106 protein-coding genes and 3 tRNA genes (2 of these 109 cut by a window edge) are annotated in these 114320 nt (G+C 65.2%); 42 read left to right on the top strand and 67 right to left on the bottom strand.

Annotation, left to right across the window (positions count from 1 at the left end):
- Together AC1DQR_RS14960 and phaC are read right to left on the bottom strand one after the other, a co-directional pair.
- Positions 1-37, bottom strand: the beginning of a protein-coding gene (locus tag AC1DQR_RS14960) for an acetyl-CoA C-acetyltransferase (protein ID WP_043345333.1). It extends 1145 nt beyond the left edge of the window; 37 of the gene's 1182 nt are visible here — the first part of the coding sequence; it begins with the start codon at positions 35-37; the stop codon falls past the left edge of the window.
- Between the two features lie 76 nt (positions 38-113).
- Positions 114-1907 carry a class I poly(R)-hydroxyalkanoic acid synthase gene (gene phaC, locus AC1DQR_RS14955; protein WP_416048207.1) on the bottom strand — a complete coding sequence of 598 codons (1794 nt, stop codon included), beginning with the start codon at positions 1905-1907 and terminating at the stop codon, positions 114-116.
- A gap of 372 nt (positions 1908-2279) precedes the next feature.
- Between phaC and AC1DQR_RS14950 the strand changes: the two genes are divergently transcribed.
- Positions 2280-2540 (top strand): hypothetical protein, encoded by a 261-nt coding sequence (locus AC1DQR_RS14950; RefSeq protein WP_174424451.1) that lies wholly within the window; start codon positions 2280-2282, stop codon positions 2538-2540.
- A 13-nt stretch (positions 2541-2553) separates the two neighbouring features.
- Here AC1DQR_RS14950 and pgeF read toward each other — a convergent pair whose 3' ends face one another.
- A complete protein-coding gene (gene pgeF / locus AC1DQR_RS14945) occupies positions 2554-3345 on the bottom strand; it encodes a peptidoglycan editing factor PgeF (RefSeq protein WP_477133245.1) in 792 nt (263 codons plus the stop codon).
- A complete protein-coding gene (locus AC1DQR_RS14940; protein WP_416048205.1) occupies positions 3335-4552 on the bottom strand; it encodes an RluA family pseudouridine synthase in 1218 nt (405 codons plus the stop codon). Before AC1DQR_RS14940 ends, pgeF begins: the two co-directional genes overlap by 11 nt.
- Before the next feature lie 16 nt (positions 4553-4568).
- On the opposite strand from AC1DQR_RS14940, the gene AC1DQR_RS14935 reads away from it, so the two are divergent.
- Positions 4569-5402, top strand: coding sequence for an outer membrane protein assembly factor BamD (locus tag AC1DQR_RS14935; protein WP_150987724.1), 834 nt, complete (start codon positions 4569-4571; stop codon positions 5400-5402).
- A gap of 92 nt (positions 5403-5494) precedes the next feature.
- Here the strand turns inward: AC1DQR_RS14935 and AC1DQR_RS14930 are convergent, their stop codons facing one another.
- From AC1DQR_RS14930 to AC1DQR_RS14920, 3 genes are all read right to left on the bottom strand, one after another.
- Positions 5495-7672 (bottom strand): ATP-dependent DNA helicase, encoded by a 2178-nt coding sequence (locus AC1DQR_RS14930; protein ID WP_477133265.1) that lies wholly within the window; start codon positions 7670-7672, stop codon positions 5495-5497.
- A gap of 76 nt (positions 7673-7748) precedes the next feature.
- Positions 7749-7952 carry a DUF465 domain-containing protein gene (locus AC1DQR_RS14925; protein WP_043345316.1) on the bottom strand — a complete coding sequence of 68 codons (204 nt, stop codon included), beginning with the start codon at positions 7950-7952 and terminating at the stop codon, positions 7749-7751.
- A 145-nt stretch (positions 7953-8097) separates the two neighbouring features.
- The gene (locus AC1DQR_RS14920) at positions 8098-8910 is read right to left on the bottom strand and encodes a hypothetical protein (RefSeq protein WP_416048204.1); all 813 of its coding nucleotides are present in this window, start codon (positions 8908-8910) and stop codon (positions 8098-8100) included.
- A 201-nt stretch (positions 8911-9111) separates the two neighbouring features.
- Between AC1DQR_RS14920 and AC1DQR_RS14915 the strand changes: the two genes are divergently transcribed.
- On the top strand, positions 9112-11481 hold the full coding sequence (locus tag AC1DQR_RS14915; RefSeq protein ID WP_477133244.1) for a Tex family protein: 2370 nt from the start codon (positions 9112-9114) through the stop codon (positions 11479-11481).
- 121 nt (positions 11482-11602) lie between these two features.
- On the opposite strand, the gene AC1DQR_RS14910 is transcribed toward AC1DQR_RS14915, so the two are convergent.
- The 8 genes from AC1DQR_RS14910 to AC1DQR_RS14875 all read right to left on the bottom strand — a co-directional run bounded on the left by AC1DQR_RS14910 (position 11603) and on the right by AC1DQR_RS14875 (position 21234).
- A complete protein-coding gene (locus AC1DQR_RS14910) occupies positions 11603-13501 on the bottom strand; it encodes a potassium transporter Kup (RefSeq protein WP_416048202.1) in 1899 nt (632 codons plus the stop codon).
- 329 nt (positions 13502-13830) lie between these two features.
- Positions 13831-14550 (bottom strand): ABC transporter ATP-binding protein, encoded by a 720-nt coding sequence (locus AC1DQR_RS14905; RefSeq protein ID WP_309407948.1) that lies wholly within the window; start codon positions 14548-14550, stop codon positions 13831-13833.
- Positions 14547-15386 (bottom strand): ABC transporter ATP-binding protein, encoded by an 840-nt coding sequence (locus tag AC1DQR_RS14900; RefSeq protein WP_477133243.1) that lies wholly within the window; start codon positions 15384-15386, stop codon positions 14547-14549. Before AC1DQR_RS14900 ends, AC1DQR_RS14905 begins: the two co-directional genes overlap by 4 nt.
- A complete protein-coding gene (locus AC1DQR_RS14895; RefSeq protein ID WP_416050461.1) occupies positions 15383-16354 on the bottom strand; it encodes a branched-chain amino acid ABC transporter permease in 972 nt (323 codons plus the stop codon). Before AC1DQR_RS14895 ends, AC1DQR_RS14900 begins: the two co-directional genes overlap by 4 nt.
- Positions 16355-16412: 58 nt before the next feature.
- Positions 16413-17279: a branched-chain amino acid ABC transporter permease gene (locus AC1DQR_RS14890; RefSeq protein WP_150987739.1), complete on the bottom strand. Its 867-nt coding sequence runs from the start codon at positions 17277-17279 to the stop codon at positions 16413-16415.
- A 110-nt stretch (positions 17280-17389) separates the two neighbouring features.
- Positions 17390-18571 (bottom strand): ABC transporter substrate-binding protein, encoded by a 1182-nt coding sequence (locus AC1DQR_RS14885; RefSeq protein ID WP_477133242.1) that lies wholly within the window; start codon positions 18569-18571, stop codon positions 17390-17392.
- A gap of 144 nt (positions 18572-18715) precedes the next feature.
- Positions 18716-19531: an alpha/beta fold hydrolase gene (locus AC1DQR_RS14880; RefSeq protein WP_416050460.1), complete on the bottom strand. Its 816-nt coding sequence runs from the start codon at positions 19529-19531 to the stop codon at positions 18716-18718.
- Between the two features lie 14 nt (positions 19532-19545).
- Positions 19546-21234 (bottom strand): benzoate-CoA ligase family protein, encoded by a 1689-nt coding sequence (locus AC1DQR_RS14875; RefSeq protein WP_416048199.1) that lies wholly within the window; start codon positions 21232-21234, stop codon positions 19546-19548.
- Positions 21235-21466: 232 nt separating this feature from the next.
- Here AC1DQR_RS14875 and AC1DQR_RS14870 point away from each other — a divergent pair, with 232 nt between their 5' ends.
- The 15 genes from AC1DQR_RS14870 to AC1DQR_RS14800 all read left to right on the top strand — a co-directional run bounded on the left by AC1DQR_RS14870 (position 21467) and on the right by AC1DQR_RS14800 (position 36400).
- The gene (locus AC1DQR_RS14870) at positions 21467-22405 is read left to right on the top strand and encodes a helix-turn-helix transcriptional regulator (protein WP_416048198.1); all 939 of its coding nucleotides are present in this window, start codon (positions 21467-21469) and stop codon (positions 22403-22405) included.
- Between the two features lie 100 nt (positions 22406-22505).
- The gene (gene boxC, locus AC1DQR_RS14865; RefSeq protein WP_416048197.1) at positions 22506-24191 is read left to right on the top strand and encodes a 2,3-epoxybenzoyl-CoA dihydrolase; all 1686 of its coding nucleotides are present in this window, start codon (positions 22506-22508) and stop codon (positions 24189-24191) included.
- A gap of 62 nt (positions 24192-24253) precedes the next feature.
- On the top strand, positions 24254-25678 hold the full coding sequence (gene boxB, locus AC1DQR_RS14860) for a benzoyl-CoA 2,3-epoxidase subunit BoxB (RefSeq protein ID WP_416048196.1): 1425 nt from the start codon (positions 24254-24256) through the stop codon (positions 25676-25678).
- Between the two features lie 84 nt (positions 25679-25762).
- Complete coding sequence (gene boxA, locus AC1DQR_RS14855) at positions 25763-26998, top strand: benzoyl-CoA 2,3-epoxidase subunit BoxA (RefSeq protein WP_477133241.1); 1236 nt, start codon at positions 25763-25765, stop codon at positions 26996-26998.
- 212 nt (positions 26999-27210) lie between these two features.
- On the top strand, positions 27211-27600 hold the full coding sequence (locus AC1DQR_RS14850) for an MbcA/ParS/Xre antitoxin family protein (RefSeq protein ID WP_043345277.1): 390 nt from the start codon (positions 27211-27213) through the stop codon (positions 27598-27600).
- The gene (locus tag AC1DQR_RS14845) at positions 27560-28312 is read left to right on the top strand and encodes an RES family NAD+ phosphorylase (RefSeq protein ID WP_416048194.1); all 753 of its coding nucleotides are present in this window, start codon (positions 27560-27562) and stop codon (positions 28310-28312) included. The genes AC1DQR_RS14850 and AC1DQR_RS14845 overlap by 41 nt, the downstream gene beginning before the upstream one ends.
- A 123-nt stretch (positions 28313-28435) precedes the next feature.
- A tRNA-Met gene (locus tag AC1DQR_RS14840) sits at positions 28436-28511 on the top strand.
- A gap of 193 nt (positions 28512-28704) precedes the next feature.
- On the top strand, positions 28705-29289 hold the full coding sequence (locus tag AC1DQR_RS14835) for an NUDIX hydrolase (RefSeq protein WP_174422706.1): 585 nt from the start codon (positions 28705-28707) through the stop codon (positions 29287-29289).
- Between the two features lie 28 nt (positions 29290-29317).
- Positions 29318-30058: a leucyl/phenylalanyl-tRNA--protein transferase gene (gene aat, locus AC1DQR_RS14830; RefSeq protein ID WP_416048193.1), complete on the top strand. Its 741-nt coding sequence runs from the start codon at positions 29318-29320 to the stop codon at positions 30056-30058.
- A gap of 91 nt (positions 30059-30149) precedes the next feature.
- Positions 30150-30995 carry an arginyltransferase gene (locus tag AC1DQR_RS14825; protein ID WP_477133240.1) on the top strand — a complete coding sequence of 282 codons (846 nt, stop codon included), beginning with the start codon at positions 30150-30152 and terminating at the stop codon, positions 30993-30995.
- A 101-nt stretch (positions 30996-31096) separates the two neighbouring features.
- On the top strand, positions 31097-32131 hold the full coding sequence (locus tag AC1DQR_RS14820) for a quinone-dependent dihydroorotate dehydrogenase (RefSeq protein ID WP_416048191.1): 1035 nt from the start codon (positions 31097-31099) through the stop codon (positions 32129-32131).
- Between the two features lie 59 nt (positions 32132-32190).
- Entirely contained in the window at positions 32191-33249 is a 1059-nt protein-coding gene (locus tag AC1DQR_RS14815; RefSeq protein ID WP_416048190.1) for an aldo/keto reductase, read from the top strand.
- A 333-nt stretch (positions 33250-33582) separates the two neighbouring features.
- On the top strand, positions 33583-34554 hold the full coding sequence (locus tag AC1DQR_RS14810; protein ID WP_416048189.1) for an ABC transporter substrate-binding protein: 972 nt from the start codon (positions 33583-33585) through the stop codon (positions 34552-34554).
- A gap of 153 nt (positions 34555-34707) precedes the next feature.
- Entirely contained in the window at positions 34708-35604 is an 897-nt protein-coding gene (locus AC1DQR_RS14805) for an ABC transporter permease (RefSeq protein ID WP_150987764.1), read from the top strand.
- Position 35605: 1 nt separating this feature from the next.
- Entirely contained in the window at positions 35606-36400 is a 795-nt protein-coding gene (locus tag AC1DQR_RS14800; protein ID WP_150987767.1) for an ABC transporter ATP-binding protein, read from the top strand.
- A 91-nt stretch (positions 36401-36491) separates the two neighbouring features.
- Here the strand turns inward: AC1DQR_RS14800 and AC1DQR_RS14795 are convergent, their stop codons facing one another.
- From AC1DQR_RS14795 to AC1DQR_RS14780, 4 genes are read right to left on the bottom strand one after another with little or no spacing between them, the layout of a single operon-like run.
- A complete protein-coding gene (locus AC1DQR_RS14795; protein ID WP_043345256.1) occupies positions 36492-36767 on the bottom strand; it encodes a hypothetical protein in 276 nt (91 codons plus the stop codon).
- On the bottom strand, positions 36767-38176 hold the full coding sequence (locus AC1DQR_RS14790) for a LutB/LldF family L-lactate oxidation iron-sulfur protein (protein WP_416048188.1): 1410 nt from the start codon (positions 38174-38176) through the stop codon (positions 36767-36769). Before AC1DQR_RS14790 ends, AC1DQR_RS14795 begins: the two co-directional genes overlap by 1 nt.
- Before the next feature lie 41 nt (positions 38177-38217).
- Entirely contained in the window at positions 38218-38943 is a 726-nt protein-coding gene (locus AC1DQR_RS14785; protein ID WP_150987773.1) for a (Fe-S)-binding protein, read from the bottom strand.
- Between the two features lie 33 nt (positions 38944-38976).
- Positions 38977-39105, bottom strand: coding sequence for a hypothetical protein (locus tag AC1DQR_RS14780; RefSeq protein WP_302564777.1), 129 nt, complete (start codon positions 39103-39105; stop codon positions 38977-38979).
- A 75-nt stretch (positions 39106-39180) separates the two neighbouring features.
- Between AC1DQR_RS14780 and AC1DQR_RS14775 the strand changes: the two genes are divergently transcribed.
- From AC1DQR_RS14775 to AC1DQR_RS14765, 3 genes are all read left to right on the top strand, one after another.
- Positions 39181-39966 (top strand): IclR family transcriptional regulator, encoded by a 786-nt coding sequence (locus AC1DQR_RS14775; RefSeq protein ID WP_150987776.1) that lies wholly within the window; start codon positions 39181-39183, stop codon positions 39964-39966.
- Between the two features lie 167 nt (positions 39967-40133).
- A complete protein-coding gene (locus AC1DQR_RS14770) occupies positions 40134-40880 on the top strand; it encodes a FadR/GntR family transcriptional regulator (RefSeq protein ID WP_416048187.1) in 747 nt (248 codons plus the stop codon).
- Between the two features lie 30 nt (positions 40881-40910).
- Positions 40911-42323, top strand: a complete 1413-nt coding sequence (locus AC1DQR_RS14765) for an FAD-binding oxidoreductase (RefSeq protein ID WP_416048186.1) — start codon at positions 40911-40913, stop codon at positions 42321-42323.
- A 93-nt stretch (positions 42324-42416) separates the two neighbouring features.
- Here AC1DQR_RS14765 and pbpG read toward each other — a convergent pair whose 3' ends face one another.
- The 5 genes from pbpG to AC1DQR_RS14740 all read right to left on the bottom strand — a co-directional run bounded on the left by pbpG (position 42417) and on the right by AC1DQR_RS14740 (position 47006).
- Positions 42417-43652, bottom strand: coding sequence for a D-alanyl-D-alanine endopeptidase (gene pbpG, locus AC1DQR_RS14760; RefSeq protein WP_477133239.1), 1236 nt, complete (start codon positions 43650-43652; stop codon positions 42417-42419).
- 278 nt (positions 43653-43930) lie between these two features.
- On the bottom strand, positions 43931-44632 hold the full coding sequence (locus AC1DQR_RS14755) for a nitroreductase (protein WP_416048184.1): 702 nt from the start codon (positions 44630-44632) through the stop codon (positions 43931-43933).
- Between the two features lie 28 nt (positions 44633-44660).
- Positions 44661-45113 carry an acyl-CoA thioesterase gene (locus AC1DQR_RS14750; RefSeq protein WP_477133238.1) on the bottom strand — a complete coding sequence of 151 codons (453 nt, stop codon included), beginning with the start codon at positions 45111-45113 and terminating at the stop codon, positions 44661-44663.
- A gap of 22 nt (positions 45114-45135) precedes the next feature.
- Positions 45136-46041: a DMT family transporter gene (locus tag AC1DQR_RS14745; protein ID WP_416048182.1), complete on the bottom strand. Its 906-nt coding sequence runs from the start codon at positions 46039-46041 to the stop codon at positions 45136-45138.
- Positions 46038-47006, bottom strand: a complete 969-nt coding sequence (locus AC1DQR_RS14740; protein WP_416048181.1) for a histone deacetylase family protein — start codon at positions 47004-47006, stop codon at positions 46038-46040. The genes AC1DQR_RS14745 and AC1DQR_RS14740 overlap by 4 nt, the downstream gene beginning before the upstream one ends.
- A gap of 454 nt (positions 47007-47460) precedes the next feature.
- Between AC1DQR_RS14740 and phaP1 the strand changes: the two genes are divergently transcribed.
- Complete coding sequence (phaP1, locus tag AC1DQR_RS14735) at positions 47461-48039, top strand: TIGR01841 family phasin PhaP1 (protein WP_150987801.1); 579 nt, start codon at positions 47461-47463, stop codon at positions 48037-48039.
- A 379-nt stretch (positions 48040-48418) separates the two neighbouring features.
- Here phaP1 and lpdA read toward each other — a convergent pair whose 3' ends face one another.
- From lpdA to aceE, 4 genes are all read right to left on the bottom strand, one after another.
- The gene (gene lpdA, locus AC1DQR_RS14730; RefSeq protein ID WP_477133237.1) at positions 48419-50197 is read right to left on the bottom strand and encodes a dihydrolipoyl dehydrogenase; all 1779 of its coding nucleotides are present in this window, start codon (positions 50195-50197) and stop codon (positions 48419-48421) included.
- A gap of 28 nt (positions 50198-50225) precedes the next feature.
- A complete protein-coding gene (locus tag AC1DQR_RS14725) occupies positions 50226-50843 on the bottom strand; it encodes an MFS transporter (RefSeq protein ID WP_477133236.1) in 618 nt (205 codons plus the stop codon).
- A gap of 81 nt (positions 50844-50924) precedes the next feature.
- The gene (gene aceF, locus AC1DQR_RS14720) at positions 50925-52592 is read right to left on the bottom strand and encodes a dihydrolipoyllysine-residue acetyltransferase (RefSeq protein ID WP_416048179.1); all 1668 of its coding nucleotides are present in this window, start codon (positions 52590-52592) and stop codon (positions 50925-50927) included.
- A gap of 165 nt (positions 52593-52757) precedes the next feature.
- A complete protein-coding gene (gene aceE / locus AC1DQR_RS14715; protein ID WP_416048178.1) occupies positions 52758-55445 on the bottom strand; it encodes a pyruvate dehydrogenase (acetyl-transferring), homodimeric type in 2688 nt (895 codons plus the stop codon).
- A 430-nt stretch (positions 55446-55875) separates the two neighbouring features.
- Between aceE and AC1DQR_RS14710 the strand changes: the two genes are divergently transcribed.
- The gene (locus AC1DQR_RS14710; RefSeq protein WP_183031541.1) at positions 55876-58464 is read left to right on the top strand and encodes a PAS domain S-box protein; all 2589 of its coding nucleotides are present in this window, start codon (positions 55876-55878) and stop codon (positions 58462-58464) included.
- 134 nt (positions 58465-58598) lie between these two features.
- The gene (locus AC1DQR_RS14705; RefSeq protein ID WP_150993058.1) at positions 58599-59231 is read left to right on the top strand and encodes a response regulator transcription factor; all 633 of its coding nucleotides are present in this window, start codon (positions 58599-58601) and stop codon (positions 59229-59231) included.
- A gap of 61 nt (positions 59232-59292) precedes the next feature.
- On the opposite strand, the gene AC1DQR_RS14700 is transcribed toward AC1DQR_RS14705, so the two are convergent.
- Positions 59293-59985, bottom strand: coding sequence for a hypothetical protein (locus tag AC1DQR_RS14700; RefSeq protein ID WP_416048177.1), 693 nt, complete (start codon positions 59983-59985; stop codon positions 59293-59295).
- A 98-nt stretch (positions 59986-60083) separates the two neighbouring features.
- Between AC1DQR_RS14700 and folD the strand changes: the two genes are divergently transcribed.
- Both folD and AC1DQR_RS14690 read left to right on the top strand, forming a co-directional pair.
- On the top strand, positions 60084-60935 hold the full coding sequence (folD, locus tag AC1DQR_RS14695; protein ID WP_043345220.1) for a bifunctional methylenetetrahydrofolate dehydrogenase/methenyltetrahydrofolate cyclohydrolase FolD: 852 nt from the start codon (positions 60084-60086) through the stop codon (positions 60933-60935).
- Positions 60936-61063: 128 nt separating this feature from the next.
- On the top strand, positions 61064-63178 hold the full coding sequence (locus tag AC1DQR_RS14690; protein ID WP_477133235.1) for a M3 family metallopeptidase: 2115 nt from the start codon (positions 61064-61066) through the stop codon (positions 63176-63178).
- Between the two features lie 33 nt (positions 63179-63211).
- Here the strand turns inward: AC1DQR_RS14690 and AC1DQR_RS14685 are convergent, their stop codons facing one another.
- On the bottom strand, positions 63212-64441 hold the full coding sequence (locus tag AC1DQR_RS14685) for an MFS transporter (protein WP_416048175.1): 1230 nt from the start codon (positions 64439-64441) through the stop codon (positions 63212-63214).
- A 278-nt stretch (positions 64442-64719) separates the two neighbouring features.
- Between AC1DQR_RS14685 and hutC the strand changes: the two genes are divergently transcribed.
- The gene (gene hutC, locus AC1DQR_RS14680) at positions 64720-65433 is read left to right on the top strand and encodes a histidine utilization repressor (protein ID WP_174422728.1); all 714 of its coding nucleotides are present in this window, start codon (positions 64720-64722) and stop codon (positions 65431-65433) included.
- Here hutC and AC1DQR_RS14675 read toward each other — a convergent pair.
- The gene (locus AC1DQR_RS14675) at positions 65430-66320 is read right to left on the bottom strand and encodes a LysR family transcriptional regulator (RefSeq protein WP_416048174.1); all 891 of its coding nucleotides are present in this window, start codon (positions 66318-66320) and stop codon (positions 65430-65432) included. The genes hutC and AC1DQR_RS14675 overlap by 4 nt on opposite strands.
- Positions 66321-66457: 137 nt before the next feature.
- Between AC1DQR_RS14675 and AC1DQR_RS14670 the strand changes: the two genes are divergently transcribed.
- The 5 genes from AC1DQR_RS14670 (at position 66458) to AC1DQR_RS14650 (ending at position 71592) form a co-directional block, all read left to right on the top strand.
- Positions 66458-67870 carry an MFS transporter gene (locus tag AC1DQR_RS14670; protein WP_416048173.1) on the top strand — a complete coding sequence of 471 codons (1413 nt, stop codon included), beginning with the start codon at positions 66458-66460 and terminating at the stop codon, positions 67868-67870.
- A 45-nt stretch (positions 67871-67915) separates the two neighbouring features.
- Positions 67916-68311, top strand: a complete 396-nt coding sequence (locus AC1DQR_RS14665; protein ID WP_477133234.1) for a hypothetical protein — start codon at positions 67916-67918, stop codon at positions 68309-68311.
- Positions 68312-68436: 125 nt separating this feature from the next.
- Positions 68437-69234 (top strand): exodeoxyribonuclease III, encoded by a 798-nt coding sequence (gene xth / locus AC1DQR_RS14660; RefSeq protein ID WP_416048171.1) that lies wholly within the window; start codon positions 68437-68439, stop codon positions 69232-69234.
- A gap of 97 nt (positions 69235-69331) precedes the next feature.
- Positions 69332-69781 carry a homoprotocatechuate degradation operon regulator HpaR gene (gene hpaR / locus AC1DQR_RS14655; RefSeq protein WP_150993045.1) on the top strand — a complete coding sequence of 150 codons (450 nt, stop codon included), beginning with the start codon at positions 69332-69334 and terminating at the stop codon, positions 69779-69781.
- Positions 69778-71592 carry a SulP family inorganic anion transporter gene (locus AC1DQR_RS14650; RefSeq protein ID WP_477133233.1) on the top strand — a complete coding sequence of 605 codons (1815 nt, stop codon included), beginning with the start codon at positions 69778-69780 and terminating at the stop codon, positions 71590-71592. The genes hpaR and AC1DQR_RS14650 overlap by 4 nt, the downstream gene beginning before the upstream one ends.
- A 172-nt stretch (positions 71593-71764) precedes the next feature.
- On the opposite strand, the gene AC1DQR_RS14645 is transcribed toward AC1DQR_RS14650, so the two are convergent.
- Complete coding sequence (locus tag AC1DQR_RS14645) at positions 71765-72028, bottom strand: DUF1488 family protein (protein ID WP_006159541.1); 264 nt, start codon at positions 72026-72028, stop codon at positions 71765-71767.
- Positions 72029-72315: 287 nt separating this feature from the next.
- On the opposite strand from AC1DQR_RS14645, the gene AC1DQR_RS14640 reads away from it, so the two are divergent.
- A tRNA-Lys gene (locus tag AC1DQR_RS14640) sits at positions 72316-72391 on the top strand.
- A 269-nt stretch (positions 72392-72660) separates the two neighbouring features.
- Here AC1DQR_RS14640 and AC1DQR_RS14635 read toward each other — a convergent pair.
- Together AC1DQR_RS14635 and AC1DQR_RS14630 are read right to left on the bottom strand one after the other, a co-directional pair.
- The gene (locus tag AC1DQR_RS14635; RefSeq protein WP_416048169.1) at positions 72661-74046 is read right to left on the bottom strand and encodes an 8-oxoguanine deaminase; all 1386 of its coding nucleotides are present in this window, start codon (positions 74044-74046) and stop codon (positions 72661-72663) included.
- A gap of 145 nt (positions 74047-74191) precedes the next feature.
- A complete protein-coding gene (locus tag AC1DQR_RS14630) occupies positions 74192-75100 on the bottom strand; it encodes a LysR substrate-binding domain-containing protein (protein WP_416048168.1) in 909 nt (302 codons plus the stop codon).
- Positions 75101-75310: 210 nt separating this feature from the next.
- On the opposite strand from AC1DQR_RS14630, the gene AC1DQR_RS14625 reads away from it, so the two are divergent.
- The 4 genes from AC1DQR_RS14625 (at position 75311) to AC1DQR_RS14610 (ending at position 78735) form a co-directional block, all read left to right on the top strand.
- Positions 75311-76585: a DUF2252 family protein gene (locus AC1DQR_RS14625; RefSeq protein ID WP_477133232.1), complete on the top strand. Its 1275-nt coding sequence runs from the start codon at positions 75311-75313 to the stop codon at positions 76583-76585.
- A 63-nt stretch (positions 76586-76648) separates the two neighbouring features.
- Positions 76649-76724: transfer RNA gene (locus tag AC1DQR_RS14620), tRNA-Lys, on the top strand.
- 337 nt (positions 76725-77061) lie between these two features.
- On the top strand, positions 77062-78036 hold the full coding sequence (locus AC1DQR_RS14615) for a tripartite tricarboxylate transporter substrate binding protein BugE (RefSeq protein WP_416048166.1): 975 nt from the start codon (positions 77062-77064) through the stop codon (positions 78034-78036).
- 315 nt (positions 78037-78351) lie between these two features.
- Positions 78352-78735 carry a hypothetical protein gene (locus AC1DQR_RS14610; RefSeq protein ID WP_416048165.1) on the top strand — a complete coding sequence of 128 codons (384 nt, stop codon included), beginning with the start codon at positions 78352-78354 and terminating at the stop codon, positions 78733-78735.
- 397 nt (positions 78736-79132) lie between these two features.
- Here AC1DQR_RS14610 and AC1DQR_RS14605 read toward each other — a convergent pair whose 3' ends face one another.
- The gene (locus AC1DQR_RS14605) at positions 79133-80647 is read right to left on the bottom strand and encodes an acetyl-CoA hydrolase/transferase family protein (RefSeq protein ID WP_416048164.1); all 1515 of its coding nucleotides are present in this window, start codon (positions 80645-80647) and stop codon (positions 79133-79135) included.
- A 367-nt stretch (positions 80648-81014) separates the two neighbouring features.
- Between AC1DQR_RS14605 and AC1DQR_RS14600 the strand changes: the two genes are divergently transcribed.
- Together AC1DQR_RS14600 and AC1DQR_RS14595 are read left to right on the top strand one after the other, a co-directional pair.
- Complete coding sequence (locus tag AC1DQR_RS14600; RefSeq protein ID WP_477133231.1) at positions 81015-85895, top strand: NAD-glutamate dehydrogenase; 4881 nt, start codon at positions 81015-81017, stop codon at positions 85893-85895.
- A gap of 63 nt (positions 85896-85958) precedes the next feature.
- Complete coding sequence (locus AC1DQR_RS14595) at positions 85959-86549, top strand: DUF2939 domain-containing protein (RefSeq protein WP_477133230.1); 591 nt, start codon at positions 85959-85961, stop codon at positions 86547-86549.
- Between the two features lie 69 nt (positions 86550-86618).
- Here AC1DQR_RS14595 and AC1DQR_RS14590 read toward each other — a convergent pair whose 3' ends face one another.
- From AC1DQR_RS14590 to AC1DQR_RS14560, 7 genes are all read right to left on the bottom strand, one after another.
- Entirely contained in the window at positions 86619-86873 is a 255-nt protein-coding gene (locus AC1DQR_RS14590) for a hypothetical protein (protein ID WP_416048161.1), read from the bottom strand.
- Positions 86874-87081: 208 nt separating this feature from the next.
- On the bottom strand, positions 87082-87450 hold the full coding sequence (locus tag AC1DQR_RS14585; RefSeq protein WP_416048160.1) for a hypothetical protein: 369 nt from the start codon (positions 87448-87450) through the stop codon (positions 87082-87084).
- A gap of 107 nt (positions 87451-87557) precedes the next feature.
- Complete coding sequence (locus AC1DQR_RS14580) at positions 87558-87809, bottom strand: hypothetical protein (RefSeq protein ID WP_150983934.1); 252 nt, start codon at positions 87807-87809, stop codon at positions 87558-87560.
- Between the two features lie 75 nt (positions 87810-87884).
- On the bottom strand, positions 87885-88127 hold the full coding sequence (locus tag AC1DQR_RS14575; protein WP_150983933.1) for a hypothetical protein: 243 nt from the start codon (positions 88125-88127) through the stop codon (positions 87885-87887).
- A gap of 20 nt (positions 88128-88147) precedes the next feature.
- The gene (locus tag AC1DQR_RS14570) at positions 88148-88438 is read right to left on the bottom strand and encodes a hypothetical protein (RefSeq protein ID WP_477133229.1); all 291 of its coding nucleotides are present in this window, start codon (positions 88436-88438) and stop codon (positions 88148-88150) included.
- Positions 88439-88626: 188 nt separating this feature from the next.
- Positions 88627-88881, bottom strand: a complete 255-nt coding sequence (locus AC1DQR_RS14565) for a hypothetical protein (RefSeq protein WP_416048158.1) — start codon at positions 88879-88881, stop codon at positions 88627-88629.
- Between the two features lie 139 nt (positions 88882-89020).
- Positions 89021-89176: a hypothetical protein gene (locus tag AC1DQR_RS14560; RefSeq protein ID WP_416048157.1), complete on the bottom strand. Its 156-nt coding sequence runs from the start codon at positions 89174-89176 to the stop codon at positions 89021-89023.
- 909 nt (positions 89177-90085) lie between these two features.
- On the opposite strand from AC1DQR_RS14560, the gene AC1DQR_RS14555 reads away from it, so the two are divergent.
- Genes AC1DQR_RS14555 through AC1DQR_RS14545 form a run of 3 tightly spaced genes read left to right on the top strand, consistent with a single transcriptional unit; the run spans position 90086 to position 93410 of the window.
- Positions 90086-90361 (top strand): hypothetical protein, encoded by a 276-nt coding sequence (locus AC1DQR_RS14555; RefSeq protein WP_477133228.1) that lies wholly within the window; start codon positions 90086-90088, stop codon positions 90359-90361.
- A gap of 8 nt (positions 90362-90369) precedes the next feature.
- On the top strand, positions 90370-91050 hold the full coding sequence (locus AC1DQR_RS14550) for an SOS response-associated peptidase (RefSeq protein ID WP_477133227.1): 681 nt from the start codon (positions 90370-90372) through the stop codon (positions 91048-91050).
- A gap of 29 nt (positions 91051-91079) precedes the next feature.
- Positions 91080-93410, top strand: coding sequence for a hypothetical protein (locus AC1DQR_RS14545; RefSeq protein WP_477133226.1), 2331 nt, complete (start codon positions 91080-91082; stop codon positions 93408-93410).
- On the opposite strand, the gene AC1DQR_RS14540 is transcribed toward AC1DQR_RS14545, so the two are convergent.
- The 25 genes from AC1DQR_RS14540 to AC1DQR_RS14420 form a co-directional block, all read right to left on the bottom strand.
- Positions 93407-94198 (bottom strand): DNA adenine methylase, encoded by a 792-nt coding sequence (locus AC1DQR_RS14540; protein ID WP_477133225.1) that lies wholly within the window; start codon positions 94196-94198, stop codon positions 93407-93409. The genes AC1DQR_RS14545 and AC1DQR_RS14540 overlap by 4 nt on opposite strands.
- A gap of 139 nt (positions 94199-94337) precedes the next feature.
- Positions 94338-94892, bottom strand: a complete 555-nt coding sequence (locus AC1DQR_RS14535) for a lysis system i-spanin subunit Rz (protein WP_477133224.1) — start codon at positions 94890-94892, stop codon at positions 94338-94340.
- On the bottom strand, positions 94876-95172 hold the full coding sequence (locus AC1DQR_RS14530) for a phage holin family protein (RefSeq protein WP_477133223.1): 297 nt from the start codon (positions 95170-95172) through the stop codon (positions 94876-94878). Before AC1DQR_RS14530 ends, AC1DQR_RS14535 begins: the two co-directional genes overlap by 17 nt.
- A gap of 8 nt (positions 95173-95180) precedes the next feature.
- A complete protein-coding gene (locus AC1DQR_RS14525) occupies positions 95181-95822 on the bottom strand; it encodes a glycoside hydrolase family 19 protein (RefSeq protein WP_477133222.1) in 642 nt (213 codons plus the stop codon).
- 82 nt (positions 95823-95904) lie between these two features.
- Positions 95905-96255: a hypothetical protein gene (locus AC1DQR_RS14520; protein WP_477133221.1), complete on the bottom strand. Its 351-nt coding sequence runs from the start codon at positions 96253-96255 to the stop codon at positions 95905-95907.
- A complete protein-coding gene (locus tag AC1DQR_RS14515; RefSeq protein WP_477133220.1) occupies positions 96252-96587 on the bottom strand; it encodes a hypothetical protein in 336 nt (111 codons plus the stop codon). The genes AC1DQR_RS14520 and AC1DQR_RS14515 overlap by 4 nt, the downstream gene beginning before the upstream one ends.
- Position 96588: 1 nt before the next feature.
- Positions 96589-97794 (bottom strand): phage head spike fiber domain-containing protein, encoded by a 1206-nt coding sequence (locus AC1DQR_RS14510; protein ID WP_477133219.1) that lies wholly within the window; start codon positions 97792-97794, stop codon positions 96589-96591.
- A 2-nt stretch (positions 97795-97796) separates the two neighbouring features.
- Positions 97797-98003, bottom strand: coding sequence for a hypothetical protein (locus AC1DQR_RS14505; protein WP_477133218.1), 207 nt, complete (start codon positions 98001-98003; stop codon positions 97797-97799).
- Positions 98003-98269: a spike base protein, RCAP_Rcc01079 family gene (locus AC1DQR_RS14500; protein WP_477133217.1), complete on the bottom strand. Its 267-nt coding sequence runs from the start codon at positions 98267-98269 to the stop codon at positions 98003-98005. Before AC1DQR_RS14500 ends, AC1DQR_RS14505 begins: the two co-directional genes overlap by 1 nt.
- A 60-nt stretch (positions 98270-98329) precedes the next feature.
- Positions 98330-98863, bottom strand: coding sequence for a hypothetical protein (locus AC1DQR_RS14495; protein WP_477133216.1), 534 nt, complete (start codon positions 98861-98863; stop codon positions 98330-98332).
- The gene (locus AC1DQR_RS14490; protein ID WP_477133215.1) at positions 98860-99792 is read right to left on the bottom strand and encodes a tail fiber domain-containing protein; all 933 of its coding nucleotides are present in this window, start codon (positions 99790-99792) and stop codon (positions 98860-98862) included. The genes AC1DQR_RS14495 and AC1DQR_RS14490 overlap by 4 nt, the downstream gene beginning before the upstream one ends.
- Complete coding sequence (locus AC1DQR_RS14485; protein WP_477133214.1) at positions 99792-100718, bottom strand: hypothetical protein; 927 nt, start codon at positions 100716-100718, stop codon at positions 99792-99794. Before AC1DQR_RS14485 ends, AC1DQR_RS14490 begins: the two co-directional genes overlap by 1 nt.
- Position 100719: 1 nt before the next feature.
- The gene (locus AC1DQR_RS14480) at positions 100720-102207 is read right to left on the bottom strand and encodes a hypothetical protein (protein WP_477133213.1); all 1488 of its coding nucleotides are present in this window, start codon (positions 102205-102207) and stop codon (positions 100720-100722) included.
- A complete protein-coding gene (locus AC1DQR_RS14475; protein WP_477133212.1) occupies positions 102204-107039 on the bottom strand; it encodes a tape measure protein in 4836 nt (1611 codons plus the stop codon). The genes AC1DQR_RS14480 and AC1DQR_RS14475 overlap by 4 nt, the downstream gene beginning before the upstream one ends.
- Positions 107040-107081: 42 nt before the next feature.
- The gene (locus tag AC1DQR_RS14470) at positions 107082-107372 is read right to left on the bottom strand and encodes a DUF1799 domain-containing protein (RefSeq protein ID WP_477133211.1); all 291 of its coding nucleotides are present in this window, start codon (positions 107370-107372) and stop codon (positions 107082-107084) included.
- Positions 107373-107470: 98 nt separating this feature from the next.
- Complete coding sequence (locus AC1DQR_RS14465; RefSeq protein ID WP_477133210.1) at positions 107471-107818, bottom strand: hypothetical protein; 348 nt, start codon at positions 107816-107818, stop codon at positions 107471-107473.
- A gap of 77 nt (positions 107819-107895) precedes the next feature.
- Complete coding sequence (locus AC1DQR_RS14460) at positions 107896-108828, bottom strand: phage tail tube protein (RefSeq protein WP_477133209.1); 933 nt, start codon at positions 108826-108828, stop codon at positions 107896-107898.
- The gene (locus tag AC1DQR_RS14455; RefSeq protein ID WP_477133208.1) at positions 108828-109046 is read right to left on the bottom strand and encodes a hypothetical protein; all 219 of its coding nucleotides are present in this window, start codon (positions 109044-109046) and stop codon (positions 108828-108830) included. Before AC1DQR_RS14455 ends, AC1DQR_RS14460 begins: the two co-directional genes overlap by 1 nt.
- Positions 109047-109055: 9 nt before the next feature.
- Entirely contained in the window at positions 109056-109487 is a 432-nt protein-coding gene (locus AC1DQR_RS14450; RefSeq protein WP_477133207.1) for a hypothetical protein, read from the bottom strand.
- Positions 109484-109789: a hypothetical protein gene (locus AC1DQR_RS14445; protein ID WP_477133206.1), complete on the bottom strand. Its 306-nt coding sequence runs from the start codon at positions 109787-109789 to the stop codon at positions 109484-109486. Before AC1DQR_RS14445 ends, AC1DQR_RS14450 begins: the two co-directional genes overlap by 4 nt.
- Entirely contained in the window at positions 109789-110004 is a 216-nt protein-coding gene (locus AC1DQR_RS14440) for a hypothetical protein (RefSeq protein ID WP_477133205.1), read from the bottom strand. The genes AC1DQR_RS14445 and AC1DQR_RS14440 overlap by 1 nt, the downstream gene beginning before the upstream one ends.
- Positions 110005-110077: 73 nt before the next feature.
- The gene (locus AC1DQR_RS14435; protein ID WP_477133204.1) at positions 110078-111013 is read right to left on the bottom strand and encodes a hypothetical protein; all 936 of its coding nucleotides are present in this window, start codon (positions 111011-111013) and stop codon (positions 110078-110080) included.
- 53 nt (positions 111014-111066) lie between these two features.
- Positions 111067-111441: a DUF2190 domain-containing protein gene (locus tag AC1DQR_RS14430; RefSeq protein WP_477133203.1), complete on the bottom strand. Its 375-nt coding sequence runs from the start codon at positions 111439-111441 to the stop codon at positions 111067-111069.
- Between the two features lie 40 nt (positions 111442-111481).
- A complete protein-coding gene (locus AC1DQR_RS14425) occupies positions 111482-112843 on the bottom strand; it encodes a S49 family peptidase (protein WP_477133202.1) in 1362 nt (453 codons plus the stop codon).
- A gap of 38 nt (positions 112844-112881) precedes the next feature.
- Positions 112882-114320, bottom strand: partial view of a phage portal protein gene (locus tag AC1DQR_RS14420; RefSeq protein WP_477133201.1) — the 3' portion only. 148 nt of this gene lie beyond the right edge of the window; the window shows 1439 of its 1587 coding nt (coding positions 149-1587); the start codon falls outside the window, past its right edge — the gene reads right to left on this strand; its stop codon occupies positions 112882-112884.

Here is a 114320-nt window from a genome sequence, read left to right as displayed (position 1 = left end):
CGGTACGGGCAGCGGATACGATGACAATGTCAGTCATTGGGAGGTCCTCTCGAGTTGGATGCAAATAAGGGGGGAAAGAGGCCGGCCCCGCAGGGCGCCGGCCCGGACAAATCCTATGCCTTCGCCTTGACGTAGCGGCCCGGTGCCGGCTCGATCGCGCGGTAGTCCTTGTTGCCGTAGTCGGTGGGGGCCGCCTTGCGCGCGCCGGCGTGCTTGGCCAGCCAGGCCGCCCAGTCCGGCCACCAGCTGCCGGCATGCTCGGCGGCGCCGTCGAACCACTCCTGCGCCGAAGCCGGGAGCTTGTCGTTGGTCCAGTGGCTGCGCTTCTTCTTGGCCGGCGGGTTGATCACGCCGGCGATATGGCCCGACGCGCCCAGCACGAAACGCAGCTTGTTCTTGAGCAACGCGGTAGAAGCATAGGCCGACATCCAGGGCACGATGTGGTCTTCACGCGAGCCATAGATGTAAGTTGGCACGTCGATGCTGCCCAGGTCCACCGGCGCGTTGCACACGGTCAGCTTGCCCGGCACCTTGAGCTCGTTCTGCAGGTAGGTATGGCGCAGGTACCAGCAATACCAGGGGCCCGGCAGGTTGGTGGCGTCGCCGTTCCAGAACAGCAGGTCGAATGGGACCGGCGTATTGCCCTTCAGGTAGTTGTCGACGACATAGTTCCAGACCAGGTCGTTGGGACGCAGGAACGAGAACGTGTTGGCCAGTTCCACGCCACGCAGCAGCGCGCAGGGCGTACCCGCCGCACCACCCAGGGTGTTTTCACGCAGCTTGACGTGGGCTTCGTCGACGAACACATCGAGCACGCCGGTATCGGCAAAATCAAGCAGCGTGGTCAGCAGCGTCAGGCTGGCGGCGGGATGCTCGCCGCGCTTGGCCAGCACCGCCAGCGCAGTGGAGACGATGGTGCCGCCCACGCAGAAGCCCAGCACGTTGATCTGGTCCTGGCCGCTGATCTCGCGCGTGACTTCGATGGCACGGATGGCGGCATGTTCGATGTAGTCATCCCAGCTGAGCTCGGCCATCGAGGCATCCGGATTGCGCCAGGAAACCATGTAGACGGTATGGCCCTGCTCCACCATGTAGTTCACCAGCGAGGTCTGCGGCTGCAGGTCGAGGATGTAGTACTTGTTGATGCAAGGCGGCACCAGCAACAGCGGGCGCGCAAACACCTTGTCGGTGACGGGCTTGTACTGCAGCAACTGGAAGTAGGCGTTCTCGTAGACCACCGCGCCTTCGGTCACGGCCACGTTGCGGCCCACTTCGAAGGCGGATTCGTCGGTCTGCGAGATCTTGCCGCGGCCAAGGTCGTCGAGCATGTTGCGCACACCGGCCCGCAGCGATTCGCCGCCGGAGTCGATCAGCTTTTTCTGCGCTTCCGGATTGGTGGCGAGGAAATTGGCCGGCGACATGGCGTCGACCCATTGCGAGATCGCAAAACGGATGCGCTGGCGGGTCTTGGCATCGGCTTCGACCGCGCCCGCCAGCTCATTCATGGCGCGCGCATTGATCAGGTAGAAAGCGGCGGCGTAGTGAAATGCCGCGCTGCTGCGCCAGGCATCGCCGGAAAAGCGGCGATCGGCCAGGGCCGTGGCGGGATTGGCGCCGCCCTCGGCCATGCTTCGCCAGAGCGCGGTGAAGTCCTTCATGTAGCGTTGCTGGATGTCGGCCAGTTGATCGGGCGCGATTTTCACGCCCGCCATGGCGGAACCCTTCAATGCCTCGAAACCGGGGATAGAAGGCATGCCAGGCATGCCCTGCTGGGTCGTCGCACCGTTAGCCTGTGCCTGACGGGACCATTCCAGCCATGTCGCTGGATCAAATGGCCCCGAAGCAAATGAAAACGGTTGGGACTTGTCTTCCTTGGTGGAAGCTGCCGCACCTTTGCCGGTTGCCATGATGTTTCGTCTCTCTGCCGTCACTTATTTGAAAGCTGGCTGGGCGGCGTACCACCACCGCGGGGCTCTCCCCCGCCGCCAGCCTCGGAACCGGCCCGCGCTGACGCCCTCGGCTGGTGACGTCATGCGGTATGCTTGCCGGACACGCCGCGCCGCGGACCTGAACGTCCCGGCGGAGCCTGCGAATGCCTGCCAGCACACAGCCTTGCAGTGCATTCGAGGTCATTGTTGCCTTGCAATGTTATGCCTGTCAATGCGGAAAAATGCGCGGACCGGCGCTAACGGCAAAATGCGCTCAGCGCGAACCTGCGAGCCTCCCTTTGGCACCACTCCGGCCACGGGGATAGCTTGCCCGAGAAGGATGACTTTCTGATGTACATCGTTGCAATCGGTTGGCTGTATGTGGTCCTGATGATGGCCATTACCGAGCATACCGTGGTCGCGGGACTGGCCACGTTCGTCTTTTACGGCCTGTTCCCGGTGGCGATCCTGGTGTACATCATGGGCACCCCGGGGCGCCTGCGCCGGCGAAAGGCAGAGGAAGCCAGGCAGGCGAAGAGCGCGCAAGCGCCCTCCGGCTCCGTGGCACCTGCAGAATCCGCGGGGCCAGAACAGCCGCCTGCCCGGGATTGACGCTGGGAAAGTTTCAGGCGGCCAGCCAGACCAGGCTGGCCATGCGCCCCGTGACGCCGTCGCGCCGGTAGGAGTAGAAGCGCTGCGCATCGCCAACGGTGCAGGCGTCGCCGCCATACACCGCGGTGCAGCCGGCGCGGGCCAGGCGGATGCGGGCCAGCGCGTAGATATCGGCGAAGTACTTGCCGCCTGCGCCGGCGCGGAAGGCGAGATCCACCTGCGCCGTCTCGTCAGGCCGCGCCTGGGCCAGGAACGCCTGCCGGACTTCGGCGCCAACCTCGAAGGCATCCGGGCCGATGGCCGGCCCGAGCCAGGCCAGCCACTGCGCCTGCGCGCCAACCTGCTTGCCCATACGCGCCAGGGCTGCCTCGATCACGCCGCCACACAGCCCGCGCCAGCCGGCGTGCGCGGCGCCAACCACCGTGCCTGCACGGTCGCACAGCAGCACGGGCAGGCAATCGGCGGTCATCACGGCGCAGACCCGGCCAGCGGTCGTGGCAATGCTGGCGTCCGCCTGCGGAACCGCGCCATCGGCGGCAAACTGGTCCTCGGTGGCAATCGCGCAGCCATGCACCTGCTCCAGCCAGCCCGGTGCGGCCGGCAGCCGCGCCGCCAGCCGTGCGCGGTTGGCCGCGACCGCGGCGGCATCGTCGCCCACATGGGTGCCAAGGTTCAGCCCGCCCGGGCTGCCGTCAGCCAGGCCATAGGGGGCCTCGCTGACGCCACCCTGGCGAGTGGTGAACAACGCGCGCACCCGCGCCGGCGCCGGCCAGTCGGGGACCAGCCAAGGCGCCTCAGTCGTCATCGCCGTATTCCCATGCGCCGTCCTCACCTTCCGTCCAGCCGTCGTCCTCGTCATCGTCGCCGGCACGGTCAAAGTCGAGCGCTTCGATCAGCGCCTGCAAGTCATCGGGCGGCTGCGCTTCCCAAGATACGAGCTTGCCGGTGGCCGGGTGCACCAGCCCAAGCCGGAAGGCGTGGAGCGCCTGGCGCGCCAGCGGCACCGGCAGCGGTGCCTTGATGGCCGGACGCTGGCCACGCTGGGTGGCGGCGCGGTGATAGACCGGGTCGCCCACCATCGGGTGGCCGATCGACTCGAAGTGGACGCGAATCTGGTGGGTGCGGCCGGTTTCGAGCTGGCACATCACCATGGAGACATGGCCGCGCCCGAGCGGCACCGTGCCAAGGGTACGGAAATGGGTGCGCGAGGGCTTGCCGCTGTTGGTGAGCACGATCGCCATGCGGATCCGCTCGCGCGGATCACGGCCGATCGGCGCATCGATGGTGCCGGACTCGGGCGTCACGCCCCACACCAGCGCCAGGTAGCTGCGCTTGACGGTACGCGCCTGCAGCTGGCGCACCAGGTCGGTCTGGGCGGTCAGCGTGCGGGCCACCACCATCAGCCCCGATGTTTCCTTGTCGAGCCGGTGGACGATGCCCGCGCGCGGCAGGCTTGCAGCCTCCGGGTAGCGGTGCAGCAGGCCGTTTAGCACCGTGCCGCCCCAGTTGCCGGCGGCAGGATGCACCACCAGGCCGGCGGGCTTGTCGATGACCAGTAGCGTGGCGTCCTCGTACACCACGTTGAGCGGCACGTCTTCGGCCACGAAGGCGCGCGATTCTGCCGCCGCCTGCGGACGGACCACGACGCGTTCGCCCATCTGCACGGAAGACTTGGAGCGGCGCACCTCGCCGTCGACCAGCACCGCCCCGTTCTCGATCCATTGCTGCAGGCGGCTGCGCGAGAAGCCGCTGAGGTGGCGTGCCAACAACTTGTCGAGGCGCTCGCCGTGTGACGCACCATCGACTTCGATCTCTACCGGCTGCATTTCCAATTCGATTGGAGATGCCTCCGCTCCTGCCTCCAGGCCGCCTAGCGCGGCCACATCGGTCAGGTCTTCCAGGTCCTCCACCTCGTTCAAGATGTCGGTTGAATCGGCAGCTTGCTGCTCGATGCCCTTGGCGGCGGTTTCCGACAAGGGGCTTGGGCTATAATGCTTGACGCTATTTTTCATCCGGGATACGTTGCCCATGCAATTGATGAGCATGAAGCGCGCCAGCTGGCGCGCAAGAATTGGAGCGATTCTGCTCGCAGGCGGCTGCGTCATGCTATCGGCGTGCGGCCTGCTGTCGGATCAACCAGACGAAACTGCCGGCTGGTCGGCTAACAAATTATATTCGGAAGCCAAGGACGCACTAGATTCCGGCGACTTTACCCGAGCTGTGAAGCTGTACGAGAAGCTTGAGGGACGTTATCCCTTCGGCCGTTTCGCCCAGCAGGCACAGATCGATACCGCCTACGCCAACTACAAGGACGGCGAAACCGCCGCCGCGCTTGCCTCGGTCGACCGCTTCATCCAGTTGCATCCGAATCACCCGAACGTGGATTATGCCTATTACCTGAAGGGCCTGATCAACTTCAATGACAATTTGGGCTGGCTTGGCCGTTTTTCCGGCCAGGACCTGAGCGAGCGTGACCCCAAGGCCGCGCGCGCTGCTTATGACGCCTTCAACACGCTGGTCACGCGCTTCCCGGACAGCAAGTACACGACGGATGCTGCCGCGCGCATGCAATACATCGTGAACTCGCTGGCCCAGCACGAGGTCCATGCGGCACGTTACTACTACCGCCGTGGCGCCTACCTGGCCGCCGCAAACCGGGCCCAGCAAGCGCTCAAGGACTATGACGGCGCGCCGGCCAACGAGGAAGCGCTGTACATCATGATCCGCTCGTACGATTCGCTGGGCATGAAGGACTTGCGCGACGACACCGCCCGCGTGATGGAAAAGAACTTCCCCAACAGCGATTACATCAAGTACGGGGAACGCCGCAAGGACAAGAAGTCCTGGTGGGAAGTGTTCTGAACGTCAGGCACGGCGCTTGCGGGCGCTGGCAACAAAAAACCCGATCGGAAGATCGGGTTTTTTGTTTGTTGGCCGCCGCCCGCGCTAGGCGGTCAATCGGGCGCGGCTTCCCCTGCGGCGTCGTCAGCCGCCGGCGCGCTTTCGCCATTGCGCAGCGACTCCAGGAAGTGGACCACCGTCTCGGCCTCGCGCGTGCGCTTGAAGGGCGGCAGGCTCTGCCAGATCTGGCGGCCGTAGGGTTTCTCTACCAGCCTGGTATCGCAGATCACCAGCACGCCACGGTCCGATTCCGAGCGGATCAGCCGCCCCGCGCCCTGCTTGAGCGTGATCACGGCATGCGGCAGCTGATGCACGGCGAACGGGCTCAGGCCCTTCTTTTGCAGCACTTCCATGCGCGCCGCCAGCACCGGGTCGTCGGGCGGGGCAAACGGCAGCTTGTCGATGATGACCAGCGAGAGCGCCTCGCCGCGCACGTCGACGCCTTCCCAGAAGCTCTGGCTGCCCACCAGCACCGCATTGCCAAGCTCGCGGAAGCGATCCAGCAATTCGGTACGGCTGGCCTGGCCCTGCACCAGCAAGGGCAGCTCCAGGCCGCGTTCGGCAAAGGCCTCGTAAAGCAGGTCGGAGGCCCGCTGCACTGCCCGCAGCGTGGTGCACAGCAGGAAAGCGCGGCCGCCGGCGGCCTCGATCAGCGGCAGCGCGGTCTGCACCACGGCGTCGGTGAACTGCGGCGACTGCGGCGCCGGCAGGTCGCGCGGCACGTAGAGCAGGCCCTGGGTGGCGTAGTCGAACGGGCTGGGCAACGTCAGCGACTTGTCCTTGTCCAGGCCAAGCTGGGCCGCATAGTGCGTGAAATTGCCCTTCACGGATAGCGTAGCCGAGGTGAAGATCCAGGCACGCGGGTGCCCTTCGCGCTGTCGGGTGAAGATCGGCGCGATCGACAGGGGCGTGCGGTGCAACTGCACGGTCTGGGAGAACACCTCGACCCAGCGCACGGTTTCCGGCCCGAAGGCTGCGCTGGCCAGGGCTTTTTCATCGCCCTCCACGGCGGCGGGCGGTGGCACCGCCTTGGCATCGTTGCGCCAGGCGGCCAGGCGTTGGTCGAGCTCCACCGCGCGGCGATGGCACTGCTCCAATGACTCGGCTCGTTCGGCCTGGCTTTCCAGCAGGGTCACAAACTCCGCCAGCGCGGTTTCGAGCGCGTCCAGCGTCTCGAAGAATGGCTTGCCGATGCGGGGATCCGCCTCGATCTGGCTCACCGCCAGGCGGGAATTGTCCCGGGTGAAGGCCAGGCGCAGGTCCCGCGCGGCGCGCTCCAGGGGGGCCGCGATCCGCACCCAGTCGGCGGCGTCCCGCGCGTGCGAGAGACCCTCGGCCACGGTGTCCCGTGCCAGCTCCAGCAGCTGGCTGGTAGACAGGCTCTCGCCGAAGAACAGCGTCGCCGTATCGGGCAACTGGTGCGCTTCGTCGAAGATCACCGTATTGGCAGCTGGCAGCAGCTCGGCCATGCCCGTGTCACGCAGCACCACGTCGGCAAAAAACAGGTGGTGGTTGACCACCACGATGTCCGCCTGCTGTGCTTCCTTGCGAGCGCGCATCACAAAGCACTCTTTGTAGCTTGGACACTCCGTGCCCATGCAGTTGTCACGGGTCGAGGTGACCAGCTGCCAGACCGGCGCGTTTTCCGGCACCGAGGCCAGCTCGCCCTTGTCGCCCGACGACGTGACTTTGGCAAAGCGGGCGATCTCGCGCAGCCAGGCGGCATCCTGGCGCGAAGCCAGGCGGCCCTGGATCTCGGCCCGCTCCAGGTGGTAATGGCAGAGGTAGTTGGCCCGCCCCTTTAGCAGCGCCACCGACACCGGCACATTGAGCRCTTTGCGCACCGTGGGGATATCGCGAAGGAAAAGCTGGTCCTGCAGGTTCTTGGTGCCGGTGGAGAGGATCACCTTGCCGCCCCACAGCATGGCCGGAACCAGGTAGGCAAAGGTCTTGCCCGTGCCCGTACCGGCCTCGACGATGACCGTGTCTGCGCGCTCGATCGCCCCGGCCACGGCGGCGGCCATCTGCTCTTGCGCCGCGCGCGGGCGATAGCCTTCGATGCCGGTGGCCAGGGTCCCGGTCTCGGCAAAGATGGTGGCCAGTTGGGCGGCGTGCGAAGCCGCCATACCGGCCGGCCCGGCAGCGCTGGCCACCGGTGCTTCGGGCGAGTCAGGCGTGTCGGGCGTAGCGGCGTGATCAGACGGATCTGACGTTACGGTGGCGGCGGGCAGGTCTTCGGAGTCGGGCAAGGCGAGGCTTTTTGGCGAGCCGCTTCAAGAGCGGCCCGGGGCAAGGGGAATCGGGGAATCAGGCGGGCACGTCCGGCTCGAGCTGAAGCTGTAGCAAGGTAATCGCGTCCTTGAGCTTGAGACGGCGCTTTTTCAGTCGGCGCAGTTGCAGCTCATCGTGCGTGGCATCAGCCACCATGCGGTCGATCAGGTAATCGAGATCGCGATGCTCGATCTGCAATTCCATGATCTGTCGCGATAAGGTATTCAGGTTGCGGTCCATGGGCTCCCCCGCTCAAAGCCGGCGCTGGGCGCCGGCGGGCCGGTACGGCAAATGACGTGGGCGCGGCCAGATGCATCGCGCCGACGTCTGGCACCGGCTATTGTCGCCGGTATTGCCCCCGGCTGTGGGCGCGGCGCTTAGCCGCTCAGAAACCGAAGGGGCGTGGCGCGGACGCCTGACCCTGCTGCTCCTTGGCCTTGGCACGACGCTCGTCGACGTCCTTCTGCCGTTGCTCGGCGTCGCGCTGCTTTTGGTCGTAGGCCTTTACATTTTCCTGCCGCTGCTTGGCTTGCTGCGCGCCCTGCTCCTGAGCGGCCTTGACGCGGGCATCGAAGTCGGCCTGCTTCTTGTCGTAGGCCTGGGCATTGGCCGCGCGCTGCGGCGCATCGGCCTCGTGCTGCGCATCGCGCAGTTTCTGCTCCTGCTGCTTGCGCTCGTAGCTTTCGCGGCTGGCGCGCTCGTTGGCGTCGCGGCTGGGCTGCTCCGCTTCGTACTGGGCGCGCTGGATCGCCTGTTGCCGGTCACGCTCGGCCGCCTTGAATGCGCGCTCAGCGTCACCGACCTCAAGCTCCCGCTTGCGCAATACCTGCAACTCGGCACGCTGTGCGTCCTTGGCCTTGTCGATGCAATGCGTGACAAAGAACTTGTTGTAGCAATCGTGCTCGGCCGTGCCATAGCGATAGGTGGTCCAGGCACGCGAGTCGCTGATGGCCTTGCGCTCCGCGGCGAAATCCCGGGGCGGCGTTTGCGCCGCGCCAGCAGCGGCAGGAGGCTGCGTGGCACCAGGTGCCGCCTGCGCCTGGCCGAGCGTTGGCAGGAACAACGCCGCCAGGCCAGTGGCAAGCACGGCGAGCCGCAGCTGCGCGGGCAGCAAGCGGGCCGCGCGGAGCACAGCCGGCGTGGCGAGGCGGTCGGGGAACGCGGCCGCAAGGGCGGTCGGATGTGGCTTGACGATCATGCTCGGATTCTAACATCCGCCCTGCAGGTTGCCGTGCTTGTTGCCACGCTTGTTGACATACGGGCAGGCCGGCATCCCGGCGCGGCGCCACCGCCCCGCGGGCACCCCGGGCCACGCAGGCAGCGCCCACTCCCCAAGCGCCTCGCCGCGTGGCGGCAAGCTTGTGGCAAAATGCCCCGCTTTCGACCGACTGTTTTCCTGATGTCCACTCTGCCAGCTTCCGTCATGCAAAAGATCGTGTCGCTCATCGCGGCCGAACTGTCCGTCCAACCCCGCCAGGTGGCGGCGGCCGTAGAACTGCTCGACGAAGGCGCGACCGTGCCGTTCATTGCGCGCTACCGTAAGGAAGTGACCGGCAACCTGGACGACACGCATCTGCGTAATCTGGAAGAACGCCTGCTCTATCTGCGCGAGATGGAAGAGCGCCGCGCCACCATCCTCGTCTCGATCGAGGAACAGGGCAAGCTGACGCCCGAGCTGCGCGCAGCCGTCGAAGGCGCCGAAACCAAGCAGGTCCTGGAAGACCTTTACCTGCCCTACAAACCCAAACGCCGCACCCGCGCCCAGATCGCGCGCGAATGCGGGCTGGAACCGCTGGCGCTGGCGCTGTTGGCCGACCCCACGCTGGACCCGCAGGCGGAGGCCACCAAGTACGTCAACGGCAACCCCACCGCCGACGGCGGCGTGCCGGACGTCAAGGCCGCGCTGGATGGCGCGCGCGACATCCTGTCGGAACAGTTTGGCGAAACCGCCGAGCTGCTTGGCAAAGTGCGCCAACACCTGTGGAGCCATGGCCTGGTCACCTCCTCCGTGATGGAAGGCAAGGAAGGCGCGGAAGAAGAGAAATTCCGCGATTACTACGAATACAGCGAAACCATCCGCACCATTCCGTCGCACCGCGCGCTGGCGCTGTTCCGCGGCCGCAATGCCGGCGTGCTGATGGTCAAGCTCGGCCTGGGCGAGGAACAGGACGCGATGGTGCCGCACCCGTGCGAAGGCATGATCGCGCGCCATGTCGGCATCCAGAACCAGAACCGCCCGGCCGACAAGTGGCTGGCCGATGTCTGCCGCTGGTGCTGGCGCGTCAAGGTGCAGCCGCACCTGGAAACCGAGCTGCTGACCCAGCTGCGTGAAACCGCGGAAAGTGAAGCCATCAAGGTGTTCGGCCGCAACCTGCACGAACTGCTGTTGGCCGCGCCGGCGGGTCCGAAGTCCGTGATGGGCATCGACCCGGGCATCCGCACCGGCTGCAAGGTGGCCGTGGTCGACGCCACCGGCAAGCTGATCGACACCGCCACCATCTACCCGCACGAGCCGCGCCGCGACTGGAACGGCTCGCTCGCCACGCTGGCGCGCATGGCCAAGCAGCACAATGTCATGCTGGTTTCGATCGGCAACGGCACCGCCAGCCGCGAAACCGACAAGCTGGTGCTGGACCTGATGAAGGCTTTGCCCGAAGCCAAGCTGACCAAGATCGTGGTCAGCGAAGCCGGCGCATCGGTGTACTCGGCATCGGAGCTGGCCGCCAAGGAATTCCCGGACCTCGACGTGTCGATTCGCGGCGCGGTCTCGATCGCGCGGCGCCTGCAGGATCCGCTGGCGGAACTCGTCAAGATCGATCCCAAGTCGATCGGCGTGGGCCAGTACCAGCATGACGTGAACCAGCGCGAGCTGGCCCGCGCGCTGGACGCCGTGGTAGAGGATTGCGTGAACGCCGTGGGCGTGGACGTGAATACCGCCTCGGCCCCGCTGCTGGCCCGCGTGTCCGGCCTGAACACGGTGCTGGCGCGCAATATCGTCGAGTACCGCGATGCCAATGGGGCCTTCCCCAATCGCGCCGCGCTGAAAAAGGTGCCACGACTGGGTGACAAGACGTTCGAGCAGGCCGCTGGCTTCCTGCGCGTCAACGATGGCGACAATCCGCTGGACCGCTCCTCGGTCCACCCGGAAGCCTACCCGGTGGTCAAGCGGATCCTCGACCAGATCAAGAAGGGCTTGCCTGAAGTGATGGGCAATCGCGAAGCGCTGCGCGGCCTGTCGCCGACATCCTTCACGGATGAGACCTTCGGCCTGCCGACCGTGCGCGACATCCTGTCCGAACTGGAAAAGCCCGGCCGCGACCCGCGCCCCGAGTTCAAGACCGCCACCTTCCAGGACGGCGTGGAAGACATCAAGCACCTGCAGCCGGGCATGGTGCTCGAAGGCGTGGTCACCAACGTTGCCGCCTTTGGCGCGTTCGTCGATATCGGCGTGCATCAGGACGGACTGGTCCACATCTCCGCCCTGTCCACCAAGTTCATCAAGGATGCGCACGAGGCGGTCAAGGCTGGCCAGATCGTCAAGGTCAAGGTGATGGAGGTGGACGTCAAGCGCAACCGCATTGGCCTGACCATGCGCCTGGACGACGAGCCCGGCCAGGGCCCGGTCCGCGCGGGCCAGACCGACCGCGGCAACGCGCCGCGCCAGGGGCAGGGCCAGCGGCCCGGCCAGGGCAAGGGGTTCGGCGGCAATCAGCGCCGCGATGAACCATCAGGCGCCATGGCGGCAGCCTTCGCCAAGCTCAAGCGCTGAGCCTCGCGGGACTGACGTAAAAAAGCCCCTGTGCCATGTGCACAGGGGCTTTTTTTACTTTCTGCGGGCCGGTGAGGCTATCCCGGCCACTACTGCGGCATGCGAGCCGGGGGGGCTGCCGTCAGATCTCCACCTTGGTTCCAAGCTCAACCACACGGTTGGCCGGAATCTGGAAGAAGTCCGAGGGCTTGGCACCGTTCTGATGCATCCACGCGAAAAGGCTTTCGCGCCACATCGACATGCCCGGCAGCTTCGACGGAATCACCGATTCGCGGGCGATGAAGAACGAGGTCTCCATCAGCTCGAAGTGCATGTTGAGCTTGCGCTGGGCCAGATCCAGCACCCGCTGCACATCCGGCGTTTCCTTGAAGCCGTACTCGGACTTGAGGATGAACACGCCGCCGCCCAGATCCTTGCAGGTCAGGCGATGGTCATCGTCCACATAGGGCACGTCGCGCGTGACAAAGCTCAGGAACACCACGCGCTCATGCAGCACGCGATTGTGCTTGAGGTTGTGAAGCAGCGAAACCGGTACCGACTCGGTGTTACCGGTCAGGAACACGGCCGTGCCTTCGACCCGATGCGGCGGGTGCGCCAGCAGCCCACCGATAAACGGCTCGAGCGGAATGCCATCTTCCAGGCTGCGTGCGCGCAGCAGCTTGCGCCCGCTGTGCCAGGTCATCAGCAAGAAGAAGGCGGTGCCGCCCATCAGCAGCGGGAACCAGCCGCCCTCGGCGATCTTGAGCAGGTTGGCCGAGAAAAACGCCAGGTCGACCAGCAGGAAGGTCAGGCCGATCAGGGTCACCAGGATCGGGTTCCACTTCCACACGTTGCGCATGACCACGGCGGCCAGGAACGTGGTGATCACCATGGTGGTCGTCACCGCGATACCGTAGGCGGCCGCCAGGTTGTCGGACTTCTTGAAGGCCACCACCACGATCACCACCAGCACCAGCAGGAGCCAGTTGATGACCGGCAGGTAGATCTGGCCGATTTCAGCGTCCGAGGTGTAGCGGATGCGCATGCGAGGCACAAAGCCCAGCTGGATAGCCTGGCTGGTCAGCGAGAAAGCACCGGAGATGACGGCCTGCGAGGCGATCACCGTGGCGCACGTGGCCAGCAGCACCATGGGGATCAGCAGGGGCTGCGGCACCATCAGGTAGAACGGGTTACTGACGGCTTCGGGGTTCTGCAGCAGCATCGCGCCCTGGCCAAAGTAGTTGAGCATCAGGCAAGGCATCACCACCGCGAACCAGCCCGTACGGATCGGCCGGATGCCAAAGTGGCCCATATCGGCGTACAGCGCTTCCGCGCCGGTCAGCACCAGGAACACTGAGCCAAGCACCACGAAGGCCTGCAGCGAATGCTCCATCAGGAAGGTAACCGCGTAGTACGGGTTGACCGCCATCAGGATCGAGGGCACGTGCATCATGTGATACACGCCCAGGGCGCCTAGCGCGGCGAACCACACCATCATGATGGGCCCGAACAGCTTGCCCACCGCGGCGGTGCCGCTGCGCTGGATCATGAACAAGGCCACCAGGATCACCAGCGTGATCGGTATGACGAAGTGCGACAGCCCGGGCGCGGCGATCTCCAGGCCCTCCACCGCGGACAGGACCGAGATCGCCGGGGTGATCACCGCGTCGCCATAGAACATGCAGGCACCGAAGATGCCGAACATCATCAGCAGCTTTGCCATGCGCGAGCGCGGTGCCGCTGTACGCAGCGCCAGCGCCATCAGGGCCAGGATGCCGCCCTCGCCGTCGTTGTCGGCGCGCATGACGAACATCACGTACTTGAGCGAAACCACGATGATCATCGCCCAGAACAACATGGAGATGATCCCCATGACGGCGGCGTCGCTAAAGGGAATGCCGTGCTCGGTGCTGAAGCACTCCTTCAGGGCGTACAACGGGCTGGTACCGATATCGCCGAAGACGACGCCGATCGCCCCGATCACCAGCGCACGCTTGCTGGGACTTTCGACGAAATAATGACTGGATGCGGGCTGGGTCATGGATAAGGGTAAGGTTGAAAGGCTCRCGCAACGGCATTGACGCACGGATATGTGCGCCTGAGATGGCGCAACGGCACCGTGCCGCTTTTGCATTGCACAAACGCGCGCCATTCTAGATGAAGTGCCGGGTGACGACCACTAGGGAGCATCCGCCTTGAGGAACCTGCCTCGTGCTGGTGACGTGGCAAGCATGCGAGGGAAGTCCCGCCCGGTCAAGCGCTTGCGCGGGGTGGACCACCAAATCGCCCACAAATAGGGGGATACGCACGTTGCTGCACCGCCACAAATTGCGCACGATCAGTCACAATTGAATATGGATCGCGTGCGGATCAAACGCCAAGATAGCGATCCAGCAAGCCAGGTTCCACCGCCAGTTCGGCCGCAGGCCCGTTCATGACGACCATGCCCTTCTCCAGCACCACCACGCGATCGGCATTGGCCAGCACCGTGCGGTAGTTGCGATCCACCACCACGGATGCAATGCCGGTGGCGCGCACGGTGGCAATGACCTGCCAGATCTCGGCGACAATGCGTGGCGCCAGGCCTTCGGTCGCCTCATCGAGGATCAGGCAGTCCGGGTTGGTCATCAGGGCCCTGCCGATCGACAGCATCTGCTGCTCGCCGCCGGACAGTTGCTGCCCACCGTGGCCAAGGCGCTCCTTGAGGCGCGGGAACAGGTCCAGCACCCTTGCCTCGTCCCAGTCCATCCGGCCAGACGGCCCTTTGCGCGCCGCCATCAAGAGGTTCTCGCGCACTGAGAGATTGGGGAAGATGCCCCGGCCTTCGGGCACATAGGCCACGCCCAGGCGTGCCACTTCATACGGCTGCGCACGGGAGACGTCGCGCCCGCCGGCGAGGATGGTGCCCTCGCGCTGCCGCACATGGCCCAGGAGAGTACGCAGCAGCGTGCTCTTGCCCATGCCGTTGCGCCCCAGCAAGCCCACGGTCTCGCCCGTGCCGACGCTGAAATCGATCCCGCGCAGGACGTGGCTGCTGCCATACCAGGCATGCACGCCGCGTGCGGCAATCATCTCGCTTGGCGCGCTCATGCTGCCTGCTCCCTATGCGGGGCCGCCTGGCGGGAGGCTGCCCCCTGCTCGCCCCCCTCGCCCCCCTTAGCCTCCTCGCCCAGGTAAGCCTGCTGGACTTCGCGATTGACGCGGATCGCTTCGGGATCGCCAGAGGCGATCACGGYGCCGTTGACCATCACCGTGATSCGGTCSGCCACGSRGAAYACCGCMTCCATGTCGTGCTCGACCAGCAGCACCGCATGGCCATCGCGCAGCGAACGCAGCAGCGCAAGCATGCGTGCCGACTCCTCCGCGCCCATGCCGGCCAAAGGCTCATCCAGCAGCAGCACGGTGGGCTGGGTGGCCAGGCACATCGCCACCTCGAGCTGGCGCTTCTGGCCATGCGACAGCGCCGTGGCAACGGTATCCGCGCAGCCGGCCAGGCCGGCGCACTCCAAGGCTTCGTCGCCCAGCGCGCGGCTGGTGCGGCATCGCTGCGCGCCCTCCCACAGCCGCCAGGCCCGCTGCGCGCGCGACTGTGCCGCCAGGCGGCAGTTCTCGCGCACCGTCAGCGGCAGGAAGATATTGTTGCGCTGGTAGCTGCGGCCCACGCCTTCGCGCGCCAGGCGCGGCTGCGACCAGCCGGTCACGTCGCGCCCCTGCAATTGCAACGCGCCAGCCGATGGCGGCAGCTCGCCCGACAACATATTGATCAGCGTGGACTTGCCCGCGCCATTGGTGCCGATCACCGCGTGGATCTCATGCAAGGCCAGGTCCAGGTCCACGTCGCCCACCGCGGTGAGGCCGCCAAAGCGGCGAGTCAGCTTGCGGGCCGACAAGACCGGCGCAGGTACGACAGGTGCAGGTGCGTTCATCGTGATCCTCCTTGGCGCCGGCGCGCGGCACCACGGGCCAGGCTGATCAGCCCATGCGGCAGCAAGGCCACCGCCAGGATGACAAAGCCGCCCATCAGCAACTGCCAGTGCTTGGTCAGCGTGCTGAACCACTCCGCGAGCAAGACGAAGGAGAASGCCCCCAGCACCGCGCCCGCCAGACTGCCGGCCCCGCCCAGGATCACCATCAGCATGGCGTTGCCGGACTGGTGCCAGGATGCGATCTCCGGATTGACGAAGCCGTACTGGATGGCATACAGGTAGCCGGCCAGGCCGGCAAAGGTACCGGCCACCACGAAGGCGCCAAGCTGGTAGCGATAGGTGGCATAACCGGCAGCACGCATGCGCTGCTCGTTATGCTTGATGCCCACCAGCGCGTGGCCGAAGCGCGAGCGCAGCACCACCGCCAGCCCGGCCACCGTGAGCACCAGCGCGCCAAGCACCAGCCAGTAGAAATGCGTGACGTCGTTGACGTCGAACGGGTGCGCCCCCAACATGCCGAATTCCGGCCGGAAATAGATATAGGTACCGTCGCTGCCGCCCGCGATCTTGGTGTCGTGAAAAACGAAATACACCATCTGCGCGAAGGCCAGCGTGACCATGATGAAATAGATGCCGCGCGTGCGCAGCACCAGCGCGCCCACCACCAGCGCCAGCAGCGCGGCCGCGCCAAGCGCGCCAAGCAGCAAAAGCCAGCCGTTGCCCGGACCGGCCTGCGGCGCCATCATCGCGGTGGCGTAGGCGGCCATGGCAAAGTAAGCCGCATGGCCCAGGCTGACCAGCCCGGTGTAGCCGATCAGCAACTGCAGCGACAGCGCGAAGATGGCCATGATCATGACCTTGCTGACCAGCTCGATGTAAAAACGCTGCCCATCCGCATTCAGCAGTAGCGGCAGCACCGCCAGCACCGCAAACGCGGCCAGCCAGCCCAGGCCGCCCAGCCAGGGCATGGGCTGGCTGCGCGCGCGCACCGGCCCCTCCAATGCATTGGTATCGCTCGGCATATCCCTACCCCGCCTTGAACAAGCCCTGGGGTTTCCAGAGCAGGATGAGTGCCATCAGCAGGTAGACCAGCACGCCGGAGGCCTCCTGCCAGAACACCTTGCCGAACGTATCGACGAAACCCAGCAGCAGCGAGGCCACCATGGCTCCCTTGACCGAGCCGATGCCGCCGATCACCACCACCACGAAGCACACGATCAGCACCTGGCTGCCCATGCCCGGATAGACCGAGGACACCGGCGCGGCGATCATGCCGGCCAGCACCGCCAGGGCCACGCCCAGCGCAAACACGAAGCGGTACAGCACCGTGACGTTGATGCCCAGCGACTGCACCATCTCGCGATTGGTGGCGCCGGCGCGAATCATCATGCCAAGGCGCGTGCGGCGGATGACCAGGTACATGGCCGCGGCCACCAGCAGGCAGATCGCGGAGATGAACAGGCGATAGACCGGATAGGTCATGTCATTGCCGATCGGCAGGGCCCAGTCGAGCATGGCCGGCACGGTCACGCCATGTACGTCGTCGTCCACCAGGATGCTGCGCAGTTCCTCGAACACAAGGATGAGCCCGTAGGTCATCAGCACCTGCTGCAGATGCTCGCGCTCGTAGAGATAGCTGAAGAACACCCACTCCAGCACGTAGCCGAACGCCACCGCCAGCACGATGCCCAGCGGAATGGCGATCAGCAGGCTGCCGGTCAGCCCGGCCAGCGTGAAAGCCAGGTAGGCGCCCAGCATGTAGAAGCTGCCGTGGGCGAGGTTGATCACGCCCATGATGCCGAAGATCAACGTCAGGCCGCTCGCGACAAGAAAGAGCAACAGGCCGTACTGGATGCTATTGAGGCACTGAATGAAGAAGGAAACGATATCCATGGATATCCATGCGGCAAAGCGGCAACTCGGTTGCGGTATGCGGCCCGGCTGGCGCCGGGCCGGACTTCGGCACGACGCCTTGGCGGCGGCGGGCCACGGCGTTTACCCGCTCAGAGCCGGCAGCCACGCGCCGGATCGGCCAACGCCTTCACCGCGACGGCGCCCAGCTTGTTCTCCCGGCCATCGACTTTGCGCAGATAGAAATCCTGCACCGGATTGTGGGCCTTCGACAGCGTGAACGTCCCGCGCGGGCTATCGACCTTGGTCTGCTCCATCGCCTTGATGACCTCGGCCTTCTTGCTCATGTCGCCCTTGACCGCACCGGCGCCGGCGGCCAGTAACTGCGCGGCATCGTAGCCCTGCACGGCATACACGTCGGGCTGCAGCTTGTAGGCCTTGGCGTATTCCAGGCGGAAGCTCTTGTCGCGCGGGTTGGACAGGCCATCGGCATAGTGCAGCGTGGTTTCGATGCCTTGCGCCGCGGCGCCCTGTGCTTCCAGCGTGCCGTCGGTGAGGAAGCCCGACGCGTAGAGCGGAATCTTGTCCTTGAGSCCCGCCGCSKSCCAGTCCTTGACGAACTTSACSGCGCCGCCGCCGGCGAAGAACACGAAGACCGCATCGGGCTTGATCGATGCGACCTCGGTGATCAACGCCTGGAATTCCACGTTGGGAAACGGCAGGCTCAACTCCTTCACCACCTTGCCGCCCTTGGCCTCGAAGGCTTCCTTGAAGCCCTTGACCGACTGCTCGCCGGCTGCGTATTTCCACGTCAGCGTGACCACCTTCTTCATGCCGCGCTCGGCCAGCACATGGCCCATGGCGTAGCCCGGCTGCCAGTTCGAAAACGAGGATCGGAAGATATTGGGGCCGCACAGCGGGCCGGTGGCTTCATCCACGCCCGCATTGGGAATGATCAGCAGCGTGTTGTTTTCCTTGGCCACCTTGACGATGCCCATCTGCACGCCCGAGTGCACCGTGCCCACCACCACGTCGACCTGGTCGCGCTTGATCAGCTTGGTGGCGTTCTCCGGCGACTTGGCCGGATCGGACTCGTCGTCCACCTTGAAGTACTCGATCTCCCGCCCGCCCAGCTTGCCGCCCTGCTCCTGCACGTACATCTTGAAGCCATTCTCGATGGCGTTGCCCAGCGACGCATAGGTGCCCGTGTAAGGCAGCATGAAGCCAACCTTGATCTTGCCGGTGCCCTGGGCATTGGCGCCCGCGGCGAAGGCAAGGGATGCGGCGATGGCTAGGCATGCGGGGGCCAGCCCGCGCGATGTGAAGCGATGCATGGATGTCTCCTGGTGGTCAAGCCGACTTCCGTCGCCTGGGCCGGCATCGCCAGCCTGCGGGACTCCCATCCGTGCACGGCATTCGCAGACCTCGCGAGCTGCCGGACGTGGGGAACTGCAGGCCAACGCGCAGGGGGCGCGGAATTATTTTAGGTATGAAGTATGTGCCGTTATAAACCTGACTGCCGCGTCCGTCAACGGCCCGGGCTGGTCGCGGTGAGGCGAGTGGCCGCATCGCGGGAGTTTAAGCAGGACGGTTTGTGGCGCATATCGATGGATACCCTCAATCTGCGCCATGGTGCCGTATTCATCGTCCTCGCCTTGCACCGCAAGCACGGGACATTGGATCTGCGACAGCAGCGGATGCAGGTCGAAGGCGCGGAACGCGGGATCGAGCCAGATATCGTTCCAACCCCAGAAGGCGGAATCCACATCGTCGTGATGGCGCGCCAGCTTGCTGCGCAGGTCTGTCTGCAGATAGGCCTCGCGGGTGGCCTGGATGCTGCTCACCGAGAGATCCTCCACCAGGATGTGCGGCGCCAGCACGGTGATGCCATCGACCGCCTGAGGGAAACTCGCGGCATGTATCAGCGCGATCGAGCCGCCGTCGCTGTGGCCGAACAGCCAGGGCTTGCCACGTTTGCGCCCCGGCCCGATCTCGAGTGTGTCGAACAGCGCCGGCAGTGCCTCGCGCGCCTGGCGATGCATGAAGTCGACGCCCCACTTTTCCGGGGCGGGACGCGGGGTGGAGCGCCCATAGCCATAACGCGACAGCACCAGCCCGCGAAAGTCTCCAGCCTCGCACAGCGCGGCGGGATAGTCGCGCCACATGCTGATCGAACCCAGCCCCTCGTGCAGGAAGACCACCAGCGGGCGCTCCTGCCGCTGCGGCCGCAGCCACTGGATCTCCATCTGGATACGGCGGCCGTCAAACGGAATTTCCACCAATTCGCTTTGCATGCCCTTGCCCTTCATCATCGGTCTGTCGTCGCTGGCACGATTGCCGGCTGCGGAGCCGCGCCATTGGCAGCCGCGTGCGCAGCCTCCTCACGCTGGCGCAGCCGGAAGCGCTGGATCTTGCCGGTGGCCGTCTTCGGCAGTTCAGCCACGCACTCGATCTGGCGCGGATACTTATACGGGGCCAGCCGCGACTTGACGAACGCCTGCAGCTCGGCAGCCATGCCCTCATGCCAGGACTGCCCGGGGCGCAGCACCACGAAGGCTTTCGGCTTGACCAGTTCGTCGGCATCGGCCACGCCGATCACCGCTGCCTCCAGCACGGCCGGATGCAAGGCCAGCACGGCCTCGACCTCGAATGGCGATACATAGATGCCGCCCACCTTGAGCATATCGTCGCTGCGCCCGGCGTAGATGAAATAGCCATCCGCATCCTGCTGGTACTTGTCGCCGCTGCGGGTCCATTCGCCCACGAAGGTGTCGCGGGTCTTGTCACGGTTGCCCCAGTACATCAGCGCGGCGCTCGGGCCCTTGATAAAGAGGTCGCCAATCTCGCCCGGCGCGCAGGGCTGGCCCGCTTCATCCAACAGCCTCAGCGCGTAGCCGGGCACCGGCTTGCCGGTGGTGCCGTAGCGCACGTCGCCGGGACGGTTCGACAGGAAGATGTGCAACATCTCGGTGGAGCCAATGCCGTCGAGGATGTCGCAGCCAAAATGCGCGCGGAAACGGTCGCCGATATCCTTGGGCAGCGCCTCGCCCGCCGAGGTGCAAACGCGCAGCGCAACGTCCGGCCGACCCGGCAGGTCGCTCGCGGCCAGCATGCCGGCATATAACGTGGGCACGCCGCAGAAAACCGTCGGGCGCTGTTCGCGCAGCCGGCGGAACACCGCTTGCGGCGTGGGACGTTCGGCCATCAACACAGTGGTGGCGCCAACGGCAAGCGGAAACGTCAGCGCATTGCCCAGGCCGTAGGCGAAGAACAGCTTCGCCGCGGAAAAAACCACGTCGTCTTCACGCAGGCCAAGCACCTGGCGCGCATAGAGATCGGCGGTATGGAACAGGTTGCCATGCGTGTGCACGGTGCCCTTTGGGCGCCCCGTGGAGCCGGACGAATACAGCCAGAAGGCGATGTCGTCCGGCCGCGTGGCGGCAGCGCCTTCCAGCGGCATGCCCTGCCCGGCCATCTCGGCCACGCTCGGCCCCGGGCCGGCACTGCCGGCATCCGGTGCGGCAAGGATCAGCGCGGGCGCGGTGCCGGCTTTGCCGATGGCATCGCGCATGACGCTGGCCAGCGGTGCCGAGACCACGGCCGCGCGCGCGCCGCTGTGGTCCAGCATGTAGGCGTAGTCGTCGACGGTCAGCAGCGTGTTGACGGCCACGGGCACCACGCCGGCCAGCAGGCAGCCGAGGAACACCGTGGGGAAATCGATGGTGTCCAGCGCGCACAGCAGCAGGCGCTCCTCGGGGCGGATCCCGGCATGCAGCAGGGCGGCGGCAAAGCGCCGGCAGCGCTGATCCAGTGCAGCGAAGCTGAGCAGGCCGGCGTCGTCCACATAGGCGACTTTGTCGGCGCGGCCTGCCGCCAGGTTGCGCGATAGCAAGTCGGCGGCGGCGTTGTAGCGGGCCGGCAGTACGGAAATGGCCGCCGCAGTAGCAGCATGAGTCGCATCGGCCGCCGGGGACGGGAATGCAATGGGGGGCGTCATGTCTCCACTCCTCGATGCCGTCCCCGGGTCGCACTACGCCACGGGAACGGATTCAGGTTTGTCGTGATTTTTTGTTTTTCTTCTTGACCTGCATTTGTCGATGCATTTTATTGCATATCACCTATTATGCAAGCAGAGAAATGCACTATATGACACGAGGGCCGCGTCCCTTATAATCGCAACCCCGATCCTGGCCCCAACCGCTCCCATTCCTTATCCAAACCCGCCCGCCATGCGCCGCGACCCAGACCCACTGCTGGCCCCCGACTCCTCCGACGCCCGCCCTGCCGGCGAGCGCGATCCCTACCTGACGCAACTCGGCGAGCGCATCCGCTCGCTGCGCGCGGCGCGGGGCATGTCGCGCAAGGACCTCGCACGCGGCGCGGAGGTGTCCGAGCGCTACCTCGCCAACCTGGAGACCGGCACCGGCAATGCGTCCGTGCTGCTGCTGCGCCAGGTGGCGCGCGCGCTGGATGTGCCGCTGCCGGTGGTGCTGGCGGAGATGGAGACCCAGCATGCTGCTGGTGGCCAGCCTGCCTCGGAGTTCTCGCAACTGGTGCAGTGGCTGGCGCAACTGCCCGCGGCCGACCTGTCACGCGTGCGCGAGGCTTGCCACCATGCCCTGGCGCCCTCCGCCTCCCATGACGCGCGCCATCGCCGCATTACGCTGATCGGGCTGCGCGGCGCCGGCAAATCCACACTCGGGCGGGCGCTGGCCGCGGCCATGGAAGTGCCCTTCGTCGAGCTAAACGGCGTCATCGAGCAGGAGGCCGGCGCCAGCCTGGCCGAGATCCACTCGCTCTATGGGCAGGCCGCCTACCGCCGCTACGAGATGCGCGCGCTTGAACGCGTGCTGCGCGAGAACGACCGCATGGTGCTGGCCACGCCCGGGAGCCTGGTCTCGGAGCCCTCCACCTTCAACCTGCTGCTGGCACGCTGCTACACGGTCTGGGTAAAGACCTCGCCTGAGGAACACATGGCGCGGGTGGTGGCGCAGGGCGACATGCGCCCGATGGAAGGCAACCGTGAAGCCATGGACGATTTGCGCCGGATCCTGCTGGCGCGCACCCCGCTGTACTCCCGCGCGGACGTGACGATCGACACCAGCGGCCAGGATCCCACCACCTCCCTGCAGGCCTTGCGCGCCCATCTTCGTGTCATTGGCGCGTGATTAGCGCGTGAACATCGCGCAAGGATTGCGTCGGCCAGATTTGTGCACTATATTTCATCGCAAGGGATGATCGACAATATAATGCATAAAGGAGACCACGATGTCCGCCCCGGCCACTCCCACCGCCACCACCGAGCAAGACCCCGTCACCTTTGAGCGCGACCCCGCGCAATACCGCCACTGGAAGCTGACATTCGCCGGCCCGGTGGCCACGCTGTCCATGGATGTCGACGAAGACGGCGGCCTGCGCCCCGGCTATGCCCTCAAGCTGAACTCCTACGACCTCGGCGTGGACATCGAACTGCACGACGCCGTGCAGCGCATCCGCTTCGAGCACCCGGAAGTGCGCACCGTGGTCCTCACCAGCGCCAAGGACCGCATTTTCTGCTCAGGCGCCAACATCTTCATGCTCGGCAAGTCATCGCACGCCTGGAAGGTGAACTTCTGCAAGTTCACCAACGAAACCCGCAATGGCATCGAGGACGCCAGCCGCCACTCTGGCTTGAAGTTCATCGCGGCCTGCAACGGCACCACCGCCGGCGGTGGCTATGAGCTGGCCCTGGCCTGTGACGAGATCGTGCTGGTCGACGACCGCTCCTCCGCCGTCAGCCTGCCCGAAGTACCGCTGCTGGGCGTGCTGCCTGGCACCGGCGGGCTCACGCGCATCACCGACAAGCGCCGGGTGCGGCGCGACCACGCCGACATCTTCTGCACCACCACCGAGGGCGTGCGCGGGCAGCGGGCGCACGACTGGAAGCTGGTCGATGCCGTGGTCAAGCCGGCGCGCTTCGCAGAGCATGTGCAACAGCGCGCGCTCGCGCTGGCCGCGCAGAGCGACCGCCCCGCCGGCCACGATGGCGTGAAGCTCACACCACTGTCGCGCCGCCAGGAGGCGCACGGCTACCGCTATGACACGGTCCAGGTCCATATCGACCCGCATGCCCGCAAGGCCACGCTAACGGTCTTCGGTCCGGCCAAGCACCAGCCGCAGGCGCTGGCCGCGATCCTTGCCGCCGGCGCCGACTGGTGGCCGCTGAAGATGGCGCGCGAACTCGACGACGCCATCCTCACGCTGCGCGCCAACCATCTCGACATCGGCATGTGGATCCTCAAGACCGAGGGCGATCCCCATCAGGTGCTGGCCACCGATGCGCTGCTGGATGCGCATGCCGGGCACTGGTTCGTGCGCGAAACCATCGGCATGCTACGCCGCACGTTGGCGCGCCTGGAGGTGTCGTCGCGCACGCTGTTTGCGCTGATCGAGCCGGACTCCTGCTTTGCCGGCACGTTGCTGGAACTGGCCCTGGCCGCCGACCGCAGCTACATGCTGCACCTGCCCGACGCGCCGGACGATGCGCCGCGCGTGTTCGCCAGCGCCGCCAACTTCGGCCGCTATCCGGCCGTCAACGGGCTGACCCGGCTGGCCGCGCGTTTCTACCAGGACGAGGTGGCGGTCCAGGCCGTGCAGGACCATATCGGCGCGCCGCTCGACGCCATCAATGCCGCCTCGCTCGGCCTCGTCACCGCCACGCCCGACGACATCGACTGGGAAGACGAGATCCGCATTGCCATCGAGGAGCGCGCCAGCCTGTCGCCGGACGCCTTGACGGGACTCGAAGCCAACCTGCGCTTCGGGCCGGTGGAGACCATGGAGACCCGCATCTTCGGCCGCCTCACCGCCTGGCAGAACTGGATCTTCAACCGGCCCAACGCGGTGGGCGAGCAAGGCGCGCTCAAGGTGTTCGGCTCGGGCAACAAGGCCCGCTTCGACTGGGACCGCGTCTGAGCCCGTTTGCCCAATTGGGCCAGCCGCCCACGCAACAAAAAACAAGACAAGGAGACAACCCCGTGAGCATCGACTACAGCCAGAAGATCCCGAACAACGTCAACCTGTCCGACGACCGTGCGCTGCAGCGCGCGCTCGAGCACTGGCAGCCCGCCTTTCTCGACTGGTGGCGCGACATGGGACCCGAAGGCTCGCACCAGCACGATGTCTACCTGCGCACGGCGGTCTCGGTCGATCCTTCCGGCTGGGCGCACTTCGACCACGTCAAGATGCCCGACTATCGCTGGGGCATCTTCCTCCAGCCCGCCGACCCGGCACGCCGCATCCATTTCGGCGAGCACAAAGGCGAAGCGGCCTGGCAGGAAGTGCCGGGCGAGCATCGCGCCAACCTGCGGCGCATCATCGTCACCCAGGGCGACACCGAGCCGGCCTCGGTGGAGCAGCAACGCCACCTGGGCATGACCTGCCCCTCGCTCTACGACCTGCGCAACCTGTTCCAGGTCAATGTGGAAGAAGGCCGCCACTTGTGGGCCATGGTGTACCTGCTGCATCGCCATTTTGGGCGCGACGGGCGGGAAGAGGCCGAGGCGCTGCTGGGGCGGCGCTCCGGCGACGAGGACAACCCGCGCATCCTGGGCGCCTTCAACGAGCGCACGCCCGACTGGCTGGCCTTCTTCATGTTCACCCACTTCACCGACCGCGACGGCAAGTTCCAGCTCTGCGCGTTGGCCGAATCCAGCTTCGACCCGCTGGCGCGCACCACGCGCTTCATGCTGACCGAAGAAGCCCACCACATGTTCGTCGGCGAGTCCGGCATCTCGCGCGTGATCCAGCGCACCTGCGAAGTCATGCGCGAGCGCGACATCCAGGATCCCGCGGACGTGCGTGCCGCTGGCGTGATCGATCTCGATACCATCCAGCGCTACCTCAACTTCCACTACAGCGTGACCATCGACCTGTTCGGCGCCGACCAGTCGTCCAACGCCGCCACTTTCTACAGCGCCGGGCTCAAGGGCCGCTTCGAGGAAGGCAAGCGCGGCGACGACCATGTGCTCAAGAGCGACGTGTACCGCATCCTCGACGTCACCGACGGCCGCCTGGGCGAGCGTGAGGTGCCCATGCTCAACGCGCTCAACGAGGTGCTGCGCGACGACTACGTCAAGGACACGCTCGGCGGCGTGGCGCGCTGGAACAAGGTGATCGAAAAGCACGGCATCGCGTTCCGCATGACGGTGCCGCACAAGGCGTTCAACCGCAAGATCGGCAGCCTGGCCAACGTCCATGTCTCGCCGGCCGGCGAGCTGCTCACCGAAACGCAATGGCAGGCCGGCGAGCGCGAGTGGCTGGCAACCGACGAGGACCGCGCCTTCGTGGCCTCGCTGATGGGCCGGATCACCGAACCCGGCAAGTACGCCAACTGGATCGCTCCGCCGGTGGTGGGCGTCAACCGCCAGCCGATGGATTTCGAGTACGTGCGCTTCAACTGACCCTGACCAGCCCGGACTGACCCACGGGCAACATGCGGCGCAGCGCCGGCGACAGACCGGCCGCGCGCCAAGGAGACCAAAGAGATGGGCGCCCCCGACATCATCAAGCAGCACCTGATCGACCCCGAGATCTGCATCCGCTGCAACACCTGCGAAGACACCTGCCCGATCGACGCGATCACCCATGACGACCGCAACTACGTGGTCAGGGCCGACGTGTGCAACGGCTGCGGCGCCTGCCTGGGGCCGTGCCCCACCGGCGCGATCGACAACTGGCGCACGATGCTCAAAAGCGCGGCCTATCCGATCGAGGCGCAGTTGCTATGGGACGAGCTCCCCGCCAGCCTGCCCTTGCCCGCGGACGCGGGGATCGATAGCGCGCCGGATCCGGCTTCGCCGCAGACCGGGCAGGAGCCGCAAACCCAGCAGGTGGAAACCAGCCGGCATACCTCGCCCAAGGCGCCGTGGTCGGCGGCGCATCCGTATGTCAACCTGCACGGCGTGCGCGCCCCCGTCACCGCCACCGTGGCCGGCAACTACCGCCTGACCGCCGACGACGCATCGAGCGACGTGCATCACATCGTGCTGGATTTCGGGCAGCACTATTTCCCGGTGCTGGAAGGCCAGGCCATCGGCATCGTGCCGCCCGGCACCGACGCCAACGGCAAGCCGCACTACATCCGCATGTACTCGATCGCCAGCCCGCGCGACGGCGAGCGGCCGGGCTACAACAACCTGGCGCTCACCGTGAAGCGCGTCGAGCAGGATCATGACGGGCAGCCGGTGCGCGGCGTGGCATCCAACTTCCTGTGCGATCTCGCGCGCGGCGACGAAGTGCGCGTGGTCGGCCCGTTCGGCACCACCTTCCTGATGCCCAACCACCGTGAAGCCAGCGTGATGATGATCTGCACCGGCACCGGCTCGGCCCCGATGCGCGCCATGACGGAACACATGCGGCGCAACGTCGAGCAATTCGACGGACAGCGCCTGTTGTTCTTCGGCGCCCGCAACGCGCGGGAACTGCCGTACTTCGGCCCGTTGATGAAACTGCTGCCGAGCTTCCTCGATATCCATCTCGCCTTCTCGCGCGATCCCGGCCAGCCCCGGCGCTATGTGCAGGACGCCATCCGCGAAGCCGGCGCCCGCGTGGCGGCGCTGCTCAACGATCCGCACGGCCATGTCTACATCTGTGGCCTCAAGGGAATGGAAGACGGGGTGCTGGCTGCGTTCGCAGAGGTTTGCGCAGGTGCCGGGCTGGCCTGGGGTGAACTGGAAGCTGCCATGAAGACAGAGGGACGGCTGCATATCGAGACGTACTGAGACGTACTGAGACATACCGATCCTGCGGAAGGCCTCGCTCCGTTGCGCCCCACACCCTCGCAACGCAGAGCGCCGCAGAAGGTCATATACAGGACAAGTGCGCATTCGGCAGTGGGCGAGGCCACCAAGCCATGCGGATAAAGATGGTGTTTTCCCGCTTCCCTTACGAAACGAACCGCCTATAATGTTTCTGAAGAAACAGGAGCGAGGCGATGCAACCCAAGCAAGTCCCGGAGCATCTTCCTGCCGGCAGTCCGGACCCCGGCACCACCCTCACCAAGGCGGTCATGCGTGCAGCCGGCTTCCTTGGCATCAGCCAGGCAGGCGTGGCCAACGTGCTGGGCATCAGTACCGCCTCGGTGTCCCGAATGGCTTCCGGGGGCTATGTGCTCGATGCGCATCGCAAGGAATGGGAGTTCGGCGTGCTGTTCGTGCGCCTGTTCCGCTCGCTCGACGCCATCCTCGGCCACAGCGACCAGGCCCGCCTCTGGCTGGCCAATGAAAACCTGGCGTTGGGTGGCAAGCCGCTCGACCTGATCCGCACAACTGAGGGCCTGGTACGTGTCGTTCACTATCTGGATGCCACCCGCGGTCGCGTCTGAGCGCAAGCTGTTTGCGCTCACGCTCTGGCGCGCGGTTGAGGCCCAGCATGTGGTATCGACCATGCCGCTGGTCGACAGCCTGGAGGAGCAGGCCGTGCTGGAAGCCGTGCTGGACGCCGGCAAGCCCGCGGTGCCCGCCGACGCACGCCACCTGCACTATCTTCTGTTCACGCCCTTTCGCTACCCGCCCTCGCCCTGGGGCTCGCGCTTTCGCGCCGAGCAGGATCCTGGCGTGTTCTACGGCGCGGACGATATTCGCACCGCCTGCGCGGAACTGGGCTACTGGCGCTGGCGCTTCCTGCTCGACAGCCCGGCGCTGCCCCGCATCGACGCCCGGCCCCACACCTTGTTCCAGGTCAGCGTGCGCACCGACGGCATCGCGCTCGACGCCCCGCCCTTTGCCGAAGACGCAGCGAAGTGGACCGATCCCGACCACTATGATGCCTGCCAGGCCTTGGCCCGCACGGCCCGGGAAGCAGGCCTCGGCATGATCCGCTACACCTCGGTGCGCGACCCGGAGCACGGCGCCTGCGCCGCACTGCTGACCCCGCGCGCCTTCGCCGAACCGCAGCCACGCGTCACCACCACCTGGATGCTGACCGTGCGGCCTGACCGCGTCATCTGGCAACGCGACGACCTGCTGCAGCGGGACAGCTTCCAGTTTGCCGCCAGCGTCTGGCAGCGCAGCAAGGCCAGTCCCGACCCGGCCTGAACCCCGGCGCGCCATTGCGGCCGCGATCCTTATCAGGGTGAGTTCTTGCGCCCTTCGCCATTCCGGCGCAATTGGCTGTTGCACTACGCCAGGATTTGCCTTATAATCTTTTTCTTCGACGGACGCGGGGTGGAGCAGTTGGCAGCTCGTCGGGCTCATAACCCGAAGGTCGCAGGTTCAAGTCCTGCCCCCGCAACCAAACGCCTGCATGCCAATGCAGTCACGGTCGAAGCAAAGCAAACCAACGCCCTATATGGGCGTTTTTTGTTTTGCGCGCCGAGCGCTCGACTTCGGTGCGGTCCCGCGCGCTAGCCCACCCCAAACTCGCATCCCACCCCCGGCAGCCCCCATCGGCGGTGATACACTTTCGCCATTCCTCCCGGACGCCCCTCATGAAATTCTGCTCGAACTGCGGCCATGCGGTCGTGCTGCGCATCCCTGAAGGCGACTCGCGCCTGCGTTCAGTGTGCGACAACTGCAGCACCATCCACTACGTCAACCCGCGCAATGTGGTCGGCACCATTCCCGTGTGGGAGGACAAGGTCCTGCTGTGCAAGCGCGCCATCGAGCCGCGCTATGGCTTCTGGACGCTGCCGGCCGGCTTCATGGAGATCGGCGAGACCACCGCGCAGGGCGCCGCGCGCGAGACGCTGGAGGAAGCCGGGGCACGGGTGCAGGTCGGCGAACTGTTCTCGATCCTGAATGTGCCGCATGTGCATCAGGTGCACATGTTCTACCTGGCAACACTGGAAGACCTGGACATCTCCGCGGGCGAGGAAAGCCTGGAGGTAAAGCTGGTCGAGGAAGCCGACGTACCCTGGGACGAACTGGCCTTCCCCACCGTGATCCATTCGTTGCGCTGCTTCTTCGCGGATCGCGCGGCGGGACGGCTAGCCGACGGCACCTTCCGCCTGCACAGCCTGGATATCGACAAGCCGATGCGCCCGCTGACCACCCGGGCCACGGTCGAACCCTGAACCCGGGTACGTTGCCCGCAATGCCCGCATGATCACCTGGCTGGATCCGCATGATCCGTTCCCGCCGGTCGAGCGTGCGCTCGGCCCGGGCTCCGACGCACCCGGCCTGCTTGCGGCCAGCCGCGAGTTGTCGGCCCAGCGCCTGCTGCTGGCTTACCGGCAAGGCATCTTTCCCTGGTATGCCGAAGGCCAGCCGGTGCTGTGGTGGAGCACCGATCCCCGCATGGTGCTGCCGCCGCAGGCACTGCGCGTTTCCAGCACTTTCCGCAAGACCCTCAAGCGCGTGCTGCGCGACCCCGACTGGGAAGTCCGCGTCGACGATGACTTTATCGCCGTGATGCAGGCCTGCGCCGAAACCCCGCGCGATGGCCAGCATGGCACCTGGATCACCGAGGACATCATCGCCGCCTATGGTGCACTCCACCACAATGGCCTGGCTCATTGCGTGGAGACCTGGTACCAGGGCGAGCGCGCGGGCGGCCTGTACGGCGTGGCGCTCGGGCGGATGTTCTATGGCGAATCGATGTTCGCGCGGCGCACCGATGCCTCCAAGATCGCCCTGGCCGCGCTGTGCGCGTTCCTCGGCAACCACGGCGTGGCGATGATAGACTGCCAGCAGGAAACCGATCACTTGGCTTCGCTAGGGGCGAGTCCCATCCCGCGTGCGGAGTTTGCGGCCCATATCCGCATTGCCACCCGCCAGCCGGATATCGTGCCGTGGGGTTTTGACAAGACGGTGCTGCAGAGATGGACTCAGGTGCAGCCCTAGGGCTCACCGCATAGGCCACTCGCCGCAAGGCCTGGTCGCCGCGCCATCGGCTTTCCCGCGTTGCTGTTTCATCCCTGGCCGTTGCAGACACATGAGCAAGCTAAAGGAACTCCCCCTTTCCGCGTTGCAGTTCTACGCTACGGCACCCTACGCTTGCAGCTACCTCGATGGCCGCATGGCGCGCTCTCAAGTGGCCACGCCCGCCCACCTGATCAATGCGGATGTCTATTCGCGGCTGGTGCGCGCCGGCTTCCGGCGCAGCGGCATCTTTACCTACCGCCCCTATTGCGATGAATGCCACGCCTGCACGCCATGCCGCGTGGTGGTCGACCAGTTCCTCCCTGACCGCAGCCAGCGCCGGGCCTGGCGCCAGCACGGCGGCCTGCAGGCGCTGGTAGCGCCGCTCACCTATGTGGAAGAGCATTATTCGCTCTACCTGCTGTACCAGTCGATGCGCCACGCCGGCGGCGGCATGGACCAGGACAGCCGCGACCAGTACGAGCAGTTCCTGCTGCAAAGCCGGGTCAACTCGCGGCTGGTTGAATTCCGCGAGCCGCCGGGCTCGCCCGAGGCCGGGCGGCTGCGCATGGTCAGCATGATCGATGTGCTCGACGATGGCCTGTCCTCGGTCTACACCTTCTACGACCCGCTGGAGGTGCACGCCAGCTACGGCACCTACAACATCCTGTGGCAAATCCAACAGGCCCGCGAACTCGCCCTGCCACACCTGTACCTGGGCTACTGGATCGCCGAYAGCCGMAARATGGCCTAYAAGGCGCGCTACCAGCCGCTSCAGGTGCTGACCGSMAACCAGTGGCGCKCGTTCGATGCGGCGCCAGCGTCGCTGCGGGATGCGGCACCCGCCGTGGCATCGCCCACCGCTGTGCCCGTCGTGCCGCCGCAGCCCGGCGACGAAGCCCCGGAAAACAGCCTGTAGCGGACAGCCTGCGCAAGTCATGCCCGCGTCTGCGGCGCAGTACCCAATCCGGCCCAACCGTTACAATGCCGCCTTGGTCCCGACTTCCAAGCTGATTCCCTGTGCTGAACGCGCTCTACCCCCTGTTTCGCCCCGCCCTGTTCTCGATGGATGCGGAGGACGCTCACCATTTCACCCTCAACAACCTGCTCCGCGCCAAGCGCATGGGGCTGGCGGGCTGCATCGGCAATACCATCGCCGATGACCCGCGCACGGTGATGGGCGTGCGCTTCCCCAACCCGGTTGGCCTGGCCGCCGGACTCGACAAGGATGGCGCCTACATCGACGGGCTGGCCGCCTTCGGCTTCGGCTTTATCGAGGTAGGCACCGTAACGCCGCGCCCGCAGGCGGGCAACCCGCGGCCGCGCATGTTCCGCCTGCCGCAGGCGGATGCGCTGATCAACCGCATGGGTTTCAACAACGGCGGCGTGGATGCCTTTATCGCCAATGTGAACGCGTCGCGCTGGAAAGCCGACGGCGGCGTGCTGGGCCTGAACATCGGGAAGAACGCCGATACGCCGATCGAGCGCGCGGTGGACGATTACCTGCACTGCCTGGAACGGGTCTACCCGCACGCCAGCTACGTCACCGTCAATATCTCCTCGCCGAACACCAAGAACCTGCGCCAGCTGCAGGGCGCCAGCGAGCTCGACCACCTGCTGTCCACGCTCAAGGACGCGCAGCAGCGCCTGGCCGACAAGTACAAGCGCTACGTGCCGCTCGCGCTCAAGATCGCGCCGGACCTCGATGCCGACCAGATCGGCAATATCGGCGATGCGCTGGTCCGTCACCGGATCGACGGCGTGATCGCCACCAACACCACGATCGCCCGCGACGCCGTCAAGGGCCTGCCGCACGGCGAGGAAGCCGGCGGCCTGTCGGGCCGGCCGGTGTTCGAATCCTCCACGCACGTGGTCAAGAGCCTGCGCGCGGTGGTTGGGGACGCGGTGCCCATCGTTGGCGTGGGCGGCATCTTCAGCGGTGCAGATGCGCAAGCCAAGATCGCGGCCGGCGCGCAACTGGTGCAGGTGTACAGCGGGCTGATCTACCGCGGCCCGGTGCTGGTCAAGGAATGCGCCGCCGCGCTGCGCGCCTGACGGCCCCGGCCCAAACCCGCTTTTTTGCGCCTTATCACCCCAGCCTCACAAGGATAGCCATGGAAACCACCCGTCTTGGCCGCAGCGAACTGCAGGTTTCGCGTATCTGCCTGGGCACCATGACCTTCGGCGAGCAGAACACCGAAGCCGAAGGCCACAGCCAGCTCGACTACGCGGTGTCGCGCGGCATCAACTTCATCGACACCGCAGAGATGTACCCGGTCAAGCCGCGTGCCGAGACCTATGGCAGCACCGAGCGCATCGTCGGCACCTGGCTCAAGCGCCAGCAGCGTGAGCGCATCGTGCTGGCCACCAAGGTGGCGGGCCCGGCGCGCATGCCGTGGATCCGCAATGGCGGCGACCTGACCCCGGACAGCATCCGCGCGGCGGTGGACGCCTCGCTGGCGCGCCTGCAGACCGATTACATCGACCTGTACCAGATCCACTGGCCCGCTCGCAACGCGCCCATCTTCGGGCAAAAGCAGTTCGATCCGGCCAATGAACGCGAGTGCGCCTCGATCCAGGCGCAGCTCGAAGCCATGGGCGAGCTGGTGCGTGCGGGCAAGATCCGCTATGTCGGCGTGTCCAACGAAACGCCGTGGGGCGTGGCCGAGTTCGTCAAGCAGGCGGAGCTGCACGGCCTGCCGCGCATCGCCACCATCCAGAACCCGTACAACCTGCTCAACCGCAGCTTCGAACAGGGCCTGGACGAGGCGTGCTTTCGCACCGACGTGAGCCTGCTGGTATACAGCCCGCTGGCCTTTGGCCAGCTCACCGGCAAGTACCTCGGCGGCGACCTCGCCCACCCCGTGTTTGACGCGCAGGCCAAGGGGCGCCTGACCCGCTTCCCGCCCGACTGGAGCCCGCGCTACCTGCGCCCGGAAAGCCTGGCCGCGGCCGCCCGCTATGTGACGCTGGCACGCGAGCACGGCCTCTCGCCGGCAACGCTGGCGCTGGCCTGGAGCTACTCGCGCTGGTTCGCGGCGAGCACCATCGTCGGCGCCACCTCGCTGGAACAACTGCGCGAGAACATCGATGCCTGGCAAACGCCGCTGCCCGAGGCGGTAACCACGGCCATTGCCCGCATCCACGCCGAAATCCACAATCCGGCGCAGTAACGCTTGCGCGTTCCAGGCACCAGCGACGGTGCGCCGCCCGGCGCCGCCCATGGCGTGCTCCGGGCCTGCCGTTTTCCCCTACTGACGCGCTGGAACAGGGCAAAACAGGGCAAAACAGGGCAAATTCCGCCTCGAAAATGGTATCCTCGCAGGCTTATCGCCGTCGTATCCGCTGTACAAGAGCGTCCTCCAGCCTGCCGCCTGGTGTATCGCCCACACAACGGACCGGCCGGTTGGCGCAGCGCGCCGCCGGGCAAGACGGCGGACCAGTTCTTATCGAGAACGAAACGCGGCTCATCACCCAGAACCCATATCCGGGGGAGATTAAAAATTATGAAGTGTCTCAAGACATCGACCAAGACCATCCTGGGCAGCGCCGTCGCCCTCGCGCTGCTGTACGGTGGTGCCGTGCAGGCCCAGACCGTCAAGGTGCTCTCGATCGTCGACCATCCCGCGCTGGACGCCATCCGCGATGGCGTGCGCGACGAGCTGAAGACCGCCGGCTTTGACGCCGACAAGAACCTGAAGTGGGAATACCAGAGCGCCCAGGGCAATACCGGCACGGCCGCGCAGATCGCCCGCAAGTTCGTTGGCGACCAGCCCAATGTGATCGTGGCCATCGCCACGCCGTCGGCCCAGGCCGTGGTGGCCGCCACCAAGTCGGTGCCGGTGGTGTACTCCGGCGTGACTGATCCGGTCGCCGCCCAGCTGGTCAAGAGCTGGAGCGCATCGGGCACCAATGTGACCGGCGTGTCGGACAAGCTGCCGCTGGAGCGCCAGGTTGCCCTGATCAAGCGCGTGGTGCCCAAGGCCAAGACGGTCGGCATGGTCTACAACCCCGGTGAAGCCAACTCGGTGGTGGTGGTCAAGGAGCTGAAGGCGATGCTGGCCAAGGAAGGCATGACGCTGAAGGAAGCCGCCGCACCGCGCACGGTCGACATCGGCGCCGCCGCCAAGAGCCTGATCGGCAAGGTCGATGTGATCTACACCAACACCGACAACAACGTGGTGTCGGCGTACGAGGCCCTGGTCAAGGTCGCCAACGAGTCGAAGATCCCGCTGGTGGCTGCCGATACCGACAGCGTCAAGCGTGGCGCCATTGCCGCGCTGGGCATCAACTACGGCGACCTCGGCCATCAGACCGGCAAGGTGGTGGTGCGTATCCTGAAGGGCGAGAAGCCCGGCGCGATCGCTTCGGAAACCAGCGACAAGCTGGAGCTGTTCGTGAACACCGGCGCGGCCGAGAAGCAAGGCGTGACGCTGTCGCCCGAGCTGATCAAGGAAGCGAAGACCGTCATCAAGTAATCACGGCACGCTGACCCTGCGCGTTCGCGCGCAGGTGGCTCTATCCGGGCCCGCCCCCGGAAACGCCTGCGCCGCGCCGCCTGACCCGGGCAGCGCGCCAGGCGTTTTCAGATTCGGCCTCCCGTGCCGGACACAAGCAACTGGATTTCCCCCATGTCCCTCTTTTCCCTGCTGGGCGCCCTGGAGATCGGCCTGATCTTCAGCCTCGTCGCCCTGGGGGTGCTGATCTCCTTCCGCATCCTCAATTTTCCCGATCTGACCGTCGATGGCAGCTTCCCGCTGGGTGGCGCCGTGGCGGCCACGCTGATCGCCTCGGGCCAGGATCCGTTCATCGCCACCGCGCTGGCGATTGTTGCGGGCGCCTTTGCCGGCTTCGTCACCGGCTGGCTCAACGTGCGCCTCAAGATCATGGACCTGCTGGCCAGTATCCTGATGATGATCGCGCTGTACTCGATCAACCTGCGCATCATGGGCAAGCCCAATGTGCCGCTGATCACCGAGTCGACCATCTTCACCATCCTGCAGCCGGACTGGCTGCCCGACTACATGCTGCGCCCCGCGCTGCTGCTGATCGTGGTGGTCGTGGCCAAGCTTGGCCTGGACTGGTTCTTCTCCTCGCAGCTCGGCCTGGCCATGCGAGCCACCGGCGCCAATCCGCGCATGGCGCGCTCCCAGGGCATCGCCACCGGTCGCGCCACGCTGGCGGGCATGGCGCTGTCCAACGGCCTGGTGGCCCTCGCGGGCGCGCTGTTCGCGCAGACCCAGGGCGGCTCCGATATCTCCATGGGCATCGGCACCATCGTGATCGGCCTGGCCGCGGTGATCATCGGCGAGAGCATCCTGCCAGCGCGCCGGCTGGTGTACACCACGCTGGCCGTGGTGCTGGGCGCCATCCTCTACCGCTTCTTCATTGCGCTGGCCCTGAACAGCGAGTTCATCGGCCTCAAGGCACAGGACCTGAACCTGGTCACTGCCGTACTGGTGACCGGTGCCCTGGTGTTGCCCGGGACCCGCAAGAAGCTGTTCGGCCGCAAGAACGGAGGTGCCTGAGATGCTGCGCGCACAAGACCTGAAACTCACCTTCAATCCCGGCACCCCGATCGAGACGCGCGCGCTGCGCGGCCTCAGCCTGGATATCCCGACGGGCCAGTTCGTTGCCGTGATCGGCTCCAACGGCGCCGGTAAATCCACCTTCCTCAATGCCATCAGCGGCGATCAGATGGTGGACACCGGCCGCATCACGATCGACGACGTCGACGTCACGCGCAAGCCGGCCTGGGACCGTGCCCCGTTGGTGGCGCGCGTCTTCCAGGACCCGATGGCGGGCACCTGCGAGGCACTGACGATCGAAGAAAACATGGCGCTGGCCATGGCGCGCGGCAGCCGCCGGGGCTTTCGCGCAGCGCTGAACAAGCCCTCGCGCGAGCTATTCCGCGACAAGCTGCGCCTGCTCAACCTCGGCCTGGAAAACCGCCTGACCGACCGCATCGGCCTGTTGTCGGGCGGCCAGCGCCAGGCCGTGAGCTTGCTAATGGCCTCGCTGCAGCCCTCGCGCATCCTGCTGCTGGACGAGCACACCGCCGCGCTGGACCCGAAGACCGCCGCCTTCGTGCTGGAGCTGACCGCCAAGATCGTGGAGGAAGCCAAGCTCACCACGATGATGGTCACGCACAGCATGCGCCAGGCGCTGGACTACGGACAACGCACCGTGATGCTGCACCAGGGCCAGGTGGTGCTGGACGTGTCGGGCGACCAGCGCGCCGGACTGGACGTGCCGGACCTGCTGCGCATGTTCGAGCAGACGCGGCATGAGCAGCTGGATGATGATGCCCTGCTGCTGGGCTGAGCCTCGCGCTTCGTTCGCTTAGCCACGCACCCATGCAAAAGGCCCCCGCTTGAGCGGGGGCCTTTTGCATTCGGGCACGGCATGTGGCTGCTCAGGCTGTGGCCGCCTTGTCCAGCCAGCGCTTGAGCTGGTCGGTGACGGCGGTGCTCGAGAACGAGCAGCTATCCTGCGCAAATACCGCCGCCATCTCCAGCCGGCGCAGCAGCTCTTCCATCGCCTGCCCGAACATCGGCGGCAGCACCAGGCCGGGAGCTGCCTCGCGCCAGCTGCGCACCAGGCCATCGGCCGCGAGCTGGCCGCCGATGTGTTGTTCAAGTGCGGCGCGCATGGTTGCCAGCGCCGGTGCATTGTTCGTAGTCGTGGCCATCAACGCGCCCTCCTTTCTTTGTAAAGTTCGCGGAACGTGCGTCCGCTCGGTGCCGGCAGGTCGCGGGTCTCGGTCCACCCACGGCCCGCCATCGGCAAGCTGGCAATCAGCTTGCTGCTGCCGCCCATGCGCGAGAGCAAGCGCGCGCCGACGCGGGTGGCGAAGGCATATAGCCCCGGGCGGCGCGCCACGTAGCCCCACACTTGCAGCCCGAGCCGCTCCTGCCAGGGACGCAGGCCACGCTCCATCTGCTTCTCGCGCAGCTTGCGCAGCAGGTCCGACAGCGGGATCGAAGCCGGGCACACGCGGTTGCATTCTCCGCACAGCGTGGCAGCCTGCGGCAGGTCCAGCGCGTTGGCGATGCCGACATAGCTCGGCGTCAGCACGCTGCCCATCGGGCCCGGGTAGACCCAGCCATAGGCATGGCCGCCGATCTTCTGGTACACCGGGCAATGGTTCATGCAAGCGCCGCAGCGGATGCAGCGCAGCATGTCCTGGAAGTCGCCGCCGATCAGGCCGCTGCGCCCGCCGTCGACCAGCACGAAATACATATGCTCCGGGCCGTCGCGCTCGCCCTCGGCGCGCGGGCCGGTCAGCAGCGAAAAGTAGTTCGAGATGGCCTGGCCGGTGGCCGAGCGCGGCAGCAGCCGCATCACGGTAGCCAGGTCTTCCAGCGTCGGCAGCACCTTCTCGATGCCGGTCACGGCCACGTGCACGCGCGGCATCACCGTGCACATGCCTTCGTTGCCTTCATTGGTCACCACCGCCACCGAGCCTGTTTCGGCAATGATGAAATTGCCGCCGGTCACGCCCATGTCGGCCGACAGAAATTCCGGCCGCAGCACTTCACGCGCCTCGCGCGTCATCTCCGAGATATCGGTCAGGCGCGGTTTGTGGTGGACCTTGGCGAAGAGATCGGCGATCTCTTCCTTGTCCTTGTGCACTACCGGAGCGATGATGTGCGACGGCGGTTCGGCATCGTTGATCTGCAGGATGTATTCGCCCAGATCCGTCTCGATGCTCTGCACGCCCATCTCGCCCAGCACCTGGTTCAGGCGCATTTCCTCGGTCACCATCGATTTGCTCTTGATGACCTTCTTCACCCCGTGCTTGTGCGCAATCTCGGCTACCAGCCGCGCGGCGTCGGCCGTGGTCTCGGCAAACAGCACGGTGGCGCCGCGGCGCGTGGCGTTTTCCTCGAAGGTGGCGAGCCAGACGTCGAGGTTCTGCAGCGCGCGGTCGCGGCGCTCCTTGAGTGCCTCGCGGGTGGCATCGAAGTCGATGTCGCGGATGGCGTCGGCGCGCGCCGTGACGAATTTGGTGGAGAGCTTCTTGAGGTTCTGCTGCAGGCGCTGGTCGGCCAGCTTCTGGCCCGCGCGCGCTTTGAATTCCATGCTGCGAACTTGCATAGCGGAGATCTCGCTAAGGTTTGTTTTTCAGCTGGCCGGGATCAGGCATCACCGGCGAGCACTTGCGCGATATGCAGTACCTGGGTGCGCGTGTCGCCGGTCCTGCGCAGGCGCCCCTCGATATTGAGCATGCAGCCGAGGTCGCCCAGCACCACGGCATCGGCGCCGCTGGCCTTGATGTTGGCGCACTTCTCATCGACGATGGCCGTGGAGATATTGCCGTACTTGACCGAGAAGGTGCCGCCGAATCCGCAGCAAGCCTCGCAGTCCTTCATCTCGCTCAGCTGCACACCGGGCAATTGCGCCAGGAGAGCGCGGGGCTGGCTCTTGACGCCCAGTTCGCGCAAGCCGGAGCAAGAGTCATGGTAGGTAATGCGGCCCGTGAACTTTGAATCGAACTCGCCCAGCTTGGCCACGTTGACCAGGAAATCGGTCAGCTCGAACACGCGGGAGCGCAGGCCTTCGTAGCGGCCATTCAACTCGGGATCGTCGCCGAGCAGGTCCGCATAGTGGTGCAGCACCATGCCGCCGCAGGATCCGGACGGAATCACCACGTAGTCGAACATTTCGAACTCGCGCAGGAATTTTTCCGCCAGATCGCGCGATGCCGTGCGCTCGCCCGAATTGTAGGCAGGTTGCCCGCAACAGGTCTGGGCTTCGGGCACCATCACCTCGAAGCCAGCCTTCTCCAGCAACTTGAGCACCGAGAAGCCGATTTCCGGACGCATGAGGTCCACCAGGCAGGTGGCGAACAGACCAACTCGCATTGTTTCCCTTTTCCAGACCCCGAAACCCCGCAATTATGCGCCCTTGCGCACCGGCCAGCATACAAAAGCGTGCACGGCAGGGGTGAATTCGCCGCATTTTTGCATGCCTTTTTCGACACATTCGCCATCGGCAAAATCAGAAGATTCTTTCGGCAATGCCATTTCACCTATTGAAATTTTCACAATGCGAGATAGAATCAGGCAACCGCTTAATTTGCCGCACGGCAACATTTCCCCATGGCAGAAGCAGACAAAGCCCCCGGCAAGACGTCCATCCAGGTCATCGAACGCATGATGACCCTGCTGGATGCGCTCGCCCAGCACGCTGATCCGGTCAGCCTCAAGGAGCTGTCGCTGACCACCGGGCTGCACCCTTCCACCGCGCACCGCATCCTCAATGACATGGTGGCCTGCCGCTTTGTGGACCGCTCCGATCCGGGCAGCTACCGGCTTGGCATGCGGCTGCTGGAGCTCGGCAACCTGGTCAAGGCCCGGCTGTCGGTACGCGACGCCGCGCTGGCACCGATGCGGGCCCTGCACCGCGTGACGGGCCAGACGGTGAACCTGTCGGTGCGGCAAGGCGACGAGATCGTCTACATCGAGCGTGCCTATAGCGAGCGCTCCGGCATGCAGGTGGTGCGCGCCATTGGCGGCCGCGCCCCGCTGCACCTGACTTCGGTCGGCAAGCTGTTTCTGGCCGCCGATGAAGTGGCGCGCGTTCGCAACTACGCCACCCGCACCGGGCTAGCCGGCCACACCCGCACCTCAATCACCGACCTGATCAAGCTCGAGCGCGAACTCAACTGGGTGCGCACCAACGGCTATGCGCGCGACAACGAAGAGCTGGAACTCGGCGTGCGTTGCATCGCCGCCGGCATCTACGACGACTCGCGCCGTCTGGTGGCCGGATTGTCGCTTTCGGCCCCGGCCGACCGCCTGCAGGACAGCTGGCTGCAAAACCTGAAGGACACCGCGTTGCAGATCTCGCGCGGCATGGGCTACGCGACTGACGTCGCAGCCTGAACACGGCGGGGTGGACGGCGCGGGGAGCCACGCGCCCTTCGCGCCGAACCCTTACCTCGCCCGCCTCCCCTTCTCCTTCCCCTCTTTCCCTCTCGCATAGCCACAATCGAAAATTAGGTATATACCCTTAGTTTTCAGATAACCTGAATAGCTATATCCTGCTGGGCATGCGGACCAAAGCCATTACCCTCACCGAACAGGTAACCCAGCAGTTGCGCGCCGAGATCGCCGGCGGTACCTACCCCGTTGGCGCCCGGCTGCCGACCGGCAAGCAGCTTGCCGAGCAATACGGTGTGAGCCCCGCCGTCATCCGCGAGGTGACCGAGCACCTGCGCTCCCAAGGCCTGGTCGAAAGCCGCCAGGGCGTGGGCAGCACGGTGCGCTCGCGCGTGGGCAATGCCGGCTTCCAGCTGCCGCAGGAGATCGGCATCGATCGCGACGAACTGGCCAGCATCTACGAGCTGCGGCTCGACCTGGAGAGCGCCGCCGCCGCGCTGGCGGCGCTGCGGCGCACCGCGCAGGATGTCGCCGGCATGCAGGCGCTGCTGGACCGGCTCGCGGCGCAATTGCACGACCCGCACCACAGCGCTGAGGCAGACACCGCATTCCATGTGGCGATCGCCACCGCCACCCACAACAAGTACTACCTGCAGCTTCTGCAGTACCTGAACCTGCAGTTGCACCAGGCCGTGCATGTGGCGCGGCTCAATACCCGCCAGCAGGAAGGCCTGTCCGAACGGGTCCACCAGGAACACCTGGCCATCTTTCACGCGATCCGCGCCGGCGACCCTGAACAAGCACGCGCCGCGGCGGTAGCCCACCTGCGCGGCGCGGCGGCACGCCTGGGCCTCCAACTGGCAGCGCGCGGCGAGCCCCTCACCAGCGGCCAAGAGCCCTCTCATTCCGCGGCCTGAAGCCGCATTGCCACTCCGGATAGACCCATCATGCAAAACTCAGCTTTCCTGCCCCGCCTGATCGAAGCGCTAGGCGCCGACGTGGTCGCCACCGAGCCAGACCAGGTTGCGCCGTGGCTCGCCGACTGGCGCGGCCTTTACCGTGGCAATGCGCAAGCCGTGGTGCGCCCGCGCTCGGTGGATGAAGTGGCACGTTGCCTGGCCTTGTGCCAGCAGGCCGCGGTCCCGGTGGTGCCGCGTGGTGGCAACACCGGCCTGTGCGGCGGTGCCGCGCCGGACAGCAGCCCCGCCAACGTGGTGCTGAGCATGGACCGCATGAACGCGATCCGCTCGATCGATACCATCGCCAACACGCTCGTCGCCGAGGCGGGCTGCATCCTGGGCAACCTGCGGCGCGCCGCGCAGGAGGCGCATCGCCTGCTGCCGCTCAGCCTGGCGGCCGAGGACTCCTGCCAGATCGGCGGCAATCTCGCGACCAACGCGGGCGGGGTCAATGTGGTGCGCTACGGCATGACCCGCGAGCTGGTGCTGGGCGTGGAAGCCGTGCTGCCCAACGGCGAGATCTTTCACGGCCTGCGCGCCTTGCGCAAGGACAACACCGGCTACGACCTCAAGCAATTGCTGATCGGCTCCGAAGGCACGCTGGGCGTCATTACCGCGGCAGCGCTGCGCCTGTTTCCGCGCACCGACGCACGCTCGGTGGTGCTTGCGGCAGTAGCCTCCCCGCAGCAGGCGCTGGAGCTCTTCGAGCTGCTCTTCGCGCAGTGCGGCGCTCGCCTGCAAGCCTTCGAATTCTTCACCGGCGATTGCGTCGACCTCGTGCTCAAGCACGCGGAAGGCGTGCAGGAGCCCTTCAGCCAACGCTATCCCGCCTATGTGCTGGTGGAACTGGCCGACACCACCGACGAAGCCGCCCTCAACGTGCTGCTGGAGCGCGTGATTGGCGAGGCGCTGGAGCGCGAGCTGTGCCTGGACGCCGCCGTCTCTGCGTCGCTGTCGCAACTGCAAAGCCTGTGGAAGCTGCGCGAGGAAATCTCCGAGGCCCAGCGCGCCGACGGGCCGCACCTGAAGCACGATGTGTCGCTGCCGATCGAGCAGATCCCGGCCTTCATGGTGTCGATGGAGGCGCGCCTCAAGGCCATCAGCCCCAGCATCCGCCCGTTTATCTTCGGGCATTTCGGCGACGGCAACCTGCACTACAACCTGTCGCGCCCCGCGGGCGCGGAGCGCGACTGGACCGCGCAGCATGGCAAGGCGCTGACCGCCGAAGTGCTGGATGAAGTGGCGCGCTACGGCGGCAGCATCAGCGCCGAGCATGGCATCGGCCAGCTCAAGCGCGATGATTTCCTGCGCCTCAAGGACCCACTCGAGCTGCGCATGATGCAGGGCATCAAGCAGCTGCTGGATCCGGCCGGCATCATGAATCCGGGCAAGCTGCTCTAAGCGCGCCGCCCAGGCTCCAAGGAAAAACGCGCCGGTGACGGCGCGTTTTTTTGACTTCAAGCAGCAGGCGGCCAGATCACTCCGGCGCCGCCATCAGATGCCGCGAGGCTGCTGGGCGGTCAGGATTGCCTGAGGGCTAGTGGGGCTGCCAGGCCCCTGCGTCAGGTTTGGGGACGTCGGAAAAGGGCGGCCAGGCCCGGTCTGCACGTGTTCCAGCCAGTCCTTGACGCGATTGGCATCGGCAAAGCGGGACAGCTTGCCAACGGAATCCAGGAACACCATCACCACATTGCGGCCATTTACACGTGCCTGCATCACCAGGCACTGGCCAGCCTCGGAGATAAAGCCTGTTTTCTGCAGGCCGATCTCCCAGTTGCCGCCGCGAACCAAACGGTTGGTGCTGACGTAGTGCTGGGTGCGGCCCAGTACATTGACCTCATGCTCGGTCTGCGTCGAAAACTCGCGGATGGTGGGGTTGCGGTACGCCGCGTTGACCATGCGCACGAGGTCCATCGCGCTCGATACATTGCTGCTCGACAAGCCGTTCGAATCGACAAAGTGGCTGTCGTTCATACCGAGCTCGCGTGCCTTGCGGTTCATGGCTTGCACAAAGGCCGGCAGGCCGCCCGGGTAGCTGCGGCCCAACACCGATGCCGCACGATTCTCCGAGGACATCAGCGCCAGCAGGAGCGCCTCCTGACGGGAGAGCTGCGCGCCAAAGCGCAGGCGCGAACTGCTGTGCTTTTCGTTGTCGCGGTCTTCCTCGGTGATGGTGAGCACCTCGTCCATCGGCTGGCGCGCGTCCATCACAACCAGGGCGGTCATCAGCTTGGTGATCGAGGCGATCGGCAGGACCGCGGCGGCGTTCTTCTGGAACAGCACTTCGTTGGAGTTCTGATCCATCACCAGCGCCACGCTGGAGCGCAGTGCGAGCGCGTCTTCGGTGTCACGCAGGCCGAGCGCCTCGCCCAGCGAGGGTTTCGCGGGGATGAATGCCGCACGAACCGGTACCGCCTGGCGCTGCGCCACCACGGTGCGCTTACCGTTTTTCAGTACCACGACCTTGCGCGTAGTGGCGCGCTCGGCCTTGCCGCTGGTCGCGACCTGCTTGGATTTCGCGGATTTAGAGGGGGAATTTGCCGATTTTTTTTCGGACTTGGCGACTTTTGCCGACTTTTTGCTGGTTTTAGCGGTGTCCGACGTTTTCGTCGCGGCATCGGCCACAGGGGCGGCCAGCATGGAAACGGTCAACAGCACAGAGGCCGCAACCGAAGTAAGAGGGGTAGAGCCGAAGAATCGCAAAAATAGGGGGGAATCAGACCGGAACATGATTCATTCAGCGCGCARCTAGGATKGCGCCAGTTTAGGAAAAAAAGAAATTGTTAGCAAGATTAAAGACTTACGAAGGCTCTTTAAAGTTCGATTTGCAAACAATTCCACATTACGGCAAATGCGGGGCACACATCACATGACACGTGCATTAAGACCGACGTCGACTGTGGTAATTCCACACTGTTTCATCTTTCTCACCCGCCCATCGGGTTGCCCCGAGCCAACATGCAGCGAGCGGCGACGGCACAAAGCGGGCCTTCGCCGCCGACAACTTCTTAAGATAAGAAACGCGCGAACCCGCTTACCGGTTCACGCTCAGTACTAAGGGTATTCTCTATGGCGGCGGGGTCAGCATGGCCCAGGGCCATGCCGCACACCACCATTTCATCCGCCGGCAAGCGCAAGTGATTGCCGATGACCGCGTGGAACTGAGTGAACGCCGCCTGCGGACAGGTATCCAGCCCGCGCGCCCGCGCCGCCACCATGATGCTTTGCAGGAACATGCCGTAGTCCAGCCAGCTGCCCAGCTCCAGGATGCGGTCGATCGTGAAGATCATGCCCACCGGGGCACCGAAGAACGTGAAGTTGCGCGAGTGCTGCGCATGCATGCGCGCCTTGTCCTCGCGGCTGATCTGCAGCAGGCTGTACAGGTCCCAACCTACCTTGCGGCGGCGGTCAATGTACGGCGCCACCCACTCGCGTGGATAGTAGGGATACTCCTCGCGATACTTGCTGTCGCGCTGCGGATCGTCGTAAGCGGCCAGCACGTCCGCCGACAGCTTCACCTTGGCATCGCCAGTCAGCACATAGACCCGCCATGGCTGGGCGTTGGTGCCCGACGGCGCCCGGCTGGCCACGGCCAGGATCTCGTTGACCACGTCGCGCGGCACCGGCGTATCGAGAAACGCGCGCACCGAGCGGCGCGTGATGATGGCCTGATCGATCAGGGCGGCGCCCCGTTTCTGCAGCGAATCCATGGTTTTTAACTCCTCTGCGCGGGCCTGATCATGCACCGGCATCCGCGGGTTCGCACACCAGGGCCTGCAGCGCATCGCGCAGCGCGGGCGGTAGCGGCACCGGGCGGCGCGTGGCGCGATTCACATAGACATGAACGAAATGGCCCTGCGCCGCAGCTACGTCTTCGTCGTTACGGAACAGGCCCACTTCGTAGCGCACGCTCGAATTGCCCAGCCGCGCCACGCGCAGCCCCGCCACCACCGTGTCGGGAAAACACAGCGCGGCAAAATAATTGCATTGCGTCTCGATCACCAGCCCGATGGTGTCGCCGGACTCGATGTCCAGCACGCCCCCCCGGATCAGGTAGGTGTTCACCACGGTATCGAAATAACTGTAGTAGATGACGTTGTTGACGTGGCCATAGACGTCGTTATCCATCCAGCGCGTGGTGATGGGCTGGAAATGGCGATAGGCGCTGCGGGTGTCTGCGGTCGGGTTCATCGAAAAGCGCGAAAAGGGAAAATTAGCGGCGGATCACCAGCGCAACGCCACCGGCGGCCAGGGCCATGCCAAGCGCGGCCAGCGGCGGGAAGCTCTCGCCGAACAGCAGCCACGCCATGGCGGCGGTGGTCGGCGGGGTGAGATACATGAGGCTGGATACCTTGGTGGCCGCGCCTTGGCGGATCAATAGGAACAACAGCGAGATGGCCCCGATGGACAACGCGACAACCGACCAGGCGAGCGCGCCAACCATCTCGGCATTCCACTCAACGTGACGGGTTTCGGTGAGGAACATGAACGGCAGGCAGGCCAGCGCCGCCGCCGCGAACTGGATCACCGAGCCCATGCGCAGGTCGAACATCGGGCAATGGCGTTTCTGGTACAGCGTGCCGAAGGTGATCGAGAACAAGGCGCCCACCGCCAGCAGCAGGCTTGGCGCGGACAGCCCGCTGGCCGACAGTTTGTTTGCCACCACCAGGCCCACGCCAAGGATGCCGAGCAGCAACCCCAGCCACTGGCGCCGCCCGATGGTCTCACCCATGCGCGAGGCCGCCAGCGCGGTCAGGATCGGCTGCATGCCGACGATCAGCGCGGAGACGCCCGCCGGCATGCCGAGCTTGACCGCTGCCCACACGCCACCCAGGTAGCCCGCCTGCAGGAACAGCCCAGCCAGCGCGATGTGCCCGACCATGCGCCAGTCGGTCGCCCCGGCGCGCTGCGGCAGCGGGACGCGCGCCATCAACACGAAGGGCACCATCAGCACCAGCACACCGACAAAGCGCAGAAACAGGAAGGTCATCGGCTCCGCGTGCGGCATGCCGTACTTGGCTACGATGAATCCCGTGCTCCAGATCACGACGAACAGCCACGGCATGGCGGCCATCCACAAGGTGCCGCGTGCCGCGTGGGCCTGGCTGGTTGCACTCATCCTTGTGCCTTCTCCGTATCGCCGGTGGGCAGGATCGCACCGGCGGCGTCCGGCTTGTCGCGCCGGGCATAGCGTTCGTGATATTGCGCGGCGAGCGCGATGGTCTGCGCATGCACCGCGACGGTATTCTCGATCTGGTTGCCGTAGCCGCCGGCCATGGCCACGGCAATGGGCAGACCGCGCTCCAGGGCCGCGTCAAACACCAGGCAGTCGCGCCGGGCCAGCCCGGCCAGCGTCAGTTTCAGGCGTCCAAGCCGGTCGCCCTCATGCGGATCGGCGCCGGCTAGATAAATGATCAGGTCGGGAGCGAAACGCGCGAACAGCGTATCGAGTGCGCCCTGCAGCGCTTGGGCGTAAGCCTCATCGTCGCAGCCATCGGGCAGGCCTACGTCGAGATCGCTGGCCTCCTTGCGGAAGGGATAGTTTTTCTCGCCATGCAAGGACAGCGTGAAGACGAAGGGATCGTCACGCAGGATGGAGGCGGTGCCGTTGCCCTGGTGCACGTCGAGGTCGACCACGGCCACGCGCGCCACCCGGCCGTCGCCACGCAATTGGCGCGCGGCGATGGCCGCGTCGTTGAAAACGCAGAAGCCACCGCCCTTATCGGCATAGGCGTGGTGCGTGCCGCCAGCCAGGTTGACCGAGATGCCCTCACGCAGCGCTACGCGGCAGGCCTCGATGGTGGCACCAGCGGAGCGCCGCGAGCGCTCGACCATGGCGTCGGACCACGGAAAGCCGATCTCGCGCTGGCGCGCCGGGTCCAGTTCGCCCCGGGAGACGCTCGCGACATATTCAGGGGTGTGCGCCAACAGCAAGGCATCGTCCCCGGCCCGCGGCGCCTCGACCAGCACCAGCCCCGGCACGCCGCGCTCGACCGTCTCCCGCAACATGCTGTATTTGCGCATCGGGAAGCGGTGGCCCTCAGGTAGGGGCAGGACAAAATGATCGGCGTAAAAAGCGAGCATGAGGGCAAACATAGGCGGGCGGCCGGTCGCGGCAACTTGGCCGTGGTGCATCGGCCGGCGGGTTGCGCCCTTGGGAGACAGCGATTCCGGCAGACCGCGATGGTAGCACTGTGCTGGCTCCAGGGTGCGCGGCCCCTCCCGCCCCTCCTCCTCGCAAGGTGCCGGGCGTGGCAAGCCTGCCGATGCTACGCAGCCAAAATGTGGCAGTGCACCGACTTCAACAACACTTATTTGTGCATTGCACAAGAAGCCCTTGACACCGTTTTTCTTTTCCCTACAATTGGAATTGTTGCGGCGCACCATCGATTTTGCAGAGCAAGCGGAGCGCGCCGATAACCCCCTTACGCCTGGGGCTGGCTGACGAGAAAACAGGTTTTACCTTGATTTCGTCATGGCTTTGACATCTGGGCGGCCTAATTTTGCATGACCTTGAACTTCATTATTGGAGACCAGCATGAGCTTCACCCCGGAACAAGTCGCCGCAGCGCAAAAAGCCAACCTCGAAACCCTGTTTGGCCTGACCACCAAAGCTTTTGAAGGCATCGAAAAGCTGGTCGAGCTGAACCTGCAAGTCGTCAAGGCCACGTTCGCTGAAAACGTGGACAACGCCAAGAAGGCCCTCTCGGCCAAGGACGCCCAGGAATTCCTGGCCCTCCAGACCTCGCTGGTCCAGCCGGTTGCCGAAAAGGCCCTGGCCTACAGCCGCCACGTGTACGAAATCGCCTCGGAAACCCAGGCTGAATTCACCAAGGTCGCCGAAGCCCAACTGGCCGAGAACTCGAAGAAGGTGCAAACCCTGGTCGAGAACCTCGCCAAGAACGCCCCGGCCGGCTCCGAGTCGACCGTTGCCATCGTGAAGTCCGCGATCAGCGCCGCCAACAACGCTTACGAGTCGGTCCAGAAGGCCACCAAGCAAGCTGTTGAAATCGCTGAGACCAACTTCCAGGCAGCCGCCAGCGCCGCCACCAAGGCCGCACAGCAAGCCAGCGCCACGGCTCGCACCGCGACCAAGAAGGCCACCACCGCCGCCTAATCCGCGACGGCAGGAAACGGACCGGCTTCGGCCGGTTCGTTGGCAAAGCGCGCCTGGCATGGCCAGCGCATTTTGCCAACGAAGGCAGCACGGAAGGCTACGCAAGCCGCCCTGCCCTCCTACGGAGTCTCCTCGGTATCTGGTTTCCATGTATTCCAATATCGATTCATTCCCGGCCATGCGCCGGGATTTTTTTGCCCGCGACACATTGGCAAGCAGGCACTCGGACACACGGATACACGCCCTCCCCGCTGCAGGCAAGCCTTGGCCGGCGTAGCCGCAAGCGTATGCGGCAAAAAATCTGGCGGTTAATTGCGAATCAAGACGTAAAAAGGCCCGCCATACGGCGGGCCTCACTCGAGTCGCTAACGTCCGGTGCTTAGCGCTTGCGCGGCGGCGGGACGTCGGTGCAGACACCTTCGTAGATCTCGGCTGCCATGCCGATGGATTCGCCCAGCGTCGGGTGCGGGTGGATGGTCTTGCCGATATCCACTGCATCGGCACCCATCTCGACTGCCAGGCAGACTTCACTGATCAGGTCGCCGGCATGCATGCCAACGATGCCCCCGCCGATGATCCGGTGGGTTTCCTCGTCGAAGATCAGCTTGGTAAAGCCTTCGTCGCGGCCGTTGGCAATGGCACGGCCGGAAGCTGCCCACGGGAACACGCTTTTGCTGTACTTGATCCCCTGCGCCTTGCACTGGTCTTCGGTCACGCCGGCCCAGGCCACTTCCGGATCGGTGTAGGCCACCGACGGAATCTGCTTGACGTCAAAGTAGGCCTTCTCGCCGTGCGCGGCTTCCGCTGCCACGTGCGCTTCGTGCACCGCCTTGTGGGCCAGCATGGGCTGGCCGACGATGTCGCCGATAGCGAAGATGTGCGGCACATTGGTGCGCATCTGCTTGTCGACGTCGATAAAGCCGCGATCCGTGACCGCCACGCCCGCCTTCTCCGCGCCGATGCGCTTGCCGTTGGGCACGCGGCCCACCGACACCAGCACCAGGTCGTAGCGTTGCGGCTCGGCCGGCGCCTGCTCGCCTTCGAACTTGACGTAGATGCCGTCCGGCTTCGCTTCCACGCCGACCGTCTTGGTCTTGAGCATGACCTTGTCGAAGCGCTTCTTGTTCATCTTGTCCCAGACCTTGACCAGGTCGCGGTCGGCGCCCTGCATCAGGCCATCGAGCATTTCCACCACGTCGATGCTGGCGCCCAGCGTGCTGTACACCGTGGCCATTTCTAGCCCGATGATGCCGCCGCCGATGACCAGCATCTTGTTGGGCACTTCCGGCAGTTCCAGCGCGCCGGTGGAGTCCACGATGCGCGGGTCCTCGGGGATGAACGGCAACTTGACCGCCTGGCTGCCGGCGGCGATGACGGCTTTTTCGAAGCGGATCACAGTCTTCTTGCCCGTCGTCGCCTTGGCGTCACCTTCGGTTTCCTGCACCTCGAGGTGATGCGGGTCGAGGAAGGTGCCGATGCCGCGCACGACCTGTACCTTGCGGGCCTTGGCCATGCCGGCCAAGCCGCCGGTCAGCTTGCCGACCACGGTTTCCTTGTAGTGGCGCAGCCCGTCGAGGTCGATCTTGGCCTCGCCGAACAGGATGCCGTGGGCCGCCAGGGCCTTGGCTTCGTCGATCACGGCGGCGTTGTGCAGCAGCGCCTTGGAGGGGATGCAGCCCACGTTCAGGCAGACGCCGCCAAGCGTGCTGTAGCGTTCGACCAGCACGGTGTTCATGCCAAGATCGGCGCTGCGGAAGGCAGCCGAGTAGCCACCAGGGCCGGCGCCGAGCACCAGCATGTCGCAGGTAATATCCGCGCTGCCCGCATGCGCGGCGGCCACGGGAGCCGGAGCCGCGGCAGGCGCGGATACCTGCGCAGGCGCGGGTGCAGGGACCGGCGCGGCCGCCGGCTTGGCCGCGGCTTCGCTCTCCAGCGTGCAGATGACGGCGCCCTTGGCGACCTTGTCGCCCACCTTGATACGCACCTCCACCACCTTGCCGGCCGCGGACGACGGCACATCCATGCTGGCCTTGTCGGACTCGAGCACGATCAGCGATTGCTCCTGCTCGACCGTATCGCCAGCCTTGACCAGCACCTCGATGACTTCCACCGCGTCGAAATCGCCGATATCCGGCACCTGGACTTCGATCACACTCATGTTTTGCTCCTCAAGAACGCACTCCGCTTCAGATGCGGGGCGCGCCATCGTTATTGGTTGCTCCGTCGCCAGCCATGTCAGCCAGTTGCACCACCTGCACCTCGACCGGGCCTGCCGAACTCTTGTCGAACTCCACCCCTGCGTCCACCCCGATGCGCGCAATCTCGCGGGCGGCGAGGCCCGGCTGGTCGTAGACCGCGTGCATGGCGCCCAACGCGTAGTTGCGCCCCGAGCCAATGCCCCAGAAGCGATCGAACGAGAAGACTTCGCGGTACGAATACACGCCGAAAATGCCGGCCGGATTGGCAATCAGGCAGACGATCTGCGAGGACTCGTAAGGATCGTCCTCGTCCTCCTTGGTGTTGATGAAATACTCGKTCTTGAGTTTTTCATGCACCTTGAGGAAGGTCCGGAAGACGTCATCGCGCGAACCCAGCCGGCAATCCTCGCCCAGCCCGGCCAACAGGCTGCGCATGACCGGGAAGTGCGCGGTGGTGCCGGCAAGCGCCACGAAGCTGTCACCCACCGGGAACACCTTCTGGTTGCGCTCGTAGGCGCGCGTGAGCCGGGTGTCGCCAAACGTCACCAGCGCGTCGGCGGCAATCGCCACTTCGCCGGCCTTCTTGACGACAACGCAGGTAGTCATGGGCTCGCTTCCTGTTTGCAGGTTGCAGACGTTGCAGGTAAGGGCGCGCATGGCCGCGAGGCCGGGCGCGCCCTGCCCGCCTTACAGCAGGATGCGGCGGAAATCGGCCAGCAACTGACCGAAATAGGTGTTGAAGCGAGCCGCTTCCGCACCGTCGATGACGCGGTGATCCCACGACAGCGACAGCGGCAGCGTCAGGCGTGGCACGAACTGCTTACCATCCCACACCGGCTTCTGGTACGACTTGCACACGCCCATGATGGCCACTTCCGGCGCGTTGATGATCGGCGTGAAATACGTGCCGCCGATGCCGCCCAGCGAGGAGATCGAGAAGCAGCCGCCTTGCATCTGGTCCGGCTTGAGCTTGCCGTCGCGCGCCAGCTTGGCCAGTTCGTTCATTTCCTGGCCGATCTCGATCACGCCCTTCTTGTCGGCGTTCTTGATCACCGGCACAACCAGGCCGTTCGGCGTGTCAGCGGCGAAACCGATGTTGAAATACTGCTTCAGCACCAGGTTCTCGCCATCGAGCGAAGCGTTGAAGTTCGGGAATTTCTTCAGCGCGGCGACGGTGGCCTTGATCATGAAGGCCAGCATGGTGACCTTGACGCCTTGCTTCTCGTATTCCTTGTTGAGCTGCACGCGGAAGGCTTCCAGCTCGGTGATGTCGGCCTCGTCGTGATTGGTGACGTGGGGAATCATCACCCAGTTGCGATGCAGGTTCGCGCCCGAGAGCTTCTTGATGCGCGACAGCGGCTTGCTTTCGACCTCGCCGAAACGGGTGAAATCCACCTTCGGCCACGGCAGCAGGTTCAGCTCGCCACCACCAGCCGGGGCGGCGGCTGCCTTTGCCGGGGCGGCGGCATGACCGCTCATCACGCCCTTGACGTAGGCCTGCACGTCGTCCTGGGTGATCCGTCCCTTGGGGCCGGTGCCCGGCACGCGCGACACATCCACACCCAGTTCGCGCGCGAACTTGCGCACGGAGGGGCTGGCATGGGCAGCGGTGCCGGTCACGCCGGCCACCGGAGCAGCCGCGGCGGGCGCGGCCGCAGGGACCGGGGCCGGGGCGCTGGCTACAGGTGCGGGAGCCGGAGCGGCAGCGGCAGCCGGGGCAGCAGCGGCAGGCGCGCCGGCCGGCGCACCGGCGGCGCCTTCGAGAATCAGGATCAGCGTGCCTTCGGCGACGTTGTCACCGACCTTGATCCGGACTTCCTTAACCACGCCGGCCGCCGGCGACGGCACGTCCATGGTGGCCTTGTCGGACTCCAGCGTTACCAGCGCGTCTTCGGCGTTGATGGTGTCGCCCGGCTTGACGTGGACTTCGATCACCGGGACCGAGTCGTAGTCGCCGATATCCGGCACCTTGACCTCAACCGGGCCGGCGGCCGGCGCGGGAGCGCTGGCTGCCGCCGGGGCCGGGGCCGGAGCCGGCATCGGGGCGGGGGCCGGCACGGCGGCTGCAGGAGCCGGTGCGGCCGCGGCCGGGGCGGGCGCGGTGGCCGCCTGGCCGGCGGGCTCCAGCATCACCAGCACGGTGCCTTCGGCGACGTTGTCGCCAATCTTGATCCTGACTTCCTTGACGGTGCCGCCCTGGGGCGAAGGCACGTCCATCGTGGCCTTGTCCGATTCCAGCGTCACCAGCGCGTCTTCCGCGTTGATGGTGTCGCCCGGTTTCACGTGCACTTCGATGACGGGAACGGCGTCGTAATCGCCGATATCCGGCACCTTGATTTCAATCGCTTGACTCATTCAGTGTCTCCTGGGCAGGCCGGCGCGCACGACAAACACGAGCGTGTGAGGTTACCCTCACCGCCGTGATCTGTCACGCCGCCGCGCCGCAGGGCGCCGGGAATCAGCCCGGCGCCCGCGCACGCGGCGTTGCCGCTCCTGCGGGGGTTCGTGCAGTCGGCCTGCTTAGACCGACATCGGGTTCGGCTTGTTGGGGTCGAGGTTGTACTTCTTGATGGCTTCGGCCACCTTGTCGCGACCGATGGCACCTTCGTCAGCCAGCGCCTTCAGTGCAGCCAGCGTCACCCAGTGACGGTCCACCTCGAAGAAGTGACGCAGCTTCTCGCGGGTGTCCGAGCGGCCAAAACCATCGGTGCCCAGCACCACGAAACGGCGCGGCACGAAGGGACGGATCTGGTCGACAAAGGCGCGCACGTAATCGGTCGAGGCGATCACCGGGCCGCGCACCGACTTGAGGCTCTTGGTCACGTGCGACTCGCGTTGCGGCTCGGTCGGGTGCAGCAGGTTCCAACGCTCCACGTCGTGGCCTTCGCGGGCCAGTTCGGTAAAGCTCGGGCAACCCCACAGGTCCGACTCCACGCCCCAGTCCTTCTTGAGCAGGTCGGCAGCGGCGATCACCTCGCGGAAGATCGTGCCCGAACCCAGCAGCTGCACGCGCGGCGCATTGCTGTTTTCCACGCCCTTCTTGAACTGGTACATGCCCTTGACGATGTCGCCCTCTACGCCAGCCGGCATTTCCGGATGCTCGTAGTTCTCGTTCATCACCGTCAGGTAGTAGTAGACGTCTTCCTGCTCGGCGTACATGCGGCGCAGGCCGTCCTGCATGATCACCGCCAGCTCGTACTGGAAGGTCGGGTCATACGAGATGCAGTTCGGGATCACGGCATGGAACACATGCGAGTGGCCGTCTTCGTGCTGCAGGCCTTCGCCGTTGAGCGTGGTGCGGCCCGAGGTGCCGCCCAGCAGGAAGCCGCGCGAGCGCATGTCGGCGGCCGCCCAGCACAGGTCGCCGATACGCTGGATGCCGAACATCGAGTAATAGATGTAGAACGGGATCATCTGGATGCCGTGCGTCGAGTACGACGTGGCGGCGGCGATCCAGTCGCACATGGCGCCGGCTTCATTGATGCCTTCCTGCAGCACCTGGCCAGTCTGCGATTCCTTGTAGAACATCAGCTGATCGTGGTCTTCCGGCACGTACTTCTGGCCTTGCTGGTTCCAGATGCCGATCTGGCGAAACAGGCCTTCCATGCCGAAGGTGCGCGACTCGTCGGGCACGATGGGCACCACGTGCTTGCCGATCTGCTTGTCCTTGAGCAGCGTGTTCAGGATCCGTACGAAGGCCATGGTGGTGGACACTTCACGGCCTTCGCTGGTGGCCTTGAGCAGCGCGTCGAAGGCGGATAGCTCAGGCACCTTCAGGGCTTCTGCCTTCTGGCGGCGGGCCGGCAGGTAGCCGCCCAGGTCCATGCGGCGGGCGCGCATGTATTCCAGTTCCTTCGAGCCTTCCTCGAAGGTGATGTACGGCACTTCCTCGATCTTGTCGTCGGAGACCGGGATGTTGAACTGGTCGCGGAAGCGGCGGATCGCGTCCACCGGCATCTTCTTTTGCTGGTGGCTGATGTTCATGGCCTGGCCGGCGTCGCCCATGCCATAGCCCTTGATGGTCTTGGCCAGGATCAGCGTGGGCTGGCCCTTATGCTCGTTGGCGGCGCTGTAGGCGGCATAGATCTTGTGCGGGTCATGGCCGCCGCGGTTCAGGCGCCAGATGTCCTCGTCGGACCAGTCGGCCACCATCGCCTTGAGCTCAGGGGTATTGAAGAAATGCTCGCGCACGTAGGCGCCATCCTTGGCCTTGAAGGTCTGGTACTCGCCGTCCACGCAATCCATCATGCGCTTCATCAGCAGGCCCTTGTGGTCGCGTGCCAGCAGCTGATCCCAGCGGCTGCCCCACACCACCTTGATCACGTTCCAGCCGGCGCCGCGGAACTCGGATTCGAGTTCCTGGATGATCTTGCCGTTGCCGCGCACCGGACCATCCAGGCGCTGCAGGTTGCAGTTGATCACGAACACCAGGTTGTCCAGCTTCTCGCGCCCGGCCATGCCGATCGCGCCCAGCGATTCCGGCTCGTCGGTCTCGCCGTCGCCCAGGAACGCCCAGACCTTGCGGCCTTCGGTCTGCACCAGGCCGCGGCTGTGCAGGTACTTCATGAAGCGGGCCTGGTAGATGGCCATGATCGGGCCCAGGCCCATCGACACCGTCGGGAACTGCCAGAAGTCCGGCATCAGCCACGGGTGCGGGTAGGACGAGATGCCCTTGCCGTCGACTTCCTGGCGGAAGCTGTCGAGTTGTTCCGTGCTCAGGCGGCCGAGCAGGAAGGCGCGCGAATACACGCCCGGGGCCGAGTGGCCCTGCACGAACACCAGGTCGCCGCCGTGTTTCTCGGACGGGGCGTGCCAGAAGTGGTTGTAGCCGACGTCATACAGCGTGGCTGCCGAGGCAAACGAGGAAATATGGCCGCCAACGTTGGTGTGCTTGTTGGCGCGCAGCACCATCGCCATGGCGTTCCAGCGGGTGTACGAGCGGATGCGGTGCTCGATGTCCTGGTCGCCGGGAATGCGGGCCTGCTGCTCCACCGGAATGGTGTTGATGTACTGCGTTTCAGCGTGGAACGGCTGGGTGACGCCGTTCACGCGTGCGTATTCGATCTGCTTGTCGATCAGGAAGGCGGCCCTGTCGGTGCCTTCGGCGGCGATCACGCCCTGCAGGGCATCAAGCCACTCGTGGGTTTCCTGGGGATCGGCGTCGTTGGCGCTGCTTGCGCCGAGGATCTGCTCTGGTACAGCTGACATGACTGTCTCCTGGTGAATTCCTGCCTCGGTGCCCCCTGATTCTTGTGGTGGGAGCCCCGGCCTGACGGTGTGACTACGGTACGGCGCGCGGACCGCGAGTGTCTTCGCACGGTCCTTCGCTAGCACTTCGCCCGGGCTTGCCAGCGAGGCTGGCAGGCCCGGGCGYAGCACTGCCGTCCGCACTTTTCGGTCGAACCGATTCTATGGAAGCACATTGGGCAAGACAAGCCCAATTTTCAAATTGCGATATGGTTTCTTACAATATGAAATATTGCGGCAGCGCACCACAAAACTGCGCCAGCCCTTGCCGCCAAACGCCATTCGCCCGCCGCGCCTTCGGCAGGAATGCCGCAGTGCCGCATTCGCGCTTACCCCAAGCGACGGGGCGGCGCAATCCCGCTACACTGGCCGGTCAGTCGTCAATCCCACCATGCCGTCCCTCAAAGATTTCTTTTCCCACCTCCGCGCCGCAGTCGTCCCTCCCTCCGCTTCCGGCTCCGCCAAGGCGAGCGGCAGCGACCCTACGCTGGTCGCCCCGCCCAACCCGCTGACGCCCCTCGATACGCTTGGCCACGTGGACGAGCCCGCTGCCGTCAACGGGCCGCCGCGCGGATTGTGGTGGCTGCGCTGGCGCAACCTGGTGGCGACCAGCTGGTTCATGTTCATCCCGCTGGTGGCAATCGTGCTGTTCACGGTGGCGATGGGCGTGATCCTGTGGTCGCTCCATGAAACCGAGCGCCAGCAGCAACGCGACGCGCTTTATCGCGACGCGGCCTGGGCCCAGCAGCGCGTGCGCCTGTCCCTGCTGAGCAACCAGGACCAGCTAGCCTCGCTGGCGCGCGACATCGCCGCCGCCCAGCTGGACCAGGGCGCCTACCGCACCGCCGCGCAGGAAATCCTGCGCGAGAACCCGGAAATCGTCTTCGTCAACTGGCTGGACGCGACCCGGCGCGGGCGCTGGTCGCTGCCGTCCACCTCCGAATTCGCCAGCCGGCTGCGCGAAACCCAGGACCAGCCGCTGGAGCCCGAGGTGCTCGATACCTTCGACGCCGCCCGCGAAACCCAGCGCGTGGTGTACTCGCGCCCGCTGGTCAACGACCGCGGCGACAGCTTCATGCTGATGGAGGTGCCGATCGTGCGGGACAACGAGTTCCTCGGCACCCTCGGCGCGCTTTACTCCATCAACGGCATCCTGACCCACCTGCTGCCGCCGGAGCTGACCGAGCGCTACCGCTTCTCGCTGATCGACAAGAACAACCAGATCCGCGCCAGCACTTCGTTGCGGCCGGTGCCGGGCAACGCGCTGTCCTACGAGGTACTGCTTGACCCGCCGGGGCACTCGCTGTCGCTGCGCGCCGACGCCTACCCGCCCGCCTCCAACCTGCCCAACAACATGCTGCTGTGGCTGGTGGTGGGGCTGTCGTGCTTCCTGCTGTGGAGCCTGTGGAGCATGTGGCGCCACACCAGCCGGCGCTCCGAGGCGCAGCGCGCCCTGCTGGCCGAGACGTCGTTTCGCCGCGCGATGGAAAACTCGATGCTGATCGGGTTGCGCGCACTCGACCTGAACGGCCGCATCACCTACGTCAATCCCGCCTTCTGCCGCATGACCGGCTGGCAGGACAGCGACCTGGTCGGCCGCGTGCCGCCCTTCCCCTATTGGCCGCCCAATGACCATCAGGAGATGCAAAAGCAGATCGACCTGACGTTGCAGGGCAAATCCCCGGCCAGCGGCTATGAGATGCGCGCCATGCGGCGCGACGGCAGCAGCTTCTACGCCCGCATGTATGTCTCGCCGCTGGTGGACAGCCGCGGCAGGCACACCGGCTGGATGGCCTCGATGACGGACATCACCGAGCCCAAGCGCGCCCGCGAGGAACTCGCCGCCGCTCACGACCGCTTCACCACGGTGCTGGAAAGCCTGGACGCCGCGGTGTCCGTGCTGGCCACCGACAAGCCCGAGTTGCTGTTCGCCAACCGCTATTACCGTCAGCTGTTCGGCTGGGAAGCCGAGGGCCACCTGAAGCTGGCCGGCGGCGAGGTCGACAAGGAGCAGGTCTCCAGCGACGCCACCGACTTCGTCGACGCCTACGCCGGCCTGCCGGCCTCGGAGCTGATGCCCTACTCCTCGGACGCGCGGGAAGTCTTCGTGCCCGACATGCAGAAATGGTTCGAAGTGCGCCGCCGCTACATTCAGTGGGTCGACGGCCACCTGGCGCAGATGCAGATCGCCACCGATATCACGGTGCGCAAGGCCGCCGAGGAAATGGCGCGCCAGCATGAGGAACGGCTGCAGTTCACCAGCCGCCTGACCACCATGGGCGAGATGGCGTCGTCGCTCGCGCACGAGCTGAACCAGCCGCTGGCGGCAATCAACAACTACTGCATGGGCGCGGTGGCCCGGCTGCGCTCCGGGCGCAGCACCGCCGAGGACCTGATCCCGATCCTGGAAAAGACCTCGGCGCAGGCCGTGCGCGCCGGCACCATCATCAGCCGCATCCGGGGCTTCGTGAAGCGCAGCCAGCCCCAGCGCCGCGAAGCCGCGCTGCACGACATCGTGGCCGACGCGGTCGGGCTGGCCGACCTGGAGGCCACCCGCCGCCGCGTCACCATCCTGACCCGGCTGCCGGCGCCGCCGGTGGTGCTGTTCGTCGATCCGGTGCTGATCGAGCAAGTACTGGTCAACCTGCTCAAGAACGCCGTCGAAGCCATGGCAGGGCTGCCGGCGCTGCGCGCCACCGGCGTGGTGCGCCTGCACGCGCGCATCGAGCCGGGCGAGATCGGCCCGAACATGCGCATCGACGTGATCGACCAGGGCCCTGGCGTTGACGAGGCCACGAAGGAACGCCTGTTTGAACCGTTCTTCAGCACCAAGTCCGACGGCATGGGCATGGGCTTGAATATCTGCCGCTCCATCATCGAGTCCCACCAGGGGCGCCTGTGGGTAGAGAACAATGCCGACGGCATCGGCTGCACGTTCAAGATCATGCTGCCGCTGCAGCCGGCGCTGATCGACCAATAATCGGCCAACACGACGCCGGGCGGGCCGCCCGGCATTGACAAGACAAGATAAGGCGCGCCAGGGCCGCCCCTGTCGCTTGCCGCCCGGCCCGGTTACACTTGGCGGCAAATGACTTTGATGTCCCAGGAGACTTCATGACCGTAACGCCAAACCCCACCTCCCACCGCGGCGAGACCGTCTTCATCGTCGACGACGATGAAGCCATGCGCGACTCGCTGACCTGGCTGCTGGAGGGCAATGGCTACCAGGTTCGCAGCTTTACCAGCGCCGAACAGTTCCTTTCCGCCTACGACTCGGGCCAGGTCTCCTGCCTGATCCTGGACGTGCGGATGCCGGGCATGAGCGGGCCCGAGCTGCAGGAACGCATGATCGCGGAGAACATCAATATCCCGATCGTCTTCATCACCGGCCACGGCGACGTGCCGATGGCAGTCTCCACCATGAAGAAGGGCGCAATCGACTTCATCGAAAAGCCGTTCGATGAGTCCGAACTGCGATCGCTGGTGGAGCGCATGCTGCAAAAGGCCCGCACCGACCATTCCGCCGCCCGCGAGCAGCGCGCCGCCAAGGACCTGCTGGGCAAGCTCACCACGCGCGAGCAGCAGGTGCTGGAGCGCATCGTGGCCGGCCGGCTGAACAAGCAGATTGCCGACGACCTGGGCATTTCCATCAAGACCGTGGAGGCGCACCGCGCCAACATCATGGAAAAGCTCAACGTCAACACCGTGGCCGACCTGCTCCGCCTGGCCCTGTCCAAGAGCAGCTGAGCCCGCGCCAGAAAGAAGAAAGGCAGTCCGGCCCCGCCTGGCCGGCGGCCGGGCTGCCCATTCAACGCCTGAGATATTCCTCGTCGCGGAAGGTCACGACCCACTGCGGTTTGTAGACCACGAACACCGCCACCAGCATGCCCGTGAGAAACGCCTCGCCAAACGCCAGTATCAGCACGGCGGTCAGCGTATCGGGCAGCGACAGCACGCCGTCGCCCACACTGTAGCTACGCCAGACGGCGCGCGCCGCCCCCGCGCCCAGGGCGGCCAGCCCGGCGGCAAAGTAGCCATGGCCGAGGATGAATACAAAGGGATGACGCGGCAGCAGCCGGCGCATGGCCCCCTGCAGCGCGGCCGACAACAAGGCCGGCAACAACCCCATCCAGACATAGCGCGGCCACAGCCCCACCCAGTCCAGCTGGGCCCAGGTGTCGCCAGCCAGGTAGCCCAGCCCCAGGAACGACACCAGATCCACCAAGAACAGCGACAGCAGGGCCAGCGGCAGCCCGAACAGGGTCACCATCAGGGTGGCGCCGGACAGCTGGATCGCCAGGCCGCCCGGTAACGTCGCGCGGAGCGTCCATAGCAGCGCCAGCAACACCAGCGCGCCCAGCCAGCCATGCTGCAAATCGTCGCGACGCAGCAGCTGCCAAGGCCGGCGGCTCAGCGCCCAGGCCATGGCGGCCAGGCTGAGCACGATGAGGACGGCATGTTCGGCCGCCGCGGCCGTGGCAAAAGGGTTCAGGGCATCCATGCGGCCATGCTACCAGCGCCCTACTCTCCTGCGCCCCGGGTTGCGTCAACCTTTATAATTCCGCTTTGACCACCTCCAGCTCTCCAGCGCCCATCCCCATGCCAGCCCAACTCATCGACGGCAACGCCCTTGCCAAGCAACTCCGCACCGAAGCCGCCCAGCGCGCCGCCCGCCTGACCGAACGCGGCCACCGGCCCGGCCTGGCCGTGGTCCTGGTGGGCGAAGACCAGGCTAGCCAGGTTTATGTGCGCAACAAGGTCAAGGCCTGCGACGACAATGGCTTCCATTCCTCGCTCGACCGCTACCCCGCCGACCTGTCCGAGGCCGACCTGCTGGCCCGCATCGACGCCCTGAACCGCGACCCGCACATCCACGGCATCCTGGTGCAGTTGCCGCTGCCCAAGCATATCGACAGCCACAAAGTGCTCGAAGCGATCGCCCCGGAAAAAGACGTGGACGGCTTCCACGTGGCCAATGCCGGTGCCCTGATGACCGGCGCCCCGCTGTTCCGCCCGTGCACGCCTTATGGCTGCATGAAAATGCTGGAATCGGTCGATTTCCCGCTGCGTGGCGCCCGCGCGGTGGTGGTCGGCGCCTCCAACATCGTCGGCAAGCCGATGGCGATGCTGCTGCTGCAGGCCGGCGCCACCGTCACCATCTGCAACAGCAAGACGCGCGACCTGGGCGCCCACACCCGCGACGCGGACGTGATCGTGGCCGCCGTGGGCCGGCGCAACATCATCACCGCTGACATGGTCAAGCCCGGCGCAGCCGTGATCGACGTGGGCATGAACCGCGACGACAATGGCAAGCTGTGCGGCGATGTCGACTTCAACGGCGTCAAGGAAGTCGCCGGCTACATCACCCCTGTGCCAGGCGGCGTTGGCCCGATGACCATTACGATGCTGCTGATCAATACGCTGGAAGCCGCCGAGCGCGCGGCCGGCTGAACGTCGTATCGGCCTGCCGTGGACAGCGCCGGCGCCTTGCGCGCCGGTGCTGCCCGGCACTGGAAATCCCGCTGCCCCGCCCCAATGTGCGGGGCATTGCCCTTACGGGCCCTGCCAAGAGAGACGTCATGGATCAAGCCGCCAACCAAGCCAACGCTGCAAATCACGCAAACGGCGCCAATCCGCTGCTGGATTTCACCGACCTGCCGCGTTTCTCCGAGATCCGCCCCGAGCACATCGGCCCGGCGCTGGACGTGCTGCTGGCGACCGCGCAAGCCGCCGTCGACCGTGCCGAGGACCCGGCCACCGAAGCCACCTGGGCCAATGCCGTGGAAGCGCTGGAAGCCGCCACCGAGCCGCTGGGACGCGCCTGGGGCGTGGTGGGCCACCTGAGCGCGGTGGCGGATACGCCGCCCTTGCGCCAGGCGCATAGCGACAACCTGCCGCGCATGACCGAGTTCTGGTCGTCGCTGGGCCAGAGCCTGGCGCTCTATGACAAGTACAAGGCAATCGCCGCGAGCCCCGAATTCGCCACCATGAGCACGGCTCGGCGCCAACTGATGGAAAACGAGTTGCGCGGTTTCCGCCTGGGCGGCGCGGAACTACCCGAAGACAAGAAGCCCCGCTTTGCCATGATTCAGGAGCAGCAGGCCCAGTTGTCCAAGGCCTTCTCCGACCACGTGCTCGATGCCACCAATGCCTACGCGCTGCTGATCGAGGACGAAAGCCGCCTGAGCGGCATCCCGGAAGACGCGCTGGAAGCCGCGCGCCATGCCGCTGAAAAGGACGGCAAGCCGGGCTGGAAATTCACCTTGCACTTCCCCTCCTACTTCCCGGTGCTGCAATACGCGGACGACCGCGCGCTGCGCCAGACCATGTACGAGGCCAGCGTCACCCGCGCCTCGGAACTGGCCGAGCAGTACGGCCAGGGCAAGGCCGAGTGGGACAACACGGCCAATATGCGCGAGCAGCTCGCGCTGCGCCGCGAAGAAGCGCAGTTGCTCGGCTACGCCTCCTTCGGCGAGGTCTCGCTGGTGCCCAAGATGGCGGAATCCCCGGCCGAAGTGCTGCGCTTCCTGGACGAACTGGCCGCCAAGGCGCGTCCGTACGCCGAGAAGGACTGGGCCGAGCTCAAGGCATTCGCCGCAAGCGAGCTGGGCCTGAGCGACCTCTCGCCCTGGGACGTGGCCTACGCCTCGGAAAAGCTGCGCGAGCAGCGCTACGCCTTCTCCGAGCAGGAGGTAAAGCAGTACTTCCCCGAGCCGCAGGTGCTCAAGGGCTTGTTCGGCGTGGTGGAGAAGCTGTTCTCGGTGCGCATCGAAGCCGACCAGGCCCAGACGTGGCACGAAGACGCGCGTTTCTTCCGCGTCGTATCGCCCGAGGGCGAGCTGCTGGCGCAGTTCTACATCGACCTTTACGCCCGCGAAGGCAAGCGCGGCGGCGCGTGGATGGATGACGCCCGAGGCCGCAAGCTGCTGGATGGCGGCCGCGTGCAAACCCCGGTGGCCTACCTGACCTGCAACTTCACGGCGCCGGTGGGTGGCAAGCCCGCAGTCTTCACCCACGACGAAGTGATCACGCTGTTCCACGAGTTCGGCCACGGCCTGCACCATATGCTCACCCAGGTGGGCGAGCTGGGCGTGTCCGGCATCAATGGCGTGGAATGGGATGCCGTTGAGCTGCCCTCGCAGTTCATGGAGAACTTCTGCTGGGAGTACGAGGTGCTGGCCGACATGACCGCGCACGTCGACATCGGCGAGCCGCTGCCGCGCGAGCTGTTCGCGCGCATGCTGGCCGCGAAGAACTTCCAGAACGGCATGATGACGCTGCGCCAGATCGTGTTCTCGTCGTTCGACATGCACCTGCACACCAGCTTCGACCCCGCGGGCGAGAAGTCCGTGCTGGCGCTGTCCAGGGAGATCAACGATCGCGCCCATGTGGTGCCGCAGCACCCGCTGTCGCGCTGGCCGAACACCTTCAGCCAYATYTTTGCCGGYGGCTATGCGGCGGGCTACTACAGCTACAAGTGGGCCGAAGTGCTGTCCGCCGACGTCTACGCAGCCTTCGAGGAAGCCGCGAAGCTCTCCGGCACCGTGCTCGACGCCGAGACCGGCGCACGCTACCGCAGGGAAATCCTGTCGGTGGGCGGCAGCCGACCGGCCATGGAATCGTTCACCGCGTTCCGCGGCCGCGCGCCGCAGATCGACGCACTGCTGCGGCACGGCGGCATGGCGGTGGCTTAACGCAGCACGTTGTTAATAGAAGAATAGAAGAGGTTAAGCGGCTCGGTCTGAGCCGCTTTTTTCATGGCGGCTCGCACGTGCAATGCAGGCGGTCGACAGCAACGCGCAGCCCCCGCTCGCCGCAATCGCCACCGAGTAGCTGCCGTAGGCATCGAAGAGCCAGCCGGCCAGGCTGCCGCCCGCCATCGCCGCAATGCCCACCGCGACATACAGCGCACCCAGGATCGCCCCGAGGTTGGCCGTGCCGAACCATGTCGCGGCCAGCGCCGGATACAAGGAAATGCAACCGCCGTTGGCCGCGCCAAACAGGACGGCAAACAGCGCCAGCGCCGGGAAGCTCGTGGCCCCAAGCCAGACGCCGTTGAGCAGCGCGAGCATCAGCGTCAGGCACATGAGCAGCCGCCCTGGACCCAGCCTGTCGCCGAGCCCGCCCAGCAACAGGCGCCCCAGGATATTGCCGGCGCCCACCAGCCCAATCAGCAGATTCCCGGCCGTGGAAGACAAGCCATGCTGCCGCGCGTACGGATGGATATGGACCAGCGCGGCGAACAGGCCGACCGAGCCTAGCAGGATGGCGCCGAAGTACCACCAGAATCGCCCGCCGCGCACGGCCTGCGCCAGGCTGAGCCCGGATGGCGCAGGCAAATGGGCTGCGCCAGGCGCCGCAGGCGCGCCATCGGGATACAGGCCGGCCTCTTCCGGGCGCCCCTTTAGCAGCATTGCCATTGCCAACCCGACCACGGCGATGGCCAGTGCGAAGCAGCGCATTGTGGCCTGCCAGCTCATATGCTCCATCAACAGGCCCGCCACCACCGGTCCGATGAACGTGCCAAGCCCGGTGCCCGCCAGCGCAAGGCCCGACGCCCGGCTGCGGTGCCTGACAAACCAGCGCTGCACCGCCGTTACCGCCGGCACGTAGACCAGGCCGACACCCAGGCCCACCAGCGAGCAGAAGGCCACCAGGAACCCCGCCAGCGAATCCGTGACGATGCTGGCGATGGCGAATCCCAGCGCTAACGAGACAATGCCCATCGCAATGACCCGGCGGGTGGAGATCCGGTCGGCCAGGGACCCGGAGAATACGCCCACCACGTAGTAAATCAGCGCGGTAAACGAGAACACGGAAGCCGCCGACGAACTCCCCACCCCGAAGCCTTCCTGGATACTCGCGAAAAATGCGCCAAACGAGTACGCGGCGCCGAATATCAGCGCCAGCAGCACGTGCGTCGCGCCAACCACATACCAGCCCGGGAATATGTTCATCCCCGCACTCCCACTTGCGCTCACCTTTGCCATGTTGTCTCCGGTCACCCTCTCGCCTGCCCGCCCGCGATTCCAGCATCCTGGAATCATCGATAGCGATACATATTCTTGTATATACAAGATAAGACAACAAATAAACGAGCCGGGATTACCCTGATCGGAGCCCAACCCAAAGCCAAAAGCCGCCCTCCTTTCTCCTGGTGGAAGCGGACCTTGAATTGGAAAATCGCTGCCAATGGAAATTGGCTAGACAAGCGCGGTCAAGTAAACTGCGTGCCATGACCTACCTGCCACCCGCCGCCGCCTACGCGCATATCAAGAACTACCTGAAGGACGGACTCAGCGCCGGACGCTGGCCGCCCGGCACGCTGATGCCATCGGAGTCCGAGCTGGTCACCCAGTTCCGCGTCAGCCGCATGACCGCCAACCGGGCGGTGCGGGAACTGCAGGCCGAAGGCCTGGTGGAGCGTGTGCAGGGCGTTGGCACGTTCGCCACCCAGCCCTATCGCGCATCGTCCACGCTGACCATCCGCGACCTGCACGACGAGATCACGGAGCGGGGCCACCGCCACCGCTCCGACGTGCACATGGCGCGCGCCGAGGTCGTCACCGAGGCATTGGCGCCGCGCATCGGGTTGCCCGTCGGCAGCGAGGTCTTCCACACTTTGATCGTGCATAGCGAGAACGGCGTGCCGCTGCTGTGCGAAGACCGCTACGTCAACCCCGCCCGCGCGCCTGACTATCTCGACGTGGACTTCACCAAGACCACGCCCACCAATTACCTGCTGACCGTGGCACCGCTATGGGAAGCGCAATACTCCATCGAGGCGCAGTTGCCCACCGAGCAGGAGGCCGAGCTGCTGGGCGTCAAACCAAGCGAGCCCTGCCTGATCGTGATCCGCCGCACCGAAAGCCAGGGATCGCCGATCACGCTGGCACGGCTGGTGCATCCGGGATCGCGCTATACCATCGAGGGCTCGTTCAAGCCCTAGGGCCGCCCGGCGCGGGATGTGCGCAGATGGTCGATAAACCCGCGGACCTTGGCGCTCACGTGCCGCGTATCCGGATAGACCGCAAAGACCTCGGTCAGTGGCAACGCATGGTCCTGCATCAGGATCTGGAGCCGTCCGCTCTTGAGATGGTCGTCGAGGAGCCACTCGGGCAGCGCCGCGACGCCACAGCCGGCCAGCACAAACGCTAGCAGGGCCGAGGCCGTATCCGCGTGGGCCACGTTGCGGACCCGGATCGTGTGCGGCTTGCCGTGTGGGTCAGCCAGGGTCCATTGCCCGCCCTGCCCCGCGCGATTGGCAAGCCACGGCAGCGCCGCCATCGCCTGCAGCGAATCGGGCGTGCCAGTTGCACTCAGCAGGGCCGGGCTTGCCACGATCACCTGGTTGAAATTTCCGATCGGGTTAGCGCGATGGCGCGAGTCCTCCAGCGGCCCCACCCGGATAGCGACGTCCAGCCGCTCTGCGATCAGGTCGGCGTGGGTCGAGCTGGCCTGGTAGCTCACCCGCAGATCGGGATGCAGACGGGCAAACCCGGCCAGCGCGGGAGCGACGACGAGGTTGCCGTAGTCCACCGATGCCGTGACGCGCAAACTGCCCGAGAAGGACGCATGACCGGACCGGACCTGCTCCACGGCCGATTCAGCCTGCCGCAGCAAGACCGAGCAGTCGCGATAGAACCGCTCGCCCGCCTCCGTCAGTGCCAGGCGCCGCGTGCTGCGCGTGAGCAATGCCACCGACAGCTCTTGCTCCAGCTGCTTCACGCTGAAACTGACCACGGCCTTGGTGGTGCCCAGCGTGTCGGCTGCCGCCGTGAACGAGCCACACTCCACCACGGCCACGAACATGGCCAGACGGTTCAGATTGATCACGTTCTCAGCGCTCCATTGTCAAAAATCAGCGAACAGTATATCGGCCGCTAGGCTGTTTTCTTATATCTCCATGGTTTCTAGAATGCCGTCTTCCAGCCTGCACCTGCATGGCGCTTGCCGCCATTGCTCGACTTTCCATGCCCTACAAATCACGCGTTGCGTCGGTCTACCTCCTCGGCTTCTTTATCGACCTGGTCAATATGTTCATGGCATCGGTCGCGTTCCCCGATATCGGCCAGTCACTGCAGGCGTCCGTGGGGACCGTTGCATGGGTAGCCAATGCCTACACGCTGGGGCTGACGCTGGTCATTCCGGCAAGCACCTGGCTGGCCAGCCGCTACGGCGACAAAGCGATCTTCGTGGCCTCGCTGGCGATTTTTTCCGCAGCCGCTGCCGGCGCCGGATTCGCCGGCAGCATTGAGGCGCTGATCGCCTGGCGCCTGCTGCAAGGCCTGGGGGGTGGGCTTCTGATTCCCGTCGGGCAAGCCATGACCTATCGCCTCTACTCGCAGGACGAGCGCGCGCAACTGTCAGTGATCGTGATGGCCTGCGCGCTGCTCGCGCCGGCGCTGTCGCCGCTGATGGGCGGCTACGTCGTGGACAGCTTGGGATGGCACTGGGTCTTCTGGCTCAACATCCCGCTGGCCTTGGTTGCGCTCGTGCTTGCCGTGCTCTGGCTGCGCCCCGGCGAAACCACCCTGGGACACAGGCCGGACGTTGCCGGCATCGGGCTGGCCAGCCTGGCGCTTGCGCTGCTGCTGATCGGCTTGTCCCGATTCGAGCACACCGGGCAAACTCGCGTGGGCACCGCCCTTGTCACAAGCGGCATCGCCGCAGGCTTGCTGCTTTTGCGGCATGTACGCCGGCGGGAACATCCGGTCCTGGATTTCCGCGTTCTGCGGGATCCGCTGCTTCGGGCAGCCATGGTCGTCTACCTGTTTGTGCCCGGCGTGTTTACCGGCGTCAGCCTGCTCAATTTGTTCTTCCTGCGCAGCGTGCTAGGCCTGAAGGCCATCAACGCGGGGGCGCTGATGATTCCCTACGCCCTGGCCGCCGCCGCGGGCATGACGCTGGCCGGGCGCGTCTTCGACCGGTTGGGGCCCCGCGCCCTGCTGCTGCCGGCCATGACGGTACACGCGACCGGCGTCGCCATGCTGGCGACCGTGAGCGAACCTGGCGACACGCCGGGCATGGTGGCCGCCTTCTTGCTGATGGGAGCCGGTGGCGGCATCTGCTCGAGCGTTGCGCAAACCCTGGCGCTGCTGAATGTGTCCCCTGCGGGAATGGGCCCCGTCAGCGCAATATGGAATCTGAATCGTCAGTTGTCGTTTTGCGCTGGCGTCGCCATGGCCAGTCTTTTACTGGGCCAGTGGCTGGCCCGGCAAGGCATGGCCGACCTTGCCCCGGCGAGCGACGCCACGGTCCTGACGCAGGTGTTCCATGGGTGTTTTCTCGTCGCCAGCTTATGCACCCTCGTGCCGCTGCTTGTCGTCTGGCGTCTGGACGACCGGCATCATCGCCAGCCGGCAGCATCGACAACGCTTCCCTGACTCCGGGGCAACCCGCCCTGCCTACTCCTGAAGGAAACACCATCCATGCCTGACATCGCCGCGCTTTGCCTGCGTGAAATCGCCGACACCCATGTGCTGATCGAGCAATGGCTATCGAACCCTGCTTGCCCCGAAGCCGTACTGGAAACGCTGCTGCAACGGTTTGGTCCGGATTTCAGCATGATCTCGCCAACCGGTGCGCGCTTGGAGGCAGGCAGCTTTCCCGCGCTGTTCGCACGACTGCGCGGCGCCCGGCCCGGGCTGCAAATCAGGATCGATGAGTTGACGCTTGTGCATGGGGATGCGCGCTCGGCCACGGTCAGCTACCGGGAGACGCAGGCCTGGAACGCGGGCGCTTCCGCGCGGCGTGCCTCGGCGCTGTTCGTGGCGGGGAACGATRCGCATGTCACTTGGCGACACTTGCATGAGACCTGGGCCTGAGGGCAACCGCCCGTGGAAGTGCCTGTGGCCGCGGCGGTCGTTCATAATGTGCAGGCAAACTTGGGCGACACCGGGACGAATCCCGGTGTCGCCCAGGCAACCGTCAATCAATAAGCCATTTGAACATGAGAATCGCAACCTGGAACGTCAACTCGCTCAAGGTCCGGCTACCGCAGGTACTGGACTGGTTGAGCGAGCAGGAAAAGGCCGATACGCCGATCGATGCCCTGTGCCTGCAGGAGCTGAAGATGCCGGACGACAAGTACCCGCTGGCCGAACTGGAAAGCGCGGGCTTCCACAGCGTGTTCACCGGCCAGAAGACATACAACGGCGTGGCGATCCTGGCGCGCAATGCCACCATGGCGACGCCCACCGACGTGGTGCGCAATATCCCTGGCTTCGACGACCCCCAGCAGCGCGTGGTGGCGGCGACCTATGGCGACGTGCGCCTGGTGTGCGCGTACTTCCCCAACGGGCAGGCGCCAGACTCCGACAAGTTCACCTACAAGCTCGGCTGGCTGCAGGCGATCACCACGTGGCTGCAGGAGGAAATGGTGAAGTACCCGAAGCTTGCGCTGCTGGGCGACTTCAATATCGCGCCCGAAGACCGGGATGTGCACGATCCCAAGAAGTGGGAGGGGCAGAACCTGGTGTCGCCACCGGAGCGCGATGCGTTCCGGGCGCTGGAGGCACTTGGGCTGACCGACGCATTCCGCATGTTCGAGCAGGCGGAGAAGAGCTTCTCCTGGTGGGATTACCGCATGTTTGCGTTCCGCCGCAACGCCGGCCTGCGCATCGACCACATCCTGCTGTCGCCGGCCCTGCGCGAGGCGTGCAGCGCCTGCGTGATCGATCGCGTGCCGCGCACCTGGGAGCAGCCCTCGGACCACACGCCGGTGGTGGCCACGCTCGACCTGGGCTGAGGCGTTGCGCCAAGGCGCCGGCCACCAAGCTGGCGGTCGGCATATCCGGGTAGCCACCGGCTCGCGTCCGGGCGTCTGCGCGGCTACACTTGCGGGCATGAAACCGGCTACCTTCCGCCACCGCAACCTCCCCCACCTGCTGCTGCAAGCCCGCGAAACGCTGATGGCCGGCTTCCGGCCCATCCTGCGCCAGCACGGCATGACCGAGCAGCAATGGCGCGTGGTGCGCACCCTCAACGAGCAAGGCGAGATGGAGCCTAACCAGCTCGCCGATGCCTGCCTGATCCTGAGCCCGAGCCTGACCCGCATGCTGTCGAGCATGGAGGAAGCTGGCCTGATCCTGCGCTCGCGCTCCACCACGGACCAGCGCCGCCAGTTGATCTCGCTGACCGACAAATGCCGTGCCCTGATCGCCGAGATGGAGCCGCTGATCGACCGCCGCTATGAGCAGCTCGAGCAGATGATCGGCGCCGAGCGGCTAGGCAAGGTCTATGGCGCGATCGACGAATTGTTGGTGAGCCTCAGCGAACGAGACCCGCAAGCATGATCGCTCCGGCTGCGCAGGGCACGACCGGCCGGATGCTCGGGCGCCTGTTGCCGGCATGGCGTCACCGCGTGAGCCGCGCCTCCTTGCGTGCGGACCTGGTTGCGGGCCTGCTTGGCGCGGTGCTGGTACTGCCGCAGGGCGTGGCCTTTGCCACGCTTGCCGGCCTGCCGCCGCAATACGGCATCTACGCGGCCGTGATTCCCTGCATCGTGGCGGCCTTGTTCGGTTCCAGCTGGCATGTGATGTCCGGCCCGACCAACGCCAACTCGCTGGCGCTGTTCGCCATGCTGAGTCCGGTGGCATTTGCCGGCAGTCCCGAGTACATCAATCTGGCGCTCGCCGTCACCATCATGGTTGGCTTGCTGCAGCTTGCAGTGGGCACCTTGCGCCTTGGCACGCTGGCCAACTTCATCTCGCCCTCGGTGCTGCTTGGCTTCACCTGCGGCGCGGCAACGCTGATCGGCCTCTATGCGCTCAAGGACCTGTTCGGGCTGGCCGTGCCGACGGGTACGAGCGCCTTCGGCGTGGTGCGCTTTCTGCTGGACAATGCCGACGACATCAACTGGAGCGCGTTCACGGTAGCGGCGATCACGCTGGCGGTGACCATCGCGGTGAAGCGCGTCTCGCGCCGCCTGCCCTTCATGCTGATCGGCCTGCTGGCGGGCTACGGCGTCGCCCTGCTGCTCAACGCGCCGGGCTGGAGCGMAGGCGCGCRCCACGTCAATGTGGTCGGGCCGATCCCGTCGGCCATCCCGCCTTTCCACCTGCCGAATATTTCCTGGCAGGCGATCCCCGACCTGCTTGGCGTCGCCGCCGCGCTGACCATCGTGGCACTCGGCCAGTCGATCTCGATCGCCAAGGCGGTGGCGCTGCGCTCGGGCCAGCATATCGATGCCAACCGCGAGTTCATCGGGCAGGGCCTGTCGAACATCGCAGGTGGCTTGTTCTCCGCCTATATCTCCTGCGGCTCGCTGAACCGCTCCATGCCTAACTACGAGGCCGGCGCGCAGACGCCGCTGGCCAGCATTTTCTCGGCCTTGCTGCTGGTGGTGCTGGTCACGGCCAGCGCCTCGCTGCTGGCGCAGATCCCGCTGGCCTCCATCGCCGCAATGCTGCTGCTGGTGGCCTGGGGCCTGTTCGATCTCGGCCGGCTGCGCCGCATCGCCAGCCTGAGCCGCACGGAATTCGCCATCGCCATCAGCACCTTTGTCGCCACGCTGGCCATCCGCCTGGAGATGGCGGTCTTGCTCGGCACCATCCTGTCACTCGTGGCCTATCTCTATCGCACCTCGCGGCCGGCGGTGCGCAGCCTGGTGCCAGACGCCGACGATCCCGACCGGCGCTTTACGCCGCTAGACGAACTGCATCGCCCGCAACCGGAATGCCCCCAGCTCAAGCTGTTGCGCATGGAAGGCGCGATCTACTTCGGCGCGGTCCAGTACGTGACGGACCGCTTGCACGAGGCACGCAATGCCCATCCCGGCCAGATCCATCTGCTGGCCATGACCAAGAGCATGAACTTCATCGACCTGGCCGGCGCCGAGATGTGGGAAAGCGAGCTCAGCGAGCGGCGCGCCACCGGCGGCGACCTGTATTTCCATCGTCCGCGCACGCAGGTGCTGCAGACGTGGGACCAGACCGGCTTCGCGCTGAAACTGGGCGAGGGGCACATCTTTTCCACCAAGCGGCAGGCGCTGCACACCATCATTGCGCGCCTCGATCCCGCAGGCTGTGCGCAATGCCAGGCACGCATCTTCGAAGAATGCGCTAGCCGCCCTGGCGGGCCGGGCTACCCGGCAAAACCGGCTTGAGCGCGATCAACGTGATCGGCACGATCGGCGCGATCGGGAAGATCAGTGATGAGCGCGGGGAATGAAAAAGAGAAACGCCGGCGGGAAACCGGCGTCAGGCGGCGAGAAGCCGCAATGACTTGAAGCGGTAGCCCGGGATCGGACCGATGACCGGCCCGGACTGGAATCCGCTTCAGAGCGGCGCCACATGGGCGCGCTTGACTACCACTGGCTGGGCAGCGCCCTGCTCGATCAGCACCACCGCAGCACGCTCGATGGTTTCACGTCCGGCGCGGAATGCCTCTTCCAGCGACAACACCTGGTCGGCACTAAAGCCTTCCCACAGCGCTTCACGGGTCACCACGCAAGTGACTGGTTGGCCGTCGACAACGGCGTGAAATAGCAAGCCTTCATTATTGATATCGTAACGCTCTTGCTCTTGGAACTTGATATCCATCGGTACAGCCCTCCATTGCAAGTGAAGAATCATCCTAACATGGGTCGGCCCGACTCGTCCGCAAAGGCCTACGCCCCGCTCACCCCAAGCAAGACTGCCGAAACCCCGGGCGAGTTCCCACGGCGTGAGTGCCTGAGTTCGGTGCAAGGAGAAGGAACAAGGCTGCCCGGGCATTGCACGTACGACGGCGAAATCGCACACGGCATTTCCCGAGCACCCTCATGCAGGAAAAATTACGCAGGGTGTTTGACAAACCCAAAAACCATGATACAATCTTTTTCTTCGTTGGGGCGTTAGCTCAGTTGGTAGAGCAGCGGACTCTTAATCCGTAGGTCGAGTGTTCGAGTCACTCACGCCCCACCAGCGAATTCTAAAAGCCGGAAGCAGCAATGCTTCCGGCTTTTTCATTGGTGCTCCACACCTGTCGCCGCCCTGCCTACGGCCCCGGCGATTCATCCCTCGAAAATTCATCCCCCGAAAAACACGCACAAAAAAAAGCCCGCGATCGATGGCGGGCTGGGGAAGGGTCAGGGGCGTTCAGGGAACGACCCGGGGCCTAGTGTGAATACATTACAGACATGCCGCGACCCCTCTCCAGAGGGGTCGCATGCGCGGCACATTCCATTGTTGCCTCAGCCCTGCCTGGCGCGCTCGAACAGTTCACGCGCGAGCCCGCGATGCTGCGCAAGAACGCGCGGCAACTCCACCGTCTGCAACTCGCCATCGCGCACCACCACCTTGCCGTTGATCACGCTGGTGGCGACATTGCCTGGCGTGCAGAACACCAGCGCCGCCACCAGGTCGTGGCCTGCGCCGGCGTAGCCCACCTGCGCCATGTCGAAGGACACCAAATCGGCCGACATACCAGGCGCCAGCGCGCCGATATCGTCGCGGCCCAGCACGCGCGCGCCGCCCAGCGTGGCGATCTCCAGCGCCTCGCGCGCGCTCATGGCGGCGGGCCCGTAGCCCACGCGCTGCAGCAGCATGGCCTGGCGCACCTCCCCCAGCATATGCGCGCCATCGTTCGACGCGCTGCCATCCACACCCAGGCCGACCGGCACGCCGGCATCGCGCATTGTGCGCACCGGCGCAATGCCCGACGCCAGGCGCATGTTCGAGCAAGGGCAATGGGCAACGCCCGTGCCCGTGCGGGCAAACAGCGCAATACCGTCATCATCCAGCTTGACGCAGTGGGCGTGCCACACATCGGGGCCGACCCAGCCGAGTTCTTCGGCATACTGGGCCGGCGTGAGGCCGAACTTCTCGCGCGAGTAGGCGATGTCGTTATCGTTCTCCGCCAGGTGGGTGTGCATCGACACGCCATAGTTGCGCGCCAGCAGCGCCGACTCGCGCATCAGGTCGCGCGAGACGGAGAACGGCGAACACGGCGCCACCACCACCCGCAGCATCGCGTGGCGCGAAGCGTCGTGGTACCGCTCGATCAGCCGCTGGCTGTCCTTCAGGATGTCGTGCTCCTCCTCCACCACCGAATCGGGCGGCAGGCCACCCTTGCTGCGGCCCACGCTCATCGATCCGCGCGCGGCATGAAAGCGCATGCCCATTGCCGCCGCGGCTTCAATGGAATCGTCCAGGCGCGAGCCATTGGGATACAGGTACAGGTGATCGCTGGTGGTAGTGCAGCCGGACAGCATCAACTCAGCCATCGCGGTACGGGTCGACACGTCGATCATTTCCGGCGTCAGGTGCGACCACAACATATAGAGGTTGGTAAGCCAGGTGAACAGCTCGGCGTCCTGCGCCGCCGGCACGGCGCGGGTCAGGCTCTGGTACATGTGGTGGTGCGTGTTGACCAGGCCGGGGATCACCACCTTGCCACGCATATCGATCACCTCGGCGCCACCCTCGTCGATCAGCCGGCGGTATTGCGGTGGCAGCTCGGCGGTGGCGCCCACCCATTCGATCACCGGGCCTTGCGCCACCAGTGCGCCCCCCGGGATCTCGCGGCGTTGCGCATCCATGGTCACCAGGATGTCGGCATTGATAAGGATGAGGGGCATGGCAGGATCTTCAGGTTGGTGGCGAAAATACCCGGCACGTCATGCGGCCAGGCCCACACAGTCTAAGACGCCGGCAGGCCTTGGCAAAGCATCGATTTCCACCGACGGTGTGCGCAAAAACAGCACAAGCAAGCACGCTGCGCCACTAACGCACGCCAGCAAACAACGCCACCAGGCCCTCGCCGATCCGCTCGGCCATCAGTTCCGCCGCGGCGCTCAGCGGATTGCGCGCACGCGCGACCAGCCGCAGCGTCTGGCACGGCAGTTGGCCGTCGCGCAGCGGCACCCAGGCCAGCGCCCCGCGCTCCCGCTCCTCCAGCACATCGAGCGGATTCAGGAAGGCGATGCCGGCGCCAAGCATGACCAGGCGGCGCATCAGCGCGGTCGAAGTGGTCTCGGTGACCGGCGACACCGCGACCGCGGCGCGCGCGAAGGCCTCATCGAGGATGGCGCGAATCGACATCGACGGCGCGGGCAGGATCAGCGGGCAGGCCAGGCACTCGCTGAGCAGCGTCGACGGCTGCGCGGCCAGCGCATGCCCGGGCGCCACCACCGCGCCGATATGCCAGTCGTTGCTGGCCAGGATGCGGAAGGCAGCGATATCGGGCAGGTCATAGGCAAGGCCGAGATCGACATCGCCGCGCTCGACAGCGCTGACAATGTCGGCCACGGGCAGATCCAGCAGGCGCACCAGGATGCCCGGGTACTGATGGCGAAAAGCATGCACCAGCGACGGCATCAGCGAGCCGGCGAGGCCGGCGGTGGTCGCCACGGTGACTTCACCCTGGCGCACGCCCTTCACGGCTTCGATACGGCTGCGCAGCAACTCGTGCTCGCGCAGCGTCTGGCGCACGTGCGCCAGCACCATCTCGCCTAGCGGGGTCAGGCGCAGGCGTTTGTTGATGCGCTCGAACAAGGGTGCGCCCAGCTCCGCCTCCAGGTCCAGGATCTGCCGGTTGATCGCACTCGGCGCCACGTGCAGATGCAGCGCGGCCTGGCGGATCGATCCGCGGCTCACCACCTCGTCGAGGTAGCGCAGGACTCTGGCATGCATGACGGGCTCCGGATTCGGGCGTTGGATTCAGCGCGGCAGCGACATTCCGCGCCTGGGAAGACGAGCGCATTGTAGCCGCTGGCAAGGCGCACGAAATCCGTGTCCCGCTGACAGTCTTTTCAGGCGGCATGGAGTACGCTGGCATCAGTTGCCGGCCGATGGCGACCGGCCCACCTCGATATCTTGCCAGCGCTCGGCGCTCCGACTTCCATGGCCACGAAGACAAGCAGCAAGAAGCCCGTCACGAAGCGCGGTGCGAAGCATGGCGCCGAACCCCGCCCGCCCGGCCCGGCAAAACGCCAGGAAGCGCTGATGCGGTGCCGGAACCTGAAGATGGCGCGCTCCGCCCACGCGTACGTGCGCGGCAACACGCGCAAGTTCTACGAATGGCTGGAGGCCAAGCAACCGCACACCCTGCCCGAGGGGCCGGCGATCTGGATCTGCGGCGACTGTCATGTGGGCAACCTTGGTCCGATCGCCGATATCCAGGGCCACGTCGACATCCAGATCCGCGACCTTGACCAGACCGTGATCGGCAACCCGGCGCACGACCTGATTCGCCTCGCGCTGTCGCTGGCCACGGCGGCGCGCGGCTCGGACCTGCCCGGCGTGACTACCGCGCGCATGCTGGAAAACCTGATGGTGGGCTATGAAAGCGCTTTCGATAATCCCGATGCCGCGGCGGGCCTGACTTCGCGTCGGCCTGTCGCGGTACGTACCGTGATGCGCCTGGCCCTGGGGCGCAAATGGAAGCATCTCGCCCATGAACGGCTGCAGGACACCACGCCCTCCATTCCACTCGGCAAACGGTTCTGGCGGCTCTCCGCGGACGAGCGGCGCGCAATTGGTGTCCTCTTCGAGCGGCGCGAGATCGCCCACCTCGCCACGCTGCTGACCTCCCGCGACGAAGGCGCGCGCGTGGAGGTGATGGACGCCGCCTACTGGGTCAAGGGCTGCAGCTCGCTGGGACGATTGCGTTTCGCTGTATTGCTGTCTGTCGGCAGCAATGACAGCCCTAATCCCGAAATCTGCCTGATCGATATCAAAGAAGCGGTGAACGCTGCGGCACCGGGCTACCCCAAGGTGAACATGCCACGCGGCAATGGCGAGCGGGTCGTGGAGGGCGCCCGGCATCTCTCGCCGGCACTGGGCGATCGCATTCTTTCCGCGCAGCTGCTCGACAAAGCGGTCTTCATCCGCGAGTTGCTGCCGCAGGACCTGAAGCTGGAGATCGATACGCTGCCACAGGAAGAAGCCAGCCGCGTCGCGAGGTACCTGGGTGAGGTGGTCGGCAACGCCCACGCGCGCCAGATGGACCTGGCCACCCAGCGCAGCTGGCTGGGCGAGCTGGCGCGCAATCGCTCCAAGCAGCTGGATGCGCCGTCCTGGCTGTGGGCCAGCGTGCTGGACCTGATCGCCAGCCATGAGGTCGGCTACCTCGAACACTGCCGCAAATTCGCGCTCGGGCCGCAGGCACATATCTAAAAGTAAAACGCAAAACAGCTATTGCAAAGGCAAAAATCGTCCTCTATAATCTTGGACTTCGTTGGGGCGTTAGCTCAGTTGGTAGAGCAGCGGACTCTTAATCCGTAGGTCGAGTGTTCGAGTCACTCACGCCCCACCAGCGAATTCTAAAAGCCGGAAGCAGCAATGCTTCCGGCTTTTTCCATTGGCCCGCCAGCCCTGCAGGATCTCCCCCGTGGGCGTGGCAACCCTGGGCCAATCCCCTCCCACGCAGCGACGCATACGCGGGTTGATACCAATTCCGCCGGCTACGCTTTCACGGTTGAATTGCGCCTGGAGCACAATGCGGAACACGGTTCCGCATCACGGAACCCATCCGACATCTCCAGCGTCCCGCGGCAAGCAGGAACGAGGGCAACGGCGCGACGCAGATCGCCGTGCCCCAACTCCGCGCCCGCGCGGGCCGTCATTAGACCTAGAACCCTCGGGAGCCTCTCTTGAAAGCAGTATTGAATGTCGGTAGCGCAGCTTGCCTGGCCCTTCTTGGCCTGTGCCACAGCGCCTTTGCACAAACCTACCCGACCAAGCCAATCCGCCTGATCGTGCCGTTCGCTGCGGGTGGCACCACGGACATCGTGGGCCGCGCGGTGGCCGACGGCATCGGCCGTGAGCTTGGCCAGGTCGTGGTGGTGGAGAACCGCGGCGGCGGCGGCGGCGCGATCGGCGCCGACGCGCTGGCCAAATCCGCGCCCGATGGCTACACGCTGGGCATTGCGACGGTCAGCACCATGGCGACCAACCCCGCCACCAACGCCCGCAACCCCTACGATCCGATCAAGGACTTCGCACCCATTACCAACCTGGTCAATGTGCCGAACGTGATGACGATCAACCCCAAGGTGCCGGCCAAGAACCTGCAGGAGTTCATCGCGCTGGTCAAGGCCAACCCCGGCAAGTACAGCTATGCGTCGGCAGGCAAAGGCAGCATCTCCCACCTCGACGGCGAACTGTTCAAGTTCCTGACCAAGACCGACATGGTCCACATCCCCTACCGTGGATCGGGCCCCGCCCTGAACGACACGCTGGCGGGCCAGGTCAGCGGCCAGTTCGACAACCTGCCCTCGTCCATGCCGCACATCCAGGCCGGCAAGCTGCGCGCCCTCGCGGTGGCCGCGCCCAAGCGCGTGGATGGCTTGCCCGATGTGCCGACCTTTGCCGAAGCCGGCATGAAGGACATGAACAACATGGCCTGGTACGGCCTGGTGGCACCCGCCGGCACGCCTGCCGCGATCATCGCCAAGGTGCATGACGCTGCCGTGAAGACCTTGCAGGACCCGAACGTGAAACGCCGCCTGGCGGAAAGCGGCGCCTACCCTGACGGCAACACGCCTCAGCAATACGCCGCGCAGATCAAGCGCGAACTGGAAATGCGCAAGAAGATCGCACGCGACCAGAACATTACGCTCGAGTAACCGGTGACCAGTAACGAGTAACGTCGCAATGGCCCGGCTGCCTGCAGCCGGGCCTTGCCAGGGCTCGCGCCTTCGGCAAACCCGCCTCGCCCCCCCCCTTCCGTAAGCCCCCTCCCCAAAAACAACGCTTGCCTTGATCTGGCGCATAGCCGGCGAGGCCAATAAGCGGTTCAATACAGTGGGAAGAAAGATTAACTTCGCAGGGTCATCCCAAGTCGGTAGAGTCACCCTGGTCTGACGACCATTTTTGCGGCCATGCCCCCTGCCCGTGGCCATTGCTCTCGAACTACCCAAGCTTTACTCACGAGGATGAAAATGCGCAACAAGACCGTACCCGCCCTGATCATCGCCGCCCTCACCGCCTTTGGCGGCGTGCAGCTGGCGCACGCCCAGAAGAACTACACCGATGGCGGCGACCTTTATGGCGGCGCCCATACCAACAAGACGGACCCGAACAAGAGCGCCGCCAAGTCCGGCAAGTTCGATCCGTACACGGATGGCGCGAAGAAATCGACCAAGTCGAACCTGAACGCTTCCAGCACCAAGAAGAAGGCCGATCCCTATACGGACGGGGCCAAGGCTGGCAAGCCCGATCCGTACACGGACGGCGCCAAGGCCGGCAAGTTCGATCCGTACACGGACGGTGCCAAGGCCGGAAAATTCGATCCCTATACCGACGGCGCCAAGGCCAAGCAGTAAGCCGCGGCAGAGGCCGCAGGCAGCAAGCAGCCCGTCTCGCCGGATGGTGCGCCAGCGCACCATCCGGGCCACAGGGAACAGGCAAGATCAGCCAGCGGGATCGGCACGGCAATGCCCAACGCCCGCTTGAAACGCCATCTGAGCCAGATGGCGCCGCATGTGGAAATGTGAGAAATATCCGAGAATGGATTCGGAAGGCTGCCTACAGCATGAACCGTAGCGCAGCCTTACCCTTTCGCGATCCCGGACTTCTCCCTTTCGGAGACCATCATGCTAGACCTGCTGATCCTAATGGCTTCCTCCCTGGTGCTGGCCGTGCTCATCTTCAAGGGATAGGGATACCGATATAGGGATTAAGGCCGGAAGACAACAAAGGAAGGTCCAAGCGCAAGCCACTTCAGGCTGCGGCCAGGGCCGCCTTCGTGCCGCCCATCGTGCCTTCCTCGCGCAAGCGCACGTGCCAGGCCAGCGCCTCCTCGATGAGGTGCGGGGTATGCCCGCCGCGGCGCGTGGCGCGCGTCACGTAATCACGCAGCAACTCCCGATACAACGGATCCGCGCAGTTGGCGATGATCTGCTGCGCGCGCTCGCGCGGCGCCAGGCCGCGCAGATCGGCCAGGCCATGCTCGGTCACAATGATGTCGACATCATGCTCGGTGTGATCCACGTGAGACACCATTGGCACGATGCTGGAGATGGCGCCGGCCTTTGCCATCGACTTGGTGACGAACACCGACAAATGCGCATTGCGCGCGAAGTCTCCCGACCCGCCGATGCCGTTCATCATGTGTGTGCCACCCACGTGCGTGGAGTTCACGTTGCCGTAGATATCGCACTCCAAAGCGGTGTTGATGGTGATCAACCCGAGCCGGCGCAGCAGCTCCGGATGGTTGCTGATCTCCTGCGGGCGCAGGATCACGCGCGCTTTGTACCGTTCCAGGTCTGCCAGGAAGCGCGCGTAGACGGCGCTGGTCAACGTCACCGATGACGCAGAGGCAAAGCGCAGCCGCCCGGCGTCCAGCAACTCGATCGTGCTGTCCTGCAGCACCTCCGAATACATCGTGAGATCGCGGAACGGGGAATCGATCAGGCCATGCAGCACGGCGTTGGCGATCGTGCCGATGCCGGCCTGCAGCGGCTGCAGCGAAGGTGCCAGCCGGCCTGAGCGTACTTCATGCGACAGGAAATCGTTCAGGTGCCCGGCGATCTGGCGCGTTTCCTGGTCGGGCGGCAGCGCATTGGACGGGCTATCGTCCTTTTGCGTGATCACGACGGCGGCAATCTTCGCGGGGTCCACCGGAATAAAGGGCAAGCCGATGCGCTGGTCCACCGAGACCAGCGGAATGGGCTGGCGATGTGGCCGCGCCGTCGGCAGGTAGATGTCGTGCAGGCCTTCGAGGCCGGCCGGCATACTGAGATTGATCTCGACGATCACCTTCTGCGCCAGCATCGCGAAGCTCGCGGAGTTGCCGACCGAAGTCGACGGCACGATGCCGCCGGATTCGGTGATCGCGACCGCTTCCACCACTGCCACGTCTACCGGCGCGATCTGGCGCCCACGCAGTTGCTCCACGGTTTCGGACAGGTGCTGGTCGATGAACATCACCTCGCCCGCGTTGATCTTGCGCCGCAAGGTGGCATCCACCTGGAACGGCAGGCGCCGCGCCAGCACATTGGCCTCGGCCAGCATTTTGTCCGTGTCGTTGCCCAGCGAGGCGCCAGTCATCAGCGTGATGCGCAGCGGCTCGTGCGCCGCGCGCCTGGCCAGCGCTTGCGGCACCGCCTTGCAGTCGCCGGCGCGGGTGAAGCCGCTCATGCCTACGGTCATGCCGTCCCGGATCATCGCCGCCGCGGCCTCGGCCGGCATGACCTTGTCGAGCAGGCTGGCCAGCCGGATACGTTCCTTGTACATCTTATGTCTCCATAATGCCCGTCCCGGCCAGTGAGGCCGCGCCGCGCGCCGCGACAAGGCCAGGCGCCCAGTTCGGCTCGCGCTTCCTACCGGCGGGTAAGGCGCAGACAGGCAGTGTAGCCACGGCAGGCACATTCCTGCGGCGATATAAAATCATGAAAACCAGTCGTAAATCTCATACATCCCAACGCCCGCACCAGCCCGGAGCGGGCAAAGCCAGCCCGCGCACATTGTGCGCGGTGCCGCCCTTTATGCTCTACAGTAGTTAGCACGGTCATGCTGCCAGGACGCAGGCAACACACGACGCGCGTCGCGCGGTGCCTGTGCCGGCAACGGACTGCCAAAACAGCCGTCTGGGGGAGACACCATGCTGGCGGAAAGCGAAGCGCGACAGGCCCAGTTGCTGGCCGACCTGATGCAGTTCGCCCAGGGCCGCCTGCCCGGCGACATGTTCGTCCAGGCCGAACCATTCCTGCGGCACTACTACGACCTGGCCGACGCCGAAGACCTGCTCAAGCGCAACGTGGCCGATCTCTATGGCGCGGTCATGGCGCACTGGCAGACCGCCCAGCGCTTTGTCTCGGGCAATGCGCGGCTGCGCGTCTACAACCCCAACCTCGAGCAGCACGGCTGGCACTCCGACCACTCGGTGGTGGAGATCGTCAACGACGACATGCCGTTCCTGGTCGACTCCGTCACCATGGAGATCAACCGGCTGGGGCTGGCCCTGCATTCCGCGATCCACCCGGTCTTCCGGGTCTGGCGCAACGCGGATGGCACCATCGCCAAGGTGGGCCTGGGCGGCGAGGGCGACACCACAGCGAGCGAGCCCGCCGGCGGTCCCCGGCTCGAATCCTTCATCCATTTCGAAGTGGACCGCTGCGGCGACACCGCCACACAGGAGGCCTTGCGCAACGGCATTGCCCGCGTGCTGGGCGACGTGCGCGCCGCGGTGCAAGACTGGCCGGCCATGACCGCCATCACCCGCGCCACCATCGACATGCTGGTGCAGGGCCCGGATGGCAACCGGCCCGATACACAAGAAGCCTGCGCCTTCCTGCAGTGGATGCTGGACGAGCATTTCACCTTCCTCGGCCAGCGCGACTATGAACTGGTCGCCCAGGACGACCGCTACTACCTGCGCGGCGTGCCCGGCTCCGGCACCGGCATCCTGAGCGAAAGCCTGCACCCGCCCGAGGAGGAGACGCTGACCGAGCTGCCCGCGGCGGCCACCTCGGTCATCGAAGACAGGTCGCCGATTTTCGTGACCAAAGCCAATTCGCGCTCCACCGTGCACCGGCCCGGCTACCTGGACTACGTCGGCATCAAGCTGACGGACGCCAACGGCAAGCTCTTTGGCGAGCGGCGCTTCGTGGGCCTCTACACCTCCACCACCTACATGATGTCGTGCGAGGACATCCCGCTGGTGCGGCGCAAGTTCGGCAACATCCTGGCGCGCGCGGGCTTCCTGACCAAGGGCCATCTCTACAAGTCGCTGGTGACCATCATCGAGCAATACCCGCGCGACGAACTGTTCCAGGCCGAGGAAGACGAACTGTTCCATATCACGCTGGGCATCCTGCGCCTGCAGGAGCATCAGCGCATCCGCCTGTTCGTGCGGCGCGACCGCTTCGACCGCTTCGTCTCCTGCCTGGTGTTCGTGCCGCGCGACAAGTACAACACGGATCTGCGCCAGCGCATCCAGAAGCTGCTGATGACCGCCTTTTGCGGCAACAACTGCGAGTTCACGCCACAACTCTCCGAGTCGCCGCTCGCGCGCATCCAGCTGATCGTGCGCGGCGAGCCTGGCACCATGCCCGAGGTCAACCCGGACGAGCTGGAAGAGCGCATCGTGCAAGCCGCCCGCCGCTGGCAGGACGACCTTGCCGCCGCCCTGCTCGACAGCACCGGCGAGGAGCAAGGCAACCGCCTGCTGCGCCGCTATGGCGACTCCTTCCCGGCCGGCTACCGCGAGGACTACCCGGCCCGCATCGCCGTGCGCGACATCGAGCTGATGGAGGCGGCACAGGCCACCGGCGGGATCGCCATGAACCTGTACCGGCCCATCGAAGCCGCGCCCGGCGCATTCCGCTTCAAGGTCTACCGCGCTCGCGAGCCGATCGCGCTGTCGCTCAGCCTGCCGATGCTGGAGCACCTTGGCGTGCGCGTGGACGAAGAGCGTCCCTACCTGATCGAGCCCAACGGCGCGGCACCGGTGTGGGTCCATGACTTCGGACTGGAAATGGCCGATGGGATCGCGGCCGGCATCGACCTTGGCGCCGATATCGCGCGCATCAAGGCGCTGTTCGAGGACGCCTTCGCGCGCGCCTGGAACGGCGAGATCGAGAACGACGACTTCAACCGCCTGGTGCTGCGCGCCGAACTCGCCGCGCGCGACGTGACCATCCTGCGCGCCTATGCCCGCTACCTTCGCCAGGTCGGGTCGACCTTCAGCGATGCCTATATCGAGCGGGCGCTGACCGGCAACCCGGCTATCGCCTCGCGCTTCGTGGAACTGTTCGTCGCGCGCTTCGATCCCGCCACGGAAAACGCCCGCGCCGCGCGCTGCGAGCGCCTGCAGCAAGCCATCGGCACGGAGCTGGACCAGGTGCCCAACCTTGACGAAGATCGCATCCTGCGCCTGTTCCTGGGCGTGATCAACGCCACGGTGCGCACCAACTATTTCCGCCGCGGCCCCGACGGCGGGCCGCGCCCTTACCTGTCGTTCAAGTTCAACCCCGCGCTGGTGCCCGGCCTGCCCGAGCCGCGCCCGATGTTCGAGATCTGGGTCTACTCCCCGCGCGTGGAAGGCGTGCACCTGCGCGGCGGCCCGGTGGCGCGTGGCGGCCTGCGCTGGTCCGACCGGCGCGAGGATTTCCGCACCGAGGTGCTGGGGCTGATGAAGGCCCAGATGGTGAAGAACACGGTGATCGTGCCGGTAGGCAGCAAGGGCGGGTTCGTGGTCAAGCGCCCGCCGCCAGCGAACGACCGCGATGCCTTCCTGCAGGAAGGCATCGCCTGCTACCAGACCTTCCTGCGCGGCCTGCTCGATGTCACCGACAACCGCGTCGCCGGCACCTTGGTGCCGCCGCCGGAAGTGGTGCGTGAAGATGGCGACGACCCCTATCTGGTGGTCGCCGCCGACAAGGGCACGGCCAGCTTCTCCGACTACGCCAACGCGATCTCCGCCGAGTACGGCTTCTGGCTCAGCGACGCGTTTGCCTCGGGCGGCTCGGTCGGCTATGACCACAAGAAGATGGCCATCACGGCGCGCGGCGCCTGGGAATCGGTCAAGCGCCATTTCCGCGAGATGGGCGTCGACATCCAATCGACGGACTTCACCGTCGCCGGCATCGGCGACATGTCSGGCGACGTGTTCGGCAACGGCATGCTGCTGTCGCCCCATATCAAGCTGGTGGCCGCGTTCGACCATCGCCAYATCTTCCTCGACCCCAACCCCGACCCCGCCGCCAGCTTGCGCGAGCGCCAGCGCATGTTCGAGTTGCCGCGCTCGAGCTGGGCCGACTATGACATGAGCCTGGTCTCCGCCGGCGGCGGGCTGTTTCCGCGCACCGCCAAGACCATTGCGATTACGCCGGAGGTGCAGGCGAGCCTTGGCATCAGCGCGAGCGTGCTCTCGCCCGCCGAACTGGTCCACGCGATCCTGTTGGCCCCAGTCGACCTGCTCTATAACGGCGGCATCGGCACCTATGTCAAATCCAGCCGCGAGAGCCATCTGCAAGTGGGCGATCGCGCCAACGACGCGGTGCGCGTCAACGGCGCCGAGCTGCGCTGCAAGGTGGTGGGCGAAGGCGGCAACCTTGGCTTCACGCAGCTTGGCCGCATCGAGTTCGCGCTCAATGGCGGGCGCATCAACACTGATGCGATCGACAACTCTGCCGGCGTCGATTGCTCCGACCATGAGGTCAATATCAAGATCCTCCTGGGACTGGTGGTAGCGGACGGCGAGATGACCGAGAAGCAACGCAACAAGCTGCTCGCGGAAATGACTGACGAAGTCGGCTTGCTTGTGCTCGAGGACAACTACTACCAAAGCCAGGCGCTGTCGGTTGCCGGGCGCAACGCCGCCGCGCTGCTCGATGCGGAGGGCCGGCTGATCCGGTGGCTGGAGCGCGCCGGCCGCCTCAAGCGCGCGTTGGAATTCCTCCCGACCGAGGACGAACTGGGTGAGCGCAAGGCCGCCGGGCTGGGCCTCACCTCGCCTGAACGCGCGGTGCTGCTTGCCTACAGCAAGATGTGGCTGTACGACGAGTTGCTCACGTCTGCGCTGCCAGAGGACCCGCTGGTGGCTGGCCTCCTGCCCGCCTATTTCCCGCAGCCGCTGCGCGAGCGGCACGCCGACACCATGCTGCGCCATCCGCTGCGCCGGGAGATCCTGGCCACGCACCTCACCAACACGCTGGTCAACCGCATCGGCGCCACCTTTGTCCACCGCATGCAGGAAGAAACCGATGCGCGGCCCGCGGACATCGTACGCGCCTGCCTGATTGCGCGCGACGTGTTCGGCCTGGACCCGCTCTGGCTGCGCATCGATGCGCTGGACAACCAAGTCGACGATGACGTGCAGGCACGCATGTTCGTCGCCGTGGGACGGCTGCTGGACCACGCCAGCCTGTGGTTCCTGCGGCATCCGCACGCGGGCGGCCCCACCGATGGCGACAGCGCGCGCTACGCCGAAGCCGCGGCCTGGCTCACACCGCAGCTACCCGCACTGCTGGCCGGGCCAGAGGCCACCGCGCTGGCGCAATGGCGGCAGGACCTGACCCAGTCCGGCGTGGACGATGAACTGGCCCTGCGCGTGGCTGCGGGGGAAATCTCCGCGGCGGCACTGGATATCGCCGACGTGGCGGCGGCCACGCAGCGCAGCCTGGCGCTGGTGGCGGGAGTCTATTTCGCGCTCGATACGGAGTTCAGTTTTAGCTGGCTGCGCGAACGCGCCCTGGCTTTGCCAGCCGACAGCCATTGGGACTTGCTGGCACGCACCACGACGCTCGAAGACCTCGACCGCCTCAAGCGCGCGCTCACGGTCAGCGTGCTGGCGCAGCCACAGGAACTGGATACGCCGGCAAGACTGATCGAGGCATGGCGTGGCGGGCGCCAGGCACAGATCGAGCGCTTCTCGCGCATGCTGGCGGATCAGCGCGCATCGGGCGCGGCCGGCTTGTCGATGCTGTCGGTGGCGGTACGGGAAATCGGCTTGCTGGAACGCAGCCAGCAAGCCGGGTAGACGCAGGCGCGGCCGATTGGCGACAATGGGGGCCTTAGCCAGCGCGCTTGCACCGGACCCCCGATGAACAAACCCGTCAAAGCCGCGATTGCTGCGGCGATCGTTGTCGCTGCCACCAGCTACGCCAGCCCCTACTGGGCGCTCTACCAGATGCGCTCTGCCATCGAAACGCGCGATGCCGACAAGTTCTCCCGCTATGTCGACTATCCGGCCCTGCGGGAAAGCCTGAAGGCGCAGCTGACGTTGTCCCTGCAGCAAAAGCTCGGCACGCCCGCCTTGCAGAACACCCCCTTTGCCGGCATCGGGCAGGCAATCGGCCTGGCGGTCATCAACACCATGATCGACACCATGGTGTCGCCCGCCGGCGTCATGGCGCTCATGGCCGGCGAGAAGCCCGCCACGGCGCCGCAGCCAGCCCCCCCAGCGCGCCCTGCCCCCGCACCTGCGGAAGACAAGGGCGAACCGGCCGGGCACGCCAAGGAGGAAGCCGCCAAGGACGCGCTTAAATACAGTTTGTCCTATCGGGCGCTGAACACCGTGGAAGCCTCGGCCACCAAGGACAATGGCGACCGCATTCTCATTGGCCTGACGCGCCAAGGCATATGGACGTGGAAATGGAGCAGCATCGTGCTGCCGGAGCTTTCCAAGCCTTAGGCCATATTTGGCCTAAGGCTTCTTTTGGACCCTAGGCCCCTTTTGGACCTTAGGCTTTGATGCCAGGATTCACCGGCCCCATTTCGCCTCCAGCAGCACCGCCGCCTTGATGGCATCGACGGTCTCCTCTTCGGTCTTGAAATCGCCCAGCAGCCGCTTGGACTTGCCGCTGAGCACTGCGGCCTGAAGCGCCTTGCCGGATGCCTCCGACGTACCCGGACTCCAGCAATAGCGCGCCGTCCATGTGCCATCCTGCAAACGCTCGGCTACCCAGATGACGCGATAATCCTCGAACACTACCCCGAAAGGCTCGTCTTCGTTCATTGCAACCTCCACAACACGCGATCGCTCCCCTCGAACACCACGGCCGTGCGCGCGCGTGCCGTGTCAGCATCATCACCCGGCCGGGATCGGCATCTGTCCGGGTGATACGTCGCCGTCGGGGCGGCGATCTGGTTGATCGCGAGATGCTAGCACGCAGCCTCGCCGCCGTGTCCGCCATGGCGCACTACTGCTCAGATCGTGGTGGTATCTAGTCGGCAGGGATCTCGTGGCTGCCGTGCGCCAGGAGGCTCCCCGGGCTGTCGCCGAGCATGCGCGGCCTGCGCGGCTGCAACTCCAGGCCCAGGCGGATGAGCAGCTCGAACGCATCCGCCAGCAGATGCTGCTGGCGCGGCAACAAGCTGGCGTAGGGCATGTCGTAGATGGACTGGTGCGAGCCACGCGCGCCTTTGAGGCCGCGATCGCGGGCCATGTCGGACAACAGCGCGGCAAAGCCGTTCAGGTCCTCGGCGGCCAGGGCGGTATTGAGCACCGCGGCCAGCACATGGGGCGGTGATGAGCCCCACCCCATGGCATCGGCATTTGCGGCGGATTCTTCGGAAGCATCGAATGAGTTCATACCCGGATTAACGACAGCGATCCCGCGCCATGTAGGCTGGCCGGCGAAACTTCTGCCCGAGCCAATGCATGGCCAGGAAGGCCCGCCAGGCCACCAGGATCAATCAGTCAGCCCGCGGCATAGGCAACATGGTCCACCGTCGCATCGATCAGCCGGCAGGCGCGTGCCTGCGCCCGGTCAGCGACCTCCATGAGTTCGCCCTGCTCATGCCCCACCCACGACTGCAGCGGCGACGGATTGCGCACCGCCCCTTTGGCCTCCTGGACGATCGAGGCACTCACCAGGCATCCGCGCTCATGCTGCTGTACCGAGATCAAAATCACGTAGCCTCGGTAATGCTGTGTTCTGGATTCATTCATTGCGTCTCCCTTTGCCGGCCATCGTAGCATGCCGCAGCGCAGCGTCCGGCCAGCCGGGGCAAGGGGCTGCCGGGCCTAGGTCCGGTCCTGCGGGCGATCCTGTGGGCGGCGCCCCATGCGCCAGACATTGGGCGGCTCGCCGTGGGCGGCATTCTGGAACATCCAGGCGCCGCAGACCGTGCAGCGCCAGGGCCGGTCCACCCAGCGCGAGTTGATGTCCATGCCAAGTGCGCCCGCACCCGATGCGGCCAGGTTCTCATGCGGTTCCACCGTGGTCGGCGCACCAACGAGAAGATGGCAGAGATCGCAAGCGTGCATGCCTTACTCCAACGAAACGCTCACTCCAGCGAGGGCGGAGTGCCAAAGGGATCAGCGCTCAGCTGGCCCGGCACCTCGGTCAGGTCGAACTCGTCACGCGCCTTGTCCACCACGGCCCGGATACTCCTCTCATAACCCGCGGCATTGCCGAAGGCCTTCATATCCCAGTTGCGCCCGCGCGCATCGCGTGCATGCGCTTGCGGTGCCGGCACCCGGATCTTCGCGCCATCCTCCACAATGTCATCAAGACGCTGGATGCGCCTGCTCACCTCGTCCTGCAAGGCCCTGGCGGCGCGCTCGCGTTTGACCATCCCTTACTCCTATCGTATGCGTTACACGCGGTAAACGGCATCCGGCCAAACCAGTGCCCCGGGACCCTGTGCACAGCAAACGTCTGCCTGGAAAGACATGCGCACCACGCGGTCCATGGATTGATTGTAGAGTCCGCCGCGCCTTCGCGACAAACCTGATTGGCTGGATTGATCGGCAAGGGGCTTCGCTAGCCCGCCACGTCATTGGTCACCGCGACCGCAACGGGCGGGTGCACCTCACCGAACACGGACAAGCGAATGGGCGTGCCTGCCAGTATGTTGGCAATGTCCTGCTCCGTGGGTTGCCAGAAAGAGTGCATCACGCCACGCGCCACATCGAGGTGCACCGGCAGCCCCGAGAATTCCCCGTCCCTGGCGGCATCCCAGTCCAGGGGCTCGCCGACCACGAGGTTGGTGTGCTTGGTTTTCACGGGTGGCATCATGGCGCTCTCCACTGTGGAGCAAACTCCGTGATGTAGGGAGCTGCTCAGACCCCGGTGGGATCGCCAACGGCGGCCATCATCCAATGGTGAAACATTTCGCCGGCAACGGCATCGGACAGATGCACTAGTCCGTTTAGCGCTATCCGCGCGCCATCACCAGCGCGGCAAGGCAGGCGAGGATGATCAGGCCAGATATCCAGAAGTAGAGATGCTTCGCCCGACTCCGGGTGTAGCCAATGTAATTGACTACGGCGTCAGCAATCTGTGCGCCGAGAAAAGCTAGAAATTCACCCATTCTGGCTCGCCGGATGGCCTGGACGCCGCTACGTTTTCGCACAGATGGCGAGCCGCACCATGCCACTCGCGAAGACCCGGCCGATTCGTATCGGGCCATGTGGGGCAAGGCAGCGTCATCGGCCTGGCGTGACCTCGCCGACGATGCCGTGAAGGGATAACCGCGTGGCAGCGATGGCTGCGTCGATTCGAAAAGATTAAGGCGAATTCGATGATGCTCGTTGCCGCGTGTTTTGGTCGGGCCAAATGCCGGCGTTTTGAACAGGCAACAAAAAACCCGCACAACAATCGCTGTGCGGGTTTTTCTTGATACTGGTCGGGGCGAGAGGATTTGAACCTCCGACCACCTGCACCCCATGCAGGTCAGAAAATCACCGCCATCCCTTGTTGGGCCTCAGGTTTCCACGATTCCATCCAACTAGTTGCGCAAAAGTTACGCACGGCAGCATGCGGTTCACGAGTCAGTCACCCCACTGTTATTGGATGAAGTTATACTGTACATCCATACAGTGTTTTTGCGAGCCAATCATGCTCAATGTGACCTATAAGGCCGCATCGATCTTCCTCGAGTCCGAGTTCCTACCGGGCGACGTGGCCGAACTGCGCCTCCCCTGCGACACTATATTAGTGTCGGGCGACGCAGTGACTGTGCAGGGCGTCGAGACCCGCCATCTCCAGGCTATGGTCTGGTTGGCCGAATACCTATCTTTCGACGCAGATGGCCAACACCACCGGTTCAGGGTGGCTCGGCCAATTGTGAAGCCACCGCTCAAGGCCCGATTCCCTCGGGTCTGATCCGTCATGCATCCTCGAGACGTCCCCCGGGACTGGGCACGAGGCCTCGCCGATCCTGCACCGCGCCCGCCCGACCCTCGATACCCACCGGCGCTCACTGAAGCGGAGATGCGCCATGTACCAGAGCAATCGAACGCCTGAGGTCCGCCGGCTATTGTGGGAAGTGGCGCGGCTGCAGGCGCTGGCCCGGCGAGCCGACCAGTTCGCCTCGTGCTTCCCGCTGTACGATAGCCAACTGACCGCGACGGCCTTCCACATCATTCTTGCCGCGCTGCGCAGGGATCTGGCGAGAGAGACGTGGTTAGTGGACGACGCGGCCAGGCAGGAAGAGATCTTCGACAGAGCCCAGCCAATGTCGAAGCGCGAGGCGCGCCGCCGGCGCAACGGATAGGAGACCGCATGTGCACTAACTATGCCCCGGTGCAGCGCCAGTTGCTGCGCGATGTCTTCGGTGTCGAGCCGCCGCCCCTGGACTATCCGCCCGAGACCTGGCCGGACTACGCCGCGCCGATCATCGTGGGCAACGGCAACGGCGCGCGCCAGGCGCTGGTGGGCACATTCGGCATGGTGCCCAAGACCCGGATCCCGCCCGGCGTGGCCAAATTCGACACTACCAACGCGCGATCGGAGACGGTCGGCGAGAAGCGGTCATTCTCGGGGCCGTGGAAGAAGGGGCAGCTCTGCCTGGTGCCGGCCACCAGCTTCTACGAGCCTAACTACGAGGCCGGACCCAAGTCCGTGCGCTGGCGGATCTGGCTGAAGGACGAGCCGGAGTTCGCGATTGCCGGCCTCTGGCGCGCCTGGCCAGGCGAGGCCGGCGCAGAGGTGTTCAGCTTCACCATGCTGACCATCAACTCGGACAAACACCCACTGATGAACCGCTTCCATGCCCCGGGCAAGGAAAAACGCATGATCGTAATCGTGCCTAGGGCCGAGTGGGATGATTGGCTGACGTGCCGGGATACTGAACGGGCGCGCGGTTTCCTCGTGCCCTACGGCGCCGATAAAATGGATGCGGAGCCTGCGCCGCGACAGCTCATGGCGAAAACGATAAGTAAGACGCAATCGCCCAATCAATAGTCATTTGCGCTGACATTACTCCCAAAGACATGGACACCCTTCGAGTCGACGTTTCGTATCGATCCCTACGCGTCGCGTGGGCAATTCACTCCACCGACTTCTCAGCATTTCGCGAGGCGATAAGATTATCTTACTGCTTGTGGGGTGGTCGCTTTAATCCAATCGTTTTTGCAGACAAGGAGGAAGAAGCAAGACGTCTTATCGATTTATATCGCGTTGACCTCATCTTCCCAATTGGCGATTCAAAAGAAGTCCTTGAGCTTGAAAAGAAGTTTCCACACCTGCACAAACCTTTTTTCTCTGAAGGCTTGTTCACTAAGAATGGAGATGAAGCGCAGTGCAATTTCCTTGATATTCAAAACGCGCTAGTGCATTACCGCACCACTCCCCACTGGAATCATCACGCAGAAACCAATCTTAGATATCACACGTGGTCGAAGGATGATCCATTGTCGGATATTTTTCTTGTACAGTTCGGCGAATATCCAAGCACTGAACTCACGACCATTGACTATACCCAATTCTTTTGCGACGCTGGATCGGCGACAGAGCAGAAAATTGAATCTTCCTCCCCCATCCCATCCATCCTTCTAGATCAACTGAGCGTAGCCGCTTTTTCTAGATTTTCCTTCGAACGCGATTACGACGTACGGGCATCCGGGTGGGATCGCCCTGGCTTCTATGTTGGGGACAGCACCAAACTCACTGATCTAGTGTGCCACTGGAATCTTCGGGCGGCAGACATCCCCCTCTGGTTTATAGACCAAAATCATTTACCCCGCTATTCTGAAGTGATACCTAAATGGGATGTTCTCATGCGTGCAAATCTCCGCCCAAACGCCAGAGAACATGAGCGACATATAGGGGTATGGACCGGGGGTGACCATCTCGACAACGTTAATGACATTTTCCCCGGCATTCATCCGGTTCAATTTAATATTGTCGATCTGAGCTGGAATGGACGCAATGTTCGCCCCCCGTCGATGACCATTGGCAAGGCATCTGTACTCGGAGTAGTAGGCAAACAGCAGGGGCAGCCTAGTGTTTCATTTCAGTTAGCAGAAAAGCCGTTATCAAGCAATCTGTGGTTCCATACTCAGCAACTTTTGGCATCCATTTCTTTTGTTGGCGGTCTGCATGGCGATGAGCGCCACACATTTAGGGTCCCCTACATTCCGGAATTGAACGAATTCTACGGGCGAACCATGCATTTTCGCCACGACGGTTTTCGCGTCGGATCTGAGAGAATTGGGCTTATCATCCGTGCGACTGACACCGACGCCTCCATTCGCGCACTTCCTGTGGCAAAGTTAATGGAGAAAGTCCTTTCGATGGCAGGCTATGATTCCAAGTTGAGCTCCGGTGGACTTATTACCAAACAACTAATCTCGCGACTAGGCGGACTACAAGGAGCCAGGGCATTTAAGATTCCGGGTGTCCGCAGACTTCTGAAGACACACGGCCCTTCCGCCAGCTTCACCAAAAATGGAGCAATACAACTCATTGGCAACACGGACCCCGACAACCCGACTGCGAAATTTAGCGATCATGCTAATCTCTATATAGAGCCGCGAGACACGCAGACGGACCTACTACCTTCCGACGTCTTTGCGCACCTAGTTGAAAAAGGCCTGTTTCGTATTGGGGCAGAGATAAAATGCCCGAACTGCAACCTCGACAGCTGGATCGCCCTTGATGCACTTCGTCAGAGCGTTATTTGCGAACTGTGTGGTGAAGAGCACAACGCAACCCGACAATTGGTCAATAGCTCCTGGCACTATCGCCGATCTGGGATACTCGGCATTGAGAAGAATGCTCAAGGTGCGATCCCGGTCGTACTGACACTCCAGCAGTTGGGCGCCAACTTAACAGGACCATCAAATCAAGTCCTATACTCGCCCTCCTTAGAGCTCAAGAAACCAACCAGCAATCTGAACGAGTGCGAAATAGATTTCATATGGATGATGGATCGACCATTCCCCAGAAAGACGGTTGTCATTCTTGGAGAATGCAAAGATCGCACAATTGATTTCAGCGAATTGCAGCGCGAGGTTGAAAATCTACGTCGCGTGGCGCAGGCTCTTCCAAAAAAACGCTTCAAAACATTTATTCTCATAACAAAACTAAATTCCTTTAGCCCAGAAGAAATAGAATTGGCAAAATCGATCAATACTGAATTTGAACAGAAAGTCATTCTACTGACAGATCGAGAATTAGATCCATATCACATTTACGAAAAAACAAAAAAGGAACTTGGTGTCGATGCTTACACTGGCGGTCCGGAAGAGCTTGCTAGTGCAACGGCAAAGATCTATTTTCCAACCGATGAGGGGGGCACCCCCCTCCCAGGGCAAGCCTAGAACAAACCGGCCGGCTCAGCCTGGCGGTCCCAACTGTAGATGATCACCTCGCGCCGCGCGGCCAGCTTGTCGCCACCGCCCACTTGGTAGTTGATGTCGAGCGTCTCCATCTGGAAGCCGGCAAAAATGCGCCGAATCTCCACGTGGTCGTTCAGGCTAACAATCGCCTTGCCCTTAAGCTGGCGCATCACCTCCGCCATGCGCTCGTACTGCGCGAGCGGGAAGTCGACGCCATAGCCCTCGGTCTCCCAATAGGGCGGATCCAGATAGAACAGCGTGTGCGGCCTGTCATAGCGCCGGATGCACTCAGTCCAGTCAAGGTGCTCGACATAGGCATTGGCGAGGCGCAGATGGGCGGCCGACAGGCTCTCCTCCAGCCGCAGGAGATTCAAGCCTGGCGGTGTGGTGGTTGCGGTGCCAAACGTCTGCCCGGCCACCTTCCCACCGAAACAGGCCTGCTGCAAGTAGTAGAAGCGCGCGGCGCGCTGGATGTCGGTCAGCGTCTCCGGCCGGGTGTCCTTGAGCCACTGGAACACGGTGCGGCTGGTCAGCGCCCATTTGAACTGGCGCACGAACTCCTCCAGGTGGTGCTGCACCACGCGGTAGAGATTGACCAACTCGCCATTGACGTCATTGACAACCTCGATCGACGCCGGCGGCCGCATGAAGAACAACGCGGCGCCGCCGGCGAACACCTCCACATAGCACTCGTGCGCCGGGAAGCGGGAAAGCAGGGTATCGGCCAGACGGCGCTTGCCGCCGATCCAAGGGATGATGGGTGTTGCCATTGTGGTGAGCCTTTCACATTTTGGTATGATTCGCCCGCCTCCTAGGAAGGTGGCAGGGCCTTGGCTTGGCTCACTGGTGAGTTCAGTGTGTCCGGCGGCCGCCGGCGGTGCTCTAACACCGCTAGCGGCCGCCCTGTCTTTACTGCTGCGCCTGGTTCAGCGTGTCGCGGACGGCGTTGTAAGCGTCGATGCAGGCATTGGCGTCGCGGATCCCGCGGTCGCCGTCTCGGGCGATGGCGTCGAGAGCTGCTGCAGCCTCTGGAGCAAGTTCGGCTCGCGCTTCGCCAGGTCCGCCGGCAGCGCCGGGATCTGCGGAGGCGCCACCGCTGGCCTGACAAGAACGGACGGCGATGGACAGCCGGCGAGTGCCAGCCAGGTACTCAGCACGAGCAGCAGCTGCAGCGTTTTCTTCACGATCTCTCTCCTCTTTGGCATGGGCCACCACGGCCGCAATCGCCTCTCCGGCCGCGCGCTCCAGCCCGCGGTACTTCGTCACCTGGTCAGCCTCCGCTCGCGCAGCAGCCTCCCGCTCGCGGGTGATCTCCAGCCGCAGCTCGGCCAGCTCACGCCCGTAGCGATTACCCTGCAGCCACCAGGCGAGCGAACCGCCCAGGACCGCGCCGGCGGCCACCACGAGAAAAGCCGCCACCAGGCGGCTCTTCCAGGCGGCTAGAAACTCAAGCGCCTTTGCCATGGCGGCCCTCGCTCTGGCGCAGCCTGCGCTTGAAATAGCTCTCCAGGGCCTGCGAGCCAACGATGCCCAGCGCGCTCCCTAGGCCCACCAGCGCCACCGGGTTGAGGCCGGGAAACTGGATCAGCGCCATGCCCGCCACCATCGAAGTCGCTGCGCCCATCACTGCCCGCCCGATCGCCAGGCGCACGGTGATCGTTTCGTCGCTGGCCAGCAGCTTGCCCAGCCCGATCATTGCGCCCAGCACCAGCAGCATAAAAAGGCTCTTTTCGTGTTCTTGCATGTGGACCCTTATCCTTGGATGAATTGTTTGGCGCGCACGTAGCGCTGCAGGCGGTCGTCCAACCCGTTGTAACCACCGTTGATGCGCTTCGTCAGTGCGCGCTGGTCGCCGGCGTCGGCCAGCTGGTTGCAGCCGTTGGCGAACCAGAACCAACCAGCCGAGCGCGCGGCCAGCCGGTCGTCGGTAGCCAGCAGCTCCGGCTGCCTGACCAGGTCAACGCCGAGCGCCTGGCCGCAGGCCATGTAGTTGTCGTGGAACGTGATCTGCTTGAGGCCGCGGCCACGGTGCCGCCAGCCATCGCCGGTGCTGGCGTCTCCGTTGCCATAGCGGCCGGCGTAGACGATGCTGGCGATGCGCTGCTGGCGCTCGAGCGGCACCATGCGCTCGCCGGCCTGGCGACCGAGGGTCTTGGCCAGCGCCGGCGACAGGCGCTTGTCGAACGTGTCCAGCAGCCCGCCCACCGAGTAATCGAAGGACTCCGCCAACGTGGAGAAGCCCTTCGATTCATGGCCGACCTGTGCAATCCAGGCCGCCACCCGGTGAGGGAGCAGGATGCCGAACTCGAACAGCGCGGCGTCGACGTGCGGCCACCAACGCTCGGCCAGGGCATCGTTGATGCCGGCCGCCTTCTGAAAGGTTGATTTATCCATGACCTCGAATTGAAAAAGCCCGCGCGCAGCGGGCAAGAAAAAGCCACCCCGCAGGGTGGCCCGTGGTGGTGCAGCTGGCGTGCTAGGCCGTGATCAGGCGGTAGGCCTCCTCCTGCGTGATGTCCAGGTCGTACTGGCTGGCCAGGGCCGCCGAGAGCTGCAGCGCCGCCGGCGGGCCGGCCACCGCCAGCTGCGCGCGGTAGGCCTCCAGCTCGAGGCGTAGGCGCCAGCGGCGGCTCACCTGGTAGAGCAAGCCATTGAAGCCGAGGCAGCGCCAGAACTGCCGCGCGTGGGTCTGCTCATGCACCAGGAGCGCGGCGCTGGTACCGGGCCGCACCAGGACCACCGGACCCAAGGTGTAGCCATCGAAACCAGCCGGGATCAGGCGCTGCGTCTGCAGCACCAGGCAGAGGGGGCAGAGGTAGAGCTTCATGCCGCCCACACCCGGTAAGGCGTGGCAGGATCCGGTGCCACCAGCATCTCGCTGAGCAGCGCCTCCTCCTCGGCCGACAGCGGCCGCTCCAGACGCAGATTCACATGCCAGCCAGGTATCGCTGCCGGCGGCGTAACCACGTTGCCATTGGCATCCCATTCGCCGCCCTGGTAGACCGTGCCCAGCGTCGAGAGATTGACGCCATCGGCCGGAGCGCGGCGCAGCTCGCCGTCCTCACCATGCGTATCGATGGTGAACCCAGCAGCAAGCAGAGCGGCGCGCGTCGCTTCGCGGTCGGTGCCGCGCAGGTAGTAGTCATGGAACATAGTCACCTCACGCTGTCAGGTTCTGGAGTTCGGCATTGGTCATGCGACGCGGGATGTAACGGACATTGCGAAGACACCCGTTAAGAAAGTCATTCGCACCGCGCCCCCAACCAAGAAGAATCTTCGATAGATTGCTCGGAAGCACACCCACCGCAGACGTCAGCGGAGCAGCGCCGTTGACACATGACGCGATTCCATCTGCTCGGTATGCCACAGCGTGCTTGAACACCGTGCCGGGCGTGTACGCCGGATGCTGCAGCCCCGTCGTCTGCTGCACGCCGCCAGCGAAGCAATTGACAGCAAGCCCACCAGATGCCTGCCGCAGGTAGAGCGAGAGCCGATCGGCAGACGAGCCGGCGTCCAACTGGATCGAATGCGCAAATCCTACAGAGGCAGGTAGCGCAGGGGCGGTGCCCTCAACGTAAATCGTCCCCTCGCTCGGGTTGAGGCCAATCTTGCTCAAGTCGGCGATGATCACGCTGTCGGCAGCGCGAGTCGCTTGCGCGGAAGTGGTTGGGATGTAGCTGGAGGAAAAGGCGCCAGCCTCGAATTGGGCACCCCAGATGTAAAGACCAGAGACACCATCAAATACAGATCCGGTTGCCGGTCCTGTGCCGGCATTGGCCCCGGCATAGTTGGAAGCTCCGCCCACCGCAACTTGCGCCGCTGTCGACGCGGCGACTCCGGTGACCGTGCAACGCCACCAACCATTGCCAGCCGGCGCCATGCTTGCGGTCAATCCAGCGCCTGACTTGGTGGCTCCCGTCAGCAGATCGAACACCGCCGAGAGATAGCCGCCCGTCAGGTTTGAGTTCAGATAGGCAGCGGTATATTCCCCAGCTTTGAAGTAACTGGAAAAGGAATAGGTGCTACCCGCCGTTGTAGGCACCGAAGGGAAATAAGCCTGGCAAACCGTAGACGTAGTGACGGAGGAAACCAGTTTTCTGGCGAGACTCCCATCCGGCGCTGTCACGGAAGGCGGCGCGAGCGTCGAACCCTGTACGTTCCAGGCGGTGAAGACGCCGGAATTCAGTACCAAATTCGTCCGCACCTCCTCCACCAGCAGTCCGCGCGCCGCCAGCGAGATCGGGTCATAGTCCAAGCTCGGAACATTGGCCGCGTCCTGCACCAGGACCCCGCCGCTATTAAAGCGCCAGCGCGCCGAGGCCCGGGTGAAGGTGACAATGTCACCGAAATTCTTATTTGTCAGCATCGTTATGCTTTCCTCTTAAACACGCCGGCCACGCCGTAAGGCCAGGTCGGGTCATCGACCCACGTGCGATAGTCGTTGGCAGAAAAATCCAGCAGCAAGGTCGGCTCGTTGGTTGCCGTGAAGTCGAGCGAAAGCGTCCCCTTCGCCAAGTCATCCGCGTCATACCGCGGGGCATTTGCCGCCATCGATAGCCCGATGCCGATCCGCATTACAGCCTCACGAAGTTACCGGCCGTGGTGCCGGTAGCGTTGATCCGGATGCAGCGGATGGGGAGATACTGGCCGCCCGGGTAGTTCAGGAACGGCACCACCACCCCGTCCTCGCGCACGGCCTGGATGTCGCCGCCGGTACCGACATAGATCGCACGCGGCAACACATCGAAATCGACGGTGTCGCTTTTGACGACCACCGCGAAGTCACGCGACGGCGAATCCAGCCCCTGCGTGTGGTACTTGAACTTGTCTTCTGCTGGCATGCAGCCCTCCAAATGAAAAAGCCACCCGAAGGTGGCGAGAAAAATGCGTTGTGTGAAGCGCTACAGCTTGATCAGATCGAGCAGGTAAGATCCGGCGCCGGTGAATAGGGTGGCGTCTGCAGATCCAATTGGGAGTGACGGGCTACGCCAGGTCCCAGACCCGGCGTTGTAGCTTAGCGTCACCTCGCGGATCAATCCGAAATCCAGGTCGAGCAGCCGCGCCTTGATCGCGTTTCGGAAGCCAGGATCAGAGACGAAAACCAAGGCTGTCTGAACGGTCGAGTCAAACGTGTACGTAGTAGTCATGAACTGCTTGATCTGCACGCCACCAAGGTACACGTCAATCTGAGGTACGAGAGAACCAATGAACGTCGGGCCACTGAACCCGATGTCCAACCCGCTGACCTCGGATGTCACGCCGCCCCAGTACGGTCGCGTCTTGCCAAGCAGTTGCGACAGCGACACCGAGGTGGCGAGACGTGAGATGCCAGCCAGACGCTTGACGTCTTCGGCGTTCAGCTCACCAACGCTAGGGTGCCGCAGCTCAGCAGCGACGTCCGTGAGCGAGATGGGCGGGACTGCTGGCGTCGTCATGCGCGTACCCCCTCCAACTGGCGCACGCGCAGCGATAGCGTTTTCACTGCCTCGATCAGCACTGGCCCAAGTGTGCCGTAGTCAACCGACAGCAAGCCGTCCGCGCCCTCAATGACCGCCTCGGGCAGCACCTCCCGCAACTCTTGCGCGATCACGCCCACATGCTCGCGCCCATCGGCCATATCGCTACGGGTGTATCGCACGCCGCGCATCTGCTCCACTAGGCCAAGTGCGCCCTCGATCGTCACGATGTCACGCTTCACGCGAGCATCCGAGGTCCACGTCACATTCAAGGAGGCCTTGAGGTAACCGGTGACCATCAAGTCCCCTTGAAACTGGAACTTGTCGGTGTTGTTGTCGGCACCCCCGCCGAACAGGTGCCGACCTGCAGCGTTGACCTGGTGCTCGGCGACAAACGTGCTGAAATCGCGCGCGGCGGCCGTGTTGCGCAACAGAGCAAAGGAACCCCCATCGACCTGCGTCTGAAACACACCGACAGCCCCGGCCTGGTCGCTCTCCACATAGCGAATCAGGGGCTGGGTATGCGTCAGCGTCGCCGTCTTGCCACTGAGGGCGTCGGCCATGAGGGCAGCCAGCGTAAGCGCGTTACTCCATGCCACCCCGGTCGCCCCGGGATTGACCGTGAACACATAGTTGCCCTTCGCCGCATAGGACGGGATCCCCGCTGCCGCCTGCGCCGCCCCCGCGTAGGTTTGCGCCTGGCTGGCCGATGTCGCCGCGGCATCTCGATAGCCCAGCACCAAGGTCGCCGTGGTCTTCACCCACAACACCACTTTCATGAACTGCGCGAGCGCGATCATGAAGCGCGTGCGGTGGCCACCATTGCCGAGGCCTGTGGTGGCGCTATCGCTGTCGTCGATGGTGACGTTGTCGCCGCCGACATCAGGCGTAAAGGTAACGCTAGTCATTAAAGCTCCTCGATTTCAAAGGCATTGCTGTGATTGCCGACAAAGACCCGCTCGATTGGGCCCAACTGACGGAGGCGGCCGAGATAGGACTGGCGCAGCAGGTTGATGGCATCGTCCTTGTCCCAGACGAGCAGGATCTCGCCATCGATGCCGGCCTTGCGCTGGATCTCGAAGATGCGTCCCAGGGCCTCATCGCGCGACAGAAAGCCCAGCGTGAAGCGCGTGACGCGCCGGCCCGCCTTGCGGTCGAAGTAGGGAGCACCACCCATTGCGCGCTGCATCCCCGTATCCGTTTCCCAACCGATCGAGGCACCCCAGTTGGCGTTGTAGATGGGCTGCCAGGCACTGCCAACGAACATGCGCCCGAACTCGATATAGCCATCCGGATTCGTTTCGTCATCCACCTCCAGGCGGATATAGCGACCGGCGATCGGCTTGGGCATCACGACCAGGAGCAGCGACGGATACTCCCTGCGCTCCTCCTCGGTAATGCTGCCGGTCCAGAAGTTGTCATCCTCCCATTCCAGCACACTGGTCGGAAACAGCGTTGGCCAGGCCAACTGCCAGTCGGGATCCCACGCCAGGTAGGTCTGCGTGGTGAAATCCATCTGCAGGCCAGGCCCGCCGTCCAGCGGCATCGTGACGGCGTTGTCATAGACCGGCTTGGTAAAGCCCGCATCGTTGGACACGCGCAAGCGCCATTTGCCGGCTGTCGACAGGTTGTGCCGCACGATGGCCACCACCGACACCAGGCGGCTGCGCCCGAGATCCAGCGTGAACTGCGTGTCAGCCTTGGCCGCCGTGGCTGTCCGCGCGACCTTGAACAGCTGCCGGTCCTTGAGGTTGTCGCGCGAGATCTGCCAGTTGCCGCCGCTCAGGCTGCCGGTATCGGCGATATTGGGATGCGCCAGGAGAACGTTCGCCACCCTACCCCCACAATGTCAGTTTCACGGTGTCGGAGTCGACACCGGCATCCAGTCCAATCACCCGCAGCAGGCGGCCTGCGAGGCCGTAGCGCGGGTGATCCAGGGCGACCACTACACCGAGGTCCACCAGGTCGCCCAGCTCCGAGAGCGGGATCTCCGCGTCGACCAGGATGCGCCGCACGCTATACAGCGCACTGCGCCTGGCCGCCTCGGCTGCGGCGTCGGCCTCGGCGACCAGGGCCGAGTCAAACGTGATCTCTTCCGACGAGGGCCACGCCATCTTGACGGCCGCGACCTCCACCGCGGTCTGCCGGTACTCCTGCGCCAGGAAGGCCTTGCGTGCCTGCGCCACGCTGCCGGCAGGCTGTGCCTGCACCGTGTAGTTGCGGCCGAAGCGCACCACCGCACGCCAGCTCGGCACGCCGGCGGAACGCAGCACCAGGCTGGTGACCGAGTTGGGCGACCAGCGCGCCACCGGCACGCCGCTCGGCGCTGTCAGGCGACCCATGCGCAGCCGGTTGACGCGATCGAAGCCGTACCAGGCGCCGATGGCGTTGGCCAACTCATCCATCACCGCCTGCGCGCTCACCTCGCCGTCGACCCACACGCCGACCGGCGCGGCATTGGCGGCGTTGAGGGCCGCTACGTCCGCGTCCTGGATGTCGCCAGCCACGATCTCCGCATCGAGGGCGAGCTGCTTGAGCAGCGCACCAGCACGCTGCTCGACGGTGCCGGCATCAGCAGTCACCTGGCCGGCCGGAGTACTCCCCAGCCGAAACAGGCCAAGCCAGCAGCGGAAGGCGCCCGCCGCCGGCGCGGTGGCCAGCAGCTCGGCCTGGCTGGCGTAGTCGGCGCCCCGTGCGAGCGCGACGCCGTTGTCGTAGACCGCGCTCACGGTGCAGGCCTGGTCCGACACCTGGTACACCAGCTTGGAGGTGTTGACGGCTTTGGCCGGCACATTGAGCACGGCGCCATAGACGCGTGGCTTGTACTGGTCCTTGAGATCGTCCTTGGTGCCCTCCACGCCGTCCGGGAGCACGTTGCTGCCGGCATACTTTGGCCGGGCCAGTGGCCGCCCCAGGAAAGCCAGGCGATCGCGTACCTGCAGACTCATGGCGCCATCATCGGCGCTCACGTCATCGAGCAGCCCCGACATCACCGTAGCCCAGCCCGACACCGGCGCACCAGGCTGGCCCACCTTCACGGTGAAAGGCCGGCCATCGAACGCATAGTCGGTGACCAGGCTGTCCAGCCCGCCGCCGGTGTTGTTCAGCCGGATCTTGCCGGCCGAGGCGCGCGAGGCGCCGTAGGTGGTCGCCCGATCGAACAGCGTGCGCGACAGCCGCGGCTGCTCGAGCAGGCGCCCCTCGAAATACGCATTGCCCGGGGTATCGGTCGGCCGCGTGGTGAAGCCTGCGCTGGAGAAGCGCAGCACCTCCACCGCCGCGGCCGAGATCCGCCAGGCGCTTACCTCTATCGCTATCGTCATTGTTTGCTCTCGTTGACCATCTCATCGAGCAGCCGGACTTGCCTGCCGGCCACCGCAACAGCCTCCTGGTGGCTCGCCTCCGCCTGCTGCATGCGCGCCACGGCCTGCGTGCGGCCGTCATCGCGCAGCGCCTGCAGCTCGGCCCTCAGTGCCTTGACTTCCTCCACCAGGGCAGCGTTGCCGCCACGGCCATACTCCGACCAATTCGGCGCCTGGTTGAGCCGGACGTTCTCTGCCCGGGTCAGCACCCGCTCGCCCTCGTGCAGCTCGGCCCGGTACCCGTCGAAAGGCACATAGGCGAGGCCGTTGGCGTGCGAGCCGTCAGGGCGGAAGGCGTTGACCAGGTCGAAGTCAGCGGCATACTTGCCACCGCTGGCGTAGTAGGCCCGCGAGGCCTCCAGGAAGGCCTGCGCGATCTGCGTCCACTGCGATCGCGCGTCAGCGTCACCACCCAGCGCCTTGGAGGATGTCTCCTCATAGCGCCGCTTGGCCTCCGCATACTGCTGTTCGGGCGTGAGCGTCGACAGGTTGCCCAGCTTCAGCCCATCCTGGAACGCCTTGACCTGGTCGCTAAAGGCCTTGGTGGCCTCCATCGCCGCGGCCGCCGCATCCGCCACCTGGCCGAACGACGGCGCCAGGTTCATCAGGGCATCAAACAGCGTCTGGCCCTCCTCCGTGCTGAGGTCCATCGACTCCACCAAGTCACGAAAACCGCGCCGGGTGGAGGGCATGACGAAGCCCAGCTCGCGGAAGCTGCCGTTCAGCTGCTCACGCAGGCGGCCGATCTTTTCCTCCTCAGAGAAATAGCCCGCGTAGTAGTCCGCCACCTTGCTGTTGAAGGCCTCCAGCCCGCCGGCCAGGTCGACCAGGCTTTGCCGTACCTGCGCAGTCGACAGCCCCAGCCCACCGAAGGCGCGCTCGGTGGTCTTGCCCAGCACCGAAGCGGCGATGTTGGTCGCCGAGAACACATCGGTGAGGCGCTGCGCAGTGTCTGAGATCGACTCGCCCTGTTTCTGGAAGCGCTCCAGCTCGGGCAGCAGCTGCCGCCCCATGGAGTTGGCCATGTCCTTGAGCATCTGGTCGACCGCCGACTGCTCGCGCAGATCGGTCCGCACGCTGTAGCTGAACGACCCCAGGCGATCGGACAGGCCTGCGCCGCCGGCGAGCTTGTCCAGGTTGCGATAGAAGCCCAGCGAGCCTTTGACCGCCCCGCCAAGCATCGCCGACTGCTGGTCATCGAGCGCCGAGTAGTCGGTCCACTTCTTGTCGCTGCGGAACCATCCCCCCTTCGCCTTCCAGTCGGTAAAGCCCTGGCCAGAGAAGCCATCCGCCGTGAACGTCCCCTCGATACCCGACGCCTGCACTTCCGGCTTCTTGCGGCCGAACAGCGCCGTGATGGTCGAGGCGCCGGACAGCAGGTTGGCAACGCGATCGCTCAGCCCGATGCCGCGCAGGAGCCGGTCGGCGCCAAACGTGGCCGCGCCGTACACCTTGCCCAGCGTGTTCACGTCGACCTTCTGGTAGTCCCAGCCCTTGGAGAACAGCGAGTCGGCCGCGGCCATCCCCGCCGCAACCCAGCCGGCAATGGGCACGGATGCCATCGCGCCGCTGAACCCGCTGGCCAGGCCTGCGCTGCTGGCGCCGGCAGAGCCTGCCGCAGCACCGAGACCGGCGGTGCCGCCCGAGAGCGACATCGCCGTGCCGGTGCCATACAGCGACAGCCCGGCATTGGCACCATACGCGACGCCCGCCGCGCCACCGCCATAGATCGACGCACCGGCGCCGGCGCCGAACATGCCGCCCGACAGAAAGCCGGCACCGCCGAACATGCTGCCGGTGGCCGCAGCACCGCCACCGCCGCCCAACCAGCCCGACACCAGGCCGTAACCCGTTTTCAGCTTGTCATAGGCACCGTACAGGTTCGAGATGCCGGAGATGGCATCCCCACCCGTGCCGCTAGTACCGCCCATGCCAAAGGCGGCGAGGATGCCGTTCTGCACGTACTGGATGGGAATGCGCAGCAGCGTGGTCTTGGCCATGTTCTTGAGGCCGTCGAAGAAGGTCCGGCCGAAGTCCTTGCCCGACTCGAAGGCCCGGAAGAACGAATCCGTCAGGCCCTGCCCCAGCTCGTTGGAGAGCCGCTTCCACTCCTCCTCGGTCTTCTTGACCTGGTCGTGGTGCGCTTCGGTGGCCTCCTTGGTGTACAGCGCATCGCGCAGGCGCTCCCGCGCCTCGATCTCCGCATCGATCGCCTTGAGCTGCTCGCTCATGGGATCCAGCATCGCAATCGCCTCCCGGCGCTCGCGCATCCGAGCCACCGTGACGGACTCGATGGTGGAAGGCAACTGGCCGTACAGGTCCGTCTCCTGGCGGACGGCCACGATACGCTGCTCGATACCCAGCAGCGTCTTCTGGTCCAGCTCAGCCTGCTGCCGATAGAGCTGGTCGTTCTGGTCCTGCAGCGCGTTGATGCGCTCCTGGCCAATGGCCGTGAGTTCGGCCTCGATGCGCACGCGCTCGCCGCGGTACTTCTGCCGCGCGGCCATTTCCTTCTTGCCGGCGGCCAGCTCCTCCAGCTGCTTGGCCTGCGCCAGCTCGCCCTGCAGCGCGGTCTCGCGCGCGTCATAGCTGCGTGCGAGCGCCTCGGACTCGGTGATCTGCCCATTGCGGCGCAGGCGGTCGACGTTGGTCAGCTCGCGCTTGAGCGTATCCTCGCGCAACTTGCTCTGCTGCTCGATGGCCGCCATCTGGCCGCCCAGCATGTTCTGGAAGGCCTTGTTGGCCTCCTCGGCATCCTTGGCGCCCCCAGCCCACTTGTCATAGGCCGTCTTGACGCGCGAGGTGTACGTGGTCAGCGTGATGGCGCCCTCGGCCAGCAGCGCCTTCTGCGTGGTGACGTACTTCTCGTAATTCTCGTTGACCCCCTTGAGCTGGTTCTCGAACTTCTGGTTTTCCGCCTCCAGCTTGCGCACGCGCTCGGCGCGCATGGCTGCCTCGGCGGCGACCAGGGCGTTTTCAAGCCGGGCCTCATCCAGCAGATCCGGGTTGTACGGGTTGGCCGCCCGCTGCGCCGGCGTGATGGCGGCATTCTTGGCACGCAGATCCGCCAGGCGCTGCTTCTGGTCGACCAGCCTGGCCGAGTCGCCCGATGGCGTGCCATCCCGGATCTCGTTGCGCTCCCGGTACTTGGCAATCTGCTTGTTCAGGTCATCGATGATCTGCTGCGTCGACTGCCCGCTGACCGCGACCTGTTTGCCCGACGAATCCACTGCCTCGCGCGCCGATTCCCGCTGGCGGGCCGAGTACATCTCCCAGGCCGTGACGCCCAGGCCCAGCACGGTCACCACCGCGCCCAGGGGACCGCCCAGCACGCCGAGGGCACGCGTGGCGATGCTGGCGCCGGCGGCACCGGCTGTCTGCGCCGCGGCCAGCGTGCGCTGCGCGGCGGCGTTGGCCTCGGTGGCCGCCGCAATCTGCAGGTTCACCCGGGCCTGCTGCTGCCCCAGCACGGCCAGCTCTGCCATCGCCGCTGAGCGCGCGACGGTCGCCGCCGTTGCCTGCAGCTCGGCCTCGCGCACCAGGCGCAGCGAGCCGGAGAGCGCGCCGGTGGCGGTCGCGGCCGCGATGGTGGCCTCGGCACTCTGCAGTGCGGCATTGGCGCTGGCCAGCTTGGCCAGCTGGTCAGCCCGGGCCACCCCAATGCCGGCGGATGTCGCGGCCGCATCAGCGACCTGCGACGCGGTATGCGCCACATCCGTCTCGATGGCCAGCAGGGTCGCCGTGGTCTGCTGGCGGGTGGCCTGCGTCAGCAGAAAGGTGGCATCAGCCTTGCGAGCGAACGAAGACGCCGCATTGAGTGCCCAATCCGCTGCCTTGGCCGCCACCAGGCCGGTGAGCGCCGCGGTCACATAGTCCAGGTTCATGGCCAGGAACGAAACGCCGTCCGCCAGCTTGCGGAACACGCCCGAGGCCTCGTTCATGTCCGAGATGCGCTTCATCAGCGCATTCTGCAGCTGGGTGAACGACTGCTCGACCGTCAGCGGCATCGAGGCAAACTCGGCGCTCAGCTGCTTGCCCGCCTTGTCGAGCGCATCCAGCAGTTGCGCCGGCACCAGCTTGCCCTCTTCGCCGAGCTTGCGCAGTTCGCCAATCGAGACGCCCAGGCCATCGGCCAGCGCCTGCGCCAGGCGCGGCGCCTGCTCCAGCACCGAATTGAGCTCTTCACCGCGCAGCGTGCCGCTGGCCAGGCCCTGCGAGAACTGCACCAGGGCAGCCTGCGTGGATTCCGCCGAGCTGCCGCTGAGCGCGATCGCCTTGGACACGTTCTCTGTGACGCGCAGGATCTTGTCCTGACTGACGCCCATCTCCTGCCCGGCCTTGGCCAGGTAGGAATACGTCTGCGCGACGCCCGCCCATTGCTGGCGCGTGCGCTGCGCCACGTCATACAGCGCCGCCTGCGTCTGTGTCGCGGCCTGCGCCGACGACGACACCAGACCGATACGCGCGGCCAGGTTGGTCGACGCGTCCGACATGCTCACCATTTCGGTGATGGTGAGACCCAGGCCGATGCCGCCGATGGTGCGCATCAGGCCATCAAACTGGCGATTCAGCGTGCCGGTGGACTCCACCACACGGCTGATCGACCCCGACATTTGCGCGCTGCTGCGGGCCACCACCGCGGCGCTTTGTTCTGCCCGGGTGGCCGACCCCTGCAGGGATTGCTCCACATCGCGCCCGAACCGCTTGGCGGTCGCGGCGCCGGCGGCCATTCCCTGGTTGTAGTCGGCCAGATCCGCGCGATACCTGACCACCATGTTTCCGAGTTCGGACACAGGCCCCTCCCCTCAATTGAAAACACCCGCCGTAGCGGGTGCCTAGTCTGTTGCGCGGCGCTTCTCCGCCTCCTCGAGGAAGACCTTGAGCGCCGCCCGTTCCATCAACTGCAGATCCGCGAACAGCGCCGCCCGCCGCTTGCGCTCGATGCCCTGGATCCGCATCACGCTCTCGACGGCCGGGTAGTTGAGTCCCGTGCGGCTCACGCCGGCCATCGAGCCAACGTGATTCCACTGGTGCTCCAGGTCGAAGAAGAGGAACAGCGACTCCTGGTTATCCGCGTAGTACAGAAAATCTTCACCGCTCGGCCGCGCGCGCACCGCCTCGAGCACGTCCGCCGGCGCGCCGATTGCCTCCAGGGCATCGGCGACGTCCGCGTCGGCCTCGAATTCATCCTCACGGGCGCCGGCCCAGTGGCGCGCGGCCGCGATCAGTTTTTTGCGCGTGCGGTGATCACGTTGTCCCAGAACGCCTGCTGCAGCGCTGCGACCACCGGCGGGATGCTGAGCAGGAACGCCTTGTTCTCCTCGTTGTATTCCGCGACGGAATTGTCGTCGGCGATCAATTCCTTCCAGTCGACCAGGACCTCCCGCGCGAGCCAGACCGGATCGTCCCGGCCCTCGACCAGCCAGCGGGCCTTGAGCAGCTCCAGCTCATCCACCGTGTAACGGGTAAAGATGGCCAGGAACTGGGATTTCTCCAGAAGGCCCTTCTCGTTGAGGATCTCGACGAGCACGCGCACGCCAAAGGTGGGTTTTACCGACAGCTTGAATGTCATGGGGATCTCCTAAGCAATACAAAAGGCCCGCGCGGTGGCGGGCCTTGTTCTGGGTTGTGGATTGTGCGACCAGGTCGCTACTTGACGGTGATGACCAGCTCGTCGTTACCCACCGAAGGGTTGATGGTGAGCGTGGAACTCATCATCGCCACACCGTCCTGGTCGGCATAGGCCAGATTCGACATCTGCACCGCCGGCGCGTCGATCTTGACGATGTTGCCGACCACCGTGCCATGCGTGATCGACAGTGCGCCGGTCACGACATCGCGCACCGTCGCCCACCAGTCCTTCGAGGCGACCGTGGTCAACTCCATGTTGATGCTGCCCGAGGACTGGCGATCGGTCTGCGCGACACCTTCGTAGCCGATCAGCGAGCGCCAGACCAGGGTATTGGCCAGATCGATCTGCAGTGCCTGCAGCGGGCCGGTGTAGCCCTGCATCGACCAGGCGGCCGTATTGGTCTTGTTGGCCACGCTGGGGCGCTTGAACTTCGTGTAATCGACGCCCGCCGGATTGGCGGCATCGGTCACCGGGCTGAAGGTGCCCAGGAACTTGTAACGCATCACCGGGATCTGCTTGGCGGTGATGTCAAACGCCACGGTGCCGATGCAACCCAGCAGCTTATGCAGCAGGCCATCGATATAGGCATAGATCGAGACCGTCTCATTGCTGCCGGTGACCGGCGCATACTTCACGTCGGTGGCCGCAGTGACGGTCTCGGACATCCCGCAGGCGCGGATCAGCGGTCCCCAGGCGGGCGCCGTGCCGGCCGCGCCGGATCCGGCCAGCTCCACTTCGAAATCCAGCTCGCTGTGGATGCCGGCCGGCAGCTGCTCGCTGTTGCCGAAGAAGGCACGGATCAGGTTGCGGGGCACGTTCTCGGCCACCAGTGGCTGGATCGTCGCCGACTTCACCAGGATGGCGTTGGCGCCGCCGGTGGGCACAGAGTCAGTGCCTGGCACCGTCTCGGTCTTCACCAGTAGCACCGTCTTGCGATTGAGCTTCGGCATTACGCTTGCTCCTCGGGTTGCGTATCAGGTTGGGCTGCAGCTGCTGCTGCATCAAATGCCGGCCCGGAGATCGGGCGGCGCTTGCCGGTGGCCGGGTCGAACTCGAACACGCCCGCCATGCCGGCGTATTCATCGGTAGCAAGCACGCCCGCCGAGTCAGGGGGCGCGGCTGCCGCAGCGTCCCCGTCCGCCGGCGCGGCGGCTCTCGATGTCTTCATGTGGATCTCCTATGCACTCAGGCTGTCGCGACTGGTGCGGTAGAACAGGTCATAGTGGACGGTGCGGGCACTGACGTTCCCGCCCAGGTTGTCGTAGCTCGGCGCATCCGAACCCAGCTCACCGAGGTCAATCAGGGCCGGATGCGTGAATGCCATCACCACCGGGTGGACGAACTCCAGAACAGCCTCGGAAATCTGCCCAGGGTCGGCATCCCGCGTCACCAGCGTGACCAGCAGCTCGGTATGTCGATCGACGCTGGCCGTGGACTCGGCACCCAGTTGCTCCTGCCCGTGGTGAACCACCAGCACGCCCTTCTTGCCACGCATGTCCAGCGCTTCGAACAGGGACCGGGAGAACGCCAGGCCCTTCCCCTGCAGCGTGGGCACAGCCTGGAGTGCCTGGAACACGCCGGCGGCCATTACCTCTCGTAGCGTGGTCATGTCGGCACCGGGTTAAGGTCGATCTTCACAAACGCGCCATCGCCGTGCTTGGCGGGCGGGCCGACCGGGTTGTAGAGGCCTGCGCTGTTGCCTTCGGTCACGTCCACCACGTCAGCTGCGGTCAGGATGCCGAACACATCGGCGCGGCCGATCAGCTGCACGCCGGTAGCACGTGACAGGCCGCTCAGCGTCTCGCCCGGCACCAGGCTCAGCAGCGCCAGCTGCTCGATGCCCCGGCCGGCCACCTTCACCATGTCGCCAAAGTCCTCGACAAAGCTGTCGAGATCCTCGTCGGCCAGCATCAGGCCGCCGGCGGCGTGGGATCGTCATCGCCCCCGCCATCCGCCCCCTTCTTGCCGCCGTCCTCGGGCTTTTCGTCCGCCTTTTTGCGCCCGAGGATCTCGACCGCGCCGGCGGCCTCCAGCGCCTCCGCCTCCTCTTTGCTCACGTCGAACTCCGCGCCGGCCTGGTGGACCTTCTTGCCGGTGTCGACCGGCCAGTTTGCTTTGACTTTCATGCTGCTCCTCGAAATGGGAACGGCCCGCGTGTAGCGGACCGTTGTGGAAAATTCCCCTTCAGCGCGAGAGCGCTTAGGCGATCGCGTTCTGGAAGAAGTACGACAGGTCCGCTGCAGTCACCAGCTCCTTCACACTCTCGCCGGCACGAACCCGGTAGCCGCCCTTCAGGCCACCGTGGTCCTTGCCGAAATCGGAGTCGGCGACGCGCTCGCCCAGCTGCGCGGTGAAGCCCCAGGTGGTCGATCGGCTGGTGTCCGATGGCACCTCGCGGTAGGTGAGGGCCGCGTGCTTGCCCCAGGTGCGCTGCAGGGCCATGGGCTGACCCTTGCGTGCGGTGTTGACGAAGGCGTCGCCAACCAGGATCTCCTCCAGCTCGAGCGCATTAGCCAGTTGCTGGCGCGAGACGCCGCCCGAGGTGCCGCCCTTGCCGTTGACGTAGTCGATGACCTTGGGGTGCAGCGTCAGCTTGGTCCAGACGGGACGACTGAGGGTCAGAACGTTCGGGCGCACCACCGGGACGTCGAGTGCCGTCAGGATTCCGCTGATCGGATCCGAGCTGGTGTAGTCCGACCACTGCGAGGATCCGCTCAAGGTGACCTTGTTGGCGTGGTTGGCCGGATTGAAGACGGTGTTAGCCACGCGCACCTCGCGGTCGAGCAGCACGAGTTTCATGACAAACTCGGCCGCGGTGGCCAGCGGGTCGACCCCCTCCGGCGCATTGGTGATGTCTTCGAGCGGCACGATCTCGTCCAGGCCGTAGTCGACCACCGAAGCGGTCAGCATCTCGCCCACGCTTTCGACTTGGTTGGGCTTGGCCTTGCGGCCGACCTTGGTGTCGGGCACGGTGAACTGGTCCACCATGTTCTGCACCAGGTATTTGAAATCGGCCTTGCCAACCGGAACGCGCGGCATGATCGCATCGGCGATCAGACTGCGGTTGCTGTAGGCGATGACCACGGCCTGAATGAGCGGCACATTGATCGGGTACGGTGCGGCGGGTGTCGGCATGTATGACTCCTGGAATTGCGAATGAAAGAGAAGAACTGCAGGCGGCCGGCGGCTTAGCCCTGGATCTGGTTGGGGCAGACCAGCACCGAGCCGATATCGCCGAGCACGCCGGAGACTTCAGCGAAGCCGATGGTGCGCATGTTGACGCCGACTCCCGGTGCCGCCACGATGGCGCGCCCGCTGGCGTCGGAGGTCAGCGGCGCGCCGCGCGTGACAGCGCCGCCATACTCGACATCCGCGATGCCGCTGCGCACGATGCTGGGGCGATCGCCAGCGACATACGCGAAGCCTTCGGTAACGCCAAGCAGCGAATCGGTGCCGGACGTACCCTGCTTGACGGCGCCGTCACTGGCGCCCTGCGCGACGATGCGGAACTTGCCGATTGCGCCATCGGCGATGTGGGTCTTGATGAGTCCCGGATTGCTCATGGTGGTTTCCTGTAATGGGGTGAGGGATTAGCGGGCGCGATCAGGCCTGCGCCAACAGCTCGTTTTGCGCCTTGGTGGCGGCCGTTGCGTAGCTCATACGCTGACCGCTTGCCATAGCCGCCTGCATCAGCTCGGTCGCGCGCGCGCTGATTTCCTGCTGGGTCGGCGCCTTCTTTTCGCCGGCGTCCGCGTTGCTGGGCTTGGCCGGCAGCGGATTGGGCGCATCGACCACCAGCGCAGTAGCCTGTGCCGCGAGCGCACCGCGGTGGGCGGCCAGCACCTGCGCGGCGGCCTGGTCCGGCGTGGTCTTGCCATCTGCCTTGAGCGTGGCGATCAGCTTTTCATGGCCGGCCATGGCATGGGTCTCGATGCCCAGGATGCGCTCGCGCTCGGCGGTGGCGCCTGCCGCATGCGCGGTGGCTTCGATTTGCTGCAGCAGCTCGGGCGATTCCGCCGCCAGCTCTTCGCGGGTCTTGATGCTCATAGAGGTTCCTTTCGGAGTGGTGGGCAGATCCGCCCGGGTTTTTGAAGGGGGCGCAGTGCGCGCCCCGGTCTTGCTGAACTCGCCGGCGGCGAGCCGTCCTACCAGCTGGTCGAGCGTGGCAATGCCGTCGACCAGGCCGGCGTCGATGGCCTGCTGGCCGACGAAGATCCGACCGTCAGCCATATCCGTCAGCACCTTGTCTATGCTGGCGCCGCGGTTGTCGGCCACGGCCTGGACAAACTGGCCGTACAGGTAATCCACGTAGTCCTGCACTGACGCCCTGCCCTCCTCGGAGAGCGGCGCATAACTGCTGGCAATGCGCTTGAACTTGCCGGAGTAGATCTCGGTGGTCTTGACACCGCGCAGCTCCTCAGCACGCGACACGTCGCGGTGACTGGTGACAACACCGATCGAGCCGGCCTCGGTGGTGCCATCGGCGATGTAGACGGCCTTCGCCGCACTGCCGACCCAGTACGCCGCCGAGGCCATCGTGCCGTCGCCAAGCGTCACCAGCGGCTTGGCCGCGCCGACTTCACGCACCACGCCCGCCAGTTGCTGAGTGCCGGCCACGGTGCCGCCGGGCGAGTCGATATGCAGCAGGATCGAGTTCACACGGCTGTTGGCGGCAGCAGAGCGCAGGTCACGTGCCACCAGGTCGCTCGAGGCGCCGCCGGAAATGTCGCTGAACATGTTGGCGCGGCGCGCGATCGTGCCCATGATGGGGATCACGGCCACGCCGTTGACGATCTCGTAATCTTGCGGCTCATTGCCCAGCGGCCGGCCAAGGCTTGCCGCTACTGCCTGCAGGTCGACCTGCTCGCCCAACATGCGCGCGTCGTAGGCGGCGACGATCTCGATGAGCTTGCCTGGCAGGATGGCCCAGGGTGCGGTAACAACGTCGAGTAGTCGATTCATCATCGTTCCTGAAATGCAAAACCCGCCTTGGAGGGCGGGTCTTATTGGTTGGCGTTGTCCGGCGGCGGATCCGCGTTGGGATCCGGTGGCGCCGGCGGCGTGGCCTCGGCGAGCAGACCATCGCGCCGGCGCGCCTCAGTCTCCCTGGCCTGCTGCACGTGGTTGTCGAGCCAGTTGCTACCGTCGTAGGCCATCGTTTCCTTGGCCAGCGTGGTACGCCCGATCTCCAGGTTCTTCTGCGAAGCCAGCGCTTCCTTGAGCGGATCGATCGCACCTGGTGCATCGCCCACCCACTGACAACCCAGCCAGGCGCGCCGGATCAGCGGGTTCTCGAAGTAGCCAGGAGCCGAAAGCCGTCCATTCGAGACCGCCTCGTCCATCACCAGCTCGTAGACTGGCTGGCAAAAGTTGGTGGCCAGCCAGAAGCGGCGCATTTTGAAGAAACGCCAGGCGTCCAGGATGGCAGCCCGCGCGGCGGTATAGCTGGAGGTGTAGTGCTTGATCAGTACCTCGAACGGCAGCTCCAGCGCCACGCCGATCTGGCGCAAGATCGATTGAACGAACGGATCAAACAGTGCGTTGGGGCGCCCCGGGTTGATGATCTCCACGCTATCACCCGGTGCGCCCTGGATGATGGCGCCCTTGCCCAACCGGTAGTCTGGCGCTTTGTCATCCCCGTCATCATCGGGCCGGAACGGGCCTTCGCCGTCGCCGCTCTTGATGAACACGGTGAACATGCCGGACACGACCGCCGCAGCCAGCTCGGCCTCGGTGTACACGCCGAGCTGGCGCAACGGATCAATGACCGCTGCCAGGTAAGGCTGGCCCCGCGTCTGGCCAACCCGCCTCCGCTCAAACAGGTGCAGGACATTACGCCGGCCGGTGCTGGTTCCGAACACTTCACGCCGGTCCCATACTCGATCCCTCACCCCCAGGCCGCCAGGATGCGAGCGCAGAAAGTGGCAGGCGACCGGCGCGCCGTATTCGTCCATCTCGACGCCACCCGCCAGTTTGTCGGTATCGCGCGCGTTTTTCGGATTACAGCAACGGTCGCCCTCGATCAACTGCAGGCGGGTGCGGTAGGCCGTGTGGTGTCGCTCCAGCATCGGTGTGACCACAAATATGTCGCCATTTTCCAGGGTGGAGCGAAACACCAGCTGCTGCATCTCATAGAAGGTCTGCGCGAGAGTGATGTCGCATTCCTTGCTGTCGGCGAACAACGAGAACTCAAGCTGCGCCTGCTGCTGCCAGGCCGCCGCCTGCTCCTCGGTCAGTCCCAGCACCTTGGCGTCGATCGCCGGCTGCGGCGCGAGGCCGGTGCCGACCACGTTGGTCACCACGGTGTTGATAGCGCCCACCGCCAGCGGATTGTTGCGCGCTAGGTCGCGGCTGCGGTTGCGCAGCTCTCCCAGCGCCGGCAGCAGATCCGCATCGGCCGAACCGCCGAAGGCAAACCAGTTTCGCAGGGAGCGCTTGGTGC

This window comes from Cupriavidus sp. 05L411 (genome assembly GCF_056398045.1).
Note: the sequence above shows the minus strand (reverse complement) of the source record. Positions and strands in the feature narration are given on the sequence as shown.

Bases quoted from the DNA above. Each gene is read 5' to 3' on its own strand.
- AC1DQR_RS14510 (WP_477133219.1), bottom strand. From the start codon at position 97,794: ATGCTGACAAATAAGAATTTCGGTGACATTGTCACCTTCACCCGGGCC.
- hpaR (WP_150993045.1), top strand. From the start codon at position 69,332: ATGAAACCGGCTACCTTCCGCCACCGCAACCTCCCCCACCTGCTGCTG.
- AC1DQR_RS14565 (WP_416048158.1), bottom strand. From the start codon at position 88,881: ATGATGCCACCCGTGAAAACCAAGCACACCAACCTCGTGGTCGGCGAG.
- AC1DQR_RS14575 (WP_150983933.1), bottom strand. From the start codon at position 88,127: ATGCACGCTTGCGATCTCTGCCATCTTCTCGTTGGTGCGCCGACCACG.
- AC1DQR_RS14670 (WP_416048173.1), top strand. From the start codon at position 66,458: ATGCCCTACAAATCACGCGTTGCGTCGGTCTACCTCCTCGGCTTCTTT.
- AC1DQR_RS14940 (WP_416048205.1), bottom strand. From the start codon at position 4,552: ATGAAAAATAGCGTCAAGCATTATAGCCCAAGCCCCTTGTCGGAAACC.
- AC1DQR_RS14580 (WP_150983934.1), bottom strand. From the start codon at position 87,809: ATGAATGAATCCAGAACACAGCATTACCGAGGCTACGTGATTTTGATC.
- AC1DQR_RS14465 (WP_477133210.1), bottom strand. From the start codon at position 107,818: ATGACATTCAAGCTGTCGGTAAAACCCACCTTTGGCGTGCGCGTGCTC.
- AC1DQR_RS14440 (WP_477133205.1), bottom strand. From the start codon at position 110,004: ATGAAAGTCAAAGCAAACTGGCCGGTCGACACCGGCAAGAAGGTCCAC.
- AC1DQR_RS14835 (WP_174422706.1), top strand. From the start codon at position 28,705: ATGAAATTCTGCTCGAACTGCGGCCATGCGGTCGTGCTGCGCATCCCT.
- phaP1 (WP_150987801.1), top strand. From the start codon at position 47,461: ATGAGCTTCACCCCGGAACAAGTCGCCGCAGCGCAAAAAGCCAACCTC.
- AC1DQR_RS14625 (WP_477133232.1), top strand. From the start codon at position 75,311: ATGGCCACGAAGACAAGCAGCAAGAAGCCCGTCACGAAGCGCGGTGCG.
- AC1DQR_RS14520 (WP_477133221.1), bottom strand. From the start codon at position 96,255: ATGAAGCTCTACCTCTGCCCCCTCTGCCTGGTGCTGCAGACGCAGCGC.
- AC1DQR_RS14430 (WP_477133203.1), bottom strand. From the start codon at position 111,441: ATGAGCAATCCGGGACTCATCAAGACCCACATCGCCGATGGCGCAATC.
- AC1DQR_RS14585 (WP_416048160.1), bottom strand. From the start codon at position 87,450: ATGAACTCATTCGATGCTTCCGAAGAATCCGCCGCAAATGCCGATGCC.
- AC1DQR_RS14570 (WP_477133229.1), bottom strand. From the start codon at position 88,438: ATGGTCAAACGCGAGCGCGCCGCCAGGGCCTTGCAGGACGAGGTGAGC.
- AC1DQR_RS14775 (WP_150987776.1), top strand. From the start codon at position 39,181: ATGGCAGAAGCAGACAAAGCCCCCGGCAAGACGTCCATCCAGGTCATC.
- AC1DQR_RS14765 (WP_416048186.1), top strand. From the start codon at position 40,911: ATGCAAAACTCAGCTTTCCTGCCCCGCCTGATCGAAGCGCTAGGCGCC.
- AC1DQR_RS14815 (WP_416048190.1), top strand. From the start codon at position 32,191: ATGGAAACCACCCGTCTTGGCCGCAGCGAACTGCAGGTTTCGCGTATC.
- AC1DQR_RS14435 (WP_477133204.1), bottom strand. From the start codon at position 111,013: ATGCCGACACCCGCCGCACCGTACCCGATCAATGTGCCGCTCATTCAG.
- AC1DQR_RS14460 (WP_477133209.1), bottom strand. From the start codon at position 108,828: ATGCCGAAGCTCAATCGCAAGACGGTGCTACTGGTGAAGACCGAGACG.
- AC1DQR_RS14605 (WP_416048164.1), bottom strand. From the start codon at position 80,647: ATGTACAAGGAACGTATCCGGCTGGCCAGCCTGCTCGACAAGGTCATG.
- hutC (WP_174422728.1), top strand. From the start codon at position 64,720: ATGACCTACCTGCCACCCGCCGCCGCCTACGCGCATATCAAGAACTAC.
- AC1DQR_RS14810 (WP_416048189.1), top strand. From the start codon at position 33,583: ATGAAGTGTCTCAAGACATCGACCAAGACCATCCTGGGCAGCGCCGTC.
- folD (WP_043345220.1), top strand. From the start codon at position 60,084: ATGCCAGCCCAACTCATCGACGGCAACGCCCTTGCCAAGCAACTCCGC.
- AC1DQR_RS14610 (WP_416048165.1), top strand. From the start codon at position 78,352: ATGCGCAACAAGACCGTACCCGCCCTGATCATCGCCGCCCTCACCGCC.
- AC1DQR_RS14850 (WP_043345277.1), top strand. From the start codon at position 27,211: ATGCAACCCAAGCAAGTCCCGGAGCATCTTCCTGCCGGCAGTCCGGAC.
- AC1DQR_RS14795 (WP_043345256.1), bottom strand. From the start codon at position 36,767: ATGGCCACGACTACGAACAATGCACCGGCGCTGGCAACCATGCGCGCC.
- AC1DQR_RS14790 (WP_416048188.1), bottom strand. From the start codon at position 38,176: ATGCAAGTTCGCAGCATGGAATTCAAAGCGCGCGCGGGCCAGAAGCTG.
- AC1DQR_RS14800 (WP_150987767.1), top strand. From the start codon at position 35,606: ATGCTGCGCGCACAAGACCTGAAACTCACCTTCAATCCCGGCACCCCG.
- AC1DQR_RS14750 (WP_477133238.1), bottom strand. From the start codon at position 45,113: ATGAACCCGACCGCAGACACCCGCAGCGCCTATCGCCATTTCCAGCCC.
- AC1DQR_RS14480 (WP_477133213.1), bottom strand. From the start codon at position 102,207: ATGACGATAGCGATAGAGGTAAGCGCCTGGCGGATCTCGGCCGCGGCG.
- AC1DQR_RS14880 (WP_416050460.1), bottom strand. From the start codon at position 19,531: ATGCAAAGCGAATTGGTGGAAATTCCGTTTGACGGCCGCCGTATCCAG.
- AC1DQR_RS14645 (WP_006159541.1), bottom strand. From the start codon at position 72,028: ATGGATATCAAGTTCCAAGAGCAAGAGCGTTACGATATCAATAATGAA.
- AC1DQR_RS14630 (WP_416048168.1), bottom strand. From the start codon at position 75,100: ATGCATGCCAGAGTCCTGCGCTACCTCGACGAGGTGGTGAGCCGCGGA.
- AC1DQR_RS14870 (WP_416048198.1), top strand. From the start codon at position 21,467: ATGCGCCGCGACCCAGACCCACTGCTGGCCCCCGACTCCTCCGACGCC.
- boxA (WP_477133241.1), top strand. From the start codon at position 25,763: ATGGGCGCCCCCGACATCATCAAGCAGCACCTGATCGACCCCGAGATC.
- AC1DQR_RS14500 (WP_477133217.1), bottom strand. From the start codon at position 98,269: ATGCCAGCAGAAGACAAGTTCAAGTACCACACGCAGGGGCTGGATTCG.
- AC1DQR_RS14685 (WP_416048175.1), bottom strand. From the start codon at position 64,441: ATGAACATATTCCCGGGCTGGTATGTGGTTGGCGCGACGCACGTGCTG.
- AC1DQR_RS14595 (WP_477133230.1), top strand. From the start codon at position 85,959: ATGAACAAACCCGTCAAAGCCGCGATTGCTGCGGCGATCGTTGTCGCT.
- aceF (WP_416048179.1), bottom strand. From the start codon at position 52,592: ATGAGTCAAGCGATTGAAATCAAGGTGCCGGATATCGGCGATTACGAC.
- AC1DQR_RS14875 (WP_416048199.1), bottom strand. From the start codon at position 21,234: ATGACGCCCCCCATTGCATTCCCGTCCCCGGCGGCCGATGCGACTCAT.
- AC1DQR_RS14740 (WP_416048181.1), bottom strand. From the start codon at position 47,006: ATGCTCGCTTTTTACGCCGATCATTTTGTCCTGCCCCTACCTGAGGGC.
- AC1DQR_RS14555 (WP_477133228.1), top strand. From the start codon at position 90,086: ATGTACCAGAGCAATCGAACGCCTGAGGTCCGCCGGCTATTGTGGGAA.
- AC1DQR_RS14455 (WP_477133208.1), bottom strand. From the start codon at position 109,046: ATGAAGACATCGAGAGCCGCCGCGCCGGCGGACGGGGACGCTGCGGCA.
- AC1DQR_RS14710 (WP_183031541.1), top strand. From the start codon at position 55,876: ATGCCGTCCCTCAAAGATTTCTTTTCCCACCTCCGCGCCGCAGTCGTC.
- AC1DQR_RS14705 (WP_150993058.1), top strand. From the start codon at position 58,599: ATGACCGTAACGCCAAACCCCACCTCCCACCGCGGCGAGACCGTCTTC.
- xth (WP_416048171.1), top strand. From the start codon at position 68,437: ATGAGAATCGCAACCTGGAACGTCAACTCGCTCAAGGTCCGGCTACCG.
- boxC (WP_416048197.1), top strand. From the start codon at position 22,506: ATGTCCGCCCCGGCCACTCCCACCGCCACCACCGAGCAAGACCCCGTC.
- AC1DQR_RS14450 (WP_477133207.1), bottom strand. From the start codon at position 109,487: ATGACCACGCTACGAGAGGTAATGGCCGCCGGCGTGTTCCAGGCACTC.
- AC1DQR_RS14425 (WP_477133202.1), bottom strand. From the start codon at position 112,843: ATGATGAATCGACTACTCGACGTTGTTACCGCACCCTGGGCCATCCTG.
- AC1DQR_RS14905 (WP_309407948.1), bottom strand. From the start codon at position 14,550: ATGAGCGCGCCAAGCGAGATGATTGCCGCACGCGGCGTGCATGCCTGG.
- AC1DQR_RS14780 (WP_302564777.1), bottom strand. From the start codon at position 39,105: ATGGCATTGCCGAAAGAATCTTCTGATTTTGCCGATGGCGAATGTGTC.
- AC1DQR_RS14935 (WP_150987724.1), top strand. From the start codon at position 4,569: ATGCAATTGATGAGCATGAAGCGCGCCAGCTGGCGCGCAAGAATTGGA.
- aceE (WP_416048178.1), bottom strand. From the start codon at position 55,445: ATGTCAGCTGTACCAGAGCAGATCCTCGGCGCAAGCAGCGCCAACGAC.
- pbpG (WP_477133239.1), bottom strand. From the start codon at position 43,652: ATGTTCCGGTCTGATTCCCCCCTATTTTTGCGATTCTTCGGCTCTACC.
- lpdA (WP_477133237.1), bottom strand. From the start codon at position 50,197: ATGAGTGTGATCGAAGTCCAGGTGCCGGATATCGGCGATTTCGACGCG.
- phaC (WP_416048207.1), bottom strand. From the start codon at position 1,907: ATGGCAACCGGCAAAGGTGCGGCAGCTTCCACCAAGGAAGACAAGTCC.
- AC1DQR_RS14445 (WP_477133206.1), bottom strand. From the start codon at position 109,789: ATGCTGGCCGACGAGGATCTCGACAGCTTTGTCGAGGACTTTGGCGAC.
- AC1DQR_RS14545 (WP_477133226.1), top strand. From the start codon at position 91,080: ATGGACACCCTTCGAGTCGACGTTTCGTATCGATCCCTACGCGTCGCG.
- AC1DQR_RS14890 (WP_150987739.1), bottom strand. From the start codon at position 17,279: ATGGATATCGTTTCCTTCTTCATTCAGTGCCTCAATAGCATCCAGTAC.
- AC1DQR_RS14525 (WP_477133222.1), bottom strand. From the start codon at position 95,822: ATGGATAAATCAACCTTTCAGAAGGCGGCCGGCATCAACGATGCCCTG.
- AC1DQR_RS14745 (WP_416048182.1), bottom strand. From the start codon at position 46,041: ATGAGTGCAACCAGCCAGGCCCACGCGGCACGCGGCACCTTGTGGATG.
- AC1DQR_RS14925 (WP_043345316.1), bottom strand. From the start codon at position 7,952: ATGGACCGCAACCTGAATACCTTATCGCGACAGATCATGGAATTGCAG.
- AC1DQR_RS14495 (WP_477133216.1), bottom strand. From the start codon at position 98,863: ATGACGACGCCAGCAGTCCCGCCCATCTCGCTCACGGACGTCGCTGCT.
- AC1DQR_RS14700 (WP_416048177.1), bottom strand. From the start codon at position 59,985: ATGGATGCCCTGAACCCTTTTGCCACGGCCGCGGCGGCCGAACATGCC.
- AC1DQR_RS14530 (WP_477133223.1), bottom strand. From the start codon at position 95,172: ATGCAAGAACACGAAAAGAGCCTTTTTATGCTGCTGGTGCTGGGCGCA.
- AC1DQR_RS14550 (WP_477133227.1), top strand. From the start codon at position 90,370: ATGTGCACTAACTATGCCCCGGTGCAGCGCCAGTTGCTGCGCGATGTC.
- AC1DQR_RS14770 (WP_416048187.1), top strand. From the start codon at position 40,134: ATGCGGACCAAAGCCATTACCCTCACCGAACAGGTAACCCAGCAGTTG.
- aat (WP_416048193.1), top strand. From the start codon at position 29,318: ATGATCACCTGGCTGGATCCGCATGATCCGTTCCCGCCGGTCGAGCGT.
- pgeF (WP_477133245.1), bottom strand. From the start codon at position 3,345: ATGACGACTGAGGCGCCTTGGCTGGTCCCCGACTGGCCGGCGCCGGCG.
- AC1DQR_RS14635 (WP_416048169.1), bottom strand. From the start codon at position 74,046: ATGCCCCTCATCCTTATCAATGCCGACATCCTGGTGACCATGGATGCG.
- AC1DQR_RS14560 (WP_416048157.1), bottom strand. From the start codon at position 89,176: ATGGGTGAATTTCTAGCTTTTCTCGGCGCACAGATTGCTGACGCCGTA.
- AC1DQR_RS14490 (WP_477133215.1), bottom strand. From the start codon at position 99,792: ATGACTAGCGTTACCTTTACGCCTGATGTCGGCGGCGACAACGTCACC.
- AC1DQR_RS14505 (WP_477133218.1), bottom strand. From the start codon at position 98,003: ATGCGGATCGGCATCGGGCTATCGATGGCGGCAAATGCCCCGCGGTAT.
- AC1DQR_RS14915 (WP_477133244.1), top strand. From the start codon at position 9,112: ATGTCCACTCTGCCAGCTTCCGTCATGCAAAAGATCGTGTCGCTCATC.
- AC1DQR_RS14920 (WP_416048204.1), bottom strand. From the start codon at position 8,910: ATGATCGTCAAGCCACATCCGACCGCCCTTGCGGCCGCGTTCCCCGAC.
- AC1DQR_RS14590 (WP_416048161.1), bottom strand. From the start codon at position 86,873: ATGAACGAAGACGAGCCTTTCGGGGTAGTGTTCGAGGATTATCGCGTC.
- AC1DQR_RS14535 (WP_477133224.1), bottom strand. From the start codon at position 94,892: ATGGCAAAGGCGCTTGAGTTTCTAGCCGCCTGGAAGAGCCGCCTGGTG.
- AC1DQR_RS14910 (WP_416048202.1), bottom strand. From the start codon at position 13,501: ATGACCCAGCCCGCATCCAGTCATTATTTCGTCGAAAGTCCCAGCAAG.
- AC1DQR_RS14805 (WP_150987764.1), top strand. From the start codon at position 34,708: ATGTCCCTCTTTTCCCTGCTGGGCGCCCTGGAGATCGGCCTGATCTTC.
- AC1DQR_RS14950 (WP_174424451.1), top strand. From the start codon at position 2,280: ATGTACATCGTTGCAATCGGTTGGCTGTATGTGGTCCTGATGATGGCC.
- AC1DQR_RS14540 (WP_477133225.1), bottom strand. From the start codon at position 94,198: ATGGCAACACCCATCATCCCTTGGATCGGCGGCAAGCGCCGTCTGGCC.
- AC1DQR_RS14785 (WP_150987773.1), bottom strand. From the start codon at position 38,943: ATGCGAGTTGGTCTGTTCGCCACCTGCCTGGTGGACCTCATGCGTCCG.
- AC1DQR_RS14755 (WP_416048184.1), bottom strand. From the start codon at position 44,632: ATGGATTCGCTGCAGAAACGGGGCGCCGCCCTGATCGATCAGGCCATC.